At 54.1% G+C, this 115343-nt stretch carries 97 protein-coding genes (2 of these 97 only partly in view); 41 read left to right on the top strand and 56 right to left on the bottom strand.

Annotation, left to right across the window (positions count from 1 at the left end):
• The 3 genes from PAT9B_RS01990 to PAT9B_RS01980 form a co-directional block, all read right to left on the bottom strand.
• Positions 1-784, bottom strand: the 5' portion of a protein-coding gene (locus tag PAT9B_RS01990) for a substrate-binding domain-containing protein (RefSeq protein WP_013507578.1). The gene continues 134 nt to the left of window position 1, outside the view; only the first 784 of its 918 coding nucleotides appear in the window; it begins with the start codon at positions 782-784; the stop codon falls past the left edge of the window.
• 78 nt (positions 785-862) lie between these two features.
• The gene (locus PAT9B_RS01985; protein ID WP_013507577.1) at positions 863-1642 is read right to left on the bottom strand and encodes a TIM barrel protein; all 780 of its coding nucleotides are present in this window, start codon (positions 1640-1642) and stop codon (positions 863-865) included.
• Positions 1642-2661 carry a Gfo/Idh/MocA family oxidoreductase gene (locus PAT9B_RS01980; protein ID WP_013507576.1) on the bottom strand — a complete coding sequence of 340 codons (1020 nt, stop codon included), beginning with the start codon at positions 2659-2661 and terminating at the stop codon, positions 1642-1644. The genes PAT9B_RS01985 and PAT9B_RS01980 overlap by 1 nt, the downstream gene beginning before the upstream one ends.
• A 197-nt stretch (positions 2662-2858) precedes the next feature.
• On the opposite strand from PAT9B_RS01980, the gene PAT9B_RS01975 reads away from it, so the two are divergent.
• Complete coding sequence (locus PAT9B_RS01975; protein ID WP_013507575.1) at positions 2859-4817, top strand: sigma-54-dependent Fis family transcriptional regulator; 1959 nt, start codon at positions 2859-2861, stop codon at positions 4815-4817.
• A gap of 76 nt (positions 4818-4893) precedes the next feature.
• On the opposite strand, the gene PAT9B_RS01970 is transcribed toward PAT9B_RS01975, so the two are convergent.
• Genes PAT9B_RS01970 through PAT9B_RS01960 form a run of 3 tightly spaced genes read right to left on the bottom strand, consistent with a single transcriptional unit; the run spans position 4894 to position 8178 of the window.
• A complete protein-coding gene (locus PAT9B_RS01970; RefSeq protein ID WP_013507574.1) occupies positions 4894-5574 on the bottom strand; it encodes an SDR family NAD(P)-dependent oxidoreductase in 681 nt (226 codons plus the stop codon).
• The gene (locus PAT9B_RS01965; protein ID WP_013507573.1) at positions 5571-6755 is read right to left on the bottom strand and encodes an exo-alpha-sialidase; all 1185 of its coding nucleotides are present in this window, start codon (positions 6753-6755) and stop codon (positions 5571-5573) included. The genes PAT9B_RS01970 and PAT9B_RS01965 overlap by 4 nt, the downstream gene beginning before the upstream one ends.
• Position 6756: 1 nt before the next feature.
• The gene (locus PAT9B_RS01960) at positions 6757-8178 is read right to left on the bottom strand and encodes a sodium:solute symporter family protein (protein ID WP_013507572.1); all 1422 of its coding nucleotides are present in this window, start codon (positions 8176-8178) and stop codon (positions 6757-6759) included.
• A gap of 659 nt (positions 8179-8837) precedes the next feature.
• Here PAT9B_RS01960 and PAT9B_RS01950 point away from each other — a divergent pair.
• Positions 8838-10337, top strand: coding sequence for a sugar porter family MFS transporter (locus PAT9B_RS01950; protein ID WP_013507571.1), 1500 nt, complete (start codon positions 8838-8840; stop codon positions 10335-10337).
• A 9-nt stretch (positions 10338-10346) separates the two neighbouring features.
• On the opposite strand, the gene PAT9B_RS01945 is transcribed toward PAT9B_RS01950, so the two are convergent.
• Positions 10347-11252, bottom strand: a complete 906-nt coding sequence (locus tag PAT9B_RS01945) for a LysR family transcriptional regulator (RefSeq protein ID WP_013507570.1) — start codon at positions 11250-11252, stop codon at positions 10347-10349.
• Positions 11253-11337: 85 nt separating this feature from the next.
• Here PAT9B_RS01945 and PAT9B_RS01940 point away from each other — a divergent pair, with 85 nt between their 5' ends.
• Entirely contained in the window at positions 11338-12408 is a 1071-nt protein-coding gene (locus PAT9B_RS01940) for a tartrate dehydrogenase (protein ID WP_013507569.1), read from the top strand.
• An 83-nt stretch (positions 12409-12491) separates the two neighbouring features.
• On the opposite strand, the gene PAT9B_RS01935 is transcribed toward PAT9B_RS01940, so the two are convergent.
• From PAT9B_RS01935 to PAT9B_RS30860, 5 genes are all read right to left on the bottom strand, one after another.
• Positions 12492-13823 carry a glycoside hydrolase family 28 protein gene (locus tag PAT9B_RS01935; RefSeq protein WP_013507568.1) on the bottom strand — a complete coding sequence of 444 codons (1332 nt, stop codon included), beginning with the start codon at positions 13821-13823 and terminating at the stop codon, positions 12492-12494.
• A gap of 78 nt (positions 13824-13901) precedes the next feature.
• Positions 13902-14717 (bottom strand): carbohydrate ABC transporter permease, encoded by an 816-nt coding sequence (locus PAT9B_RS01930; protein ID WP_013507567.1) that lies wholly within the window; start codon positions 14715-14717, stop codon positions 13902-13904.
• Positions 14717-15589 (bottom strand): carbohydrate ABC transporter permease, encoded by an 873-nt coding sequence (locus PAT9B_RS01925; protein WP_013507566.1) that lies wholly within the window; start codon positions 15587-15589, stop codon positions 14717-14719. Before PAT9B_RS01925 ends, PAT9B_RS01930 begins: the two co-directional genes overlap by 1 nt.
• Before the next feature lie 57 nt (positions 15590-15646).
• A complete protein-coding gene (locus PAT9B_RS01920) occupies positions 15647-16987 on the bottom strand; it encodes an ABC transporter substrate-binding protein (protein WP_013507565.1) in 1341 nt (446 codons plus the stop codon).
• Between the two features lie 102 nt (positions 16988-17089).
• Positions 17090-17245 carry a hypothetical protein gene (locus PAT9B_RS30860; protein WP_190274642.1) on the bottom strand — a complete coding sequence of 52 codons (156 nt, stop codon included), beginning with the start codon at positions 17243-17245 and terminating at the stop codon, positions 17090-17092.
• A 270-nt stretch (positions 17246-17515) separates the two neighbouring features.
• Here PAT9B_RS30860 and PAT9B_RS01915 point away from each other — a divergent pair, with 270 nt between their 5' ends.
• A complete protein-coding gene (locus PAT9B_RS01915; protein WP_013507564.1) occupies positions 17516-18115 on the top strand; it encodes a GNAT family N-acetyltransferase in 600 nt (199 codons plus the stop codon).
• Between the two features lie 12 nt (positions 18116-18127).
• Positions 18128-19219 carry an ABC transporter ATP-binding protein gene (locus PAT9B_RS01910; RefSeq protein ID WP_013507563.1) on the top strand — a complete coding sequence of 364 codons (1092 nt, stop codon included), beginning with the start codon at positions 18128-18130 and terminating at the stop codon, positions 19217-19219.
• Between the two features lie 680 nt (positions 19220-19899).
• Here the strand turns inward: PAT9B_RS01910 and PAT9B_RS01900 are convergent.
• Positions 19900-21021: an ROK family transcriptional regulator gene (locus tag PAT9B_RS01900; RefSeq protein ID WP_013507562.1), complete on the bottom strand. Its 1122-nt coding sequence runs from the start codon at positions 21019-21021 to the stop codon at positions 19900-19902.
• Between the two features lie 28 nt (positions 21022-21049).
• Positions 21050-21928: a BadF/BadG/BcrA/BcrD ATPase family protein gene (locus PAT9B_RS01895; protein WP_013507561.1), complete on the bottom strand. Its 879-nt coding sequence runs from the start codon at positions 21926-21928 to the stop codon at positions 21050-21052.
• Positions 21929-22197: 269 nt separating this feature from the next.
• On the opposite strand from PAT9B_RS01895, the gene PAT9B_RS01890 reads away from it, so the two are divergent.
• Positions 22198-23358, top strand: coding sequence for a Gfo/Idh/MocA family protein (locus PAT9B_RS01890; protein ID WP_013507560.1), 1161 nt, complete (start codon positions 22198-22200; stop codon positions 23356-23358).
• Between the two features lie 69 nt (positions 23359-23427).
• Here PAT9B_RS01890 and PAT9B_RS01885 read toward each other — a convergent pair whose 3' ends face one another.
• A complete protein-coding gene (locus PAT9B_RS01885) occupies positions 23428-24699 on the bottom strand; it encodes an MFS transporter (protein WP_013507559.1) in 1272 nt (423 codons plus the stop codon).
• Between the two features lie 421 nt (positions 24700-25120).
• On the opposite strand from PAT9B_RS01885, the gene PAT9B_RS01880 reads away from it, so the two are divergent.
• Both PAT9B_RS01880 and PAT9B_RS01875 read left to right on the top strand, forming a co-directional pair.
• Positions 25121-25720 (top strand): hypothetical protein, encoded by a 600-nt coding sequence (locus tag PAT9B_RS01880; RefSeq protein WP_013507558.1) that lies wholly within the window; start codon positions 25121-25123, stop codon positions 25718-25720.
• Positions 25721-26003: 283 nt separating this feature from the next.
• On the top strand, positions 26004-28394 hold the full coding sequence (locus PAT9B_RS01875) for a glucose/quinate/shikimate family membrane-bound PQQ-dependent dehydrogenase (protein WP_013507557.1): 2391 nt from the start codon (positions 26004-26006) through the stop codon (positions 28392-28394).
• A 135-nt stretch (positions 28395-28529) separates the two neighbouring features.
• On the opposite strand, the gene PAT9B_RS01870 is transcribed toward PAT9B_RS01875, so the two are convergent.
• From PAT9B_RS01870 to PAT9B_RS01860, 3 genes are all read right to left on the bottom strand, one after another.
• On the bottom strand, positions 28530-29738 hold the full coding sequence (locus tag PAT9B_RS01870; RefSeq protein WP_013507556.1) for an MFS transporter: 1209 nt from the start codon (positions 29736-29738) through the stop codon (positions 28530-28532).
• Between the two features lie 111 nt (positions 29739-29849).
• A complete protein-coding gene (locus PAT9B_RS01865; protein ID WP_013507555.1) occupies positions 29850-30746 on the bottom strand; it encodes a LysR family transcriptional regulator in 897 nt (298 codons plus the stop codon).
• A 106-nt stretch (positions 30747-30852) separates the two neighbouring features.
• Positions 30853-31221 (bottom strand): helix-turn-helix domain-containing protein, encoded by a 369-nt coding sequence (locus PAT9B_RS01860; RefSeq protein ID WP_013507554.1) that lies wholly within the window; start codon positions 31219-31221, stop codon positions 30853-30855.
• A 164-nt stretch (positions 31222-31385) separates the two neighbouring features.
• Here PAT9B_RS01860 and PAT9B_RS01855 point away from each other — a divergent pair, with 164 nt between their 5' ends.
• The 3 genes from PAT9B_RS01855 (at position 31386) to PAT9B_RS01845 (ending at position 34603) form a co-directional block, all read left to right on the top strand.
• Positions 31386-32045, top strand: a complete 660-nt coding sequence (locus PAT9B_RS01855; RefSeq protein WP_013507553.1) for a response regulator — start codon at positions 31386-31388, stop codon at positions 32043-32045.
• Positions 32042-33397 (top strand): HAMP domain-containing sensor histidine kinase, encoded by a 1356-nt coding sequence (locus PAT9B_RS01850; RefSeq protein ID WP_013507552.1) that lies wholly within the window; start codon positions 32042-32044, stop codon positions 33395-33397. The genes PAT9B_RS01855 and PAT9B_RS01850 overlap by 4 nt, the downstream gene beginning before the upstream one ends.
• Before the next feature lie 339 nt (positions 33398-33736).
• Complete coding sequence (locus PAT9B_RS01845; RefSeq protein ID WP_013507551.1) at positions 33737-34603, top strand: nucleoside-specific channel-forming protein Tsx; 867 nt, start codon at positions 33737-33739, stop codon at positions 34601-34603.
• Positions 34604-34908: 305 nt separating this feature from the next.
• Here the strand turns inward: PAT9B_RS01845 and yjdN are convergent, their stop codons facing one another.
• The gene (gene yjdN, locus PAT9B_RS01840; protein ID WP_013507550.1) at positions 34909-35334 is read right to left on the bottom strand and encodes a VOC family metalloprotein YjdN; all 426 of its coding nucleotides are present in this window, start codon (positions 35332-35334) and stop codon (positions 34909-34911) included.
• A 78-nt stretch (positions 35335-35412) separates the two neighbouring features.
• Positions 35413-36315, bottom strand: a complete 903-nt coding sequence (locus tag PAT9B_RS01835) for a LysR family transcriptional regulator (RefSeq protein ID WP_013507549.1) — start codon at positions 36313-36315, stop codon at positions 35413-35415.
• A 116-nt stretch (positions 36316-36431) separates the two neighbouring features.
• Here PAT9B_RS01835 and PAT9B_RS01830 point away from each other — a divergent pair, with 116 nt between their 5' ends.
• From PAT9B_RS01830 to PAT9B_RS01815, 4 genes are all read left to right on the top strand, one after another.
• A complete protein-coding gene (locus tag PAT9B_RS01830; RefSeq protein WP_013507548.1) occupies positions 36432-37745 on the top strand; it encodes an amidohydrolase in 1314 nt (437 codons plus the stop codon).
• Entirely contained in the window at positions 37742-39187 is a 1446-nt protein-coding gene (locus PAT9B_RS01825) for a M20 family metallopeptidase (RefSeq protein WP_013507547.1), read from the top strand. Before PAT9B_RS01830 ends, PAT9B_RS01825 begins: the two co-directional genes overlap by 4 nt.
• Positions 39188-39279: 92 nt before the next feature.
• On the top strand, positions 39280-40800 hold the full coding sequence (gene abgT / locus PAT9B_RS01820) for a p-aminobenzoyl-glutamate transporter (RefSeq protein ID WP_013507546.1): 1521 nt from the start codon (positions 39280-39282) through the stop codon (positions 40798-40800).
• 199 nt (positions 40801-40999) lie between these two features.
• Positions 41000-42409, top strand: coding sequence for an MFS transporter (locus PAT9B_RS01815; RefSeq protein ID WP_013507545.1), 1410 nt, complete (start codon positions 41000-41002; stop codon positions 42407-42409).
• A gap of 478 nt (positions 42410-42887) precedes the next feature.
• Here PAT9B_RS01815 and PAT9B_RS01810 read toward each other — a convergent pair whose 3' ends face one another.
• Genes PAT9B_RS01810 through PAT9B_RS01800 form a run of 3 tightly spaced genes read right to left on the bottom strand, consistent with a single transcriptional unit; the run spans position 42888 to position 46740 of the window.
• On the bottom strand, positions 42888-44207 hold the full coding sequence (locus PAT9B_RS01810) for a cytochrome c (protein ID WP_013507544.1): 1320 nt from the start codon (positions 44205-44207) through the stop codon (positions 42888-42890).
• Positions 44208-44218: 11 nt separating this feature from the next.
• The gene (locus tag PAT9B_RS01805; protein ID WP_013507543.1) at positions 44219-46003 is read right to left on the bottom strand and encodes a GMC family oxidoreductase; all 1785 of its coding nucleotides are present in this window, start codon (positions 46001-46003) and stop codon (positions 44219-44221) included.
• Between the two features lie 2 nt (positions 46004-46005).
• The gene (locus tag PAT9B_RS01800; protein WP_013507542.1) at positions 46006-46740 is read right to left on the bottom strand and encodes a gluconate 2-dehydrogenase subunit 3 family protein; all 735 of its coding nucleotides are present in this window, start codon (positions 46738-46740) and stop codon (positions 46006-46008) included.
• Between the two features lie 296 nt (positions 46741-47036).
• On the opposite strand from PAT9B_RS01800, the gene sbmA reads away from it, so the two are divergent.
• Positions 47037-48278 (top strand): peptide antibiotic transporter SbmA, encoded by a 1242-nt coding sequence (sbmA, locus tag PAT9B_RS01795; protein WP_013507541.1) that lies wholly within the window; start codon positions 47037-47039, stop codon positions 48276-48278.
• Positions 48279-48320: 42 nt separating this feature from the next.
• On the opposite strand, the gene PAT9B_RS01790 is transcribed toward sbmA, so the two are convergent.
• The 3 genes from PAT9B_RS01790 to PAT9B_RS01780 form a co-directional block, all read right to left on the bottom strand.
• Positions 48321-49376: a YncE family protein gene (locus PAT9B_RS01790; RefSeq protein WP_013507540.1), complete on the bottom strand. Its 1056-nt coding sequence runs from the start codon at positions 49374-49376 to the stop codon at positions 48321-48323.
• Between the two features lie 210 nt (positions 49377-49586).
• Positions 49587-49796, bottom strand: coding sequence for a DUF1471 domain-containing protein (locus PAT9B_RS01785; protein WP_013507539.1), 210 nt, complete (start codon positions 49794-49796; stop codon positions 49587-49589).
• Positions 49797-50059: 263 nt separating this feature from the next.
• Positions 50060-51247 (bottom strand): MFS transporter, encoded by a 1188-nt coding sequence (locus PAT9B_RS01780; RefSeq protein WP_013507538.1) that lies wholly within the window; start codon positions 51245-51247, stop codon positions 50060-50062.
• A gap of 103 nt (positions 51248-51350) precedes the next feature.
• On the opposite strand from PAT9B_RS01780, the gene PAT9B_RS01775 reads away from it, so the two are divergent.
• Positions 51351-52310 carry an AraC family transcriptional regulator gene (locus tag PAT9B_RS01775; RefSeq protein ID WP_013507537.1) on the top strand — a complete coding sequence of 320 codons (960 nt, stop codon included), beginning with the start codon at positions 51351-51353 and terminating at the stop codon, positions 52308-52310.
• Here the strand turns inward: PAT9B_RS01775 and PAT9B_RS01770 are convergent.
• Complete coding sequence (locus PAT9B_RS01770; protein WP_013507536.1) at positions 52307-53839, bottom strand: methyl-accepting chemotaxis protein; 1533 nt, start codon at positions 53837-53839, stop codon at positions 52307-52309. The genes PAT9B_RS01775 and PAT9B_RS01770 overlap by 4 nt on opposite strands.
• 1252 nt (positions 53840-55091) lie before the next feature.
• On the opposite strand from PAT9B_RS01770, the gene PAT9B_RS01765 reads away from it, so the two are divergent.
• The 10 genes from PAT9B_RS01765 (at position 55092) to PAT9B_RS01720 (ending at position 68584) form a co-directional block, all read left to right on the top strand.
• The gene (locus tag PAT9B_RS01765) at positions 55092-57278 is read left to right on the top strand and encodes a polysaccharide biosynthesis tyrosine autokinase (protein WP_013507535.1); all 2187 of its coding nucleotides are present in this window, start codon (positions 55092-55094) and stop codon (positions 57276-57278) included.
• Positions 57279-57348: 70 nt separating this feature from the next.
• A complete protein-coding gene (locus tag PAT9B_RS01760) occupies positions 57349-58092 on the top strand; it encodes a hypothetical protein (RefSeq protein ID WP_013507534.1) in 744 nt (247 codons plus the stop codon).
• A gap of 232 nt (positions 58093-58324) precedes the next feature.
• Entirely contained in the window at positions 58325-60475 is a 2151-nt protein-coding gene (locus tag PAT9B_RS01755; RefSeq protein WP_013507533.1) for a polysaccharide biosynthesis tyrosine autokinase, read from the top strand.
• Between the two features lie 95 nt (positions 60476-60570).
• Positions 60571-61431, top strand: a complete 861-nt coding sequence (locus PAT9B_RS01750; protein WP_013507532.1) for a glycosyltransferase — start codon at positions 60571-60573, stop codon at positions 61429-61431.
• Positions 61432-61448: 17 nt separating this feature from the next.
• The gene (locus PAT9B_RS01745) at positions 61449-62702 is read left to right on the top strand and encodes an EpsG family protein (RefSeq protein ID WP_013507531.1); all 1254 of its coding nucleotides are present in this window, start codon (positions 61449-61451) and stop codon (positions 62700-62702) included.
• 30 nt (positions 62703-62732) lie between these two features.
• A complete protein-coding gene (locus PAT9B_RS01740; protein ID WP_013507530.1) occupies positions 62733-63770 on the top strand; it encodes a glycosyltransferase family 4 protein in 1038 nt (345 codons plus the stop codon).
• Between the two features lie 28 nt (positions 63771-63798).
• Positions 63799-64614 carry a glycosyltransferase gene (locus tag PAT9B_RS01735; protein WP_013507529.1) on the top strand — a complete coding sequence of 272 codons (816 nt, stop codon included), beginning with the start codon at positions 63799-63801 and terminating at the stop codon, positions 64612-64614.
• A 106-nt stretch (positions 64615-64720) separates the two neighbouring features.
• Positions 64721-65257: a serine acetyltransferase gene (locus PAT9B_RS01730; protein WP_013507528.1), complete on the top strand. Its 537-nt coding sequence runs from the start codon at positions 64721-64723 to the stop codon at positions 65255-65257.
• 13 nt (positions 65258-65270) lie between these two features.
• A complete protein-coding gene (locus PAT9B_RS01725; RefSeq protein WP_013507527.1) occupies positions 65271-66956 on the top strand; it encodes a hypothetical protein in 1686 nt (561 codons plus the stop codon).
• 23 nt (positions 66957-66979) lie between these two features.
• Complete coding sequence (locus PAT9B_RS01720) at positions 66980-68584, top strand: hypothetical protein (RefSeq protein ID WP_013507526.1); 1605 nt, start codon at positions 66980-66982, stop codon at positions 68582-68584.
• Between the two features lie 37 nt (positions 68585-68621).
• Here PAT9B_RS01720 and murQ read toward each other — a convergent pair whose 3' ends face one another.
• Both murQ and gltP read right to left on the bottom strand, forming a co-directional pair.
• Positions 68622-69533 carry an N-acetylmuramic acid 6-phosphate etherase gene (murQ, locus tag PAT9B_RS01715; RefSeq protein WP_013507525.1) on the bottom strand — a complete coding sequence of 304 codons (912 nt, stop codon included), beginning with the start codon at positions 69531-69533 and terminating at the stop codon, positions 68622-68624.
• 143 nt (positions 69534-69676) lie between these two features.
• On the bottom strand, positions 69677-70978 hold the full coding sequence (gene gltP / locus PAT9B_RS01710) for a glutamate/aspartate:proton symporter GltP (RefSeq protein WP_013507524.1): 1302 nt from the start codon (positions 70976-70978) through the stop codon (positions 69677-69679).
• Between the two features lie 571 nt (positions 70979-71549).
• Here gltP and acs point away from each other — a divergent pair.
• The 3 genes from acs to actP all read left to right on the top strand — a co-directional run bounded on the left by acs (position 71550) and on the right by actP (position 75654).
• Positions 71550-73505, top strand: a complete 1956-nt coding sequence (gene acs / locus PAT9B_RS01705; RefSeq protein WP_013507523.1) for an acetate--CoA ligase — start codon at positions 71550-71552, stop codon at positions 73503-73505.
• Between the two features lie 170 nt (positions 73506-73675).
• Complete coding sequence (locus PAT9B_RS01700) at positions 73676-74005, top strand: DUF485 domain-containing protein (protein WP_013507522.1); 330 nt, start codon at positions 73676-73678, stop codon at positions 74003-74005.
• Positions 74002-75654 carry a cation/acetate symporter ActP gene (gene actP / locus PAT9B_RS01695; RefSeq protein ID WP_013507521.1) on the top strand — a complete coding sequence of 551 codons (1653 nt, stop codon included), beginning with the start codon at positions 74002-74004 and terminating at the stop codon, positions 75652-75654. Before PAT9B_RS01700 ends, actP begins: the two co-directional genes overlap by 4 nt.
• A gap of 120 nt (positions 75655-75774) precedes the next feature.
• Here the strand turns inward: actP and PAT9B_RS01690 are convergent, their stop codons facing one another.
• The 3 genes from PAT9B_RS01690 to PAT9B_RS01680 all read right to left on the bottom strand — a co-directional run bounded on the left by PAT9B_RS01690 (position 75775) and on the right by PAT9B_RS01680 (position 77579).
• Positions 75775-76320, bottom strand: coding sequence for a YfaZ family outer membrane protein (locus PAT9B_RS01690; protein WP_013507520.1), 546 nt, complete (start codon positions 76318-76320; stop codon positions 75775-75777).
• 145 nt (positions 76321-76465) lie between these two features.
• The gene (locus PAT9B_RS01685) at positions 76466-77161 is read right to left on the bottom strand and encodes an LrgB family protein (protein ID WP_013507519.1); all 696 of its coding nucleotides are present in this window, start codon (positions 77159-77161) and stop codon (positions 76466-76468) included.
• Positions 77154-77579 carry a CidA/LrgA family protein gene (locus tag PAT9B_RS01680; protein WP_013507518.1) on the bottom strand — a complete coding sequence of 142 codons (426 nt, stop codon included), beginning with the start codon at positions 77577-77579 and terminating at the stop codon, positions 77154-77156. The genes PAT9B_RS01685 and PAT9B_RS01680 overlap by 8 nt, the downstream gene beginning before the upstream one ends.
• 107 nt (positions 77580-77686) lie before the next feature.
• On the opposite strand from PAT9B_RS01680, the gene PAT9B_RS01675 reads away from it, so the two are divergent.
• On the top strand, positions 77687-78589 hold the full coding sequence (locus PAT9B_RS01675) for a LysR family transcriptional regulator (protein ID WP_013507517.1): 903 nt from the start codon (positions 77687-77689) through the stop codon (positions 78587-78589).
• A gap of 15 nt (positions 78590-78604) precedes the next feature.
• Here the strand turns inward: PAT9B_RS01675 and PAT9B_RS01670 are convergent, their stop codons facing one another.
• From PAT9B_RS01670 to soxR, 4 genes are all read right to left on the bottom strand, one after another.
• A complete protein-coding gene (locus PAT9B_RS01670) occupies positions 78605-80254 on the bottom strand; it encodes a Na+/H+ antiporter (RefSeq protein WP_013507516.1) in 1650 nt (549 codons plus the stop codon).
• A gap of 139 nt (positions 80255-80393) precedes the next feature.
• Positions 80394-81743: an NCS2 family permease gene (locus PAT9B_RS01665; RefSeq protein ID WP_013507515.1), complete on the bottom strand. Its 1350-nt coding sequence runs from the start codon at positions 81741-81743 to the stop codon at positions 80394-80396.
• A 352-nt stretch (positions 81744-82095) separates the two neighbouring features.
• Positions 82096-82761 carry a glutathione S-transferase family protein gene (locus tag PAT9B_RS01660; RefSeq protein ID WP_013507514.1) on the bottom strand — a complete coding sequence of 222 codons (666 nt, stop codon included), beginning with the start codon at positions 82759-82761 and terminating at the stop codon, positions 82096-82098.
• 49 nt (positions 82762-82810) lie between these two features.
• Positions 82811-83287 (bottom strand): redox-sensitive transcriptional activator SoxR, encoded by a 477-nt coding sequence (soxR, locus tag PAT9B_RS01655; RefSeq protein ID WP_013507513.1) that lies wholly within the window; start codon positions 83285-83287, stop codon positions 82811-82813.
• Between the two features lie 83 nt (positions 83288-83370).
• On the opposite strand from soxR, the gene soxS reads away from it, so the two are divergent.
• Positions 83371-83799 (top strand): superoxide response transcriptional regulator SoxS, encoded by a 429-nt coding sequence (gene soxS, locus PAT9B_RS01650; protein WP_013507512.1) that lies wholly within the window; start codon positions 83371-83373, stop codon positions 83797-83799.
• A gap of 306 nt (positions 83800-84105) precedes the next feature.
• Positions 84106-84387, top strand: coding sequence for a YjcB family protein (locus tag PAT9B_RS01645; protein ID WP_013507511.1), 282 nt, complete (start codon positions 84106-84108; stop codon positions 84385-84387).
• 53 nt (positions 84388-84440) lie between these two features.
• Here PAT9B_RS01645 and PAT9B_RS01640 read toward each other — a convergent pair whose 3' ends face one another.
• Positions 84441-85391, bottom strand: a complete 951-nt coding sequence (locus tag PAT9B_RS01640) for an ATP-grasp fold amidoligase family protein (protein ID WP_013507510.1) — start codon at positions 85389-85391, stop codon at positions 84441-84443.
• An 8-nt stretch (positions 85392-85399) separates the two neighbouring features.
• Positions 85400-86656, bottom strand: coding sequence for a polysaccharide biosynthesis C-terminal domain-containing protein (locus PAT9B_RS01635; RefSeq protein WP_013507509.1), 1257 nt, complete (start codon positions 86654-86656; stop codon positions 85400-85402).
• 526 nt (positions 86657-87182) lie between these two features.
• Between PAT9B_RS01635 and PAT9B_RS01630 the strand changes: the two genes are divergently transcribed.
• Entirely contained in the window at positions 87183-87578 is a 396-nt protein-coding gene (locus PAT9B_RS01630) for an IS3 family transposase (protein ID WP_013507508.1), read from the top strand.
• A 908-nt stretch (positions 87579-88486) separates the two neighbouring features.
• Here PAT9B_RS01630 and PAT9B_RS01625 read toward each other — a convergent pair.
• Positions 88487-89446: a DMT family transporter gene (locus PAT9B_RS01625; protein ID WP_013507507.1), complete on the bottom strand. Its 960-nt coding sequence runs from the start codon at positions 89444-89446 to the stop codon at positions 88487-88489.
• Positions 89447-89519: 73 nt separating this feature from the next.
• Positions 89520-90350 (bottom strand): AraC family transcriptional regulator, encoded by an 831-nt coding sequence (locus PAT9B_RS01620; protein WP_013507506.1) that lies wholly within the window; start codon positions 90348-90350, stop codon positions 89520-89522.
• Between the two features lie 129 nt (positions 90351-90479).
• Here PAT9B_RS01620 and PAT9B_RS01615 point away from each other — a divergent pair, with 129 nt between their 5' ends.
• Complete coding sequence (locus tag PAT9B_RS01615; RefSeq protein ID WP_013507505.1) at positions 90480-91019, top strand: isochorismatase family protein; 540 nt, start codon at positions 90480-90482, stop codon at positions 91017-91019.
• Here PAT9B_RS01615 and PAT9B_RS01610 read toward each other — a convergent pair.
• Positions 91009-92139: an SMP-30/gluconolactonase/LRE family protein gene (locus PAT9B_RS01610; protein WP_013507504.1), complete on the bottom strand. Its 1131-nt coding sequence runs from the start codon at positions 92137-92139 to the stop codon at positions 91009-91011. The two genes, PAT9B_RS01615 and PAT9B_RS01610, sit on opposite strands and share 11 nt — an antisense overlap.
• 390 nt (positions 92140-92529) lie before the next feature.
• On the opposite strand from PAT9B_RS01610, the gene PAT9B_RS01605 reads away from it, so the two are divergent.
• Positions 92530-93921, top strand: coding sequence for an amino acid permease (locus tag PAT9B_RS01605; RefSeq protein ID WP_013507503.1), 1392 nt, complete (start codon positions 92530-92532; stop codon positions 93919-93921).
• Between the two features lie 138 nt (positions 93922-94059).
• On the opposite strand, the gene ssb1 is transcribed toward PAT9B_RS01605, so the two are convergent.
• Positions 94060-94608 (bottom strand): single-stranded DNA-binding protein SSB1, encoded by a 549-nt coding sequence (gene ssb1 / locus PAT9B_RS01600; protein ID WP_013507502.1) that lies wholly within the window; start codon positions 94606-94608, stop codon positions 94060-94062.
• 213 nt (positions 94609-94821) lie between these two features.
• Here ssb1 and uvrA point away from each other — a divergent pair, with 213 nt between their 5' ends.
• Positions 94822-97650, top strand: coding sequence for an excinuclease ABC subunit UvrA (uvrA, locus tag PAT9B_RS01595; RefSeq protein WP_013507501.1), 2829 nt, complete (start codon positions 94822-94824; stop codon positions 97648-97650).
• Positions 97651-97873: 223 nt separating this feature from the next.
• Positions 97874-98938: an NAD(P)-dependent alcohol dehydrogenase gene (locus PAT9B_RS01590; protein ID WP_013507500.1), complete on the top strand. Its 1065-nt coding sequence runs from the start codon at positions 97874-97876 to the stop codon at positions 98936-98938.
• Here the strand turns inward: PAT9B_RS01590 and PAT9B_RS01585 are convergent.
• From PAT9B_RS01585 to dnaB, 6 genes are all read right to left on the bottom strand, one after another.
• A complete protein-coding gene (locus PAT9B_RS01585) occupies positions 98935-99285 on the bottom strand; it encodes an MmcQ/YjbR family DNA-binding protein (RefSeq protein WP_013507499.1) in 351 nt (116 codons plus the stop codon). The genes PAT9B_RS01590 and PAT9B_RS01585 overlap by 4 nt on opposite strands.
• 2 nt (positions 99286-99287) lie before the next feature.
• Positions 99288-99704 (bottom strand): secondary thiamine-phosphate synthase enzyme YjbQ, encoded by a 417-nt coding sequence (locus PAT9B_RS01580; RefSeq protein ID WP_013507498.1) that lies wholly within the window; start codon positions 99702-99704, stop codon positions 99288-99290.
• Between the two features lie 123 nt (positions 99705-99827).
• Positions 99828-101021 carry an amino acid aminotransferase gene (locus PAT9B_RS01575; protein WP_013507497.1) on the bottom strand — a complete coding sequence of 398 codons (1194 nt, stop codon included), beginning with the start codon at positions 101019-101021 and terminating at the stop codon, positions 99828-99830.
• A 48-nt stretch (positions 101022-101069) separates the two neighbouring features.
• The gene (locus tag PAT9B_RS01570) at positions 101070-101684 is read right to left on the bottom strand and encodes a YitT family protein (RefSeq protein WP_013507496.1); all 615 of its coding nucleotides are present in this window, start codon (positions 101682-101684) and stop codon (positions 101070-101072) included.
• Between the two features lie 228 nt (positions 101685-101912).
• The gene (locus tag PAT9B_RS01565; RefSeq protein WP_013507495.1) at positions 101913-102404 is read right to left on the bottom strand and encodes an Lrp/AsnC family transcriptional regulator; all 492 of its coding nucleotides are present in this window, start codon (positions 102402-102404) and stop codon (positions 101913-101915) included.
• A 128-nt stretch (positions 102405-102532) separates the two neighbouring features.
• The gene (dnaB, locus tag PAT9B_RS01560; RefSeq protein WP_013507494.1) at positions 102533-103939 is read right to left on the bottom strand and encodes a replicative DNA helicase; all 1407 of its coding nucleotides are present in this window, start codon (positions 103937-103939) and stop codon (positions 102533-102535) included.
• A 74-nt stretch (positions 103940-104013) separates the two neighbouring features.
• Here dnaB and PAT9B_RS01555 point away from each other — a divergent pair, with 74 nt between their 5' ends.
• Positions 104014-104997: a quinone oxidoreductase gene (locus tag PAT9B_RS01555; protein ID WP_013507493.1), complete on the top strand. Its 984-nt coding sequence runs from the start codon at positions 104014-104016 to the stop codon at positions 104995-104997.
• Between the two features lie 190 nt (positions 104998-105187).
• Here the strand turns inward: PAT9B_RS01555 and pspG are convergent, their stop codons facing one another.
• The 3 genes from pspG to PAT9B_RS01540 form a co-directional block, all read right to left on the bottom strand.
• Positions 105188-105454, bottom strand: coding sequence for an envelope stress response protein PspG (pspG, locus tag PAT9B_RS01550; RefSeq protein WP_013507492.1), 267 nt, complete (start codon positions 105452-105454; stop codon positions 105188-105190).
• Between the two features lie 246 nt (positions 105455-105700).
• Positions 105701-106696: a tRNA dihydrouridine(20/20a) synthase DusA gene (gene dusA, locus PAT9B_RS01545; protein WP_013507491.1), complete on the bottom strand. Its 996-nt coding sequence runs from the start codon at positions 106694-106696 to the stop codon at positions 105701-105703.
• Between the two features lie 98 nt (positions 106697-106794).
• Positions 106795-108045 (bottom strand): conjugal transfer protein TraF, encoded by a 1251-nt coding sequence (locus tag PAT9B_RS01540; RefSeq protein WP_013507490.1) that lies wholly within the window; start codon positions 108043-108045, stop codon positions 106795-106797.
• A 449-nt stretch (positions 108046-108494) separates the two neighbouring features.
• On the opposite strand from PAT9B_RS01540, the gene zur reads away from it, so the two are divergent.
• Positions 108495-109016, top strand: coding sequence for a zinc uptake transcriptional repressor Zur (gene zur / locus PAT9B_RS01535; protein ID WP_013507489.1), 522 nt, complete (start codon positions 108495-108497; stop codon positions 109014-109016).
• 69 nt (positions 109017-109085) lie between these two features.
• Here zur and PAT9B_RS01530 read toward each other — a convergent pair whose 3' ends face one another.
• The 4 genes from PAT9B_RS01530 to PAT9B_RS01515 all read right to left on the bottom strand — a co-directional run bounded on the left by PAT9B_RS01530 (position 109086) and on the right by PAT9B_RS01515 (position 111968).
• Positions 109086-109298, bottom strand: a complete 213-nt coding sequence (locus PAT9B_RS01530; protein ID WP_013507488.1) for a CsbD family protein — start codon at positions 109296-109298, stop codon at positions 109086-109088.
• A gap of 164 nt (positions 109299-109462) precedes the next feature.
• On the bottom strand, positions 109463-110788 hold the full coding sequence (gene dinF, locus PAT9B_RS01525) for an MATE family efflux transporter DinF (RefSeq protein ID WP_013507487.1): 1326 nt from the start codon (positions 110786-110788) through the stop codon (positions 109463-109465).
• Positions 110789-110879: 91 nt separating this feature from the next.
• Positions 110880-111494, bottom strand: coding sequence for a transcriptional repressor LexA (lexA, locus tag PAT9B_RS01520; RefSeq protein WP_013507486.1), 615 nt, complete (start codon positions 111492-111494; stop codon positions 110880-110882).
• Between the two features lie 105 nt (positions 111495-111599).
• The gene (locus PAT9B_RS01515) at positions 111600-111968 is read right to left on the bottom strand and encodes a diacylglycerol kinase (protein ID WP_013507485.1); all 369 of its coding nucleotides are present in this window, start codon (positions 111966-111968) and stop codon (positions 111600-111602) included.
• A gap of 126 nt (positions 111969-112094) precedes the next feature.
• Here PAT9B_RS01515 and plsB point away from each other — a divergent pair, with 126 nt between their 5' ends.
• On the top strand, positions 112095-114518 hold the full coding sequence (plsB, locus tag PAT9B_RS01510) for a glycerol-3-phosphate 1-O-acyltransferase PlsB (protein WP_013507484.1): 2424 nt from the start codon (positions 112095-112097) through the stop codon (positions 114516-114518).
• 63 nt (positions 114519-114581) lie between these two features.
• On the opposite strand, the gene ubiA is transcribed toward plsB, so the two are convergent.
• A protein-coding gene (gene ubiA / locus PAT9B_RS01505) for a 4-hydroxybenzoate octaprenyltransferase (RefSeq protein WP_190274650.1) crosses the window boundary here: on the bottom strand, positions 114582-115343 show its 3' portion. The gene runs 105 nt beyond the window's last position; 762 of the gene's 867 nt are visible here — the last part of the coding sequence; its start codon lies beyond the right edge, outside the window; it ends in the stop codon at positions 114582-114584.

Raw genomic sequence — 115343 nt, 5'->3', positions numbered from 1 at the left:
CATCCTGGAAAATCGTCAGCACCATTTTGCCGTTTTTCACGAATTGCTGACCGTCCGGCGTACCATCAATCCCGGCAACAAGGATCTTTTCATTTTTCGCCTGCGTTAACGCCATAATCGCACCAATCGCCATTTCATCGTTGTTGGCGGCGATGGCATCAATCGGACGCTGATTGAGCAACCAGCTCGACACCACATCCACTGCTTCGTTGCGCTGCCACTTCGCGCTCTGCTTCTCAACCACCTTCATATCTTTATATTTGGCGATCACCGCTTCCACCGCCCGGGTACGCTCACGCGCTTCCTCGTTCGACAGCGCGCCCATCAGAATCGCCACGTTGCCTTTGTAATTCATCTTTTTCGCCAGCGCTTCCATCTGCATTTCACCGCCTAACGCGGAATCCGAACCGACATAGGCCATATCCGCCGGTAGCTTCACCTCGGGCTTACGGTTAACAAAGATCAATGGAATACCGGCATTCTTCGCGGCGGTGATCATCGGCAACACCCCCTGGGTATCCACCGGGTTGAGGATGATCGCGTCCACGCCCTGGTTGATAAAATCGTCCACCTGCTGCACCTGGAGCGCCACATCGCCTTTGGCATCCACAAACTGGCCCTTGAGCTGATTGGCCTTCAGTTCGGCTTCCATCTGGGTGCGCAAGATGGACACAAAGTTGAGGTCGAAGTTAGCCAACGCCACCCCGACGGTGAAGGTTTTGGCGCTGACACTCAGGCTGAATAACAACGCACAGAGCAGGAGAAATAAGCTTCTGATTTTCATAACGGTTTCCTGTAGGGTTGAGATGTTATTGTTGTGTTTTAATGCCGGGCAACAGGCAAATACCCGGCGGGATAACGCTTATAAACTGAAGTGTTCGCGGAACTGCGCCAGCGCGGCGCTGCTGTCGCCACTGGCCCATCCCTCCATGGCCACCGTGCCCTGATAGCCAATGTCGTGCAGCGTGCGGGCTATCGCGCGATAGTTGATTTCTCCTGTCCCCGGCTGCTGACGCCCCGGCACATCCGCCACCTGGATCTCACCAATCGCCGGACCGGCCCGGCGGATCAGTTCGATCAGATTGCCTTCGCCGATCTGCGCGTGATACAGGTCGAGATTCATCTTCAGCGCCGGGCTGTTCACCGCCTCCACCAGCGCCAGGGTATCGGCAGCCAGCGCAAACGGCGTGCCGGGATGGTCAACCGGCAGGTTCAGGTTCTCCAGCGTGAACACCCGTCCAGCTCGCTCGCCGAGTTGGGCGACTTGGCGTAGCGTGTCAGCAGCTTTCAGCCACATCGCGCCAGTCACCACCGCGACCGGTTTTACCGGCAGGCCTTTGTCATCCAGCCCGGTGCCGTGCAGATTCAGCCCCGGACAGTTGAGTCGCGCCGCCACCGCCAGAGAGGCTTCGGCACTTTGTAACAACTCGGCGATGGCGTCATCGTCGGTCAGGTTGCCGCTCAAATAGCCGGTCATTGAGGTAAAACGCGCCCCGGTCGCCGCCAGCGCGTCAATATCCTTGTTGGCCCAGCCCCAGATCTCGACGCCAAAACCCAACGCGTGAATACGTTTAACGCGCTCAATAAACGGCAGTTCGAGAAACACCATTTCGGCGCAGACGGAAAGTTGATAGCCAGCCATTAGCGGCCTCCCAGCGTGATCGGTTGGTTTTGTTGCACGGACGCAATGCAGGCCAGCGCAATTGCCAACGCATTGCGCGCATCTTCACCGGTGGCACGCGGGGTTGCGCCAGTGCGAATGCAGCGCGCAAATTCCGTCATCTCAGCCACATAGGCTTCACGCAGCAGGTCGGAGTCCAGCCGTGAGGTTTCAATCGCTATGCCACCCGCGTGATAGCGCACACAGTGGTTGGCATTGATGTGCCCAGCCTGCAACATACCTTTGCTGCCAAAGACTTCACCGCGCACGTCATAGCCGTATACCGCCTGGAAGTTGGCTTCGGCGGTCGCAATCGCGCCATTGTCGAAACGAATCGTCACCACAGAGGTATCCAGTAACCCTTTGTCTTTAAAATCCGGGCGCACCAGGGCATCAGCCAGCGCATAGACCTGTACTGGCTTCGCCTGCGGGTTAAAGTGCAGCAGGGTGTCGAAATCGTGGATCAACGTTTCGAGGAAGATGGTCCACGGCGGAATCGGAGCGGGATCGCGCAACGCCGGATCACGCGTCACCGAACGGCTGAGTTGGGTGACGCCATTCTCTCCGGCTTCCACCGCCGCGATGGCCGCCGCAAACCCTGAGTCAAAACGGCGGTTGAAACCCACCTGCAACACCACCCCGGCACTTTTCGCTGCGGCAATGGCGCGGTCGGCTTCATCCAGGGTCACCGCCATCGGTTTCTCGCAAAACACATGCTTGCCCGCCTGCGCTGCGGCAATCACCCACTCCGCATGGGTCCGCGCTGGCGCGGCAATCGCCACTGCATCAATCTCCGGGTCCTGCAACAACGCATGCAGGTCGCTGTAAGCTTTCGCTACACCCAGTTGCTGCGCCAGCCGTTCAGCAGCACCGGGCTGAGGATCGGCCACGGCGGCCAGTGTCGCCCCCGGCACCCGGTACGCCAGGTTTTCGGCATGGAAGCTGCCCATGCGACCGGCACCAATCAGGCCCACGCGTACAGGTTTGGAATCAAGACTCATTGCTAACTCCTTGTTATTTCGAAAGCATCCCGAGTGGATGCGGCCTATGCGGGAGTCATTGCAAAGCCGATGCCAGGTGGAAATCGGTGAAATGTGTGAGGCGACACACAGATACAGCTCACAAACTGGCAACAAAATTTACATGTCAACTGCACATGTAAATAAAATGGACATTCCATCCATCACCGGAGTGCGTTATGCGATCTCTGAGCGACCGCTTACCGTTTAAAGATGAGAGCGATCCGATCTTCAGTCTGCCAGGCGGCGCGGAAGTCGGTGAGTGGGATAATTTGCTGTGGCAGGGCTGGCACAGCTTTCAGCGCGGTGAACAGCCGGGTTGGATGCGGCGCAGCATTTTGCAGTCGTGGCAGCGATCGCAACAGCGCGGCACCGATCCCGCGGATTTTACCTATATCGCCCCGCCCGCTGAGGAGCTGGCCGCGATTCTCGAACACAACGCCGAGTTGATTCTGGTGGCACGCAGCATTATGGAGAACTTGCTGGCCTACAACCCGGATGGGCATATCAACCTGACCGATGCCCAGGGCGTCACGCTGCATTTCTGTGGCGCGGATATGACGCCTGTCGGCAGCATTCTGCGTGAAGAGGTACTGGGCACTAACTGCACCGCACGCTGCCTGATTGAACAACGGCTGGTGTATGTACTGAGCGGTGAGAACTGGAAATTCGATCTGCGTAAACGCCATCGGCAATGCGCTGCCGCCCCGGTGCGTGATGCCAGCGGTCAGTTGATTGGCGTGCTGACGCTGACCGCCACCCCCGATAACTTCAATGCCCACACGCTGGGCACGGTCCAGGCGGCGGCGGAAGCGGTCGGGCAACAACTGATGCTGCGCCGCCTGCTGGCCGAGCAGCAGTCAATCCTCGAAACCCTGAATGAAGGGGTGATCGTCTGCGATCGCCATGGCCGGATCAAAACCCTGAACCGTTATGCCCGACAGATCTTTAGCGGGCTGGATCCTGATGCCGGGACGATCGATGTGTTGTTGCAGCCGCAGGGGGCATCCCTGCTGACCATGCCATTCTGCAACGACCGCGAGCTGCAATTTATGCCCGATGGCGTGCAGTCGATCCCCTGCCTGATTTCGCTGATGCCCGCGCCGGATGGGGGGCGCGTGCTGTCGCTGCGCGAGAACCAGCGTATCCGGGCCATTACCCGTCGGGTGATGGGGGTCAGCGCCAGTTATACCTTTGACATGATTCGCGGCCATGCGCCGCGTGTACAACAGGCGATTCAGAAAGCACGTGCCAGTAGTCGCACCGACAGCACCGTGCTGTTGACCGGCGAAAGCGGCACCGGCAAGGAGTTGTTTGCGCAGGCGATTCATAATGCCAGTCCACGCCAGCAGGAAGCCTTTATCGCCCTCAACTGCGGTGCACTGCCGCGTGACCTGGTACAAAGCGAGCTGTTTGGTTATGTCGATGGTGCCTTTACCGGTTCACGCCGTGGCGGATCGCCGGGCAAATTCGAGCTGGCCGATGGCGGTACGTTGTTTCTGGATGAAATTGGTGAGATGCCACTGGAGGCGCAGACCAGCCTGCTGCGGGTATTGCAGGAGAGCGAGGTAGTACGTATCGGGGCCGCCAACCCGCTCAAGGTCAATGTGCGTATTATCGCGGCCACCCACTGCAACTTGCTGGATGCAGTGGAAAAAGGCGCGTTTCGGCGCGATCTCTACTACCGGTTGAACGTGGTGTCACTGGCGATCCCGCCGCTGCGCGAGCGTCAGGAGGATATTCCCGGCCTGGTGAATACCTTTATTCTGGCACTGTGCGCCCGCCTGAAACGCATTGCGCCCCAGGTGTCACCGGAAGCGATGCGTTGTTTGCAGGCGTGGCACTGGCCGGGCAACGTGCGCGAACTGGAGAATCTGGTCGAACGTATGGTGAATCTGTGCGAAGGGCTGGAGATTGACAGGCAGGATCTGCCGGATGACATGGTACAACGCCAGCAACCGCCCGTGCAGTTGCCCTCGTTGCAGGAAAATGAACGCCAGCATGTGTTGCAAGTGGTGGCGGAGCAGCACGGCAATCTGCGCCAGTCGGCACAGCTGCTGGGGATTTCTCGCACCGCGTTGTACAACAAGCTGAATCAGTGGCAGGTGGACCTGGCATCCTTGCGTCGGCGATTGTAGCGGCGCGATTTATCGCGCGCCTTTGACTTTGACGCTGCGGTCGAAATGCGCGATAAATCGCGCCGCTACGTTTCGGTTACGTCAGAGACGCCCCGCCACAGATCACCAGCTCCTGCCCGGTGATGGCATCCGCCGCAGGTGACAGCACAAACCCGGCCAGCGCCGCTACCTCCTCAGGTTGGATATAACGCCCAATCGGCGGCAGTTTTGGCGGTGAACTGGCGCGGCCAGGTTGCAGCAGCATTGGCGTTTCGGTGGCCCCCGGCGCAATCACGTTTACCGTAATCCCCTCTGGTGCCAGCTCGGCGGCCCAACTCCGCGCCATGCCGACCATCGCCGCCTTGGTACTGACATATTGGCTGCGCCCGGCCGCACCACGTGAGGTGCGGCTGCCAATCAGCAGGATACGGTCGCCCCGCTGCATCCTCGGCCGCAACGCATTGGCCATGATCTGTGCCGCCTGCACATGCAGATACCACAGCCTGCTGCTTGCCGCCTCATCCAGCTCGCCCAGTGGTGCTGCCGCCATCATCCCTGCGGCATGTACCAGCGCATTGACGGTTGGCAACACTGCCAGCGCCTGCTTCAGTAGCGCAACATCAAACAGATCCACGCTGACCGAGGTAAAACCCGGATGATCTTTTTTCACCTGGGTGCGGCTGAAGCCGGTCACCTGCCAGCCCTGCTGTAACAGATGGTCGGCAATCGCCGCACCTATCCCGGAGCTGACACCGGTCACCAGCGCATGGCGACTCATGAGACCACCCAGGACTCATCCACGCGCACATACTTAATCGCCTGGCGGAAATAGGTGTACGCAATATGCAGCGCACCGTCCTCGCTCTGTTTAATGCTGGGATAGGAGAACTCACGGTTCAGCTTCTGCTGGGAGTTGTTGGTCATACAGTAGCCATCGCCCTCATCGAGGTTGCGTTGCCACGGCCAGCTCTGCCCACCATCTGCCGAGATCGCCAACGTCATCGGTGCACGCGGTGCGCCCCAGAATGCCGTGCGCCCGCTGTGTACTACCGGCTCCGCCGCGACGGCGACGTCGCCCTCCTCCTCATCTTCAATCTCGTCATACAGCGACAGGCGGCGTTCGCTGGCATCTTTAGCGCTCATGGCGTTAAACACCAGCGCCAGATGGCCGTTGTGCAACGTAGTGACCTGAATCGAGGAGTTGTTATTCGGCAGTGCCGTCGCCTGTGGCGCGCTCCAGCTTTCGCCGCCGTCACGGGAACGGCTTTGATAGATGAAATCGGCCCAGCGGCTGCGGTACAACGCCAGCAGGCTGCCATCCTGCAACAGGGTGATATTCATATGCACACACCCGAGGCTGTCCGGCACGGCCACATCGCGCCAGCTTTTGCCCTGATCGCTGGAGATTTTCACCGCGCTGACATCATCGTTGCCAACCCATTTCACCCCCGGCTGGGTGCGACAATAGAATACCGGCAGCAGCCAGTTGCCATTCGGCAGCACGACGATCGGCTGGCGGATAAAGGTGCCGGGTTGATCAAGTAGCGTATCGATGGCGCTCCAGCTGCGGCCAAAATCGCGAGACTGCCGATAACGCACAATCGCGGTGTCCTGATTACCGGACTTCTGCGCGGTCCACAGCAACCACAGCACCTGCTGTGGATCGAGAAACAGCACCGGGTTTTGTTCAGATCGCGTAGGATCGTCCGACAACTTTTCCGCCTCGCTCCATTGATTGCTGCCTTTTGCCAGCCGCGAAGACCAGACCGAGATATCCGCGATCCCTTCCTGCGTGCCGCCAAACCAGACGCACAGCACGTCGCCATTCGGCAGCGGCAGCAGATTGGCAGCATGGTTTTGCGGACAGACCGAAGGCAGCATCGCGGTGAGCTGCTGCGCGTCCTGCGCATGCGGATGAAGGTTACCGTTACGTTCGACGGTAAGTGTTAAATCGGTCATATCAGGCTCCACTGTTTTGCATAGTTCGTTTCGGGGCATTCTTATCCTGTACCTGGCGCGTCGGGATCAGGCGATCAATCACCATCACAATCGCCGGGGTGGCCAGCGCCACATACATGTTGTTGATACCAAAAGGATCACCCAGCAAATACCACACCGATGTCACCACACAGGCGGCGATCAACCCGGCATTCGCACCGCGCGTGCTTTTAAAGAATGGCAGGTAAAAGGCGATGATAGCGACCACCGAAATCGACAGACGGATAGCGCGGGTGAAAAACGACAGTTTCAGCACTTCAGGCACGAACAACACGAAGATCAGCGGCAGGAAACCAATCGCCAGTGACAACCAGCGTGTCATACGGAATTCGCGTTCCGGCGTCGGATTGCGGTACGGGACATAAAAATCTTTCACCACCAGCGAGGCGATAGCCAGTGCCACGGTGCTCACACTGACGAAAATCGACGCCACCAGCGAAGTCGTAACAATCCCCGCCAGCCACGGGCTCATATCCTGTAAAAACACCGGCAGAGCATACAGGCTCTTGATATCGGGATGGAGGAACTTCGCCGCCACACCAATCAGTGCGATGGCAATGGCAATCGGCATACAAAAGAAGAAGGCAACCCAGGTGGCACGTTTCGCCGAGGCAGCGCTTTTGGTGGAGGCAATCGCCTGAATGACAAACTGGGTGCAGAAGATGGAACCAATGGTGCCGATCAGCCAGGCAAAAATGGTACTGCCGCCAATGTTGCCATCCCAGGTCCAGTAGAAGTGCGGCATCTGTTTTATCATCGGGCTGACCCCGCCGGTCATATGCAGCGCAACGCCGAGAATAATCATAATTCCGATGTATTTCAGTCCGCTATGCAACAGCGTCACCCAGGCGATGCCCTTCATGCCGCCAAACATAAAATAGAAGGTACTGACCACCGCCGTGATAAAGGCGGCAGTGGTGAGATCCAGATTCAGCACCGTCGAAATCGCTGCCGCACCGCTAACGTAGTTACCCACGTTCACCAGCAACAACGCATAAATCATGATCAGCGAAATAATGTTTTTGGTCGAATTACCATAGCGCTCGGCAATCGCACCGGAAATGGTGATTTTCCCGGTGTTATAAATCCGTTTGACCAGCAGCATACCAAACAGCGGGAAGCCAATCGCCGCGCCGATCACCGACCAGGAGGCGGCAAAACCATCCTCAAAAGCGGCCTGGGCAGTACCGATGGTGGATTTAGCACCGATATATTCTGACATCAGCATCACCCCGACAATAAACGCCGGCATGGCCCGTGAACCCGCCATAAAATCACCGGTGTTTTTACTGCGCAAACGCCAGGTCAGCCAGGTGGTAAACAGGATATATGCAATCACTATCCCGACAATAATCACCATCCCTTCTGCAGAGAATTGTTTCATTTCAGCCTCATCGATAACGTAGGGTCGTGGCAGGCGCTGGGCTTCACGCCTGCCGTTATAACGGGGTAGCGACGATTATGGTGTCTGGTGTCTGTGCACCGGGCGCTACCGCTAACGATAAAATGATTTATATCGCTCAACCAAGAGCAAGATTACGCACTTACAGGGCTACTTTATAGGCTAAGGTGGGATGAATTTGTTTGATCATGCTCACAAACAGTCAAAGTTGATTGAAAATAATCAAATCGTCATTCAATACGTGACTTGCGCAGCACTGCACAATGCATGCAGATAATATGTTCGCTCGCGCAGTGATATTTTCTGTAGATGCCACGGACTGGGGAATATTATTTTGTCCGAATCAGAATGGTTTTATTTAATTTAATGCAGCATAAACAGAACAGACGATGAAATTCAGAACATAATAAAAATATAAAAAATAAAACAAACAAAAACAATGCATTAAATAAATACCCCTTCACTTTATTTGCTTTAAATTTGTTCTCATCCAGCCATTCACCAGGATAGAAATGTGACATACATCACATTGCATGCTATATCTTTAAATCTTAAAAATAATATCAAGGAGTGAATGCCGATTATTTCGGCCGCACTGTACCCCTGCATAAAAATAACGTCATTCATCTGCAAGGAATACTATGCCTGAATCAGAAAATAATAACTGGCGATATCCGCCGGAATCCACGCCTGCACAGGCTGACAATGAAAAGCTATCCGCCAGCGCCCGTGAAGAGAACAGCCGCTTCCTCAGCGCAGATGCCTTTTTATTGACAGCAACCGCCATCGCCGCCATTGCCGGATTTCTTTATGGCTACGACACCGGCATTATTTCCGGCGCGCTGTTGCAGATTACCCATGATTTCCAGCTCTCGTCCCATGCGCAGGAGTTAGTGACCAGTGCGATTCTGGTCGGCGCGGTGATGGGTGCGCTGAGCTGTGGACGCCTCTCCAGCCAGTTGGGCCGCCGTTATACGGTGATGATTGTTGCGGCGATTTTTGCCGTCGGCGTCATTGGCTCCGGCCTGTCCCCCAACGCGGTCTGGCTGGGCGTGGCGCGTCTGGTGCTCGGCTTCGCGGTCGGGGGCGCGTCGCAGATTGTCCCGGTGTATATCGCCGAGCTGGCCCCCCCGGATCGTCGTGGCCGTCTGGTGACCTTCTTCAATATCTCGATTGGTGTCGGCATTGTCACTGCGGCGTTAGTGGGCACCTTTATGCAGGATATCTGGAGCTGGCGCACCATGTTTGCCGTGGCCGCGATCCCGGCGGTGATGCTGCTGCTGGGGATGCTGCCACTACCGGAAAGTCCGCGTTGGCTGGTGAGCCAGAAACGGCTACGCGAGGCGCATCTGGCGCTGGATTCGGTACGTGACAGCGAAAAACAGGTGCGTCAGGAGATTCGTGCCATCCAGCGCGTGCATGACAAGGTGGAACGCAGAACCACCGCCATCTGGCGCGACCTGAAGCAACCCTGGCTGCGTCCGGCGCTACTGGTCGGGCTGGGCATTGCCGCATTTACGCAGCTTTCCGGCATTGAAATGATGATTTACTACACCCCGACCTTCCTTACCAATGCCGGTTTCAGCCGGGATGCGGCCTTGTATTCCGCGCTGGGCGTGGCGGTGATTTACCTGACGCTGACGGTGATCGGCAAGCTGGTCGTCGACCACGTCGGTCGCCGCGCCCTCACCCTGTGGATGATGCCGGGAGCGATCCTGAGCCTGGTCCTGCTGGGCGCGGTGTTTCGTCTTGATGCGCACGGTGGCGGCCATAGCTGGCTGATCGTCATCTGCCTGTTTGGTTTTATGGTGTTTAACTCTGGCGGTATTCAGGTCATTGGCTGGCTGATGGGATCGGAACTCTATCCGCTGGGCATTCGTGAAAAAGCCACCAGCCTGCACGCCGGGATGCTGTGGGGGTCTAACCTGTTGCTGACAGCGACGGCGCTATCGATGGTCAACTGGCTGGGCATTGGCGGGGCGATGTGGTTCTACGCGCTGCTCAACCTGCTGGGTTTTGTCTTTGTTTACTTCCTGATGCCCGAAACCAAAGGCCGTTCGCTGGAAGAGATTGAAACCTCGCTGAAAGAGGGAGACTTTTACCCGATGCAACAACGCCAGCGTCAGACCGTCGATTCGTAGCGACGCGCTTTATAATGTCTGCTGCAAAAACTCCACAAAAGCGCTGATGCGCGCAGGCAGTTGGCGCTGCGGCTGCCAGACGGCAAAGATATCGCCGTCTGGCGCACTCCACGCGGGCAACACATGCAGCAACTCACCGCTGTGGATGCTGTGCTGCGCATCCCACCACGAACGCAGCAAAATGCCATGCCCGTCCTGCGCCAGCTGCATCGCCACTTCACCATCATTGGTGACCAGGGTGCCGCGCACCTTTTGCGTCAGTTGCTGACTGCCATCCGTCAGCCGCCACAGGGCAAAATCGCTTTCGTACTGACGCAGCAGAATGCAGTTATGCTGTGCCAGCGCTGTCACGCTGTCGGGCAGGCCACAACGCGCCGCATAAGCAGGGGCGCAGCACAGCACACGCGGATTGGTCCGTAGCTTGCGTGCCATCAAGCGGGCATCCGGCGGCTCACCGACCCGGATATCGATATCGATGTGCGCATCAAGGAAACTTAACGGCTGACTGCTGAGTTGCAGGCTGAGCGACAATGCCGGATGCAACGCCGCAAAGCGCGACACCAGTGGCGCAACATGGCGGCGACCAAAGCCGAAGGACGCATTGATATTCAGCGAACCACGTAATAGCGCCGTCTGGCTGCTGACCGACTCCTCAAGCTCCGCCAGTTGATCCAGCAGTGGACGCGCGCCCTCCAGATAGCGCTTCCCTTCCGGCGTCAGCTCCAGTCGCCGTGTGGTACGACGTAGCAATTGCACCCCCAGCCGCAGCTCCAGCTGGCTCAGGCGTTTGCTCACCGCCGGTAGTGATAGCCCCAGCTCGCGCGCCGCAGCCGTCAGGCTACCGAGGGTGGCGATACGCACGAAAAACGCCAGGTCATCGGTGGAAGTCCGCGATTCTCTACTTTTATTCAACATTGGCTTGCTGCTCAGGCTAATTATTTCCCCATGATGCAAAGTTATACTGCGGGCAGAACATCAACAGCAACCTGCGAGAGACCCTATGAACGGCAAAACATTTAAAATCGCCGTCATCCCTGGCGATGGCATTGGTAAGGAAGTGATGCCGGAAGGCATCCGCGTGATGGATGCGGCAGCAAAAAAATTCAATATCCCGCTGGAGTGGCAATGGTTTGATTTCGCCAGCGCCGAGTACTGGCAGCAGCATGGCAAGATGTTGCCAGACGACTGGTTCGCCACGCTGCAAACCTTTGATGCGATCTACTTCGGGGCCGTCGGCTGGCCGGATGTGGTGCCGGATCATGTCTCACTGTGGGGGTCGTTGTTGCAGTTCCGCCGCGAGTTCGATCAATACGTCAACCTGCGTCCGGTCCGTCTGATGCCGGGCGTCAAAGCGCCGCTGGCGAATCGCCAACCGGGCGATATCGATTTCTACGTGGTGCGCGAAAACACCGAGGGCGAGTACTCCAGCGTCGGCGGCACCATGTTCCCCGGCACTGAGCGTGAAGTGGTCATTCAGGAGACGGTGATGACCCGTACCGGCGTCGATCGCATCCTGAAATTTGCCTACGAACTGGCGCAGAAACGACCGAAAAAGCACCTGACTTCGGCCACCAAATCCAACGGTATCGCCATCACCATGCCGTACTGGGACAGCCGCGTGGAAGCGATGTCGGTCAACTATCCAGAAATTAAAGTCGATAAATATCATATCGATATCCTGACCGCTAACTTTGTGCTGCATCCGGATTGGTTCGATGTGGTGGTCGCCAGCAACCTGTTTGGCGATATCCTGTCGGATCTTGGCCCGGCCTGTACCGGTACTATCGGCATTGCGCCCTCAGCCAATATCAACCCGGAAGGCAAATTCCCCAGCCTGTTCGAACCGGTGCACGGCTCTGCGCCAGATATCGCGGGCAAAGGCGTTGCCAACCCGATCGGACAGATTTGGTGTGGCGCAATGATGCTGGAACATTTGGGCTATGCCGAAGCCGGTGCAGCAGTGCTGGATGCCATCGAACGCACGCTGGCGGCAGGTAATAGCCTGACACGCGACCTGGGCGGCAAGGCGTCAACCGAGGAGCTGGGTGCAGCGATTGCCGCCGCGCTGTAATCACGCGTTGCCAGAAAAAACCACGCGATAAATCGCGCCGCTACCACCGGGCGCGATATTATCGCGCAAAGTGTCCGTCACCGTTACGGCAGAATCTGCACCGTCTCATGATGCCAGCCTGCTGGCAAAGGCTGCGGACGCACAATGACCACATTGTGTAATTGCAGGTTCTCCACCCCGCGCGCAAACAGACCAGGCAGACCGTGCGGATAAGTCATCACCCCATACGCCTGCCCGGTCTGGCTATCCAGCTTATAGGCATTATCCAGTCCCATCCCGGTTAGTGATGCGGGATTGCATGGCGGGCGGACATCGTAATATCCCTGTTCGTCGGACTGCGCGACGACCTGACGTAGCTGCACGTTGCTCAACATCACCTCGCGGATCTGCCCTGCAACCTCACTATGCAGGTTAATTGCCCCTTCCATCACGCCGCTGACGTTGCTGAATTGCAGCTGTTCAATGCTACCCGGTACGATCGCCGGATCGCGGGCGCGCACCGAGACAAACAGCGCATCGGCTTTACCCCAATGGCAGGGTGGCGCAAGGTGGCAGGCCAGCGTCAGATTGCTGAATAACAGACGGCGGAAACTGCCGCCATCACGTGACAGCAGGCCAATCGCCCGATTGGAGTCGAAAATGGTACAGCCGCTGACCGTGACATCTTCCACATCATCAAAGGTTTCCGTGCCAATCTTGAACGCACAACTCCAGGAGCGCAGTTGGCAATTGCTGATCATAATCTGGCGCGCCGCACGCCGCAGATGAGTCGGTTTTTGCGTGGTTTTGATGCAAATGGCGTCATCCGCCGCACTCAGGTAGCTGTTGCTGACAAACACCGCTTCGCAACTGTCGATATCCAGCGCGTCGGTGTTGGGCATGGTCATCGCGTTATCGATGGTCAGGTGTTCAACATGCACATGGCGGCAGCTCACCAGATGCACCGTCCACATCGGTGCCTGCACGATAGTGAACTCCTGGAGCGTCACCTGCTCACAATCTTCAAACACGATAATACGCGGACGCTGTGGGCGCGGCAGGCGATAACCCTGTGCATCTTTTTCGGCAGCAAACCAGGCTTCACCGTCGCCATCAATCACCCCTTTGCCGCTGATGCTGATATTGCGCTGGCCGACCGCATACAGCAGCACATGCTGCGACAGCTCAGCCTGGCTCTGTGCCAGGCAGTGTTGATAATCCTCAACACGCTGGCTGGCGAGCAAGGTGGCCCCCGCCGCCAGATGCAGCTTGAGATGGGAACCCAGCGTGAGGGTGCCAAGGCGATAGCGGCCCGGCGGCACCGTCAGCGTACCGCCGCCCCGCTGCGTCAGGTGATCCAGCGCGCGCTGAAAACAGGCGGTATCGAGGGTCTCGCCGTCGGCGACGGGGTGAAAATCAGCCAGTGAAAGGTGCATGCGGTTCTCCTGAGTTGCAGCGTAAGGCCATTGCAGCATGCACACGGCGCGAAAACCTTTCGCTGATGGACAAGGCGCTTATTTCACTGCGCCTTCAGTCACGCCACTGATAAATTTGCGCTGGAACACCAGGAACACCGCCACCAGCGGCAGGATCACGATCATCGCGCCAGCCATCAGTACCGGGATATCAATGGTGTTTTTATTCTGGAAAAACATCATGCCAATCGGCAGGGTACGCAGCTCGTCTTTGTTAACCAGAATCAGTGGGATCAGGAACTCGTTCCACGTCCAGATAAACAGCAGCAGCGCCAGCGTTGACAGTGTTGGCCAGATGGCGGGCACCAGAATGCCCCACAGAATTTTGCGTCGTGATGCACCATCCATCACCGACGCCTCCACCAGCTCACGCGGCACCTGTTGCAGCGCCGTGGCGATCATCAGGGTGGTAAAGGGTAACGACAGCGCAATCTGCGGCAGGATCAGTGCCAGATAAGTATTGGTCAGCCCCATCCAGCGCAGCTCGTGGTACAGCGGGATGATAAAGGCTTCACTTGGCAATACCATGCCCAGACCCAGCATCGCCGCCACCACTTTTTTGCCGGGGATCTTCAGCCAGGCAAAGCCAAACCCGGCGAGGATGCCGAGCAGGATGCTGCAAATCACCACCGGGATCACCACCAGCACCGAGTTCATAAAGTAAACGTTGAAATGGCCCTGCTGCCAGGCGGTGACGTAGTTTTTAAAGTTGAGCGAAGATGGCAGGGTAAACCCCCCCTGGAACAACTCCATCTGGGTTTTGAATGAGGTCATCAGCGCCATCAAAAATGGCAGGATGGTCATCAGCGCGACGATCCAGATAAGCGCACGAGAAACAACTGGCGTGCCACGCATCAGTGACGCTCCCGAATAACAAAGTGAATTAACGCGTTGATCAACAACACAATCATCATACTGAACACCGCGACTGCCGAGGCGTAACCGAAGTAGTGCAGGTCAAAGCCCTGCTTATACATAAAGATGTTGGTCACCATCGTCGCGGTACCTGGTCCGCCCTGGGTCATCACATAGACCAGGTCAAAGGCTTTCAGACTGGCAATCACCGTCAGCAATAAGGCAATGCGCAGTTCCGGGCGCAGCGAGGGCAGCGTGATACGCATAAATTTCTGCCGCCGTGAGGAGCCATCCAGATCGGCAGCTTCCAGTAGCGACGGGTCCATGCGCTGTAATCCAGCCATAAACAGCACCAGGCAAAAACCAAAGAAGTACCAGGTAGCCACAAAGCCCACCGCAGGAAGCGCCCAAGTGAAGTCGCCCAGCCAGGAGATCGCCAGCTGCGGCAGACCGATGGCGCGCAGAAACTGGTCAATCGGGCCAAAGGCCGGGTTATACAGCCAGCGCCATACCACGCCGAGTACTGCCATCGGCATGATATAAGGCAGAAAGAAGAAGATACGCAGCAGGCTGCGCTCCTTGTTGCTGCGCGTTTCATACAGGAAGCTGCACAGCAGCAGCCCGACGCCAATCGGCAAAAGGGTGTAGAACAACATCAACAGCGCATTATTGCCCAGCGCCACCCAGAACACCGGGTCGCTGAACATGCGCATATAGTTGCTGATACCGGTAAAGATCGGCATCGAGGTGCCGTCCCACTCGGTGAAACTGATCCCCAGCGACGCCAGCAGCGGCAGCAACAGAAAGACCGCGTACACCAGCACCGCGGGCAGAAGATAGAGCGCATTGCGCCAGGCAGATTTGTTCAGCATAACCGTACTCGCTTGCGGGCCTGTCTGCGGTCCGGCATCGCTGCCGGACCGGATTTATCAGTGCTTAAGGGTTTTCAGGTAACGTTGATAGTTGTTGTCAAAGTTGGTGACCATCTGGTCAGCGGTTTGACGTCCCGCCAGCAGCAACTGCACATTCTGGTTCAGCTCGGCATTCATGGTCGGTGTCGCCCAGTCAACGTAGTGACCAAGGCCATCGTGTTCATTGAGTGTCACCCACACCTGATAGGTTTCCGCCAGCAGCGGGTTATCCGCGGGGATCTGCGCGTTTTTGCTGGCGCTGGCTGGCAGGAAGCCCACTTTCAGCCAGCGGTTCGCCATCTCATCTGACACGATGTAATCGATAAACTTCGCGGCGGCGTCCTGCTGTTCTTTGCTTTTCGCCGTGCTGGTGATGGAGAACGCCAGGTCAGTACCCCCGACCATCAACGCATGCTGCACGCCCTCACCCATCGGCATTGCCGCAAAGTGAATATCTTTATTGTCTTTGAACTGACCGAGATACCAGGTGCCGCTCACCAGGAAGGCGGCCTGGCCGTTCTGGAACAGCGTCGCGGCATCGTCATGACCAATCCCCTGGAAACCGGGGAAGAAGTAACCTTTGTCATTCCAGCTTTTCATCATGTTCGCGGCTTTGACTAACTTGTCATCTTTAAAGGTGCCGCCGACATCGTAAATCAGGTCATCCAGTTTTTTGCGGTCGCTGCTTTCAATCTGCGCTTCCCAAATGGTACTCAGCAGTTGCTGCCCCATATTGCCGTCCAGCAGACCCAGCATCATGGGCGCAGTGCCCTGCGCTTTCAGTTTCGCCATTGCCTGCTCCAGCTCCGGCAGGGTTTTCGGCACTGCAATTCCGGCTTTATCCAGCAGCGCTTTGTTGTAGTACAGGCCAACCATTTCGCCGAGGCTGGCGACGCCATACAGCTTGCCGCTACCAAAATCCTGCGTATCAGACCAACGGTTGCGTTTCAGAATCGAATCCGGGAAACGGGTGGTCCAGCCATAGCTTTTGGCGTAATCATCCAGTGGCCACAGTAATTTGTCTTTCACCAGCGATCCCATATCGCCACCGCCCTGGTTGACCTGAGCGATCTGTGGGCCATCACCAGCGGTCAGCGCCAGCTTGAGCGGGATGCGGGTATCTTCAAAGGAGTGCACGGAACGCTGGATAACGATTCCGGGATTCTTCTGTTGGAACACTTTAATCGCCTGATCCACCGCTTCGGTCTGCTGCGGATAGTTATAGATGTCCCATTCGTTTAGGGTCACGCTGGCGGCCTGCGCCATCGATGCGCCGAGCAGTATCCCAGCGGAAACCAGACAAGACAGGGTGCGCAGAGAGCGATGGAAGTACTGCGAACGTAAGGTTGACTCACACATAATGCTCGGTTTCTCCAACAGATGACTGGCATCCCTTCATCTCGACACCCGCAGATCCCGCAGGTTGATTCAGCAGAAATAACGCGCTTATCCATACTTACTTTATGAACAAAAGAAAGTCAAACCTACGCAGCGTGGAATTTTTGCTCTGTGATGCAGTGCAAAAAGTGAGAAGAAAAGCCCGCTGATCAGCAGGGAATGCTGCTTAATCCAGCAAAAATCGGCGGTAATCCATCTGGCTGTGATGATGGCCAGCATAAACCACTCGTGATTTTGTCCGCCATTAAGCTACTGATAGAGCATATGAAAATCGTATAGTTATGATGAAGAAATGGAGAAAAACAGGCGCAAGGCCCGTGCAGCAAGGGCCAGCCAGCACCGTCTGACCTTGTAACCATCGCGCCCGTCATGCGCTGCGGTTATGTTTCTCTCTGGCTTTGCGGCATGACGCAATTATTACACCTTGAAAACTAAGTCAGCTTTCATTACCGTAAAAACTGTTCATCTCCTGACCACAGAGGCTCCACCATGACGGCTGAAGGTGTTATTCGCCACGCCACCGCAGCGGATTTTCCCGCGCTCTCGCGTATTTGCTTAGAAACCGCCAACGCGGGTAAAGATGCCACAGCGCTCTATTCCGATCCCGCCCTGCCGGGCCTGCGCTTTGTAATCCCCTACGCGCGCTTCGTCCCTGAGTTTGCCCTGGTGCTGGAGCAGCAGGGTGAGGTCGTTGGTTACGCGGTGGCGGTACCGGACACGCGGGCATTTGAGGCGATCCTCAATCAACAATGGTGGCCAATCTTGCAGGCGCAATATCGCGCGACGCGCGCCAGTGCCCCCCTCGACAGCAAAGTGCTGGATGCCATTCACCAACCGGATGCCGCTGCCGAGCAGTTGGTGAGTCAGTGGCCAGCGCATCTGCATATCAATCTGCTGCCTGCGGCACAGCAAGGCGGTTGGGGTCGCAAGCTGATTGAGCAATTGCTGACGCTGCTGCGTCAGGCCGGTGTTACCGGCGTACATCTTGGCGTCAGCCTGCAAAACGAGCAGGTGTGCGGGTTCTATCAGCGCCTCGGCTTCACACCGATCGTGCGCAGCAACGCTATCTATATGGGCCAGTTACTTTAAGCGAGACACAGCATGACCAGCCTGCATCTACAAAGCGTTAAGAAATCCTATGAGAACGTGAACGTGATTCACGGTATCGATCTCACCATCAACAGCGGTGAGTTTGTGGTGTTTGTTGGCCCTTCCGGCTGCGGTAAATCGACGCTGTTACGCATGATTGCCGGGCTGGAGGAGATCAGCGACGGTAAGCTGCTGATTGAAGGGGCAGATATGACGCACCAGCCCGCCACTGAGCGTGGCATCGCGATGGTGTTTCAGTCCTATGCGCTCTACCCGAATATGACGGTACGCGGCAATCTCGCCTATCCGCTGGAGGTGATGAAGCGCCCGAAAGCGGAGATTGAGCAGGCAATACGCCAGACTGCCGAGCGTTTGCACTTAACTGAATTACTCGATCGCCTGCCGCGAGCCTTATCCGGCGGGCAGCGGCAACGCGTAGCGATAGGCCGCGCCATTATTCGTCATCCGCGCATTTTTCTGTTTGATGAACCGCTGTCGAACCTTGATGCCGAATTGCGTTTGCAGATGCGTATTGAGATCGCCCGCCTGCACGCCTCACTCGGTAATACCATGATTTACGTCACCCACGATCAGCTGGAAGCGATGACGCTGGCTGACCGTATCGTGGTGCTGCGCAAGGGGCAGATTGAGCAAGTTGGCGCGCCGCTGGAGTTGTATCGCGACCCGGATAATCTGTTTGTCGCCGGGTTTATTGGCTCGCCGAAGATGAATTTCTTACCGGCTGAAGTGGCGGCGTTAGCGCCCGGCCAGGTGCAGTTGCGCGTACCATCGCTGGGGATTCATTCATTAACCCTGAAGCTGGCGGCGACCTGCCGCGAGGGGCAGAAAGTGACGCTGGGGGTGCGGCCTGAGCATTTTCAGCTCGCCACGGCTGCTGATGCGCCATTGAGTTTTAGTGCGCCGCTGTCGTTCAGTGAGATGCTGGGGCATACCAATTATCTTTATCTGGATGTCGGGCAGGAGCGTCTGCTGGTGATTGAGGAGCGTCACGCGACTCATCATGAGATCGGTGAACCGATGCATTACCAGTTGGATGCGGGGAGTTGTTTGTTGTTTGATGAGCAGGGGATGCGGTTGCGGTAAAGGTAGGGCCGCCCGCCAGCAGCAGCGGGCTGACACCGAGAAGGTTCCGCCCGCCAGGCATTAGGGAGTTTCAGCACCGCCGTGCAGGCGGACGGGCAAAGGTCCGAGGGCGCGGACCTTTGCAATCCGCGCCCTGCGGCGTCCTCGCGCAGCGCATAGCGCTGTCCCCTCGCTTATCACTCAGGCCATACGGACCGCGCGGATTCGCCATCCATGGCTCATTCCGCTCTCTCGCCGCATCCATGCGGCTCGTCCTGGCCTTCCCTCTGCGCTCGGCGCTGCGGATGCCGCCCACCCCACCGCCTGAAAGACCGCAGAAAACACAAAAAATAAAAAACGGAAAGCAAAAAGAAAGAGACGGAAAAACACAGATCGTGCAGCGAGGGGGTGGGGCGCCATCCGGACTCGCTGAGCGAGTGAATGCTGCCAGGATGAGCCGCATGGATGCGGCGAAAGGCGGCGTTGAGCAGGAGCGAATCGACGCCGGTCCGTCGGCAGCGTGAAGGAGCGAAGGTACCGCGCAGCGGCGAGGGAGGCTGGCGCGAGGCCCGGGATTGCAAAGGGTGCGGCCAGGCACCCTTTGCTCGGTCGCCGCACCGGTGAGCTGAAACTGCCACTGCCCGTGGCGAACGAAACCCGCTCAGAGCGAACGGAACCCATTCAGTGCTAACGCCCCCACCCTAAGACGCGATCTCTTCATCCGCCTGGGCGGCCAACAAATCCAGCAACTTATTCACCGCAAAACCCGCCGCGCCCTGCGCCCACATCCGATTAGATTCCGTCAGGAACTGCAACGGCGTCATATGCGGCGTCAATTTCAAACGGTAGTTCTGGAAACTCTGGGTAATATGATCCAGCAGGATACGCGATGCCATCTGCGGCTCCATCGCCAGATAGACGACATCCGGATCGTAGGCAATCGACAGGTTCGCCAGCGACATGCCCAACTGATGCCCGGCTTCCGCCAGCACACTTAACACCTCCGGCGTCGGGCGCATATCCAGGTCACGCAGCGCCTGTGGTACCTCATCTTGCAACGAGGCTGCTACCCGTTGCAGAATCGCCTGCGATGAGGCGACATCCTCCAGCAGACGTTCGGAACCATCGCCCAGCAGGGCATTACCAATCTCCCCCGCTTTGCCATGACGGCCACGATACAGCTGACGATCGAGCAAAATCCCTGCGCCAATCCCTTTACCAAAGGTGGCGATAATCGCCGATTGCGCATGGCCGAGCTGACCAAATACCAACGCCGCCATGGCTAATGCGTTGGCGTCGTTTTCAATAAATACCGGCAGCGAGAAACGTTCCTCCAGCAGCCGGGCAATCGGCACGTTGTCCCAGTCCAGCACGCGGGAACGCACACAGTAACCGTTACTGGCGTCCACCAGGCCAGAGAGCGCGAGGCCAATCGCGCCCACTTTTTTGCCCTCAACACCGCGCAGAAATTTCGCCAGCGCATCACCCAACTGCTTGGGCGTCATCGCGCCGGAAGGCATCTGCTGCTCGCCAATAATATTACCGCCCAGATCCGTCAGCACGATCAGATTGCGTTCAGCATTGAGCTGGATACCCACCACGCTGGCGTGATCCGGGTTAAGGCCGAGCAGGGTTTTCGGACGTCCCATCGAGACACGACGCAGCCCCAGCTCCTGCACAATGCCGCCCGTCAACAGGCGATTGGTCGCCTGCGAGACCGTTGACATGCTCAGGCCACTGCGCACTTTGAGATCGGACTGGCTGATCGGCGCATTTTCGACAATCAGCCGCAGAATACGGGCGGTTACGTTCGGAGCGATCATGGTTCTCTTTATCAGCAGAATGAATAGGTTACGCGGGTTGGCTCAGGCTGAACTGGCTGGCGAGCCGGATCGCGCCACTTAGCGCGTCGCCGTGCGGCGGCACCAGCAATGCGGCGATTTCCGTCGGGAGCCAGGGCTGAATCGGTGTGGCTAAACCGCCCATAAGCGCCAGATTCCCGTGGCTACGCGCCAGCAGCGGCTGCACCATCTGCGCAATATCCGCTGCGGTTTGCTGAATCAGCGCCATGCCGTGCACATCACCCGCCTGCGCGGCAGCGAAAACGTCTGGTACCACCCGGCCCCAATTGGCAGGTGTCGCCTGACGTGACCAGATTAACATCTGTTCGGGGCTATCATGGTAATGCGCCATGATACGTTGTGTCAGCGCTGAAGTCGGTACAATACCCTCGTGCGCCAGCAACGCCAGCCGCAGCGCGCGCTGACCCAACACCGCACCCGATCCGGCATCCGACAGCGCAAAACCCCAACCGCCGAGCAGCGTAAACTGCGTACCGTCCCATGCCGCACCCTGACTGCCGGTGCCGGTAATGAATACCGCACCTGGCGCGCCATTATGCGCACCGGCACACGCGATTTCGACATCAGTGAAAACATAACGTGCCTGACAAACCGGTTGCCAGCTCTCAAGCCTCGTCTTCACGGAAGCCACGTTCGCCCCGGCCAGCCCCGCCACCAGCACCGTATGCGCCCGCGCCGTCGCCGGTAAACCAGCCTGAGTGAAGAGATCGTCAATCACCTGATCGATAGCGTCAATCGCCGCTTCAAACTGTGACCAGACATTGGCGGGTCCACCGCGCGCTTCCGCCAGCAACTGCCCCTGAGCGTCGGTGAGACGTCCACGACAGTGCGTACCACCACCATCAATACCCAGCATCAGTGACTGCACGCGCTTCCTCCTGCCCTGCCCCGCACGGAATGACTCTTTATAGATGTGCGAAAGATAGGGTAAAAAAACTTAAATCGCAATAACAAATAAATATGGAAGCTACAACATCAAATAAAAATGATTAAAATCATACAATTAATAAAATTTCACATTTCTTTCCCCAGGATATCCATTGACATTAGTTTTTCTGCCGTAATAAGTTAGCGGTCAGATTATCAGCAGCCTGATGGGTCGGGCGGCTAACAGGCAACGGGCTTCAGGGGTACAACATGAAAGTGGGCATTATTGGTCTTGGCTTTCGTCTTTCCCATGTGGTGAAAGAGTTCAGCAAAGCCGATACAGAGTTCTCCGTCGTGGGTTATGTCGATCCGGCTCCGGCGGGTTTACCTAATCTTCACACCTTCGGCATCGATCCCGGCAAGGCATTCGACAGCATCGACGCACTGCTGAATCATGGCGGCTTTGATCTGTTATTGGTGGGTTCGCCGAACTTTATGCACCTTGAGCATATTCGCCAGGGGTTGGCTGCGGGTTATACCGTCTTCACCGAAAAGCCGGTGGTGATTAACGAAGAGCAGACCATGGCGATGGCACAGCTGGTGCAGCAGTACGGTCACGAGCGCATTCTGGTCGGTCTGGTGCTGCGCTACTCGCCGTTATACCACGACCTGCTGGCAGCGCGTGATGACAACCGCCTTGGTGAAATCACCTCCATCGAAGCGACCGAACATATCAAGCCGTACCACGGTGCCTTCTTCCAGCGCGACTGGCGTCGCCTGGAGAAATACGCCGGTCCCTACATTCTGGAAAAATGCTGCCACGATATCGATCTGTACCAGGGATTGATGGGAGAGCGTCCGGTGCGCGTCGCCAGCTTTGGCGGTCGTAAATCCTTTACCCCGCAACATGCCCCGCAGGGTGCGGTTACCGCAGATGCCGAACTGTATCACGTCAAGCCGAGTGGCTGGTCAAGCACCGACGCGGTGTTCGATAGCGACGCCGATATCGTTGACTACCAGACAGCGCTAATTGAATACGCGGGTGGTGCCACCCTCGCTTTTCACGCCAACCTTAACGTGCCGGATGAGTTCCGTCGTTTCTGCGTCATGGGCACCGACGGCATGGCGGAAGGCGACTTTGTACGTAACTACTTCCGCGTGCACAACGCCCGTACCGGCGAGCGTGAAGTCGACACTGTGTACAGCGGCAACGCTTACGATGGTCACTACGGCGCGGATGCGCTGATGGCCGAAGAAATTGTGAAGCACATTAAACAAGGAACGCCGCTGAAGGTCACGGTGGTGGACGCGCTGGAAGCGGGACTCACCGCGATCAAAATCGACGAAGCGCGAAAATCGAAAACCGTGGTGGATATGACAGAAAGCTGGAAACAATTTGACGCCAGCCTGGGGAAAACAGCGGCCGTCTGACGGCCACTGCTCGCGATCGCAGCCCCCTGATCGCGAGCTTTGTCATGGCAGTTCGGACTGGCACTACCCTTAACCGGCCTGTTGGCCGGTTTTTGTTGCCTGTGGCACCACCGCTTCGTTCTCCAACCGCTGACGTTTGCGCAGATGTGGGAAAATAGTCATCCAGATAGCCACCACCACCAACGTACCAATACCGCCCAACGCCGCCGCAGGCACCGCACCGAGCCAGGCCGCCAGCATGCCGGATTCAAACTCGCCCAGTTGGTTGGAGGTATTAATAAAGATGGCGTTCACCGCGTTGACGCGACCACGCATATCATCCGGGGTATCCAGCTGCACCAGCGCACCGCGAATCACCATGCTGACCATATCAAATGCCCCCAGCGCCGCCAGCGCCAGCAGCGACAGCCACAGTTGGCTGGAGAGTGCGAAGATCAGCGTCGCCACGCCAAAACCGGCCACGGCACCAAACATAATCATCCCGACGTGTTTTTCCAGCTTGTGGCGACTCAGCCATATGCCAACCACCAGCGCCCCGACTGACGGCGCACCACGTAACATCCCCAGTCCCCAGGGACCGGTGTGCAGAATATCTTTGGCGAAGATCGGCAACAATGCCGTTGCGCCACCCAGCAACACCGCAAACAGATCGAGTGAAATCACCCCCAACACATCCTTGCGCTCACGGATGAAATGCACACCGGCAAACAGGTTGGTGAGGTTCATCGGCAGGCGCGTCTGCGGCGGACGTTCATAGCGGATACGGCTTACCAGCAGCAGCGAGAACAGATAGAACAATGCGGAGACGCCGTACACCACATCCGGTCCGGCCACATACAGCAAGCCACCGAGTGTAGGCCCGATGATCACCGCCGCCTGGCCGCCGACCGCGTTAGCCGCTGTGGCGCGTGCCAAAATCTGTGGCGGCACCAGCGCAGGGAGCATTGAGGATAAAGCTGGCCACTCCAACGCCTTCGCGACGGCAATCAGAAATACCAGGCTCCAGATCGCGGTTTTATCTGCCCAGTTGAATAACGTCAGCGCCACTAATGCCAACAGCGATCCCCACTCGACCAGCTGCCCCAGCAGCACGATACGCCGCCGATCAAACTGATCTGCCAGATGCCCGGCAGGTAACGCCAGCAATACCGATGGCAGAAACTGCATCAGGCCGATCATCCCCAACGCCATCGCGCTGTTGGTCAGCGAGTAGATCTGCCAGCTGACAGCAACGGAAAACATCTGGAAACCAAAAGATGAACAGGTACGTGCCAGCCAGAAGGCGACAAACGACCTGTGTTGCAGCAGCGAACCATCCGCTGCCGGTGTCAGTGAAGCCATATATATCCCATCCTGAATTGTGGTTCCGGTCGGCGTCGTGGCACCAACCCTTATGAAAAACCCCGGTCAGGTTTTCCTTATCTTTTTTTTCAGGCGACAGAGTGCGGGATTTTGTCGGAACAGGCAACGGCAAGGCGTGCTCTTTAAAAACAGTTGGTTATATAGAAAAAATCTAAGCATTGGGGCCTGAATATTAGCAGGCTTATTTTTTGTTGAGGAAATAGAACAAATTTCCAAAAAGCGACAATAAAGGCATGAATTAATGCATTATTAATACCTAATATCGGTTTATCAGAGACAGATAAAAAAGATGATTTTCCCGAAGGAAACGTTTTATATTAGAAAACGGATGACAGCAGCAGTCGCACCATTTTTATTATAAATAAACCCTTCCAGTTAATTAATATATTTATAGAGATAAATGGAAAACAGTTCATATAACCCTTATGTTACCGAGCGCATCCGTCGCTTCGATGGCCGGATAACGGGCGTTTGCTATTCATCACCCTTTATAAATTGCGGGCGGAATGGCCATACCTTACTTAACGATCGCAACATAGTTTCCTTGCATAACCAGTTTTTTGATGAAACAGCGTTAATAATTACCCCTTTACAGGGAAATAGGCTTACGGACTTTTTACAGGCACCGGATAATTATTCCTGTCTGCGATCTGACAATGTCCGTCTGGCAATCAACTATGCTGCATTACATCAGGCTGGTCCGGCATTAACCTCACTGGCTGCGGATTTTCACTTCTGGTTGTATGACCTGGCCCCACCAGGCACACAGTGGCGAAATATTGAGACATTCCCGCTCAGTGGCATTGTTCTCACCAATGATTTTTTTAATGAAAATTATCTCAAGTTCAGCTTTCCATTCCTGCTCTCTACCTTCCGTGAAAGAGAAGTGGAGGTGATATTACGCACCCCGGCTTTAACACTGACAGATGAGTGCTATGCTCGATTACATATCAGTGGCTGGCAGGAACAACGTACCAGCAGCGATTTACTTGAAGTGTAAACGGTTACACAAAATAGCGCACTCGACCAAAACAGCCCGATTAATTCGGGCATGTTACCGGTAATGTACTTATAAAATGTTGTGTCATTCCCCCTTCTGAAGTCCAAAGCGCTAAAAAGATCAAACCTGTTAACGTTTTTAAGATAAAATTTAACGCAAAGGGATCACCAGGCGTCACGGAAGCGTTTCGGAGAGAACATTTACATCACCTCGTACCTTATATCGGGATACGGCGCAACGCGTTGTTTCCTTTAGTCTTATGGCGAAAAAAGAGGTCAACATTATGGGGAAAAATTCCTCATCTTTTGGCGTAATTCGTTTCCTGACAGTGCTGTTCGCACTGCTGACAGGGGCGTTTATGCTGATTGGCGGCGCGTGGTTAGCCGCCATTGGAGGTTCCTGGTACTACGTAATTGGCGGTGTGGTTATGTTAATCACCGCTATTCTGCTGTGGCGTCGTAGCGGTTCAGCATTGGTATTGTATGCCCTGCTGCTGCTGGCTACGTTGGTGTGGGGCGTATGGGAAGTCGGTTTCGACTTCTGGGCGCTGGCACCGCGTACCGACGTACTGGTGATTTTTGGCATCTGGCTGGTGTTGCCGTTTGTGTATCGCAAACTCAACCACGCCGGAAAAGGTGCACTGGGCATCATGGGCATCGCCCTGGTAGCCAGTGCGCTGGTGCTGGCGTGGGCAGTTTTCCATGATCCGCAGGAGCTGAATGGCACCCTGCCGGCGACGGAAGCAAATGCACCGCAGGCACAACCACTGAGCAACATCGCCGATGGCGACTGGCCTGCTTATGCGCGTGACCAGCAAGGCACCCGCTTCTCACCGCTGAAGCAGATCAATGCAGATAACGTGAAAAATCTGCAAGTTGCCTGGCAGTTCCAGACGGGTGACCTGAAGACGCCAAACGATCCGGGTGAAATCACTGATGAAGTGACCCCGATTAAAATCCGCGACACCCTGTATCTGTGCTCACCGCACCAGATCCTGTTCGCACTGGATGCAAAAACCGGTAAGCAGAAGTGGAAATTTGATCCAGGTCTGAAGCCGAACCCGACCTTCCAGCACGTAACCTGCCGTGGCGTTTCTTACCACGAGGTGCCGGCCGCAGCGGATGCGTCAAATACCCAGCCTGCGCTGTGCTCACGCCGTATTTACCTGCCGGTAAACGACGGTCGTCTGTTCGCGCTGGATGCGGAAACCGGTGAGCGTTGTGCCTCTTTCGGCAACAACGGCGAGCTGGATCTGCAACACAAACAGCCGGTGCTGACCCCGGGCCAGTATGAGCCGACCTCACCGCCAATCATCACCGATACCACCATTATCATTGCCGGTGCGGTGACTGATAACTACTCCACCCGTGAGCCGTCTGGTGCCATCCGTGGCTTTGACGTTAACACCGGTAAACTGCTGTGGGTCTTCGATCCGGGCGCGAAAGATCCGAACGCGATTCCTGATGATGAACACACCTTCACCATGAACTCGCCGAACTCCTGGGCACCGGCGGTATACGATCCGAAACTGGATATCGTTTACCTGCCAATGGGCGTGTCTACCCCGGATATCTGGGGCGGTAACCGCACACCAGAACAGGAGCGCTATGCGAGCAGCGTACTGGCGCTGAACGCCACCACCGGTAAGCTGGTGTGGTCGTATCAGACCGTGCATCACGATCTGTGGGATATGGACCTGCCGTCGCAGCCGACGCTGGCCGATATCACCGATAAAGATGGCAACACCGTACCGGTGATTTATGCTCCGGCGAAAACCGGTAACATCTTTGTGCTGGATCGTCGCACCGGTAAGCCAGTGGTGCCGGCACCGGAAACCCCGGTTCCGCAGGGCGCGGCTAAAGGTGACCACGTCTCCCCGACACAGCCTTATTCAGAACTGACCTTCCGTCCGAAGCAGAATCTGACAGATAAGGATATGTGGGGCGCAACCATGTACGACCAGCTGGTGTGCCGCGTGATCTTCAAGCGTCTGCGCTATGACGGTCCGTTCACCCCGCCGTCAGAGCAAGGTACGCTGGTCTTCCCTGGCAACCTTGGTATGTTCGAATGGGGTGGCATTGCGGTCGATCCGCATCGTCAGATCGCGATCGCTAACCCGATGGCGCTGCCGTTCGTCTCCAAACTGATTCCGCGCGGTCCGGGCAACCCGATCGAGCCGCCGAAAGGTGCGGAAGGCGGTTCTGGTACCGAAACCGGTATCCAGCCGCAATACGGTGTGCCGTATGGCGTGGAGCTGAACGCGTTCCTGTCACCGTTTGGTCTGCCGTGTAAACAACCGGCGTGGGGCTATGTCTCTGCCGTTGACCTGAAAACCAACGAAACCGTGTGGAAAAAACGCATTGGTACGGTTCGCGATAGCGCACCGGTTCCGCTGCCGTTCAAGATGGGTATGCCGATGCTCGGCGGTCCGATCACCACTGCCGGTAACGTGTTCTTCATCGGTGCGACCGCAGATAACTACCTGCGTGCCTTCAGCACCAACACCGGTGAAATGCTGTGGCAGGCACGTCTGCCAGCAGGCGGCCAGGCAACGCCGATGACCTACGAAATGGATGGCAAGCAGTACGTTGTCATCGCTGCCGGTGGTCACGGTTCGTTTGGCACCAAGCTGGGCGATTATGTCATTGCCTACGCACTGCCGGATGAGAAGTAATCATCCATAAATCAGGCGGACTTCGGTCCGCCTTTTTTATATCTGCAATTTGGCTAAAACCGCGCGATAAATCGCGCCGTTACAGGCCAGTGCATGAATTGTAGCGGCGCGATTTATCGCGCATGTTTTATCGAATTACGATTTCCGCAACACCCGCGCATTCAGCAGCGCACACAGCATCATAATCACGCAGGTTGCCAGAAACACCGGACGCATACCGAACGCCCCGCCAACAAAACCACCGAACAACGGACCGCTGACCTGACCGACATACTGCGCCGATGTCGAGTATCCCAGCATTTTCCCCACCTGCGTTTGCGGCACATTGTGGCGAATCAACGCCGTGACACACGGCATCAATCCACCCAATGCCATTCCCATCAGGAAACGCAGCACCACCAGTTGCCAGGCTGCGGTAATGAACGCCTGAGGGATCAGCAGCAGTGCGCAAGCGATCAAACCATAAATCAGTACCCGGCCATGACCGATACGGTCCGCCAGCCGCCCGAGACGCGGGGCCGAAAGAATACTACCCAGCGCAGCAGCCGACATCACCAGACCGGCGGTGGCGGTAATCGCGTGATCGCCACTGACAAACTGCCCGACATACAGCGTGATAATCGGTTCAATCGACATATTGGCAAAAATCAGCAACATGCCGGATAACCACATCAAACGCACCACCGGTAAGTTCGCCGCTTTCTCTTCGACGCTGCTGTTCTGCACCGCTTTTTTTGCCTGACGCGGCGTTTCTTTCAGCAAGAACGTGGTGGCGAGGAAAGCGAGAAAAATCACCGCACCGGTCAGCCAGAAAGTATGACGAATGCCAATCAACGGCGGCAGCACCCCACCCAGCAATGGCCCCACCACGTTACCCGCCATAATACCGGACGACAGCATACCCAGCGCCCAGCCGGTCTGCTCTTTCGGTGTTTGTGCCGCCACCAGGATGGTGGAGCCAGAGGCATATCCCCCCAGCAAACCCGTCAGCAGGCGCAATGCAACCAGTTGCCACGGCGCAGTCGCCATACCAATCAGCGACATGGCAACCGCCATGCCCAAACTGGCACGGATCAGCATCAGCTTGCGGCCATAACGATCTGCCAGTTTGCCCCACAGCGGCGCGGTGATCGCAGCGCTGAGGAAGGCTGCGCCATACGCCGCCCCCGACCAGCGAGCAATCGCTGCCGGTTCCTGCACGCCGAGCTGCTGCACATACAGCGGTAAAAACGGCAGCAGCAGCGTCATCGCCGCAATGGTGCTGAAAGAACCGAGTACGCAGACGAATAAATTGCGTTTCCAGTGTTGCTGTTCGGGCGCTAACGCCGTTGGAGGTTGCTGCATGATCATATCCCTGTTTTAAGCTGATATTCAGGCTAACAGCGGTATCCGGTGGAAAACAGAGCGCCCGGAATATTTGCCATGCAGCACGCTATTGTTGCCAAAATGCAACAATCAGTTCTCACCCAAGGCAGTGATCAGCGCATCGCACAACAGCGTCACCGGCGAGGAAGGTTCTGGTTGCGTTTTCAGTAACAAATAGCTGTGCAGACGGTCCATTTGCCACTCCGGCAGCACCTGCACAATCTCCTCACGAACCAACGCCTCACGGGTCATATACGCAGGCAGATAGGCAATCCCGGTCCCTGCCAGCGCGGCATTCAGCAGTGCCATGCTGTTATTGGCACGGAAGCGGCTGCGAACATCCAACGCCAGCCGCTGCTTATCACGGCGAAACGGCAGCGCAGCAGTATGCGCCGGGCCGTGAAACAGCAGCAGATCGTGGCGGGTGAGTTTTTCCGGATGATCGATAGGCGGATGGGCGGCCAGATAATCCGGGGCGGCGTATAAGCCCCAGTCGATGGTGCTCAATTCGCGATAATCAGGGGTTTCCGGCGCTCGCGCACGAATGACAATCGCCACATCCGCGTGACATGCAGGGTCTTCACTGACGCGATCGGTCAATTCAAGATCGACATTGATATGGATATGGCGGCGAATAAACCGGTTTAACGTCGGCACCACACACTGACAACCAAAGGTAACCGGTGCCTGCAAACGCACATTGCCGGTCGGCAACTGATGCACCTGCTGTACAAACGCATCGGCACGATGCATTTCATCCAGCAGACGGGTGCAAAAGGGATAATAGGCCTGACCCAGTTCCGTCAGCGCCACTTTGCGCGTGGTGCGCTGCAATAACTTGATGCCGAGACGGACTTCGAGCCGGGCGATTTCACGGCTGACATAGGATTTGGATACACCCAAGGTGCGGGCCGCTTCACTGAAACTTTGCCGTTCCACCACGCGCGCAAACAGCATCATGGCGGTGAGATTGTCGCTGTTGTCCATTGTCCATAACCGGCAGAGTAAGGGAGAACAGCAGCTTAAAAGGATTAGTGCGGAATAGCACCTGATTTCCCGCGACGACAGGACGACGGGAAATCAGGTAAGCGACTCAACTGGCCACCGCCAGCGGAAACAGCAGACGATCCGGTTCAACGCGGCGCTGACGACGCAACTGACCCGGGGTGACACGAAAATAGTTTTTAAAGGTGCGGGTATAAGCCTGCTGCGTGTCGAAGCCGTAGCTCATCGCCACCTGCAGGATCGCCTCATCACTGTTCAGTAGCGTCAACGCCGATTCCGTCAACCGGCGCTGGCGAATGTATTCGGCCAGTGAAAATCCGGTGTGCTGTCGAAACAGACGTTGCAGATGCCAGCGGGAATACCCGGAACGGCGTGCTACCTCATCCAGATGCAAATCGTGTCCTAAGTTGTCTTCTATCCAGTCCAGCAAACTACGGATAAATTGACTCTGATTCATGGCTCCTCCTGATACGACGTGATGTCCAGTGAAGCCACTTTAGCGCGTTAAATTTATCCCTTAATTAGCGGAAAATTAGCGCAGAATTAGCAAAGGGGAAAACGGGTGTAATTCTGCGCTAATTTTCCAGCGCTACACTTTGTTCATACATTGGGGAGGACATCATGCGTGTGCTGCTGGTTGAAGATGATGAAATGATTGGCGCTAACTTGCAGCAGGCGCTGGAGGCCGCAGGCTGGTCGGTGGACTGGGTACGCGATGGGGTGTTTGCCACCAATGCCTGGACCGAAGGCGGCTACAGCTGCGTGTTGCTCGACCTCGGTTTACCGCGTGAAGATGGCATCCATGTATTGCGTCGCGCCCGCAACCGTGGCGATATGACGCCGGTGCTGGTGCTCACCGCACGGGATACCGTTGCCCAACGCGTCCAGGGTCTCGACAGTGGTGCCGATGATTACCTGCTCAAACCCTTTGATCTGCAAGAGGTGCTGGCGCGAATGCGAGCGATTACCCGACGTCGTCACGGTGCGGCGGATTCCCTGTTAGGCAGCGGCGACGTGCAGCTCGATATGATGACGCGTGAAGTGCTGTACAAAGGGCAGCGCGAGCAACTTACCGCACGTGAATACGCCCTACTTTATGCGCTGCTGGAGCGTCCGGGTGCCATTCTGTCGCGCGAACAACTGGAAAACCGCATCTACGGCTGGGGCGAAGAAGTGACCAGCAATGCGGTTGATGTCTTAATTCACGGCATGCGCCGCAAGCTGGATAACGAAGTGATTCGCAACGTGCGCGGCCTGGGGTGGCGAGTCCCTGCAATATGAAACCCTTCACCTTTATGCGTTCCTTACGTAACAAACTGCTGACTACCCTGCTGGTTATGCATCTGGCGATGATCGGCGGTGTCACCTCCTATTTTTACAGCTGCTACGGCGACATGATCGGCAATATGAAAGACGATCAGCTGGCGAAGATCGCCGATGCCTGGGCCAGCAGCAAACGCATCCCCGCGCTGATGCCGTTGATGCTCAACGCCGACAAGCTCAAAAGCGCCTATGTGGTGCAGCTGTGGGATGACAATGACCAGCTACGCGCCAGTTCCTGGCCGGAGTTAAATGCGCCGCTGCAAACGAAAAAGGGCTGGAGTGACGTCAAAATCGGGGACTGTGAAGATTGCGACTGGCGCGTCTTCAATCGCCCCGGTGAACCCGGCAGTGAAATCGCTTCCATTCAGGTGCTCTACAACATCGGCTATATGAAGAGCGTGATGGTAAAACGCGCGCTATCCGCCATTATTCCGTTGATTTTAATGATGCCGCTCTCCCTGCTGGTGATCTGGCTGGTGGTACGTGCCATTACGCGCGATTTACGCGTGGCATCGCGCCAGATTGCCGCCCAGGAGACGCTGCATCCCGACAGCGTACCGCCGGATGGCCTGCCTGACGAAATCCTGCCGTTGGTCGCGGCCTATAACTCCCTGCTTGATAAACTGCGCGCCGCCTGGTCATCACAGCGACAGTTCCTCGAAGATGCCGCACATGAGTTGCGGACACCGGTCACGGCGGTGACGTTGCAACTGGAAAACCTGCGGCAGCATATTCAGCCGGGTGAGGCCAGTCGCCAGTTTGATCAGCTGGAAGCGGGTGTCACGCGTACTCGCCATCTGGTGACGCAATTGCTGAACATCTCGCGCCAGGAAGATCAGTCGGTGGTCGCCACGGTAGAAAATATTGAGCTGGAAGACCTGCTGAAGGAGAGCATTGAACAGCTGATGGTGGTGGCCGATAAGCGTGGCATCGATATCGGTTTTAACGGCACCACCCATTACCGTATCCAGGCCAGCCGCTCTGATTTACGCAGTCTGTTTGACAACCTGATCGGCAATGCCATGCTGCATACCCCTGAAGGGAGTCTGGTGGATGTGCTACTGCATCGCGTCGGCAACCACACCGTGGTGGATATTGTTGATAACGGGCCGGGTATGCCGGAAGGCTTTATTGAACGCGCGTTTGACCGCTTTACCCGTTCGCCCGATGTACAGGCGCAGGGCAGTGGACTCGGATTGTCCATTGTCCGTAGCGTGGCGCAAAAAAACCGTATCCAGGTTGCGCTGTCAAACTGCCTGAATCCGCAGGGTAAAATTTGCGGTTTGCAGGTACGTGTCACCCTCCCTTAATGCCTGATCCTCATCCATAACGGCGCGCTGCCTCGCGCCGTTATGCTATTTGCCCATTCTGAACGTTCTGCGACAAACGCGACAACGTAAACGGTTGCGGGGTTCCGTTCGATTCATGACATTTATGTGACATAACTCACATTTTTGGTGAATGGAATTGCAACACTTTTTGACAAACGTGATCAAAATCTATTTTCTATCGGACTGTTACAGGCACCCTACGCGAGCTTTAAAAACCGGCGGCTCAGACCGGCTTAAAACAATTCACCGCCCACCCCTGGGATCGACTGACACCGATCGCGCATTTTTGCGGCGATCACGAGCATGTGGTTAACGATAATGAAATATAAAGCATTGATAGCAGGGGCCTTACTGGCCAGCAGCTGGACCGGCGCAACGCAAGCAGCAGACAGCAACCCGCAATACCTCTCCGACTGGTGGCACCAGAGCGTCAACGTCGTCGGCAGCTACCACACCCGTTTCGGACCACAGTTTAATAACGATGTGTATCTGGAATACGAAGCCTTTGCCAAAAAGGACTGGTTTGATTTCTACGGCTACGCCGATCTGACCAACTTCTTCGGTTTGGGCAACAGCAACGCTAACGGCATTTTCGACCACGGTTCGCCGCTGTTCATGGAAATTGAGCCGCGTTTCTCCATCGATAAGCTGACCGGCACCAGCCTGGCATTCGGTCCGTTTAAAGAGTGGTATTTTGCCAACAACTACATCTACGACATGGGTCGCAACGCGTCGCAGCGCCAGAACACCTGGTACATGGGTCTGGGCACCGATATCGACACCCATTCTGATGTTGGCCTGTCACTGAACGTGTACGCCAAATACCAGTGGCAGAACTACGGTGCGGCGAACGAAAACAGCTGGGATGGTTATCGCTTCAAAGTGAAATACTTTGTGCCAATTACCGAACTGTGGGGCGGTAAGCTGAGCTATATCGGCTTCACCAACTTTGACTGGGGTTCCGATCTGCGTGACGAAACCGGTCCGTCCCGTACCAGCAACTCGATCGCGTCCAGCCACATTCTGTCGCTGAACTACGACCACTGGCACGTTTCTACCGTGGCGCGTTATTTCCACAACGGTGGACAATGGGCGGATGGCCAGGAGCTGAACTTTGGCAACGGTCCGTTTGAAGTGAAATCAACCGGCTGGGGTTACTACCTGGTTGTGGGTTACAACTTCTGACCTAACCCTCACCCCGGCCCTCTCCCGCAAGCGGGAGAGGGAGGTAGTGCAACATGCTCGATCTGCTCTCTCTCCCGCTTGCGGGAGAGAGATAGCACACCATACTCGATCTGTTCCCTCTCCCGCTTGCGGGAGAGAGATAGCACACCATACTCGGTCTGTTCCCTCTCCCGCTTGCGGGAGAGAGATAGCACACCATGCTCGATCTGTTCCCTCTCCCGCTTGCGGGAGAGAGATAGCACACCATGCTCGATCTGTTCCCTCTCCCGCTTGCGGGAGAGGGTTAGGGTGAGGGTAAATTGCAGTCATATCCGTGGCTTATACGCATTCACCATCCACGGCACACCGAATTTATCGGTGAACATACCAAAACCATTTGCCCAGAACGTCGGCTCCCAGCTTTTCGTCACCTGACCACCGGCAGATAACGCCTCAAACCAACGTTTACCCTGTGCTTCATCCGGCGTGGAGAGACTCACCGCGAAGCCGCTGTAATGCGCCTCACGATTACCGTCACTCAACATAATTTCGCCCTGCCCGATGCGCAGATGTGCGTGCATGATATGTTCCGGCGGAAAGGTCATTCCAGACGGGCAACCGTCGGTAGATTCCATTTCCGGCATATCGCCAAAGGTCATTTTAAACAGCAACTCGCCGTCAGCCGCCTCAAGGTAGAATGCAATAGCCTCTTCGCAGCGCCCGTCATAAAACAAATAAGGTGTAATTTGCATGGTCTGTTCTCCACAGTGAACGCCCGATGCCAAGTGTAGTGGCTACCTGCAAAACAGGACGCGAGCCAGGCCGCACTCTTACCTTTGTTGACAATAGCGGCGAAACAGCTGCGCCATATAGGCACTCATCGGCGTCAGCGCCGTGTCTTTACGCTGAATCAGGTAAAAATTCGCCTTGGGCAACGGATCATCCAGCTCCAGCGCCACCAACTGGCCGCCATGAGTCGGGTCTTCAATCACATCACGCGAGATAATGCTGACGAAATCGGTCTTTGCCACCAGGCTGGTGCAGGCCATAAAGGTTTCGCAGGTGACGACGATTTTGGGTGCCATCCCGCGCTCACCGAACATATCGTGCAGCAGCCGATAATAGCTGCCCTGTGGCGTTGGCATGGTCCAGTCGCAGTGCTGCAACTCCGCCAGCGAGCGCGCATGGGCCATCGGATGCCCCTTGCGCACCACCACCTGATAATCACGCTCCATCAGTCGTTCGTAGGTCAGTTCCTGATCGAGATGGCTTTGGTCGTAAGTATTAATGGTGAAATCCAGCTCTCCCTGACGTAACTCGTGCACCATCGCCACCAGCTGACCTTCAACAATACGGACTTTCACCAGCGGATATTCGCGGTGAAAATGATTGATCACCTGCGGCATCACGGTACGCGCGATGCTGCCACCCACGCCAATATTCACCCTGCCACCCGCCAGTCCCAGCCGTTGCTGGATATCCTCCTGCGCCACGCGCAGTTCTTCCAGCACCAGACTGGCATGGCGAAAAAAGTTATCACCGATATCGGTCAGGGTAACGCCCTGATGGCGGCGTTCAAATAAACGCGCCCCCAGTACCAATTCCAGTTCCTGAATCGATTTAGTCAGCGCAGGCTGTGATACGCCTGACAGACGGCTGGCCGCGCGGATACTGCCCTGACGAGCTACGTCCACAAAGGCGCGGAGCTGATGCAATTTTAAGTTAGCAGGCATAGTAACTCAGTGATAACCGTTGTTTATCAGGCACAAGATATTCGCATCTTATGCGCGCCAATACCATTGTGTAGATTCGGGATAATGCATAAAAAACCAACATGAAGGATATGCCGATGAAAACCCTTTCCGACCGCGTCAGTGCGCTGGTGCCGCAAATGCAAAGCTGGCGACGCGACCTGCATCAGTTTGCCGAGTCGGGCTGGCTGGAATTTCGCACCGCCACCCTGGTTGCCGAGGAGTTGCACCGTCTGGGTTATCAGTTGCAGCTGGGCCGTGACGTGGTGGATGCCGATGCACGCATGGGGCTACCGGCACCCGCGGTACTGGCGGCACAGGAAGCCCGCGCGCTGGAGCAAGGGGCGTTGCCACAGTGGCTCAGCCACTTCTCGGGCGGCTTCTGTGGCATTGTTGCCACCCTGGCAACCGGTCGTCCAGGTCCGGTGATGGGCTTTCGTGTCGATATGGATGCGCTCGACCTCAATGAAAGCACCGCCGCCGATCACCTGCCGCAACGTGAAGGCTTTGCCTCCTGTAATGCAGGCATGATGCATGCCTGCGGTCATGACGGCCACACCACTATCGGTCTCGGCCTCGCGCATGTGCTGATGGCGATGAAAGACCAGTTAAGCGGCACCATCAAACTGATTTTCCAGCCCGCTGAAGAAGGGGTGCGCGGTGCAAAAGCCATGGTTGCTGCGGGCGTGGTGGATGATGTGGATCTGTTTACCGCCATCCATCTCGGCACCGGTGTGCCTGCTGGCGAAATCGTTTGCGGCAGTGACAGCTTCCTCGCCACCACCAAACTCGACGTGCAATTCACCGGGGTCGGTGCCCATGCCGGTGGCCGCCCGGAAGAGGGACGCAACGCCTTGCTGGCTGCGGCTCAGGCCACGCTGGCGCTGCATAATCTGCCGCAACATAGCGGCGGCGTGGCACGCGTTAACGTCGGCGTGTTGCAGGCCGGGACTGGCCGCAACGTGGTGGCAGATACTGCACTGATGAAGGTGGAGACACGCGGCGTCAGCAACCAGGTGAACGACGATATCTATCAGCAGGCGCTGCGCGTGATTGCCGGTGCGGCCGCGATGTACGGTGTTGAATCCGAGGTCAAACTGATGGGTGGCGCACGTAGCTGCACGCCAAGTCAGCCGTGGGTGGCATTTATCCACCAGCAGGCGGAAGCGCTGGGGCTGTTCAACTCAGTGATCGACACCAAAAAACAGGCGGCCGGTTCCGAAGATGCCACTTATATGCTGGAGCGCGTACAGCAGCGCGGCGGTCAGGCATCCTACGTGATTTTCGGTTGCGAGCTGGCAGCAGGCCACCACAACGCGAAGTTCGATTTCGATGAAGGCATCATGGCGGTGGCGGTGCAAACCCTCGCCACCCTGGCGCTGCATCAGGCGCAATTCGGAGTCCAGTCATGAGCCACCACGACTTTATCGACCACTACATTAACCAGCATCAGGCACGTTTCAGTGCCATCAGCGACGCTATCTGGGATGTGCCAGAAACCCGCTTCGAAGAGACGCAATCCTCAGCGTTACTGGCCGATGCGCTGGAACAGGAAGGCTTCAGCGTAGCGCGCGGCGTAGGCGGCATCGAAACGGCCTTTATCGCCAACATCGGCAGCGGTAAGCCGGTGATCGCCATTCTGGGCGAGTTCGATGCGCTGGCAGGGCTGAGCCAGAAAGCGGCCTGCCCTGAGCCGCAGCCGTTGGTGGAAAACGGTAACGGCCACGGTTGCGGTCACAACCTGCTGGGTACGGCGGGGATGGCTGCCGCCTTCGCCATCAAAGCCTTTTGGGCCGAACACGGCCTGCGTGGCACGCTGCGTTTTTACGGTTGTCCCGGTGAAGAAGGCGGTTCCGGCAAAACCTATATGGTTCGCGAAGGGTTGTTTGACGATGTTGATGCCGCGGTGACCTGGCACCCGGAAGGTTTCAGCGGCATGTTTAACCTCAGCACCCTTGCCAATATTCAGGCCGCATTTCACTTCAAAGGGGTGGCGGCACACGCGGCCAACTCGCCGCATCTGGGACGCAGCGCCCTCGACGCGGTGACGCTGATGAACACCGGTGCGAACTTTCTGCGTGAACATATCGTGCAGGAAGCGCGCGTGCATTATGCCGTCACCAACACCGGCGGTGTATCACCCAACGTGGTGCAAGCCGACGCCGAAGTGTTGTACCTGATTCGCGCGCCACAGCTCGACCAGGCGCAGGATATTTATCAGCGGGTGATCAATATCGCCAAAGGCGCTGCGCTGATGACCGACACACAAATGACGGTGCGCTTCGATAAAGCCTGCTCCAACTACGTCCCCAACCGCGCGCTGGAAGCGGTGATGGAGGGCTACCTGCATCAGTTTGGCCTGCCGGATTACAACGACGAAGAGCGCGCTTTTGCTGCGCAAATTCGTGCCACCTTAACCAAAGACGATCTGCGCAATGCGCGGCTCAACGCGGCACGCACCGGCGGTGAAGCCGGGATTGCCTGGAGCGAGGCGCTGGGTGACAAAGTGCTGATGGATGAGGTCGCACCCTATGCGGTAACACGCGAGCTGCTGTATGGCTCCACCGACGTCGGTGATGTGAGTTGGGTCACGCCCACCGCGCAGTGCTTCACCCCCTGCTTTGCCTTCGGTACACCGCTGCATACCTGGCAACTGGTAGCGCAGGGCCGCACCGCGATCGCTCATAAAGGCATGTGCCTGGCGGCAAAAGTACTGGCCGCTACGGCACTGACTTTACTGAGCGATGATGCCGCTCTGGCACGCTGCCGTGACGAGTTTATCCGCGTGCGCAGTGAACAGCCCTATCAATGCCCGATTCCGCCCGGTGTAACACCGTCGAAGCTGGCATCCTGATAATAAACCCGCGCCCATGCAGGCGCGGGACGCAGTACCTAAAAAAATAATAGTTTGACGCAAATACAACATAACGAGACGAGGAAATGCCGATGGAAGCCACCACGGAGAATCGCAGCCCAGGGAAGCTGTTTAGCTGGATTGAGCGGGTCGGTAACAAAGTACCGAACCCCTTTTTACTTTTTGTCTATTTGATTGTGGTGCTGATGGTGGCGACCGCCATCATCAGTGGTTTCGATCTGGCGGTGAAAAATCCGACCAACGGTGAGTTGGTGCGGGTTAACAACTTGCTGAGCGTGGCCGGATTGCAGTGGATTCTGCCCAATATCATCAAGAACTTCAGTAGCTTTACCCCGCTGGGATCAATTCTGGCGCTGGTGATTGGTGCCGGTCTGGCGGAAAAGGTCGGCCTGCTGCAATCGCTGATGGTGAAGATGGCGTCACGCGTCAGCCGTCGCTATGCCAGCTATATGGTGTTGTTTATCGCCTTCTTCAGCCATATCTCTTCCGATGCTGCGCTGGTGGTGATGCCGCCGCTCGGGGCGCTGATCTTCCTCGCCGTGGGTCGTCATCCGGTAGCGGGCCTGCTGGCGGCGATTGCCGGTGTGGCGTCCGGCTTTACCGCAAACCTGCTGATTGTCACCACTGATGTGCTGCTCTCAGGTATCAGCACCGAGGCAGCCAAAGCGGTGAGCGATACGGTGCATGTTAGCGTGATCGATAACTGGTTCTTTATGGCCTCATCGGTGGTGGTGCTGACCATTGCCGGGGCAGTGCTGACCGACAAGTTTATCGAACCGCGCCTGCCCGCATGGAATGGCGGCCATCAGGACCGTCTGCCGCCACTGACCGCGCTGGAAAATCGTGGCCTGAGAGCCGCAGGCATCGCCGCGCTGGTGTTTATCGCCCTGATGGCGCTACTGGTGGTGCCGGAACACGCGCCGCTGCGTAACCCGAAAACGGGCGGCATTATCCCGTCGCCGTTTATTCAGGGCATTGTGCCGATCATCATCCTGTTCTTCTTCGTGGTGGCGATTGCCTATGGTGCGGTGACCAAACAGATCCGCCGCCCGGATGATATTCCGCAGCTGCTGGTTGATCCGATGAAGAGTATGGCGGGCTTTATTGTGATGGTGTTCCCGCTGTCGCAGTTCGTCGCCTTCTTCAACTGGAGCAACATGGGCAAGTTTATGGCGATTGGCCTGACGGATATGCTGGAGAGCGCGGGCATCAGCGGCGCACCGGCCTTTCTCGGCCTGATGTTCCTGTCGGCGTTTCTGTGTATGTTTATCGCCAGCGGTTCCGCCATCTGGTCGATTCTCGCCCCGGTGTTTGTGCCGATGTTTATGCTACTCGGCTTCCACCCGGCTTTTGCCCAGATGATTTTCCGTATTGCTGACTCGGCGGTGCTGCCGCTGGCCCCGATGTCACCGTTCCTGCCCCTGTTCCTCGGTTTCCTCCAGCGCTATCAGAAAGATGCACAACTTGGCACCTATTATGTGCTGATCTTCCCCTATCCGTTGGTGTTCTTCGCCACCTGGATTGTGTTACTGGTGGTCTGGTACGCACTCGGTTTACCGATCGGTCCGGGAGTCTATCCCAGCCTGCATTAAGCGCATCGCCAGGGACGGCGATCACACTTACGCGAATTGCAACGTGCGTTGCTAAAATCTCACCGCCTCACCTCTCGGCAACCTGTGCGTAATTGATTATTCTGCTATTCCTTCGCTTGCTAACGGTTAATTATTTTTAAAACCAATCTCCGCCGTTCGCGAGTTTTGTCAACACCGTCATACCGAGGTTCACACAAAAATGACAACAGCCTGCACGACAGGGATGGCTGGCGATTTAATCGCTGCGGATCGCCGCACCTTAGCCGGACGCATTGATGCGCTCCCCTCTTCCGCTGGCCTGTGGCGCTTTATTACGCTGCTGGCGCTCGGGGGGTTCTTTGAACTCTACGATCTGTTTGAAACCGGCTACATCAGCTCCGGACTACTGGCGGCGGGCGTGTTCCACACCGGCAGTGCTGGCGTATTCGGTATTGCCGATCAGGCCGCCTTTGCCTCGGCCACCTTCCTTGGCCTGTTTGTCGGTGCCAGCCTGCTCGCGCCCTACGCTGACCGCTTTGGCCGCCGCCTGACCTTTATGTGTGCATTGGCGTGGTACGGCGCGTTTTCGCTGCTGATGGCATTCCAGCAGAGCGCCGAGATGATTATTCTGTGCCGCTTTCTGGTGGGGATTGGCCTCGGCATTGAACTGGTGACTATTGATACCTACCTCTCCGAATGGGTGCCCAGCCATCTGCGAAGCCGCGCCTTTGCCTTTTCGTTTTTTATCCAGTTTCTTTCGGTTCCAGCCGTGGCGTTGATGTCGTGGTGGCTGGTGCCGCAAACCATTCTCGGCCTGGAAGGCTGGCGCTGGGTGGTGATTGCTGGCGCGCTCTGCTCGCTGGTGATCTGGTTTATTCGTAAAAACTTGCCGGAATCGGCGCGCTGGCTGGCGCAGCAGGGACGGCATCAGGAAGCGCATCGCGTGCTGAGCGCGATGGAACAACGCTGCGGCATTGCGCCGGGCGAAGATTTTTCCGCCAGCGATGCCGCAGCACAGCTGCCGAAGAAAGGTCGTTTCAGTGAGATTTGGGCACCGGCATATCGCCAGCGTACCCTGATGCTGGTGGTGATGAATTTCTTCCAGGCGATTGGTTTCTTTGGTTTTGGCAACTGGCTGCCAGCGCTGCTGTCTGGTAAAGGGGCCACGGTGACGCACAGCCTGCTGTATGCGTTTTTCATCACCCTGGCTTATCCGCTCGGGTCGCTGATTTGCAGCCGCTACGCCGATAAGATCGAGAACAAGTGGCAAATCGTTCTGTCGTCGCTGATGACGGTGGTGTTCGGCACGCTGTTTGCCTTTATGACCAACCCGGTGCTGATGATTATTTGTGGCTTTCTGATCACTTACAGCAACGCCTGGTTGACCTTCAGCTACCACGCCTATCAGACCGAGATTTTCCCGACGCACATTCGTGCGCGTGCGGTGGGTTTTTGCTACTCCTTCAGCCGTCTGTCAACGGCGTTCAGTAGCATTCTGATTGGCCTGATTTTGCAATACGCCGGTAGCGAAGGGGTGATTGCCTTTATCGTGCTGAGTATGTTGATGGTGATGCTGTCGGTGGGGATTTACGGTCCGAAGACGCGTGGGATTGATTTGGAGAATATTTAATCGCTGGCAGCGGTTTAGCTCTGAGAAAGTTCCGCCCGCTGGCTATGAGAAGGTTCCGCCCGCCAGGCATTAGGGAGTTTCAGCACCGCCGTGCAGGCGGACGGGCAAAGGTCCGAGGGCGCGGACCTTTGCAATCCGCGCCTTGCGGCGTCCTCGCGCAGCGCATAGCGCTGTCCCCTCGCTTATCACTCAGGCCATACGGACCGCGCGGATTCGCCATCCATGGCTCATTCCGCTCTCTCGCCGCATGGATGCGGCGAAAGGCGGCGTTGAGCAGGAGCGAATCGCCGCCGGTCCGTCGGCAGTTGTAGCGGCGCGATTTATCGCGCAAAAAACACCGCGTAGCGGCGAGGGAGGCTGGCGCGAGGCCCGGGATTGCAAAGGGTGCGGCCAGGCACCCTTTGCTCGGTCGCCGCACCGGCGAGCTGAAACTGCCACTGCTCGTGGCGAACGAAACCCGCTCAGTGCGAACGAAATGCTACTGCTGCTCCAGCACCTTAATATCCGCATTACCCTGATGGGCCTGCACAGCCTCATCCTTACGTAATGACGCCACATCCTTCGCCGTCACCGTGGCTTTGGCACCATTCCCCCAGCTACCGCGAATAAAGTTCACCACATCCGCCACCTGCTGGTCGTTGAGACGCCAGCCAAACGCCGGCATGGTGATCGCCGTTGGTGCACCCTGCACGCCAGGCAGCGTACCGCCGGTCAGCACGATATGGATCAACGAAGTCGGATCGTCCGCCAGCACCACCGGGTTGCCACGCAGCGCCGGGAAGAAGCGTTGATAACCGCTACCGTCGGTTTTATGGCAGGCCGCACAACTGTCGACGTACACCGACGCGCCCGGCTGGCTGTCATCTCCTTTCCACAACGCCTGTGCAACGTTGTCATCCTGCTTAAACACCGTCTGGTTGGCATCTTTCGCCCCCAGCGACTTCAGGTAACGGGCAATCGCTGCAATATCCTCATCGCTCAGGTATTGCAGGCTGTGCTCCACCACATCGGTCATGCCACCAAAAGCGGCGGTATGATCGTTGCGGCCATAGCGCAGGAACTGACGCAGATCATCCTCGCTCCAGCGGCCTAAACCATCACGGTTATCGCCACGCAGGTTGCTGGCCGTCCAGCCATCAATCGGGGCACTGCTGCCAGACAGATAATCATGCGCCTCATCGTTACTCAGCGCCTTCTCCTGCATGGTGATACTACGCGGCGTATGGCAGGCACCACAGTGGCCCAGCCCTTCCACCAGATAGCGACCACGCGCCAGCTGCGGATCTTCCTGCGCAGCAGGCTGGAACGCCTTCACATCCGGCGCAAACATGCCACGCCAGATGGCCAGCGGCCAACGCATCGACAGCGGCCACGGAATGTCGCTGTCTTTATTGGCCTGCGCCACCGGCGCAACGCCGTGCATAAAGTACGCGTACAGCGCCTGCATATCCTCATCGCTCACCACCGCGTAAGAGGGATACGGCATCGCCGGATACAGCGTGTCACCGTTTTTCGCGACACCATGACGTACCGCCTTCTGGAAATCGTCGTAGCTGTAGTCGCCAATCCCGGTAGTTTTATCCGGGGTGATATTGGTGGAATAAATGGTGCCAATCGGGGTTGCCATCGGCAGGCCACCGGCAAAAGGCTGACCGCCTTTCACGCTGTGGCAGGCCACGCAGTCCCCGGCGCGCGCCAGATATTCACCCCGTTTTACCAGGGCATCATTTGCCTGATCGTCCGCCAGCGCGGCGAACGACAGCGTGCCCAGCACCAGGGCAAAAATGTTTTTGAACATCAATGAATTCCTTATGCCTGCACCAGTGGACCGGGGTTTTTCAGATACTGTTCACGGATGGCTTTGGCTGACCAATAGGTCAATGCCGCCACCATGCCGGTTGGGTTGTAGCCCAGTCCCTGCGGGAACGCAGACGCGCCCGGTACAAAGACGTTCGGCACATCCCAGCTCTGCAAATAACGGTTCACTGCGCTGGTTTTCGGATCTTCACCCATGATCGCGCCGCCGCTCATATGCGTGGTCTGATACACGGTGGTATCAAAGTGGCTACCTGGCCCTTTCGCGCCGCCGATGATCATCTTCGGATTCATCGCTTCGGTGATTTTGCGCATCTTGCCGATCATAAACTGCGCCATCTTGATGTCGTTGTCCTGCCAGTCAAAGGTCATACGCAGCAGCGGCTGGCCGTAAGCATCTTTGTAGTTAGGATCGAGATCGAGATAGTTGGCGCGATACGACTGGTGCGCCCCGTGGGCATCCATCGAGATGTGATGGTTGTAGGTATCTGCCACCGCCGCTTTCCATTTGCTGCCCCAGTTGGGCGTGCCTTGTGGCGTCGGCAGGCCGGAAATCGGTTTGGTGCCCGCCTGGTTAACCCAGAACGGCGAACCGCCAACGAAACCATACGGACCGTGGTCGAAGTTGTCGGCGTTGAAATCATCCACCGCCACCCCAGCGCCACCGGCACCGATAAACGGGTTGGTGGTGGTGTTTTTATCGAACAGCGCTTTCAGGGTCGAGATGTTCTGATAGGCAAAGTTACGCCCTACCGTGCCTTCGTTGGTGATCGGGTTGTACGGCTGGCCGATCCCGGACAGCAGCATCAGATGCACGTTGTGGAACTGGAACGCCGACAGGATCACCAAATCCGCTGGCTGCACCACTTCACGTCCCTGACCATCAAGGTAGGTCACGCCGGTGGCGCGCTTTTTGTCATCGGTCAGATTGACGCGCAGCACGTATGAATTGTTGCGCAGTTCAAACTTCGGCTCCTGACGCAGCGCAGGCAGAATGTTCACATTCGGCGAAGCTTTGGAATACATGTAACAAGCATAGCCACTGCAATAACCGCAGAAGTTACACGGCCCCATCTGCGCACCGTAGGTGTTGGTATACGGACCAGAGGTGTTGGCCGACGGCATATCATAAGGGTGATAGCCTACCGCTTCAGCCGCCTGAGCAAACAGCTGCGCGGAGTAAGTGCGCTTCTGGGCCGGTAACGGGAAATCACTGGAACGATCGGGCGCGTAAGGGTTGCCGCCCTTCTCTTTGCCCACCAGCTTGCCTTTGATGGTCCAGGCGCTGCCAGAGGTGCCAAACACTTTCTCGGCCTGATCGAAGAACGGTTCCAGCTCGTTATAGCTGACACCGAAGTCCTGAATCGTCATACCTTCCGGGATAAATTTTTTGCCGTAACGCGCTTCGTAATGGCTACGCAGGTTCAGCTCGACCGGGTCGACACGGAAATGCACGCCGGACCAGTGCAGACCCGCGCCGCCGGTGCCAGTGCCCGGCAGGAACGCCGCCAGCTGGCGATACGGCACCGCCGTTTGCGAGGCATCGTGACGGATGGTAACGGTGCTTTTCGACAGATCCTGGAACAGCTTTTTACGGATGTTATACGTCAGTTCATCAATGGATTGCGGATACGCACCATCCGGGTAGGTATCGCGATGTGGACCACGCTCCAGCGCTACCACGTTCAGCCCGGCTTCGGTCAGCTCTTTCGCCATGATCGCCCCGGCCCAGCCGAAACCAACCACCACCGCATCCACTTTCTTCAGTTCATTTGCCACGGTTACGCCCTCTCCCCGCGAATATCTACCGACGGGAACGGATAGCGTTCACCGCGCTCCACCCAATCCATATAGTCAGCACGTGCACCGGGGAAGCCGATCAGCTTCCAGCCCACCATGCCCTGATTACCACCGTGGATCGGATCGCTGAAGTAACCCTCACGGGTGTTCTGCAACAGGAAGGAGAAGAAGGTTTTAGCCGGCAGCTGCGTAAACGCCGCTTTACCGCTTTCGAAATCGCCCAGCAGCGCATCCTGCTGCTCGCCACTCAGCTCAGCAAACACCTTGCCGTGCTGCTGTTTGCTCCAGTTATCCGCTTCCGCCAGACCGAGACGGTAGATCTGCTGCGGCACCAAAGATAGCTGATAGCCCAGCTCTTTCGGCAGATCGGGATTGAACGGTCCCTGCATGTACCAGTTGCTGCCGGTGGCATACGGGGTGTTCATCTGACGATCGATAAACTCCGGTACCCCCGCTTCCAGGGCACCAGGACCACGTTCATCGTTGGGGATCAGCCGCGCCACTGCGGCGGTAATCAACGCAAACTCTTCTGCGGTGAACCAGGTGGGCTGATAATCGCGCGCTTTTTGCGGCGCACCAGGTTGCTCTGCTGCACCGGCAGCCATCGGCGCAACCAATGCGCCCATCGCTGTCGAGCCGACTGCCATTGCTGGCGCCAGGGTGATGGTTCTCAGCAGAAAATCCCTGCGCGTGTGACCATTTTTGTGTTCTGACATGACATTGCCTCAGTGCCGCATATAATGTGGCATGAAAGGTTAACTAATTGCGTTGTAATGATTTTTATGTGCGGGCTTAAGGATACAGCGCCACCGTTACCGGTAACATTGCAGCGCAGTGTAACACCGATGCTGACAAAGATTTAGCGGAAGGAAACAAATTCGCACAAATTAATTAACATTTTGCGCAGCTGCTTTACACCGCCAGCGCGACATTGTCATTGTCTGATACAACAGCCTACAGACAGTTAAGTCCCCAAAACGGTATAAAGGGATCTGATCACAGCGGAGTGTCTATGTTTAAGTCCTATTTTCCCCGGCCAGCGCTGTTTTTCAGCTCGGCTGCCATCTGGAGTTTACTGGCGATTTTTGCCTGGTTTGGCTTTGCCAGCGATTTACCCTCAATGTGGCCTGGTATCGCCGCAGCCATGAGTAAACCGTTGCCCGATAACGCGCTGCGCTTTATCGCTGCCAGCCAACTGTGGTTTTATGCCTGGTACTGGCTGGCGGCGGGGCTGTTTGCCCTTGCCTGGCGCATTATCGATAACCATCCGTGGCAGCGCTGGTCAGTGCTGGGTTCGGCGCTGATTATCTTTGTCACCTGGTTTGGTGTGCAGGTCGGCGTAGCGGTGAATGCCTGGTACGGCCCGTTCTACGATCTGATACAGAAAGCGTTAACCAAAGCAGGATCGGTGCAGATCGGTGAATTTTACCAGCAAGTTATCGCCTTTTTGGGCATTGCGCTGATCGCCGTGGTGATTGGCGTGATGAATTCATTCTTTATCAGCCACTGGGTGTTCCGCTGGCGTACCGCGATGAACAACTACTACATGCACAACTGGCAGCGTTTGCGTCATGTAGAAGGTGCCGCACAGCGTGTGCAGGAAGATACCATGCGCTTCGCCAGTACGCTGGAAGATTGGGGGGTGAGTTTTATTCAGGCGATCATGACGCTGATTGCCTTCCTGCCGGTGCTGATCACCCTGTCACATCATGTGAAAGATATTCCGCTGCTGGGCAATATTCCGTATGCGTTGGTGATCGCCGCCGTGTTGTGGTCGGTTTTCGGCACGGGTCTGCTGGCGCTGGTAGGGATTAAGCTGCCGGGGCTGGAGTTCCGTAATCAGCGGGTAGAAGCCGCCTATCGTAAAGAGCTGGTTTACGGTGAAGATGACGGCACACGTGCCTCACCACCTACCGTGACCGAGCTGTTTGGCCGCGTGCGCTTTAACTATTTCCGCCTCTACTTCCACTACCTGTACTTCAACATCACCCGCATTCTCTACTTACAGGTAGATAATGTGTTCGGGCTGTTTTTGCTGTTTCCGTCGATCGTCGCAGGCACCATCACGCTTGGCCTGCTCAACCAGATCACTAACGTGTTTGACCAGGTACGCTCGTCTTTCCAGTATCTGATCACCTCGTGGTCAACGCTGGTGGAGCTGATGTCGATCTACAAACGTCTGCGCAGTTTTGAGCAGATTTTGCAGGATATCCCGCACGAAGAGATGATGCGCGAAGCGGCGGAGTCTGAATAACATCCGTAGCGGCGCGATAAATCGCGCCGCTACGGGTTCTGATTACAATGCGATACGCAGCACGCTATCCGGATTTTTCGGTGGCTCTTTACGGGAACCCGGCTGCTTGATGCTGACAAACAGCGTTTTGCCATCCGCAGAGAGCGCCAGGCTGTTCGGCAGGCCTGGTGCTTTCACGGTGCGTTTCACTTTGTAGTTGCTGGCGTCGATGATGCTGATTTCGCCAGCTTTACGATGCGTCACATACAGTTCGTTACGGTCGGCGTTAAACAGCACCGCCAGCGATTCCGGTACATCGATCTTGTGGATGACCTGCTGAGTGCGGGTATCCAGCACCAGCACCTGCGGCTGTTTGGCGTCGCTGAGGAAGGCGCGATGGCCTTTGGTATCCAGCGCGATATTCAGGAAGAAGTGATCCTTCTCTGCATCAACTTTCTGGCGTTTTTCAATCGCATTCAGACGAGTATTGATGGTGACCAGTTCACCGTCACCGTTGGTGACATAGAGTTTTTGCGCCGCGGAATCCAGGGCCAGACCGGTACCCATTTTACCGGTGTTCGGCACCGTGCTGATCAGCTGCAAGGTTTTGCCATCCACCACCCACACCACGCTTTGCGGACCCAGCCCGGTGATATACACGCGGTCGGTTGCGGCATCGGCCACCAACTCACGCGGTTGCAGCGGGCGTACATCTTCACTGCGTTTACGCGCGTCCAGCACCAGCGTATTCAGCACCTTGCCATTGCTGGCATCAATCGCTGTCACCGCCGCATTCACGGTGTTACCGATATACAGGGTATTGGTTTTGGTATTGATGGTGGCACCGAAGGCTTTCAGATCGGTATCGATGGTCTGCTTCACCGCCAGATTCTGCGGGTCGAGACGATAGACAGTGCCGCCTTTTTCATTGGTGGCATTTTGTGACGTGGCGAGGAACAGCGCGTTATCGCTGTTGCTGAACGCCAGTTCATAGGCACCTTTAGAAATCGGCTGATTCAGCTCCTGAGCATCAGCTGCCAGAGCAGCAGAGCCAGAGAACAGAGCCGTTGCCAGAAACAGTGGACGCAGCACCCACTGCACAGTTTTATTCGCTTTCATGACTTCTCCATAGCAAAACCACCGCCTCACGGCAGTGAATGAAAGCCCGACATTGCAACCAGATAGTTAAAAGCAGCCCGAGGCAGGCCGACGAAGGATATTAGTTTTTGCGAATAGTAATCATTTGCGAAGAAAAGTGACAGGACTTTATCTGCTTAAACGCGGACAGGGCGCCCGGAGGCGCCCTGTCAGCACAGATTGTTAACCGACTTATTTGGTCAGTTCAGCGGTCATGTGCACGCCGTTGTTGAAGTTAGCTTCAGTCACTTTATATGAAGCACCAGCTTCATGCGCCTGAGCAGCGATTTTCGCTTCAGCACCGTCCAGCGTAGAAGCGGTCGCTGTCACGCTCTGAGCAAAGCTGGCAAACGGCAGAACTGAAAGGGCAACAACAGCAGCAAAAGTTTTGATAGATTTCATGGTCAATTCCTCGGTCAATGTTTGATTTGGTAAGGCGTCATCGCCTTGTTGAGATACATAGTAGGCCGAAAATTGATCAACAAACAGCGGAGAGATTTGCAGGTATCATTCAAATAAATTGAATGTAAAAGGCACAATATGGTTAGCTTTCACGCAGAGTGTTAATAATCTGCTTTTTAGTTAAAAGGCAGGATTTATCGCTGTGATAGTTATCCTGCGTTAAAGGGTCGGCATGGATGCCGACCCTGTTACTCACCGCGACATCAGCCGTGATGGCGCACGCGGGTAAAAATGGTAATCGCCGCCAGCAGCATCAACACCCCGCTGGAGAGGAACACGCCACCCGCGCCCTGCAAATCAAACATCCAGCCACCGGCAGCGGCACCGACGGTAATCGCCAGTTGGATGGTAGCGACCAGCAGACCACCACCTGACTCCGCATCATCCGGTACGGCACGCGAAATCCAGGTGGACCAGCCGGTCGGCATCGAACCGAACGCCAGCCCCCACAGCGCCACACCTGCCCCCACCAGCCAGGAGACGCCACCAAAGCTCACCAGCATCAGCGCGGTGACACTCATCACCAGCGCCATACCACTCAGCGTCAAGGATACGCTGCGCGTCACCAGATAACCCGCCAGCGAGGTGCCAAAAAAGTTCGCCACGCCAAACGCCAGCAGCACCAGCGACAGTTGGTTAACGTTAAGCTGCGCTGCGCTTTCGAGAAACGGACGCAGATAGGTAAAGAAGGCGAAGTGGCCGGTAAACATCATGATCACCGCCAGCATGCCCCAACGCATCACACTACGCCGCAACAGATCGAGTACACCACCGTTGCGCGCTTTGTTCTCCGGCGGCATGGCTGGCAGGGTAAAGAACTGCCAGAACAACGCCAGCACCCCTAACGCCCCGGTCAGCAGGAAGATATTGCGCCAGCCAATCAACCCACCCAGATAGCTGCCCAACGGGGCCGCAATAATGGTTGCCAGCGAAATCCCACTAAATACAATCGACAACGCGCGCGGCACCTGTTCGCTCGGTACCAGTCGCATGGTGATAGCAGTCGATAACGTCCAGAAGCCACCGATGGCCATCCCCAGCAGCACACGCGCCAGCAGGATCATGGTCAGGTCCTCGGCAAATGCCACCAGCAACGCTGAAGCAATCAGCAGCAAGGTAAACGCCAGCATCACCATCCGACGATCGAGGCGACGGGTAATATTGCCAATCACCAGGCTGGTCAGTAACGCCACCAGTGCAGTGACCGTCACCGTTTGTCCGGCCTGCCCTTCACTGACCTGCAATGAATCGGCAATTGGCGTCAGCAGGCTTACCGGCAAGAACTCAGCGGTAATCAGGCCGAATACGCCGAAAGCCATGGCAAACACCGCACCCCATGCGGGTTTCTCCACGGGCAAACTCTGTTCGACGACATCACTATTCAGGCTCATCTGCGATCCCCATCACAAAAAATTAAAGTGTGAGCATAGTGAGCAACAGCAAGACGATCTATGATACAAAAACTTTGTTTTTTGATAATTCGTCTGGAATCGTATGAGCCGCTATGAAGATCTGACCAGCGAACTGCTGATGGGCATGCGCCTGTATGGCGTCAAATACCAGCGTATCGCCCTGAATGCCCCGTTTGGCCTGCGTTATGACGACGCGCCGGGTCGGGCGCAGCTGCATTTTGTCGGGCGCGGATCGCTGTTGATCCGTTCCGCCTCCGGGACGATCTATCCCCTCCAGGCGGGTGATGCATTGTTGATCCCCCATGGCCGAGCGCATGCGTTGATCTCCAGCGAAGAGGTGCATTGCGAACCCATCAGCACGTTTAATAGCAAACCGATCTGCGCCAGCGTGTGCGCCATCGACGGCACTGAAGGCGACTGCGTCGATAACACTGATGTGGTGCTGTTTAGCGCCTGCATGGCGTTTGAGTTGGGCGGTATGCAGCCGCTGGTCCACACCATGCCCGACGTGATGCTGGTCAGCACACTGCTGGCGCAATACCCGGAAATCCAGCCCATTCTTGATGCCATGGAACGGGAAACGCGCCAGCGCCAGGCGGGCTTTGCCGGGATTCTGTCACGGCTGGCGGATGTGGTGGCGGCACAAATTGTCCGTGGCTGGGTCGAGAATGGCTGTGGCAAAGGCAGTGGCTTGGTGCAGGCGCTGCGCGATCCGCGTCTCAGCCTGGCGATGGCCGCGATGCATCGTGCGCCGGGGGAAAACTGGACTGTCGAACGGCTGGCGCGTGAATCCGGTAGTTCGCGATCGGTGTTTGCCGCGCGCTTTCAGTCGGCCACCGGCATGACGCCGCTGCGTTACCTCACCGAACTGCGCATGCGGCTGGCGGTGCAGCGCATCGTCAACGAGGGCGAGGCGATGGAGAGCGTCGCTTTTCATCTCGGTTACGGCTCGCTGGCAGCCTTCAGTCGGGCGTTTAAACGTATTGTCGGGCAACCGCCAGGCGCATTGCGCGCCCGACGGGAAATGCTGTCCGATGTCTAACGAAATACGCTGATCGCTTCCACCAGACGGTTGGCCTGACGCGCCATGCGTCCCGAGGCTTCCGCCCCCTCCTGCACCCGCGCCGCATTCTGATGGGTAATATCGTCAAGATCTTCTACCGCCCCGCTCACTTCACTCAGCGCAGTGGATTGCTCAGCGGTGGCGGCACTGATTTGCGCGATAAGCGTGGTGACATTCTGCACTTGTTCGACTATTTCCTGCATAGTGCGACCGGCAGCATCAGCGTGCTCGCTACCCGACTGCACCCGGCTGGCACTGGTTTCCACCAGGTTTTTAATTTCGCTGGCGGCGGTGGCGCTACGCTGCGCCAGGTTACGTACCTCACCAGCGACCACGGCAAATCCTTTCCCCTGCTCACCCGCGCGTGCTGCTTCAACGGCGGCATTCAGCGCGAGAATATTGGTCTGGAAGGCAATGCTATCAATCACACTGGTGATATTGGCGATACGCTTCGAGCTGTCGGCGATTTCAGCCATCATCCCCACCATCTCCTGCACCACCTGGCCGCCTTTCACCGCCGACTGGCTGGTGTTGACGGAAAGGTGATTCACTTCGCTGGCCGTCTCGGTGTTACTTTTTACCGTCGCGGTCATTTCGTTCATGGTCGCCGCAGTTTGCTGCACGTTAGCCGCAGCCTGTTCAGTACGGCGGCTCAGTTCATCATTGCTGCGGGCAATGGCGTCGCTGGCGCTCAGCACGTTAATCGCCTGGCCGCTGACATCATCAACCAGCCAGCGAAACATCAACCCAAGCTGGCCGATGGCGCGTAGCGTGACACCGATCTCATCCACCCGGTCCATCTGTTCAACTTTATGACTGGCCCCGGTTGCCACACTTAATGCCTGACGGCACATGCGTTCAATCGGGCGTGAAATCTGCTGTTCCAGCCATAAACTGGTCAGCAGCAGCAACACCGCCATACCCGCACTGAAGCAGCCGATGCCCAGCGGTGCCATCCCCAGCAGCCAGACGCTCAGTATCGACAATGGCAGCAGCGCCGCCAGCGTGGAACGAATACGCCAGCGCAGCGGCAGCGTTTTTCGCACCGCACTGAGACGGCTAACAATCAAACCTTTGTGGAAGCGCCGCCCCTTGGCTCGTCCTTCGCGAAATTCGCGATACAGTGCTTCGGTCTGACGGATCTCCTCGGGTGTCGGTTTGGTGCGTACCGACATATAACCCTGCACCTGCCCCTCACGTACCACCGGAATGGCATTGGCACGCACCCAGTAATGATCGCCATTTTTGCGGCGGTTTTTCACCAGCGCCGTCCAGGGTTCCCCCTGTTTTAAGGTTGCCCACATATCCGCAAAAGCTTCCTGCGGCATATCCGGGTGGCGCACCATATTATGTGGCTGCCCATTGACCTCTTCCGGGCTGAATCCGCTGACTTCAATGAAAGCGTCATTCGCGTAGGTGATATAGCTGTTGAGGTCGGTGGTGGACATCAATGTGGCATGATCGTCAAAGACGTATTCGCGCTGTGTGATGGGCTGGTTATTACGCATGAGTCAGTCCTTGCAAGGCCCGCAGAGGGAGAAAAATTGATAACGCTTTTTTATCTTTTCGGCAGGCAAAGGACCTGACTTTAGCGCGCCTTTATAATTTTGAGATCCGACACGATAAGGTATGGGCGGGGTTGGCGGCTTTATTGATCGTGAGATATCGATAAAAATTTATTTAGAGTAAACAAAATCAATGTTTTACCCGTGCAATTCGCCTGGCCTGGCAGGTAACACGAGAGTATCGGCCGCGGCGCAAACAAGAAAGATGCGCAAAAAATCACGCTGCGACAGCGCCGTTCCTCTTTAATGTGTTGCCATTTACGCTGAAGGGCACGATTTTTTCGGTCCATTCTGGTCTGGCCGATGGCCATCAGGCAAATGAACACAATCAGTCACCCGGTTAATCATTCAGGTTAAATCCGCAGATGCTCCCTGATTATGGATGGTAAGGTTAACGGCGCTTTGTCCTCCAGGGTTTAAGTCCCTGTTTAATCATGGCCTAACACCTCTGCATCACAATTTCTATCAGATAATTACTGAACTCCCCCCACCAGAAACCAGCGCCTGCTGTGAAATAGTAGAAGGGAAATATGCCTTTATTATCTCGCGAGCAAATGGCTAAAATCCGAATCCCGTTACCCCGAAAAAAAATTCACTTCAATAAAAACGCCAACTTATTAATTTAACTATCTCACCCGGTAATATTTTTATTCTTTAGCAGAAATAATATGCCAATCGTAAATGAATAGCCAAATTCTTAGAGGCCCCTGCCATCCACTCTTACTCGTCAGAATTTTAGGAAATTAGCTATATTCCTTTGCGCCCAATAGGAAGATATTACTAAGCATGACAAAGATGTTTTCTTGTAAGAAAATTTCCCTTAATACCCGGTTTGGGTTTGCATTTATCAAAAAACAATAAAGACATGTGACATTTTACGTTAAGTTGTCGATTGGTGATTACACACGCTCTCCAGCCGCGACTGCTGATTATTTTAGTCAATCAGGACCAATAATAAGTAGAGAACAAACAATAGAACGAACAAAATATTTTATTTAACCATGGCAGAAACGGCATGGTTTTCCAGCAGGGATGACCTACTGGCAGACAAGACGAAATTGAAAATACCAATACCTAACTGGCAGTAATGATGCGCTGCTCTGGCGAAGCCTTTTGCGCTGTCTATCAATTTATTGATCAGGCCGGTAAATGTTGGGCCGTAAGGCTCACTGGTAGATTTCACAGGAACCATGGCATGACAACTACGATTAAACATAAAATTGTCACCGCGAAATCAGAAGAAATCGATTTGGGGCGCATTTACGGTGGATTACTCGATCATCGTAAATTAATTATTGGGGTGACCAGCGTCGTCACTCTGCTTGCTATTATTTATGCGTTGTTCATCACGCCGGTTTATCAGGCGAATGCGATGATTCAGATTGAGCAGAAACAAGGGAATGCACTGCTTAATGACATCAGCCAAATACTGCCAGATACGCAGCCGGTTGCCGCACCTGAGATCGCTTTGCTGCAATCGCGCATGATCCTCGGCAAGACCGTGAGTGATTTAAACTTACAGGCCGTTATCAGTCAGAAATATTTTCCGCTGTTCGGCCAGGGTTGGGCAAGGTTGACGGGAGAAGTGCCGGGGAAACTCAGCATTAATCAATTGTATCTGCCCCGCACAGATGATAAATCCCCGCGCATTACGTTGACGGTTGTGGATCAGGATCGCTTTCTCGTCGATCACGATAATGTTCAGTTCTATGGCAAAGTGGGTAGCCCCATCACCCGTGATGGCATGTTATTGAATGTCGACAGCATGCATGCCCAACCGGGTACGCAATTTATCGTGAAATATATCTCGCGTCAGGCGGCCATTGCCAGTCTGCTGGATAGCTTCGATGTCGAGGATCAGGGCAAGAAAACCGGGCTGCTGTTGCTGACGTTGAGCAATGAAGACAAGGCCAGTGCCGCAACGATTCTGAATGTTATCAGCGAGAACTATTTAGAGCAGAACGTTGCCCGGCAAAGGGCTGAAGATACCAATAGCCTTGATTTTCTGCATCAGCAACTGCCGCAGGTACGCCGCGACCTTGATGCCGCAGAAGATAAAATGAATCTGTATCGTCGTCAGAAAGACTCGGTGGATTTGTCACTGGAAACCAAGGCGGTACTTGATCAGGTGGTGAATATTGATACGCAGCTGAATGAATTGACTTTCCGTGAAGCTGAAATTGCGCAGTTATATACCCAAGATCACCCGACTTATAAAACCTTGCTGGAAAAGCGTCAGACCTTATTACAGGCGCGCGATAACCTGAATAAGCGTATTGCCGCGCTGCCTGCAACGCAACAGGAAGTGGAACGCCTGAGCCTTGATGTCGACGCCGGGCGTGCGATCTATATGCAGCTGCTTAACCGTCAGCAAGAGCTGGGCATAGCCAAATCAAGCATCATCGGCAATGTGCACATTATTGATACGGCGGTGACACAACCGTCGCCTATTCTGCCGAACAGACCACAGATGGTGGCAACAGGTCTGGTGGCGGGGCTTATGTTATCGCTCATCCTGGTTGCCGGAAAAATGCTATTGCGCAGGACAATAGAATCGGCTGAGCAACTGGAAAACATGGGTGTGAGTGTTTATGCCAGCGTACCGGTGTCCGAATGGCTAAATAAACAAAATGTCAGCACGAACACCAAACGCTTCGGTGGCAAAAAATCGGTTGCAGAAAGCAAGTTCCTTGCACTCGAAAACCCGGCTGATTTAGCCATTGAAGCCATACGCAGTCTGCGCACCAGCCTTTACTTTGCCATGCTGCAAGCCAGAAACAACGTGTTAATGATCTCCAGCGCAACGCCAAATGCAGGTAAGACCTTTATTGCCAGCAACTTAGCCGCAGTCGTCGCACAGTCCGGCATGCGGGTATTATTTATTGATGCCGATATGCGCAAAGGTTATGCCCATAAGCTGTTTAATTATCGCGGGGATAAAGGACTATCCGACATTATCTCTGGTCAGGTGAGCGCGGCCGACGTAGACAAGAAAATTGCGGGTGCAGGCTTCGACTTTATTTCTCGCGGCAGTGTTCCGCCGAATCCAGCAGAATTACTCTCACATAAGAGACTTGAGACATTACTGACCTGGGCATCGAATAATTATGATCTGGTCGTGGTAGATACCGCACCCATTCTGGCAGTGACTGATGCCGCAATCATTGGACGTTATGCCGGTACATCCATGTTAGTGGCGCGATTTGAAGTCAACACGATTAAAGAAATGCAAGTCAGTATCAAACGTTTCGAACACGTAGGCGTAGAAATCAAAGGATGCATTTTTAATAGCGTGCTCAACAAGGCAAGTAATTATTATGTCTATGGATACAGCCAATATAATTATGTCTATGCAGATGAAAAAAATGGATGGCAGAAATGAGTCAATGAAAACAGCCTCTGAATAACAGAGGTGTTTTTAAACGCTAAACTCAATGGTTAAAGGTTTTCCTATGCGTAAAACAATCTTTGTTGTGATTTTAAGCGGTAAAAATTATAAAGACTCACGCGTTCTCAATGGCATGATGAATAAATCGTATGCGGACACTGACCTCCTGATCATCAACCGTGGGCCTAATCCGTTGCAATTTGATAAAGACTTCATTCACAGCCTGGGTTTTTGTGTCAATAATATTGATATTAAAGAGTCGATTGGTGATCGACCACTGGGCGAGGTCTGTAACAATGTCATCAGCAACAACGCGCGATATGACCGCTTTATCTTTTGCGATGACGACAGCATTTTGAATAAAGAATATATAAAGCGTCTGGATCGCTACCATCAGCACGGTGTGGATTTACAAATACCCAGCATTCGAGGACGACTCGATGGTCGGGTTTATTACCCAATCATTAATGAATCAGTGTGTAAAGCTGCCGATGGCTTCAACATTAATACGGAGAGCAGCGTTAAGTCACTGGGGTTGGGGCTGGTAATCTATCGCTCATTAATTGAGAAATTTTCTGCTCGCAACATGGGGGTATTTGACAACCAATTTACCATAAACGGTTGTGATACCGGATTCTTTAGTCGGCTCGACATGTTGAAAACGGAAAAAATCAATGTCGCGATACAGGTGGTTAATTCACTGAATTATGCCCTTGTGCAGTCACAAGGACTGGCCAGTAAATGGCGCACATTGGATAAACTCCGTGAAAGCTTTTTATCGGTCAAGATGAGTCGTTTTCGCTATTGAAACGCGTAGAAAACAATAATGACGTTTGCGACAGAAAATTTTCCGGGAAAATTTTAGCACCATTGTATTAATAACCAATACCCATAGCTCATTATTTTATTTTTTGGATTTATTTTATATGACTATTTTACAGCAGCGCATACACATTCAATCTGAGTGTCGTCTCTCTCCGCCAATCATTTGGCGCGGGCTATGCCTGTAACTTCTGAATCAAGATAACAGGATAAACATCATGGCCGCCAAACCCGTTGTAACCATGCTGATGGATGAAGATGAAGGTGTCGAGGCAAGTCGACTCTTCGCGGAACTTCTCGATTCGCGCTTTCTGATATTGGTTATTACCGTCAGCTTTATGCTGCTGGCGTGGGGCTATACATTATTTACGCCCGTCATTTACCAGGCCAATACACTCATTCAGGTGGAACCACAGCACGCCAACGCCATTCTGGCTAACCAGAACGCCAAGCTCCCTGAGGGTAAACCGATCTCGGCTATCGATGTGAAGTTGCTGCAATCGAGAAATATCCTCGGTGCAACGGTTGACGACCTGAATTTGCAGGTCGTCGTGGAGCCGAAAGAAATGCCGATGATTGGCGCGGCTCTGGCAAAGTTGACAGGAAAAACCCCAGGGAATATTGAGGTCAAGCAGCTGTATCTGCCCGGCACCACTGACGACACTGCCGAACAGATTACGTTAACCGTCATCGATAACCGCCATTATCAGATTAGCTGGAACAATGCTTCTTTTGTGGCGGAAAGCGGCAAGGTTTTTGAATACGCAGGGATGAAGATTTTAGTTGGCAATATAAACGCCCTGCCCGGTGCGCAATTCACCGCCACCTTTCTCTCCAGACTGAATGCTATCGACAGACTTCAGTCGCAGCTGACAGCGCAGGATGCTGATATCAATAGCAACATGATCAGGCTGACGCTGACCGGAAAGAATCAACACCAAATCATGCGGGTGCTGGATAATATCGCCACCCATTATCTGAACCAGAATATTAGTGAACAGGTAGCGCAGGACCGTCGCAGCCTGGAGTATTTGAACCACCAACTGCCAGAAGTGCGCAGCACGTTAGATCGCAATGAAGATAAACTCAATGCTGCCAGGGAGAAAAATGGCACCGTTGATCTGCCACTGGAAGCGCAATCGGTACTTGAACAGTCGGTAAATATTGATAATCAGCTTAATGAACTAACCATCAGCGAAGCTGACATCTCTCAGCTCTATACCAAAGACCATCCGGTTTACAAAACATTGCTGGATAAACGCAATACGCTGCTGGAGGCCAGAGATGGGCTGAAAGAGAAAATATCGACAATGCCTGCCGTCCAGCAGGAAATATTGCGCCTGACCCGTGACGTTGATTCCGGACAAGTCCTTTATATGCACTTGTTGAGCAGGCAGCAGGAGCTGAGAATCTCGGTATCCAGTGCGGTTGGTAATGTACGTATCCTGGATAATGCCCTTGATGATCCTGAGCCGGTTTCACCGAATAAATACTTCATCATTTTTCAGGGCTTGTTGCTCGGCCTTTTCGTTTCCGCGAACGTCATTTTTATCCGATTCGCATTAGATAAAACCGTGGAATCATCAGAGGAATTAGAAGAACGGGGAATAACGGTCTACTCCAGCATTCCGTTCTCATCCTGGCTGGAAAAAAGTAACAGGAAGAGCACCTACAAAATTGCCAAAGCCTTCCTTGTACGGGAAAACCCTGGCGACCTGGCCATCGAAGCGTTGCGTAGTTTGAGAACCAATATCCATTTCGCCATGCTGGAAGCACGTAACAATATTTTGATGATCTCCGGTGCCAGCGCCAGTGTAGGAAAAACCTTTATCAGCACCAATTTCAGCGCAGTGATGGCGCAAACAGGGAAAAAAGTGCTGCTGATTGATGCCGATTTAAGAAGAGGCACCGCGCATCATATTTTTAATGTGGTGGAAAAATTCGGACTGTCCAACATCCTCGCAGCGAATAAACCCATCGAATACACACTGCCGCGAGTCATCAGTGACAATCTGCACTTTATTGGCCGTGGCACCCTCAATGAGGGCTTTACCGAACTGCTGATGAGTAGAAGATTTGGCGAACTGATGCGCTGGGCGGAGAGAAATTATGATTTAGTGGTAGTGGACACGCCTCCGGTATTGGCGGTTACTGACGCGGAAATTATCGGTGCCTATGCCGGAACGGCGATGTTGGTGGTGCGCTGCGACACCAATACCCTGAAGGAAATTGAAATAAGTCAACGTCGTTTTGAACGCAACGGCATAAAGATTAATGGATGTATTCTGAATGGGACAAAGCTCCGGTCGTATGGATACTACCGTTACAGTGATATCCAATATACTTATGAGTCCGCCAGACAAGGATAAAAAAGGATTATTCACGCGTATTGATGTAGCCAATTAAATTTTAACATTTTATCCGAACCAGGATGCCCATTATATTTGCCCAGGAGATAGACAAAATGAGTGCTAAGCACGCCGCACAACCTTTAGTGACGGTTTATATTCCAACGCACAATCGTTCGTCACTGGTTAAACGCGCCATAGCATCTGTTCAAAACCAGACCTATAGGAATCTGGAAATTATTATCTGTGATGATGGTTCATCAGATGACACCGAAGTGGTAATTGCAAAAATGAAAGAACAGGATAGCCGTATCATTTATCTTAAAAATGATAGGCCGATGGGTGCTTGTCATGCCCGTAATCGCTGTATTGCGATCGCCAAAGGTGAATTTATTACTGGCCTTGATGATGATGACTATTTTCTTAATACGAGGATAGCCAACTTCGTCACTGCCAGCCAAAAACTGAATAAGCCTTTTCTTTGTGCCAACATGATCTTCAAGAATCGCAATATCGAAAAAAAATGGAAGAGTTATGTCGGTGATATCACGCTAAACATGATGGGGTTTAAAAATTGGGTGGGTAACCAGGTATTTATCCGCACCAGCATGATGAAGAACATTGGTGGCTTTGATATCAATTTTCCAGCCTGGCAAGATTATGATCTCTGGTATCGGATGATTATGCAGTATGGCTCATGCTACAGAATTGATGATGCCAGCTATGTCGTCAATATTGATGATGATCGGCCTCGTATTACGACCGGCAGTAAAGCATGGCAGGGTTATCAGAAATTCATTACGACACATAAGCCTTCTTTGAGTCGTCAACACCTGAAATCGCTCTATTTTCAGGACAAGCTGAATAGAAAGGATGAAATCAATTTTAAAGAATTCTTCCACTATCCCAGCATTGATAACCTGCTGATCCTTACCAAACATAAAGTCAGAAAACTCATCAGCAATCAGCAACAATAATCAAGGGTCGTATTATTATGATGAGAATGAATAAGCTAATGCCCCTAAGCTTGGCGATGAGCATGACCATTCCATTAGGTGGATTGGTTCTGTCCTTTTTGTCACTGGATAAAAAAGGCATGAACCGGCTACCCTTTTTTGTCATGTCGATGTTCTATTTCTTTCTGTTGATCAAGATTCCGCCATTAGGCGATCTCTACAGGCGTTACCTGGAGATCCATGCTTATGGTCCGGGCACACATTTTTCTGATATTGCCAGTACCCATACGGATATCCTGCTGTATGTTAATGGCTGGATTTTTCAGCTACTGAACATTCCATTCTTTTTTATTCCTGCATTTTACGGTGGCTTGATGTGTTATTTACTTCTCGCATCGTTCCGTAATGTGACCCTGATAGAAAACGCGGGAAAAGAAAACAGAGACATTTCCTCGACCAGATTAGCCCTCACTTATTTTACCGTTTTTTCGGCGTTGAACATTTTAAACCTTGTACTGGGCATTCGCTATGGTACCGCACTGGTATTTATGATTTATGCCGTCACCTGCTACTTCAGCAGAAGTAAATTGCGCTGCGGTGTATTTGTGCTGCTTGCGCTACTGATGCATTTCTCTATGTCATTTGTGTTCCTGGTATTTGTGGCCAGTCTATTTTTCAAAGTTGATAAGAAATTTGTTTTACCGTTGAGCATTTTCTTCTGGGTGTTGAGTTCTGTGGCCTTACGCTCAATTCTGCCCAACTTATCTTTTATGGGCATTGGCGATTATGCCATGGATGGTTATGTTGACGGTACTTTTAGCGCAACGCCGAATGATAGCAACACCATTTTCGTCGCCCTTATTACCCGCACACTCGGATTGGCTTCTTTCTTTTTCTATCTGATGAGCCGGGGAGAGGTGAAAGGTTTTGATAGATTTTTGAATATCTACATTCCTTGTTGCTTCATCATGTCGATCTCTTATACCGCCATGGGGCGTTATCTCAACATTGCTCAGTATTTATTAGCAATCCGTATTTGCTATACCTATTTATTTTCAACCGGGCTTGATTCGCAAAAATTCCGCCTTCTTCTGAGAAATTACCTTGTGGTCTTCGCACTGCTCAGCCTGTTGATCATTAATATTTATACGCAACGCAGGACGTTATCAATGGGCGGGCTATGGTCTTACGCCTGGACAAGCCCGGTTTTCCTGATGAATTACACCCAACAGGACTTTGAGAATTATCTCAATGATATTGATTATGACGGCTACTGGATAAAACACAGATAACTTCGTTACTCATTTAAAAGACACAGCAAAATGAAAAATAAAATTCTTTTTATTGTTCCGAGTCTAAAGAACGCGGGGCCGGTCAACGTCTGTCTTAATATTATAAAAAACCTGCCGGATTTTTATGATATTGAAGTTCTGGCGCTTAATGACGGTGAAAGAAAAGAGGAATTCGCGGCACGGGCGAAAATTACCCTATTCAAACGGAGCGCGGTAATACAAATATTACGATTTATCCGCAGCGGTGGATTTTCGGTGATCCACAGCCACTGTACCGTTTCGGACATATTTAATTATTTATCGTTCGCTTCTGTGCCCCAGGTCACCACGATACATAATTATTTTGAAGTGGATTTCGTGCAAACCAAAGGATTCGTGAAAGGCATGCTCGAAGGTCTGGTTGGTCGTTATATGATTCGCCATTTCCATAAAGTAGCCTGTTCTCATGCAGTGATGAAACATTGCGTGAATTATCATGCGATGCATAACGTCACCGCGATTCCCAATGGCGTGGAGTCGCCGCATCTGGTGAAAAACCAGCATCATGATAATGAGGTTCATTATTTTTATTTAGGCGTACTTAACAAAAGAAAGAATGTTCAGCAAATTCTTGAGGCTTTTAGCGGTTGGTGTCAGGGGAAAAAAGCCAGACTGCATATTATCGGCGCAGGCACCGACGAAGCGTTTTTACGTCAAAAATTCAATAATGAAAAAATCATTTTTCATGGCAGCACCGATCAACCCCACGCGGTTTATCAGGATTTTGATTGCTTTATTTCGGCATCCCATGCCGAGGGACTGCCATTAGCACTGATTGAGTCGATGGCTTCTGGTAAGACATTCATCTGTTCAGATATTGAACCCCATCAGGAGGTACATAACGCATTTGAACAAAAAAGTGGTTTTTTATTTAACAAAACAACACATGGACTGATCTGCTGCCTCAACGAGTACTACTTGTCTGATGAGAAGGCCAGTCTGGCGAACAACGCTAAAAATAATTACCTGAAAAATTATTCAGCGAAAAAAATGGCCCTTAGCTATAGCGAGCTTTATCAAAAAATATAAATTTTTCACACACAGTAAAAGGTGACTTATGTTACAGCAACATTTTTCCGTCTTAATGTCCTTGTACTATAAAGAAAGTGCCGAAAATCTGGATAGCTGCTTCCGTAGTCTGGAGCAGCAAACACTTCAGCCTACTGAAATTGTTCTGGTGATGGATGGCCCGGTGGGTTCATCACTGGAATCCGTGGTTGCACGCTGGGAAAACAAACTTCCTGTTCGTCGGGTGCAACTGGAAAAAAATATCGGATTGGGGTTGGCGCTGGCTGAAGGTATGAAACATTGCTCCTGTGAATATATTGCCCGAATGGATACCGATGACATATGCCTGCCGCATCGTTTCCAGCGACAAATGGCATTTATGGCAGAAAATAGCCATGTCGCCCTGTTGGGAGCCGCAGTGATTGAGTTTGATGAGGAAGGTCAGCACCGGCTTAAACGTTTACCGGAACTGCATGCCGACATTAAACATTTCTCACGTTTTAAAAATCCGTTTAATCACATGAGCGTGCTGTTTAAAAAATCTGTAGTAGAACAAGTTGGAGGCTATCAACATCATTTATTTATGGAAGATTACAACTTGTGGTTAAGAATAATCGCAGAGAATTTTACCACACACAATTTAACAGATATTTTGTTGAATGTGCGGGCAGGCTCTGGCATGTTGAAGAAACGCAGGGGTTTTAACTACATTAAGAGTGAAGTCTCTCTCTTTAATTTAAAACGCAAATTGAAGACCGCTTCAATAGCGAATAACCTTGCCGCTTTTCTTGTTCGGGTCTCCACCCGCGTTGCGCCAGAGAAATTTCTTGAGCTGCTGTATCGTGTAGACAGAGCAAAAGTTTAAGTTTTCACTTTCCATCCCGCCATACTTATTTTTGAAATAATAAAATTATGTTCTTGCAGTAGATGACTGTGAACCGCTTTAGTTATCATCCGGCGTAAGGTGAACCATGATCAACATCATTCGTAGCATCAAACTCACATTGTCAGAAATCAGAATGAACCCAGGTATCAAATCGAAGCTGGTTGTGCTGCTGTATCGCCTGGCTTCTTTACATGCTAAACGGGTGCGCGTGTTTTATCCTGTCACACTCGCTTTTGTTATTCTGCATAAATTCTTCAATGAATTTATGTTTGGCATTGAGATTTCCTATCGGACCAAAATTGGTCACGGCTTTGTTATCTGGCATGCCTATTCTGTCATTATCAATAGTGGTTGCGTGATTGGTAAAAACTTTAACATCCGACAATGCTGCACCGTTGGCGGCAACAAACTGCCTTATCCTAAACATTTTATCATCGGTGATAATGTCTCAATGGGTGTTAACTCCTGCATCCTCGGTGATGATATTGAGATTGGGCATAATGTCATTATTGGTGCTGGCGCGATCGCAATGACCAATGTTGCCGATGACCATTACGTGGTCGCCCAAAAACCCTTTATCAAAACCCGTAAGTTTCCGGCTGAAGCTATTCGCGTAGCCTGACAGGTATCTGACAATGAAATTTATCTATGTAGATCCTTCAGCGACCGTTCAGGGGAACGGCAGCCGGGAAAAACCCTGGCGTTCGATGGATGACGTCATCGCTTCGGGTGTAATCCATCCGGTTACCGTTTCCATCAAACGCGGCACGCATTTCAACTGGTCCTATATCAGCGAGAACCCACTCGCTTTTTTCTTCAATCGTTCCGGCACCCAGAGCGTGCTGACGTCTTATGGCGAAGGTGCCTGGCCCATCTGGTATCCTAAAGACGCCGCTACGCGACATACCGACACGATTTTCCAAAACTTTAATATCAACTCCCTCCAGCTTTCCTCTCCTCCTGGTGAACAACATACTGGCGGTTATTTGTATGGTTCAATCCGAGGAGATGCCAATGGCATTTGCAATCTGGAAATTCACCATGTTGATTTTATTGGCGATCCGGCCGCGATTGCCGGTTCTGCCCCCGCCAAAGAAGTCGCCTGTATCCACTTGATGGTAAAAGAGCGGACCAATATCGCCCACAAAATTTTTATTCATGATATTTATGGCGATAATATTAATTGCGGCATATTCATACGTGGCAATCTCAATCTTTCCGATCCTGACACTTATTATGGCGATCAACGGAAGAGCTATGGGGTGCGTATCCTTGATGTTTCATTCACCAACATTGTTAACTACGGTGTCTTATTGTCTGGTACAGCCAGTAAAAATAAAAACCGTGATATTCGCGGTGATGAATGGGAATCGGGCTGGGATAATATTTATTACTCGTCCTACCGCACCAATGTTTATAACCCGATAAAAGATCCGTATGCCTGGACTACCCCTCGTGCTGATGTCCCTTTGTGGATGTCGGCGTGCGCTTACGCCACCGGGCAGAATTTTGAAGTGCACGGTTCCGGCCCTGCTGCCCCCGATCGCTATGCTTTAGATTTGGATTTTCACTGCAATAATTGCCTGTTACGTTGGGGTTACCTGACCAACAATGCGAAATCGTTTATGTTCGTGCAGGGCCCCTTCTCTTACACTTGGTATCATGCCAACGGCTATAAACCACTCAGTGATGATATCTATACGCTTTACCACACCCGTGGTCTGGGTTGTGTGGATAATGTCATTGAATACATTGTTTCCTATAACGATGGCGTCGCCCGAACACAACGCAGCGAAGATATTTACTGGAAAAAAGCCTGTTGTTTCATGTATTGCTACAACAACGTGGTGCGCAATTGCATGTTCATTGACACCATTTCGCAAGCTAATGACCATGTTCTTTATTGCAACCCACGCAAAGAGGACAATCCAGCAGTCCTGTCGATGACGCTGGAGAATTGTATTTTTTACTGGAAACACCGGGACAATTCCGATCTGATAAGCCCTGCCGAGGTGTCTGAATTTGGCACATTGCTGACCAAATATGCCTTTAAAAACTGCATCTTCTTCTCGGAAGCCTGGCCATCTGCCGCACCTGCGGCCTTGCCGGGTGTGACCACCCTCGATTTGCGTTATGTCGACCCTAAATTCCGCTATACCGTCCCTCTGGTCCCCCCTGCGGGTATGAAAGAAGCCAAAAATATCCTGCAACTGGCCAGCGATTCACCGGCACTACAAGCCGGGACCACCAATACCAGCCCGGATATCTGGGGCAAAGCTGGCAATAATATTGGCTGGCAACAGCAATCGACAGCGCTGTAGCCATCAACAGGCGGTGAGACATCATGACCCTATCAAGAAGACGTCTTTTGCACTGGATTCTGCCTTCGACAGTTCTGGCTCTGTTCTCCGGTCGAAGTTCGGCGTCCAACTCCGCTGATGCCCGAATCAGTCCCCACCCCTTACCCGGCGTTCCTCAACCCGACACGTTAGGCGCTGAAATAGGTAAAGATACCGGGTTCAAACTGATTGGCGGGTTCTTTGCCGGTGAAGGTAAGCCCGTCGTGGGTAGCGGAGCAGCATCCGTATTTGACCGGGTAAAACAGCGCGGGCAGTTTGATATCGTGCAGGGCGTGTCAGACCCGAAAGGGATAGCGGGATTGACGTTTGGCGGGTCCGATAACCGGGGGGCTTTAATTATTGATGAACGCGGACGCCTACAGACTTATGCCGCTAAAGAGGGAAAACCCACGGCGGCCAGAGTGGCGATTCCGTTCAGCGAACCCTATGGGCAAGGTGTTGCTGGCTGGAACGGCAGCATATTGCGCTTACCTTTCGCCGGTGCTGAAGATGATACGCTGCATTCTTCGTTGATCTTCCTGCCCAAAGCAGACGGTTCTGCAGATATGTATATTGCCGGGCCGGGCCAATTTACCGACTATGGCACACCCTATGCGGATTCGGCTGTCGTTGCCGCACGCGCCTTAACGAATAAAGATTTAATCGCGCCGCTGAGGCAGGGAAATGTGCAACCCACCACCTGGGTAAGCCAACCCAGTTGGGTAACATTATTCACCCTGAAAACCGGTGTAAGAAATTCTGGCCCGAACTTCACCGGACTGTTTATCTCCGGGGGAACCCTGGCAGAGTCAATCTATACCTATCTTATTCAATGCAATGATATTTTTGTCTCATCGCTCAATAGCGCGACGGCAAAGCATGTCTTACGTATCACGAACCTGCGTGATCCCTCGGACTATCGACATGACAGCGCAAGCCTGACGCAATTTGGCTACGTCTACAGCGCTGCGGACCATACGCTGACTGTCTATGCCAAAATTGCCGCTCGTAGTGAAGGCGCAACCTTCATTCCACTACGCTATGCCGAGGCAGGCAGTTCGGGTGAGGAGAAAGTCGTCATTGACCGTTCGCGCGATAAGCAGCTGACCAGCGAGCCTGAAGGTATTGTGTATGTTGAGACGGAAAACTCATTAACCTCCAATACTTACGTTCCTCTCAATGATGGCCGTGTGGTGAAGACCTCCGGGGCGGTGATCCGCATCTCTGATGCCATCGCCAACGCCAGCCGTTCACCGGTGCAGGATGCGTTTAAACAGAACGATAACCTTAGCGCGGTTAACCGCGGTTACGCGCAGACCGGTCAATTCACCGCGACTAAAGAAGCAACCGGGAAATATAAGATCACTGGCGCATCACTTGTCACGAAGAAGTCTCTATGGAAAATCAGCAATCCGCTGATCGCGGGCGGAGCAGGCATCCAGAATCTGGCGGCCACGATTGAATCAGAGGCATCCGATACGATTGTCATTGGTATCAGGACGCTGAAGTACAGCCTGAACGCTTCAGAAGGCAGCATAACCGCCTCTCTGGGCGACTATACCGATATTCCGGCTGACAGTTGGGTGGATATCCACACGACGCTGCAATAAATGAAAGGTGCCAGCGTCATCGCGCTGGCATTTTTCACTAACGCAATGGCGCTTCGCGTAACGCCTGGCGGATAAAACCGTTGTTATGGCGCAGCAGCGCCTGCGCCTCTTCTGCCTGTAACCCCGCCAGCACCATCACAATTGCGGTTTTACAGTGCCCCTGACAGGCGGCCAGCGCCTGCTGAGCCGTAGCATCATCGCATTCGGTCGCCTGTTTAACGATGTTAATCTGCCGCTGTACTAACTTCTGGTTGGTGGCTTCCACATCCACCATCAGGTTGCCATAGACCTTGCCGCTGCGGATCATCGCACCGGTTGTCAGCATATTCAGCACCAGCTTCTGCGCCGTACCTGCTTTCATGCGCGAGGAACCGGTCACCACTTCCGGCCCCACAACCGGCGTCAGCGCCACATCTGCCACCAGAGCCATCGCGCTGTTCGGGTTGCAGGTTAATGCGGCGCTAAAAGCCCCCTGCTGTTTTGCATACTCGAGCGCACCCAGCACATAGGGCGTGCGACCGCTGGCAGCGATGCCGACCAACACATCGTGGCTGCTGAACTGGATATCTCGCAAATCCTGCGCACCTTGCTCATGATTATCCTCGGCATTTTCCACCGCCTGCAAAATCGCCGTGTGTCCGCCGGCAATCAGACCGACCACCTGGCTGCGCGGTGTGCCAAAGGTAGGCGGGCATTCACTGGCGTCAAGAATGCCGAGTCGACCGGAGGTTCCGGCTCCACAATAGATCAGACGACCTCCCCGGCTAAAGGCGGCGGTGATGGCATCCACCACTTGCGCAATCTGCGGCACAATCGCCTCCACTGCCAGCGCAACTTTCTTATCTTCGTCATTGATAACACGCAGCATCGCTTCCGTCGGCAGCTCATCAATGTGCTGGCTGGCCGGGTTACGCCCCTCAGTGATCATCTGGCTGAGATCGATTTTCATACAGGCTCCCGAAAGAATAATTTATTCGTAAAACTATATATCAAACTGAATTGTTAATTCACCCACTGCGAGGGGAAATTTTTGCGTTTTGCGCCGAGCAGACATAAAAAAACCCGCCGGATGGCGGGTTTGTCGTCGAATCGTTATGCCGCGTTTTGCATACGCAGCTGTCGCTCGTAAGCGGCGGCCTGTTCAGTATCGAACTGGTCTTCCCAGCGGGCGATCACTAATACCGCCAGCGCATTGCCGATCACGTTCAGCGCGGTACGCGCCATGTCCATGATGCGGTCAACACCGGCAATAAACGCCAGACCTTCCAGTGGAATACCGACACTTCCCAGCGTCGCCAGCAACACCACGAAAGAGACTCCCGGCACGCCTGCAATCCCTTTCGAGGTCACCATCAGCGTCAGCACCAGGATGATTTCATCGGTCAGCGACAGGTCAATGCCATACAGCTGAGCAATAAAGATCGCGGCAATGCTCTGGTACAAGGTCGAACCGTCGAGGTTAAACGAATAGCCGGTCGGCACCACAAAGCTGGTAATGGCCTTGGGTGCGCCGTAGGCTTCCATCTTCTGCATAATGCGCGGCAACACGGTTTCCGAGCTGGAAGTGGAGTAAGCCAGAATCAACTCATCCTTCAGAATGCGCATCAGGGTGGTGATACGCAGTTTGCAGAAACGCGCCACCGCACCCAACACCACAAAGGCGAAGAACAGAATCGCCACATACACCAGCAACACCAGTTTGGCGAGTGGCCACAGCGAAGCAAAGCCGAAGTTGGCAATGGTGACGGCAATCAGCGCAAACACACCGACCGGCGCGTAACGCATGATCATATGCGTCACTTTAAACATGGTTTCAGAAACCGAACGGAACAGCCCCACCAGCGGATCGCGATGTTCCGCAGGCAGTGACGACAGTCCCAGACCAAACAGCACCGAGAAGAAGATAATCGGCAGCATGTCACCTTTCACCAGCGAGGCAAAAATGTTCTGTGGGATCAGTGACAGAATGGTGGTCACCAGGCTGTGCGGTGCGCCCTGTACCGCCTGGGTAGTGGCTTCGTATTTAGAGATGTCCACCGTTGCCAGCGTTGACATATCAATGCCGCTGCCGGGTTGGAATACGTTGGCCAGCGTGATGCCGACCACAATGGCAATGGTGGTGATCACTTCAAAATAGACAATGGTTTTGACGCCAATACGTCCGAGTTTTTTCGCATCACCGACGCCAGCAATGCCGACAATCAATGAGGAAACCACAATCGGCACCACAATCATCTTAATCAGATGAATGAAGATATCGCCCGCCGGGCTGAGAATATTGGTGATTAACCATTCACGATCGTCCGGCTGATTATGCAGCACCGTACCGACCACCACGCCCAGAATCAGCGCAATCAATATCTGCCAGGCGAGGCTGAGTTTAAAACCTTTCATAACGCGTTATTTCCTCAGTTAAAACCCCTTTGCTCTGCTGCGAAGGTGCAGAAAACAATACACACAGGGAAGTGAGCAAAAGCCCGATAAAATAGAGGGTTATTATCGACTGCATCCGGTACTACCTTGCGCGCATTTTGCACGCGTCCTGTGATGCAGCCTGAGTGGATACTGGCTTGCCAGGGGCGAGATAAGTACCATTTTCACTACGGTAAATGCAACCCCTGGCGGGTTCGCTTAAATCTTATCCGTCGCTGTAGCATAAAATGCTGATTCAGTAAGAAAACCATAACTCGCTGTTATGAAAAGTTTTAATTCGATAATTTTCCGCATAGCTATGCATAATCGCGCAAAAAGCCAGCGGGCGCGTTTGCTGCTATTTTGTTCAGAAATTTCTCAGCATTGGCTCACAGCACGCCGCCACAGCGCCTGAGGATTCTGTGATATTTGCCGGATGAATACCCACAGGCTTAGGCCGTGATCCAGTCTGCAAAACCGAAACAAAGCCGCAGGGCCAGGCTTCAATTAACTATTGATTGACATATGATTAACATCTTCAAGGAGGTCAGCCATGAGCCAAATTCACAAGCACCCCGTTCCTGCTGCAATTGCCGAAAACGCCCTGATTAATGCAGAGCAATATGCAGCGATGTATCAACAGTCGGTTGACGATCCCGAAACCTTTTGGGGCGAGCAAGGCAAAATTCTCGACTGGATTACCCCTTATAGCAAAGTGAAGAACACTTCCTTTGCCCCGGGGAATGTCGCCATTCGTTGGTATGAAGATGGCACGCTCAATCTCGCGGCCAACTGCCTTGATCGCCATCTGGCAAGCCGTGGCGACCATCCTGCCATCATCTGGGAGGGCGATGACGCCAACGAGAGCAAAACCCTGACGTTCCGTCAGTTGCATGCTGACGTGTGTCGCTTCGCCAATGTACTCGGCAGCCTCGGCGTGAAGAAAGGCGATGTGGTCGCCATTTATATGCCGATGGTGCCGGAAGCAGCGATAGCCATGCTGGCCTGTGCGCGCATTGGTGCGGTGCATTCCGTGATTTTTGGCGGTTTCTCACCCGAAGCCGTCGCTGGACGCATCATCGACTCGAACGCCAAACTGGTGATTACCGCAGATGAAGGCATCCGCGCCGGACGCGGCATCCCGCTGAAGAAAAACGTCGATGACGCGCTGAACAACCCGAATGTCACCAGTGTGAAAAACGTGGTGGTATTTAAACGCACCGGTAAAGATACCGGCTGGCGTGAAGGACGCGACCTGTGGTGGCATGATTTGATGGCTGATGCCGCCGATCAACATCAACCGGTGGCGATGAATGCGGAAGACCCGCTGTTTATTCTGTACACCTCCGGCTCCACCGGCAAGCCGAAAGGCGTGCTGCATACCACCGGCGGTTATCTGGTGTATGCCGCGACCACCTTTAAGTATGTATTTGATTATCATCCTGAAGATGTTTACTGGTGTACCGCCGATGTCGGCTGGGTTACCGGACACAGCTACCTGATTTATGGCCCACTGGCCTGCGGTGCCACCACGCTGATGTTCGAAGGCGTGCCGAACTGGCCGAAACCGAGCCGCATGGCAGAAGTGGTCGATAAACATAAAGTGACTCTGCTCTACACCGCTCCGACCGCGATTCGCGCCCTGATGGCCGAGGGCGATAAAGCCATCGAAGGCACCGACCGCAGCAGCCTGCGCATTATGGGATCGGTGGGTGAACCAATTAACCCGGAAGCCTGGGAGTGGTACTACAACAAGATTGGTGATGGCCGTTGCCCGATCGTCGATACCTGGTGGCAGACCGAAACCGGTGGTTTCATGATCACCCCATTGCCGGGTGCCATTGAGCTGAAAGCTGGCTCCGCGACCAAACCGTTCTTCGGTGTACAACCGGCGCTGGTCGATAACGAAGGCAATACGCTGGAAGGTGCAACGGAAGGCAATCTGGTGATTGTTGATTCGTGGCCTGGCCAGGCGCGAACCCTGTTTGGCGATCATGATCGTTTTGAGCAGACTTACTTCTCCACCTTCAAGAACCGTTACTTCAGCGGTGACGGCGCGCGTCGTGATGAAGATGGTTACTACTGGATCACCGGGCGTGTTGATGACGTACTGAACGTCTCCGGCCACCGTCTCGGCACCGCTGAGATTGAGTCAGCGTTGGTGTCGCATCCGAAGATTGCTGAAGCGGCGGTAGTCGGCATTCCGCACAGCATCAAGGGCCAGGCGATCTATGCTTATATTACGCTGAACCACGGTGAGGAGCCGTCGCCAGAACTTTACACCGAGGTGCGTAATTGGGTGCGTAAAGAGATTGGCCCGATTGCCACCCCTGACGTGCTGCACTGGACCGATTCGCTGCCGAAAACCCGCTCCGGCAAAATCATGCGCCGTATTCTGCGCAAGATCGCCACGGGCGACACCAGCAATCTGGGCGATACCTCGACACTGGCCGATCCTGGCGTCGTGGAAAAATTACTGGAAGAAAAACAGTCTATCAAAATGCCGTAACCGACATACTCCGGTGGCGAGATTCGGCCAGTCTCCTCTGGCTGCTCGCCACCAGTCCTGCCCTCCGTCGTACTCGTCAACATCGCACTTACTAAATAATTAGAACATTCAGTCAGTTAACATCACTTTCCGGTGAGGTTACTGCCTGCCTTGCCTCTGGAGAAACTGTGATGAACGAAGCCGTAAACCAACAGGAAGCTGTGTGGCAACAAATCGAGAGCAATCCACGTTTTCAGGAACTGGTGCATAAACGCCAGTCCTTTGCGTTGGTGCTTAGCCTGATCATGCTGGTGTTATACGTCGGTTTTATCCTGCTGATCGCCTTCGCCCCCGCCTGGCTTGGTACGCCGCTCCATCCCGGCACTAACGTTACGCGAGGCATCCCCATCGGCGTCGGTCTGATTGTGATCTCCTTTGTGCTGACGGGGATCTATGTCTGGCGTGCCAACGGCGAGTTTGATCGCCTGACCAAACAGATTCTGCGCGAGGTGAAATCATGAAGCGTCTGCTCCCGCTGTTCCTCGCTACCGCACCGCTCAGCGCCGTCGCGGCGGATGCCATTACCGGTGCGGTGCAAAAGCAACCGACCAACTACGAAGCCATTATTATGTTTGTGGTGTTCGTTGCCGCAACCCTGGGGATTACCTGGTGGGCGTCCAAACGTACCCGTTCGCGCAGCGATTATTACACCGCCGGTGGCAATATCACTGGCTTTCAAAACGGGCTGGCGATGGCGGGCGATTATATGTCGGCGGCCTCGTTTCTCGGGATCTCCGCCCTGGTCTACACCTCGGGTTATGACGGACTGATCTATTCGCTCGGCTTTCTGGTGGGCTGGCCGATGATCCTGTTTCTGATTGCCGAGCGTTTACGCAACCTTGGTCGCTATACCTTTGCCGACGTGGCCTCCTATCGTCTGGAACAAAAACCGATTCGCACCCTCTCCGCCTGTGGTTCGTTGGTGGTGGTGGCGCTGTATCTGATTGCGCAGATGGTGGGTGCCGGTAAGCTGATTCAGTTGCTATTCGGCCTCAATTACCACATCGCAGTGGTGCTGGTAGGCATCCTGATGGTGATGTATGTCTTGTTCGGCGGCATGCTGGCCACTACCTGGGTGCAAATCATCAAAGCGGTGTTGCTGCTGTTTGGTGCGACCTTTATGGCCATCATGGTGATGAAAGCGGCGGGCTTTAGTTTCAATACCTTGTTTACCGAAGCGATGGCGGTACACCCGAAAGGCGCGGCAATTATGCAGCCGGGCGGGCTGGTGAAAGACCCGATCTCCGCCCTGTCGCTCGGACTCGCCCTGATGTTCGGTACGGCCGGGTTACCGCATATCCTGATGCGCTTCTTCACGGTAGCCGATGCCCGTGAGGCGCGTAAAAGCGTGTTCTGGGCCACTGGCTTTATGGGCTATTTCTACTTCCTCACCTTTATTATCGGCTTCGGGGCAATTCTGCTGGTGGGGGCCAACCCGGCGTTTAAAGATGCCAGCGGCGCGTTGATCGGCGGCACCAATATGGCGGCGGTGCATCTGGCAGACGCGGTAGGTGGCAGCCTGTTCCTCGGCTTCATCTCTGCTGTGGCGTTCGCCACCATTTTGGCGGTGGTCGCCGGGTTAACGCTGGCAGGCGCATCCGCGGTTTCCCATGACCTGTATGCCAGCGTGATCCGCAAAGGCCATGCCACTGAGCGCGAGGAGTTGCGCGTCTCCAAAATTACCGTGCTGGTGCTGGGGGTGGTCGCCATTGCGCTGGGGATTTTGTTCGAGAAGCAAAACATCGCCTTTATGGTTGGCCTCGCGTTCTCCATCGCTGCCAGCTGTAACTTCCCGATTATTTTGCTGTCGATGTATTGGTCAAAACTGACCACGCGCGGGGCGATGATTGGCGGCTGGCTGGGCTTGCTGACGGCAGTGGTGTTGATGATCCTTGGGCCGACCATTTGGGTGCAGGTGCTGGGACATGCTGCACCAATCTATCCGTATGAGTATCCGGCGCTATTCTCCATGTTAGCGGCGTTTATCGGCACCTGGCTGTTTTCCATTACCGATCAGTCGGAACAGGGGGCTATTGAGCGTCGGCGCTTCCGTGGGCAGTTTATTCGCTCGCAAACGGGCGTGGGGATTGAGCAGGGGAAAGCGCACTGACGCCCTCACCCTAACCCTCTCCCACAAGTGGGAGAGGGAATATATAGTCCCCTCCCTCTCCCTTATGGGAGAGGGCCGGGGTGAGGGTCACAGCACGCAGAGGACTCTAACCGCAGAGGATTAAAAACGCAGTGACGCACCCACATACGGGCCATCGGCCAGCACGTTATCTTTGCGGCTGCCTTTGTTGTTCAGTTCGATGTACTGATAGCCCACGCGCACATTCAGCAGCGAGATCGGGGTAAAGCTCAGGCCGCCTGACACTTCCTGGTAGCTGTCGAGGTGATCAGAGAAGGATTCTGGCGCGTAGTAGTAACCGCCATACAGGCCCAACATGCTGTTGAAGTTGTACTGTGCACCGGCACCCACAGCCACGGCAAAACCGTCTTTACCATCTTCCGGGTGCGTAAACAGCGCTTTCGCCGTCGGTGCCAGACGCAGGTTACCAAAATCAACGTTGTAACCCAGGCCGAGGCCGTAAGTGCTGCCGTCGTGATCGCTGCGCAGCCAGTTGCCGTTGAGGAACAGACCCGGTGAGGTGGTACCGAGACCAAGGTTGAGGTTGGTGGTGTGTTCACCCACGTCAACACTGCCCTCAATCGCCTGCGCGCCGCTGCTCAGCAGAGCCAGACCCAGTACGCTTCCTGTAACAAGTTGCTTTAACATGTAATTCCACTCCATGAAGGACAATCAATTCGGCGGAAAGGGTAAACAGCCAGACGGCAGGAAACAACTTTATTTGGCAAGCTTTACGTAAACAGGAATGACAGGGGCACGCAAAACGGCCCTTGCGGGCCGTTAATCAGGCAACTCACACCTGCCACATCAGATGCCCCAGTAAGGGGGCAAGGATCACCGTCACCACACCAGAAAGCATCATCACCAGGCTGGAGACTACCCCTTCCTGCTGACCGATCTGGTAAGCGCGCGCCGTACCGGCACCGTGCGAGGCCGCGCCAAATCCTGCGCCCTTCGCCACACCTTGTTTGATTGCGATGCGCAGAAACAGAAAGTCCCCCACCGCCATACCAAACACCCCGGTGATCACCACAAACAACGCCACCAGATCCGGCTGACCGCCAATCGGCTTCGCCGCCGCCAGCGCAAACGGCGTGGTGATGGAGCGCACCGCCAGACTGCGCTGGATAGATTCCGGCAGCGTGAGCAATCGCGCCAGCCACACCGAGCTGCATACCGAAACCAGCGTTGCCGTCGCAACGCCCAAGCTGAGTGATAACCAGTGACGTTTGATAATCTCCTGGTTTTCATACACCGGCACCGCAAAGGCCAGCGTTGCCGGACCAAGCAACCACAGCAGCCAGTGGCTTTCTGCGATGTAATCTTTCCAGCTCACGTGGGTGATCAGGAGCAGCACCACCAATACCAGCGGCGTCATCACCAGCGGCATCAGCAGCAAAGTGCGCCAGCGCTGATACAAACGTTTGTTGAGGTAATAAACCAGCAACGTCAGCACCAGACAAATCAGGCTGATAATCAGGTCATTCATGATGTGCCTGCTTACGCGCCGCCCGCGCCAGTTCAAAACGGTACACGCGATCCACCACCAGTGAGGTGGCTGCCAGCACCAACAAGGTACTGATGCCAATCACCAGACAGATGCGCCAGCCCTCGCTGCGCAACAAATCGCTGTAGTTCACCACCGCCACCACCGCCGGGACAAAGAACAGCAACATCTCAGCCAGCAGCCAGTTGGCTCCCGCCTTCACCCAACGCAGCGGTATCACACGCGTCATAATTAACAGCAACAACAGCAACATGCCGACGACATTGGCAGGCAGCGGCAAATGCAGCCAGCCCACCAGTTTATCGCTGGCGATAAACAATCCCACGTACAGCAGTAGCTGTAGCGGGACGAAAACACGTTGCAGGATGTCCGTTCTGCGCGGACTCAATGCGAACGCCATTTTCCTCACCCCCCCGTAAATAAATCAGGTGTTCAGTATAAAACGCAGGCAGAGTGTGAAAAAAATGAATTAATATTATTCAAACTATGCCAATCAGGAATACTTCAATGGACGTCCGCGCCCTGCGTTACTTTACCGAAGTGGTACGCCAGCAAAGCTTCACTCGCGCCGCGCAGAAGCTCTACGTCACTCAGCCCACCATCAGCAAAATGCTGCGTCAGCTGGAAGAGGAGCTGGGCTGCACGCTGCTGCTGCGCGATGGCCGTAAGCTGCACCTTACCGATAGCGGCCAGGCGGTTTATCAACGTGGGCTGGCGATTTTGCAGGAGTTTCACCAGTTGGAAGCCGAGATCGGCGACATCAACCAGCTGAAGACCGGCGAGCTGCGGCTGGGTATTCCGCCGATGGTAGGGATGCAGATTGCCGGTTCCATCTCCGCCTTTCGCCGCCGCTATCCAGGCGTTGAGCTTAAAATTGCCGAGTTCGGCGGCCTGACGGTGCAGCAGGCGGTGCTGGATGGTAGCCTCGATATTGCGTTAACAGCACTGCCGGTGGACGCGGATTTGCCGCTGAATACGCTGGAATTGATGCACCATCCGTTGTGCGTCCTGTTGCCACGTACCGCCCCGTGGCTTAATCGTACCCATCTGGGCCTCGGTGAACTGGCGGAACATCCGTTACTGATTTTCAACGAAGAATTCTCCCTCAATCGCCAGCTCATGAAGGCCTTTCAACGTCTCGGGCTAACGGCGAATATTGCTGTCCGCAGTGGTCAGTGGGACTTTCTGGCGGCGATGGTACAGGCGGAAATGGGGCTGGCTATCCTGCCAGAGCCGATTTGCCAGCGCCTGGATAAGCAATCGCTACTGTGGTTGCCGCTGGAGTCGGAACTGAAGTGGAGTCTGGGATTGATCTGGCGGGAAGGCAGCTATTTGTCGCGTAGCGCTCAGGCCTGGATCGCCTGCTGTCGTGAGCACTGGCCGGATAATGCGCCGCGCATCTCGGTCTGATGCGCGGCGCAGTGGTTACTCTTCTTTCTCGATCAGCAACGCTTCCAGCAGGTCGAGATCGCGCAGCAATTTCTGCATGGTTTCGTTGGAGATTTGCTGGGTGGCGCGCAAATGATACACCTCAGCACGTTCCGCCCTGATCGCCGTCAGGCGGAAGCGGCGTTCAAGGTTTTCCGCAAACAGCGCCTGCTCCAGCTCCTCTTTACCCACCACGCGACGACGCAGATTACCAATCACCCGCAGGCTCACCTCTTTTAGCAGCTCAGGATCAATGTTCTCTTCGGTGTCTTTTTCCAGCCGCTCTTCCATCTTGTGCAGGCTGTCAATCGCCACGCTGGCCATCGCGGCACGCGCGCTTTGAACTTCACGGCGATGGCCCGCTTTGTCGGTGCTCTCCATGCCACGCAGCAGGATGGGCAGCAACACCACGCCAACCAGCAGCGAAAACAGGATCACGCCGGTTGAGATAAACACCAGTTCATAACGCGCCGGGAAAGGGTCACCGTTACTGAGGAACAGCGGAATCGACAGCACACCGGCGAGGGTAATCGCCCCACGTACCCCGGCGAACGAGGCAATCAGCAGTTCACGCAGCGAGTAACTGGCAAACTCCAGCGGCTTTTTCTTGAGGAAACGCAGGCTGGCACGTTTCATCATCCACAGCCAGCCAAAACGCACCACCATCAGCGCGGCATAGACCAGCACGATGTCAGTGAACAGCATCCACAGTTCAACATTAGGATCGGCATTCGCCTGTGCCACCGAGGCTTCAATGATGTCAGGCAGTTGCAGGCCGAGCATCAGGAACACCATGCCGTTGAAGACAAACTCCAGCATCTGCCAAACGCTGTTAGCACGCAGGCGCATCGCCAAGGGTGCCTGACGGATAATGCCGGAACGGGTGATGGTCATCCCGGCCGCCACCGCCGCGAGGATGCCGGAAACACCGAGATGTTCCGCAATCAGGTACGAGGCAAACGGCAGCAGCAGCAGTAATACGGTCTGGGTGGCCGGGTCATCACCGCTCCAGCGGCTCAGCAGACGCAGAGAACGGCCATACAGCCAGCAGACCGCGACACCGGCCACCAGGCCACCGACCGCGACTTTGAGGAATTCGACGCTGGCACCGCCCCAGGTGAAGACCATGGTGCCCATCGCCACGGCGACTGCAAATTTGAGTGACACCAGGCCAGATGCGTCGTTCATCAGGGCTTCGCCCTGCACAATCGACATGATTTTTTTCGGAATGCGCCCTTCCCCGACGATCCCGGACAGCGCCACTGCATCGGTCGGTGACAGCACCGCCGCCAGCGCAAAAGCCGGAATCAGCGGGATACCCGGCACCAGCCAGTAAATCAGATAACCGATACCCACCACGGTGATCAGCACCAGCACCAACGCCAGCCCGATGATCTCGCGTCCGTGATGCAAAAATTCGTTAATCGGTGTTTTCCAGCCGTCAGCGAACAGTAACGGCGGAATGAACAGCACCAGAAACAGTTCAGGATCAAAATCGACATGCAGACCAAAGGTCGGCCAGGCGAGCATTGCACCGGCAGCGATCTGCACCAACGGCAGCGGGATTTGAAACGGCAAGATGCGTGCCGCAACGCCAGACAGCGACACAACCAGTGTCATGATGAGAATGGTGAAGAAGATTTCCATGCTTTCCTTAGGCGAATCATTTTCGTTAATGCGATGTTGGAGCAACGGAAAGTGTAAAACAAAATGCCGCACGACTGGGAAACCGGTCGTGCGGCAAGGCAAGGAAAGCGAATAATTCGGATTTCAGGAAAATTTCAGGTCAGATGGCCCAGCCACCGGCGTAAAAAGCCACCAGTGCCACAGCAATCACCACCGTACCGATATTCAGCTTGCGCCATTCACCGGCAAACAGGCGGCCAATCACCAACGCGGCGAAACCGAGCATAATGCCGGTCACGATGTTGCAGGTCAGCACGATAAATACCGCCGTCAGCAGGCCAGACATGGCATCGACGAAGTCCTTGAAATCGATTTTCGCCACGTTGCTCAGCATCAGCAGACCGACATACATCAGCGCCGGTGCGGTGGCATACGCCGGCACCAGATACGCCAGCGGCGACATAAACAGAATTACCAGGAACAGCAGACCCACTACCACCGCCGTCAGGCCGGTTTTACCGCCCGCCGCCGTACCCGCCGCCGATTCGATATACACCGCTGCCGGGGAAGCCCCCACCAGACCGGCAAACAGACTGCTGATGGAGTCGGTGGTCAGGGCGCGGCCACCATTAATGATCTGGCCCTCTTTATCCAGCAGATTGGCCTGACCGGCCACCGCACGGATGGTGCCGGTAGCATCAAACACCGCCGTCATCACCAGCGCCAGCACCGTTGGCAATACCGCCGGTTTGAGCGCACCCATGATATCGAGGCTGAACACCAGCGACTGGCCGCTGGCATCTTTCAGGCTCGGCATGGCAAACAGCCCCTGGTATTTCACCGCCGGGTCAAAAATCAGCCCAACGATCGAGATCGCCACAATGGTCAGCAAAATGCCGCCGGGAACACGACGTTTTTCCAGCCCGAAGATCGCCGCCAACCCCACCAGCGCCATAATGACCGGGAACGAGGCAAAGTGGCCCAGCTCAACCGGCAGACCCGCCGCCGGATTTTTTACCACCAGGCCGACGCTATCCGCAGCGATCAGCAGCAGAAACAGGCCGATACCGATACCGGTACCATGTGCAATACCCATCGGCAGGTTACGCAGAATCCACGCACGGATGCCGGTAACCGAAATCAGGGTGAACAGCAGGCCCATCAGGAACACCGCGCCGAGCGCCACCGGTACGCTAATGTGCTGGCCGAGTACCAGACTAAACGCGGTAAATGCCGTCAGTGAGATCGCACAGCCAATTGCCATCGGCAGGTTGGCCCACAGCCCCATGATGATCGAACCGAAACTGGCGACCAGGCAGGTGGCGACAAACACCGCCGTCGGCGAGAAGCCCGCTTTGCCGAGCATCCCCGGTACCACGATAACGGAGTAGACCATCGCCAGGAAGGTGGTTAACCCCGCCAGCACTTCCTGACGCACGCTACTGCCGCGTGCTGAAATATTGAACCAGCCGTCCAGTTTTCCACCGGCCGGGCGAGATTCGCCAGACATAATTAATCCTCTGAATTTTTTGTGTTGTGAGTGGCCGCGCGACTGACGTTTGCCTGCCATCCTGGTGCACGTTTCTCCACTGAGAAACAACGCAAACGTTTACGTAGTCGCGTATTTCTGGTCGTAAAAAGGGGAACACAGAAAAAAGGCAAACGATTATCCGGTGATTGGCCTGAGATTTTCAACTGCTAATCTACATAGATACAGGATAATCCTCATTGCATAACAGAAATGCAACGTAGTTCCGCTGCCTCACCGTTTGCCAGATGCAACGGAAAGGACTGGAAAATCTAGGGATTTCCCCAGTGACTTTCGTTGCGCAACCAAGTGATAGCCGGGTTGCGCAACATGATTATTGGCTGAAATTGATCGGGCCACCCTGCTCAATCGCCCGCTGCCAGGCGGCACGCTGTTCCAGTCCCTCCAGCCAGAGCTGGCTGGCGGGCATATCACGCAGGCCAGAGCGGGCACGCATCGCCAGCAGCGGAAAACTCATCTGAATATCAGCGATGCTAAAACGATTGCCCGCAAAATATGGATGCTGACTCAGGTGATGTTCAATCACATCACCATGTAAGGTCAGTTGCTTATTGAGCCAGGCTTTCTGGATACCGGCACTGAAAGCCTTACCCGCCGGACGTAACAGCCAGGGCACCGGTTTTTTACCCAACTGTCCAAACACCAGCTTCATCACCAACAACGGCATCAGCGACCCCTCGGCATAGTGCAGCCAGTAACCTGCTGCAATCTGCGCATCCTCATCAGACAGCTTCAACCGATATTCGACGTCATATTTGTCGGCCAGATATTCGAGGATCGCGCCAGATTCCGCCAGCACGCGATTGCCATCGGTGATCACCGGAGATTTGCCCAGTGGATGGACTTTCTTCAACGAGTCCGGTGCCAGCAATGTGCCTTCACGTTGGTAACGTTTGATCTGATAAGGCACCGATAGCTCTTCCAGCAGCCACAGCACCCGATGTGAGCGCGAATTTTCAAGATGGTGAACGGTGATCATCATGGCTTCCTGACCAATGGTTTGACCAGTAAGTATAGATGATGTCACCTCAGCGTTTCTGCTCGTCCTGTTGCGGATCGAGTAAAACCGCCCCTGAACCTTGCTCGCCTAAACGGTCGCCCGGGTTGCGGAGTGGGCAGTCACGCATCGACAAACAACCACAGCCGATACAACCATCGAGATCATTGCGCAGTCGCGTCAGGGTTTCGATACGTTTATCCAACTCTTCACGCCAGTGCTGTGTCAGCGCATCCCATTCCTGGGTCGACATGCGTTTATTGGCGGGCACATGCATCAAACTGTCGCTCACCGTCGCGAGAGGAATCCCTATGCGTTGCGCGATTTTAATGATGGCCACCCGGCGCAGCACATCACGGCTATACCGCCGCTGATTACCGTTATTACGCGTACTGGAGATCAATCCTTTGGTTTCGTAAAAGTGCAAAGCCGATACCGCCACGCCGCTGCGCTTCGCCACTTCACCCGGTGTCAGCACCGGTTTCGGGTAGTTGCGTTCTTTTTTCATTTGGCTCTTTACCTCAAGTTAACTTGAGGAATTATACTCGCTCCCCATTGAAACTTCGAATCTCTACTCAGAAGGATGTGGTTATGATGCAAGAGGAAATCATTCATTCACTGACTCACTGGATCGATCAGAATCTGGATAAAACCCTGTCGATTGATGAAGTAGCGGCTAAATCAGGTTATTCCAAATGGCACCTGCAACGTATGTTCCGTACCGTGACGAAACAAACGTTGGGGGGTTATATCCGCGAACGTCGCTTAACGCTGGCCGCTGAGGCTCTGCGCCAGACGCAACGTCCGGTATTTGATATCGCTATGCAGTACGGTTACGACTCACAACAAACCTTTTCCCGCGTTTTTCGCCGTCAGTTTTCGCAAACGCCGACCGCGTATCGCCACACCATGCGCCGTCAGGCGATGATCCAGCGTCCACGCCTGGTGAGCTTTGATTGCAGCGAGAATATGGCCAGCTTTACCCAGCGTACCACCGGCGAGTGCTGCCCGGTGCGCTAACCCTGCCTGCGCGCCCCGAGCGGGCGCTCCCTGCCTTGCTTAAAATCGCGCGATAAATCGCGCCGCTACCTCTCTATGCGTCATGCCTGATTCGCGCGGTGTTTCTGCCGATATCGATAAAATTTTTTCTACCATACCAGGTATAAATTTTGTTCAAAGTTTCAAATCGGGTGATATAATGTGACCCAAGTCACAGTTTAATGCGTAGTTCGACGGCCTGAAGGGCCTCCCTGACCTTCCTTCTCTGCCGCCAGTGATGTCCGTCGAATGTCAGGGATGTTACTGATTCATAGAGGTTCGTTGCAGATGGCTACTTTAACCACCAGTCTTATCGTTATGCGCTGGGAATTGCTGAGCGCAGTAATGATGTTTTTCGCCAGCACCCTGAAAATTCGTTTTCGTCAGAACAGCCACCATGTGATGGCACTGATGTGCGGTGGAATCGGTCTGGGTATGTCCTGCTGGTTTGTTACCGGCCTGATGGGGATCACCCTCAGCATGGAAAATCTGCATAACTTCATGGAAATTTCCAAGAATGCCTTTGTCGAAGTGATGAGCCAAACGCCAGCCGACTGGCCGATGCCTTAATCGCTGCCAATAAAAAACCCCGCATCGCGGGGTTTTTTATTTGCTGTGTGATTTCAAACTTTCTTCAATACGGCCGGGATGTTGACATCCGCTACCGTTCCATCCGGTGTCTGCGCACCAAGACGGTCCTGAATCCACATATCACCCATCATCTGATTAAGTCCACGATCCAGCCCGGTGACCATCCCGGCTCCCGGCGTAAAGGTCAGTTCACCAAAATAAACCTGCTGTTCGTGGATATACCAGTCAACGCGCACATAATCGAAATCACTTGCCAGCTTCTTACTCAGCACTAACGCGTGTTGTAACGCGGCCATTTGCGGCGAAATATCCAATCCGGTATCACGAATCTTATGGTAGGCATCGTTTAAGTTGTTCACATAAAAATTCATAGAAAGCAATGGATTACATCGATTATAAATCACCTGAAGCACATACTCGAAATTGCCATCACGTTTATTGAACATGTGGAACTTGTAATCAACCGGCACGTTTTTCCCGTCACCAATGTACTTTTCCACCAGAATGCGTGGCTTGATGTAACGGTAATGAATCTCACGCGCCTCATCCGCATAGTCTTTTTTCAACCAGGTCTGGCATTTGCTGATGATCTGCTGCTTCTTCAACGCATCCGGCTCGTCTAACAGGATCTCGACCATATTCGAACCGTGATTCGGCTTGATCACCGTATTCTTCCAGCTTGCCATCGTATGCAGCGTATGGGGATCACTGGTTTCATACACCAACGGAATCAGATACTCACTCCCTACCTTCTCAGCAATGTAATCGCGCACCGAGTATTTATCCGACAGGCGACCATAGTTCAAATAATCGCCATAGACAAACTTGCGATACAGCACCTTCTCATTAAACACCTTGGGCTGACGCAAATTCGGTAACCGACGAAATCTACGAAAGTAGTACAGACGGTCCTGGTAAGCCCAGGGCATTTTTTTGATGAAATACCGCACACTTCGTCTGAGTTCATCTTTCAACTTGAGCATATCTAACCTCATTTGTAGGTTTTGTAGTTGAGCGAGGAAACTTGAATCTTAAAAATGGCGCCATTTCTGAAGAAGTAATTCATTACCGTCAGGGACAGAAGTTCGGTAATGAAAACGCTCCAGGCGGCCCCCATGATGCCGTAGCCCTGGATCAGCCACCACGAAAGCGGCAGACTGATGGCCATCAAGCAGATAATTTTTCTAAGCAGATAATTAAATCCTCCTTCCTTGACCATGTAGCGATACGCCACCGTTCCCATCGCCGAAAAACTGGATGCTATCGACAACACCGTAATAAGACTTCCCGACTGCGTGTATTCGTGACCGTACAAAGCAATGATGATTTTTTCGCCACATAAGGCGATGACGAAAAGCAAAAGCAATGAAACACCCAAAACATAACCATTCAGGCGCGCCGTCAACTTGTTGGCAACCTCACCGCGCTCCCGGAAGATTTCTGAAAAGCTGGACGTGATAATGGCTAACGGGATGAAGGTCCACGATGCCGAAATGGTGTTGGCGGCCGCGAACAAGCCCAGCTCACGCGCCGAAGCGATCCCCACCAGAAACATCTGCGCGGTTTTCACCTGTACCGAAATAAAAATACTGGAGATCGCCAGCGGCAGACCGGCATAGAGCAGATAACGCAGGTAAGGACCGCGTTTACTCCGTGCGGGTGCCTGTTCCTGATTTTCGCGGTAAAAGTTGTAGCGTTTGATGGCATAGGGAACCAGCGTAACCACCACGATCGACAACGTCAGCCAAATCGGGTTAAGTCGAAACCAGGCAATGGCAAAGCTGATGGAGAAACCGAGCAACAGGCCGATTGAATTCGCAATGGTATTGAGCCGGGAAGCCAGACGTGCGTTGTTATACACACTGAACGTGTCCTGCGTAACAAACACCGAGGCGATAAACGAGGCCAGGGCAAACGCAAGGAAGTTTTCCTGCATGTTGTACCAGACCCAAATCAACACCGGCACCGAGGTCAACACCAATAACGCGAATCGCAGCGTGCGCGCTACGTTCATCAGGCGCACACCTTTCGGCTCACTCTTGCTGATGGTCTTGAACAGTATCGTTTCGGTGCCAAACATCGCTACGGTCTGCACCATAGAGAACAGTGAGGTGGAAAACGCCATTTGACCAAACACCGTTGGGCCAAAGGATTTTGCCACATAGGAAGTCACAAATATGACGCCGAAAACCGAGACGATCTTCTCAGACATCATCCAGGCGGCATTTGACATTACGCTTAATTTCATCAACTCGTCCTTAGTATTACTTACTACAACTGCTTTCGGTACAACGTCCTTGAAAGAATTAAACAAGCGCTAATTGGGCCTGACTTAAATTAATAACTTCAAACCATGCTGGTCCGAAAAAGGGGACTCGCATCAGGATTCTGACAATGAATTCAGGATAATTCTGATTAAATCCGGCGCGAAACCCAGTGGATGTAACCGATTCCAGTCAAAATAATGACCAAAAAGTCACTGGCATATCCTGTCTTTTTTGCAAGCAGGTTATGCCGTTTTTTCAATGAATGTATAATTTTTCCGCATTTGGGATGAAATGAATCTATATCAAAAACCCAACACCAGGAAGGCGTTCAATGGCAATCAGAATAAAATAAGACTTATCCCATGATGATATTTATTCTAAATATCTTAATTTAACCCTCGCAATTCTAATCGCGCACTTTAATACTGCATTAATAGTGTTCTTGCAGTACCAGATATTAATACAGTAATTCTCATCCACTAATTGATAAGAAAGGTAATAGCATTTATGAGAAAGTCACGATATAGCGAAGAGCAAATCACAAATGCCATTAAAGCTTCTGAAACAGGAGTGAAAGTCAGGGAGATTTGTGAGGAGCTTGGCATTTCCGAAGCCACTTTCTATAGCTGGAAGAAAAAGTTCTCTGGCCTCTCTTCTGAGGAGGGAAGAAGAATCAAAGAGTTAGAAGACAAGCTCCAAACACTCACCCGCGAGTTGCAGGCGCTTAGCTCTGATAAGGAGATGCTGCAAAGCGTACTGAAAAACTTCTTTACCACCAATGAAAAACGCCAGGCTGTTAACTTCCTGCAAACCACCTTCGACATAGGCACACGTCGCAGTTGCCGCTTGCTGGATATTAGCCGCAGCGTTTATCACTATCCCTCAGGTACGGATAATCGCTAACCATGGTAAGACCGTTGTTATTTGACTTAATGCTGAGATTTGTTCTTACCAGAAGAGATGAAGATCAATTAATTCGGCGTTCCAAACATAACAATACGCACCATTTTTTCCTGATAAATTACATCGCGGAATTGCTTCTTTTTTTGCGGTAAAATTGATTCACATCAGCAAAAGTCTCGTATTTCAAGCTATTTACGTCCCTCCCAATCTCATTCAGGTGAGATTGGGGCTTTCATAATTACTTTATCAACATTAATATACTTGGCTAAATAACTGTAATTTTGTTTAGCATGCATGAACAACAGAATAGAATCGCCCTCTCATCCACTCTTCTTTTAAGTGGACCTACAGTAACCTGACGTGATCATATTATCCATTGCCATAGATGTGGTTAGCGTTTTAAGCACCAGGAATACTCCCGAAGAGAAACGTTATCAATGCTAAACAATAAAGCGATTGTCCATACCGGATAAGTTAATATCCGCTCACTATCCATCGTTATGCTTAAACATTCCCCGGCATGAAGATGACGGAAGATTCTCAACCAGGCGGCCGCACCTTGAAGAAATGATGGTTCCGGGGCAGGTTTTTCAGTGCCAGAGAGCAATCAAATGACGACCGTATGGGGTGTTTTCCCCCTCATCAGCTCCCCTTCAGCCACGATTTCAGCCGCTTTTGCCTGTTAATCCATATCTTTTGCGCGCGAATGTTGCCCGTCTCGCCCGGATAACCCGTCAACTGATATAACATTTCATGATAAAAAACTGCCAGTGGTCATGATAAAGAGTTATAACCTGGCGTGATTGGGGTGCAGATGAGGAAAAACAGGCAGGTTTTTGGTCTGGTCATAATCTTAAAAGTGGACGCAAATCAGGATGCCAGCACCACGTACTGGCATCGTTTCACGCTTAAATTTCCAGTGAGGTCACCACCGGTTGCGGCTTGATACGCATAGCTGAGATGACGCCAATAATCAGACAGCCAATACCGATGGCAGTCAGCAGGGGCGGCCAGCTTTGCCGCCATAAGAAGGTCCAGAACAAGCCAGATAGCGTTTCAAACACGATCAACGGCCCCATGATCACGGTGGGCAGGCGTTGGCTGGCCGCATTCCAGCACAAGGTTCCGAGCCAAGAGCATAACAGCCCTATCGCCAGCATCAGCCACAGGAAAACCATCGGCTGCGGGCCAAAAGGTAAGGCGAAATCGGGCTGCTGCCAGTGGATCTGCCCGCACACCAGCAGATAAAACACTAACGCCAGCGGTAATGTTACCAGGCCTTGCGCGGTCGCCCAACTGCCGGGTTTGTGCTGCGGATGGTTACGTAGCCAACGCGCATTACGTAACGGATACCAGGTCCAGCAGCCCACCGCCATCACCGCCAGCAGCAGCCCGGAGAGATAGCGCGGCCAGTCAAGCGCTGCCCCCTGCGCCTGCAACTCAGCACCGTTCACGCACACTAATCCCAGTGCGATGATCAGCAATGCGGGTGTCAGTCGCCGCCACGGCAAGCGCCCTTCAAGATGCCCGTAACACAGATTCGCCGTGACCGACATCACCACCGGTAAGGTGCCAATAATCATGGTGGATACCGGTGCTCCGGTACGCTGAATGGCGGTGGCGAGAAAGGCGTAATACATCAGATTCCCCACCAGCGACAGTTTCAACGCCTCAATCCAATCCTGGCGCACCAGTTGGCGCAGACGACGACGATCCAGCCAGGCAAGCGGCAACGCAATCAAACCAAAAGCGACATAGCGCCCGGCGGATTGCAATGTCCCGGGATAATCCGGTACCAGCAGCGGCCCGACAAAGATCAGCCCCCACATCAACCCCGCCGCCAGCGCGAACAGAACTCCAGCCAACATAATCTTTTCCTGATTGAGATATTCCGCCGCAGTGTGGCGGAACCCAGCCGCAAAAGCTTGTAGCAGATTGCGGTTAGCGTGCGGGCCAGACCTGTTTTTGATAGCGGCCAGGGGTGATGCCATAGCGATGGGCAAAGGCACGCGTCAAATGTGCCTGGTCGGTTAAGCCAACCGCAGCCGCAACCGAGGCCGCACTTTCCCCCTGCGCCAGCCGTGACTTGGCGTCATACAGACGGAATGCCATCAACATTTGATGGGGGGTGACGTGAAACTGCTGACGGAAACTGCGCAGAAAATGCCAGGGGGAGAGGCCTGCCAGTGCGGCCAGCTCATCCAGCCGGACCGGCTCAGCGAGGTTTTCACGCAGATACGCCTTCACCTGATCAAATCGGTGCCTCGCCTCAATGGGTCGGGATTGCCCACGCTGCGCCAATGGGCGCATCAACTCCAGCAACTCCACCAACAACCCTTCCCGTTCCAGCGCCGACTCGGCCTGCCACAAGGCCGCCAGCCGCAGCGAAAAGGGGTGCGCCAGACGGACATCGGTGCGCAGTGCCTCACTGAACCACCAGTTACGATCGCCAGTCAGCCTGTCCATTTCATCCGGCTGAATGTAGATCATGCGGTAACGCCAGCCCTCTTCACAGGCGGATTCGCCGGTATGCAGCTCGTCAGGGTTCATCATCACCAGTGAATGCATTGGGGCGGTGTAATGCGTACCCCGATAGCGAAAACGCTGCGCGCCGGACTCAATCGTGCCGATGCCAAACGCTTCGTGCGTATGCGGCTCAAAGGCATAGCGGGAGATATGCGCCTGGTACAGCTCAATGCCCGGCAGCTCAGCAAATTGCTGAAACTGCGCGCGGTCACGCTCGCACGGGAAGATTGCAGGAACCACTGACACGACACACCTCCATCGTTAACAAGGTAACCAGCATGCCCCGTAAGACGGGCAAAATGCAAAACAGATTTGTTTTGCCTGGGCGTGGCTTCAGCGCGACACTGACATACAGGCATATAAAAGGAGGCGATAATGGGAAGCAATGTAGTGATGGTGGTGGACATGCAGAACGGCGTGCTGGCAACGCCGCGTTTTGACCGAGCCGGGCGTTGCGCGCGCATCAATCAACTGATGGCCGCTGCTGACCAGGTGATTTTTATCCAGCACGTCGGCCCGTGCCTGGAGCTGCATAGCGAAGCCTGGCAGATAGTGCCTGAGCTACAACAACCGGCCAACGCCCTGTACGTCAATAAAACCGCCTGTGACGGCTTCTGGCAGACCGATCTGGCCGCACAGCTTGAGCAACACAACATTAGCGCTTTCGTGATGTGTGGCTGCGCGACCGATTATTGTGTCGATACCACCCTCAAGGTGGGGGCCAGCCTCGGCTATCGCATCACAGTCGCCGCCGATGCGCATACCACGGCCGATCGCACCTGGGCATCCGCGCAGCAGTTGATCAACCAACATAACGAAGTCTGGGCCGATCTGATCCTGCCGGGCAATCCGGTGCAGGTGCGACCGACCGCAGAGCTGCTGGCCGCCTGGCAGCCAGAGGCGGTTATCCCGTAACCGCTCCACCCAGGCTGAGGCCCTGAAACTCATCGGGCAACGCCAGCTTATAAATAGCAAAGTGCGCAACCGCACCAGGTTGCGCAGGCAGCGGCTGTTTTACCGGAATGTAGAGCTGACGATCGGCGCTGATAAAGGTGCCATCCGGCCTTAACAGCCGCGCATCGCTGGCAATGACGCGAGTTTCACCTGACGGTGCCAACACCCGAATGTTGTGGGTGACGGTTTCCGAGAAATAGACATTGCCCGCCGCATCCATACAGCAGCCTCCCGAAAAGTTGTTGTCGTACACCTGCTCCACATGGGGGAGGATGTCTTCATCACTCAGATCACTTTGCAGCCAACGGGTTTCCACGCGATAAAGCGGCCCGGTCGGTGCAGCCCAGTAAAGCCACTTACCGTCAGCGGTGATTTCAATCATGTCGCTATTGGGCGGATGGAACGTTTTGCTGCCTTTGATGCCCGACAGCATCGCGGGTGGCGCTTTATCTGACGCTTTCACCACCGTATTACCCGACAATCGGCGTTGGGTCTTGCCGCTGGCCATATCGTGCACAATGATGCCACCCAGGCCAGAGTCGGTGATATACAGTGCAGTGCCGTGAAAACGCAGGTCGTTCATCTGCGCGCCTGGCGGCAGAATATGCTCATCAAAACGCAGGATTTGCAGTATGTCACCACTGTGTGCATCCAGCTGGACCAGCTTTTGCGCGCCGGGTTGCGGCACCGCGTCCTGTGGCGAAAAAATGCCGGCACTGAGCGAACCCTGATCGACACACCACACCGTATCATCAGCAAAGATATGCACTGAGTTGAGGTAGACAAACGCATTGCGTCCATCCTCACCCGGCTGCCATTCATTCCAGCTATTACCGGGGAACGCCCGCAGACGCCCATCCGCTTCGCGCCGCGCCAGCGAAGGTGTGGGTTTATCTTTGGCATAACGCGGCAAGCCCAGAAACAGCACATTCTCGCGGGTTAACGCCACCTGATTCGCCATCCACGGCGAAACCAGGACCAGCTCCAGCGGTAACGGGTCCTCAGCGGTAAAGGCCTGTGCGTTGCGCGCTATGCCCAGCGCACCAAGAGCCAGCAGAAAGGTACGGCGGTTGAGGTTCACTCACACTCCTTTTAAGCCGTTATGTTAGGCCTGACAGGATGGCGAAGCCGCTGTGGGGATGAACGGCTTTTTGTGCCACGACGCGAGGAATGTGGCAAAAGGTTAAAGCCAGCGGGCAACTGGCGAGCGAACCCGCACCTCGTCATGCACCTTTTTGGTTCAAGTTCATCACCAAACAGACATTTATCGCTTATATCGTGTGCAAATAAACAAAATAAAGCACGATAAATCCACAAAAAGCGCAATTAATGCACGAAACGTGAATAAGCCAATAAAATAATTACTCTTTATTATCATTATGTTAGCCATCATCCTCTCAACAGAATCTCTTGCTGGCCCAGGAATTGCTAATCCCATGTAGATAAATATTGATACCTGCGGGGAGTAGGCATGGGCAACCATCAGTCAGAAAGTCAGCTGCACAGAGGCTTGAAGAATCGCCATATTCAGTTGATTGCGCTGGGAGGCGCAATCGGCACCGGGCTGTTTCTTGGCATTGCACAAACCATAAAAATGGCAGGCCCCTCGGTCCTGCTGGGCTATGCCATTGCCGGAGCGATCGCCTTCTTTATTATGCGCCAGCTCGGCGAGATGGTGGTTCACGAACCGGTTGCTGGCTCATTTAGCCATTTCGCCAACCAATACTGGGGGCGTTTTGCTGGCTTCGTATCAGGCTGGAATTACTGGGTGCTTTACGTGCTGGTCAGCATGGCAGAGCTGACCGCAGTCGGTATTTACGTCCAATACTGGTGGCCGGAAATCCCGACCTGGGTTTCTGCCGCGGTATTCTTTGTCGCGATCAATGCCATCAATATGACCAACGTGAAGATTTATGGTGAGGTCGAATTCTGGTTTTCAATCATCAAAGTCGCGGCGATTGTCGGTATGATCGGTTTCGGTGCCTGGCTGCTCGCCAGCGGACACGGCGGTCCCGAGGCCAGTGTGGCAAACCTGTGGCAGCATGGCGGTTTTTTCCCTAATGGAATCAAGGGACTGGTAATGGCCATGGCCGTGATCATGTTCTCATTTGGTGGTCTGGAGCTGATCGGCATTACCGCCGCCGAGGCCGATAATCCGCAAAAAAGCATTCCGAAAGCCACCAACCAAGTTATCTATCGCATCCTGCTGTTCTATGTTGGCGCGCTGGCTGTGCTGCTGTCGCTTTATCCGTGGCAGAAAGTGGTCGAAGGGGGCAGCCCGTTCGTCCTGATTTTCCATGCACTTGACAGTAATCTGGTCGCGACCTTGCTTAACGCCGTGGTGTTGTCTGCTGCGCTTTCCGTTTATAACAGCTGCGTGTTCAGCAACAGCCGCATGTTGTTTGGTCTGGCGAAACAAGGGAATGCACCGGCCGCATTGTTAAAAATTAACCGGCGCGGAATTCCTTTCAACGCGCTCAGCGTCTCGGCACTGGTAACCGCGCTGTGTGTGCTGCTGAACTACCTTATGCCGGGCAAAGCTTTCGAACTGCTGATGTCGCTGGTCGTTTCTGCACTGGTCATTAACTGGGCGATGATCAGTATCACCCACCTGAAATTCCGCCGTGCCATGCGCTCCGCTAAACAGAAAACCCGTTTCCCCAGCCTGGGCTACCCGGTGACCAATATCCTGTGCCTGCTGTTCCTGGCCGGTATCCTGGTGATTATGTCTATCACGCCGGGCATTGCGATTTCAGTTTGGCTCATCCCCGTCTGGCTGGTGGTGCTGGCCGTAAGTTATCACTTAAGAAAGAAGAAAAACCCCGCGCCCATCGGCACGATGGTAGACACCAAACCGCTCTGAGACCGTAACGGCATCTGGCCCGCGCAACGGGCCAATATCAGCAGATCAGGGTCAACTGGATGTCATCGGCGAGAAAAAGAGCATAAAAAAAGAGGCCATCTGGCCTCTTTCAAAATCCATCTGCAACGCGTTCTGATCTTAGAACGGGATGTCGTCATCAAAATCCATCGGCGGTTCGTTGTTCGCCGGTGCACTCTGCTGCTGCGGACGCTGCTGTGCGCCACCGCTGAACTGGTTGCCGCCCTGCGGCTGCTGTGGCTGCTGTGGCTGACCCCAGCCATTGTTGTTGCCGCCGCCCTGGCCGCCCATCGGCGCACCACCGGTGCTCGCGCCCTGCTGACGGCCACCCAGCATCTGCATGGTGCCGCCCACGTTCACCACGATTTCCGTCGTGTAACGTTCCTGGCCGCCCTGGTCCTGCCATTTACGGGTACGCAGCTGGCCTTCGATATAGACCTGTGAACCTTTACGCAGGTATTCACCGGCAACTTCCGCCAGTTTGCCAAACAGCACAACACGGTGCCATTCGGTGATCTCTTTGTTTTCACCGGTTTGTTTATCACGCCAACTTTCTGACGTAGCCAGCGTAATGTTGGCAACTGCGCCACCATTTGGCATATAACGTACTTCCGGATCCTGACCCAGATTCCCGACAAGAATCACTTTGTTAACGCCACGACTGGCCATGTTGCTGTCTCCCGATGAGTTAATGCGTCAATACTAAACGATCAATTCTAGCACGTCTGGATCGCGGTTCCCACTTTCGAGCTGGCTTCCAGAATACACAAAAAAACACAAAATACTGGATATTTATTCAGTCTATTTTTTGTGCCATAATACGCGTTTCTTCTGGCCGCCGTCGGCAAGGCGCGGCGAGTGCTGCTAATCCGGGAAAGGTGAATGGATAAGATCGAAGTTCGTGGTGCCCGCACCCATAATTTGAAAAACATCAACCTGATCATCCCTCGCGACAAACTCATTGTGGTCACCGGTCTGTCAGGCTCCGGTAAATCCTCTCTGGCGTTTGATACGCTGTACGCGGAAGGTCAGCGTCGCTATGTGGAGTCGCTCTCTGCCTATGCGCGCCAGTTTCTTTCTTTAATGGAGAAGCCGGACGTTGACCATATTGAAGGTCTCTCGCCCGCCATCTCAATTGAGCAAAAATCCACATCCCATAACCCGCGCTCGACCGTCGGCACCATTACGGAAATCCACGACTATCTGCGTCTGTTGTTCGCCCGCGTAGGCGAACCGCGCTGTCCGGATCATGACGTCACCCTGGCGGCGCAAACCGTCAGTCAGATGGTGGATCAGGTGCTGGCCCAGGAAGAAGGTCGTCGCCTGATGCTGCTGGCTCCGGTGGTGAAGGATCGCAAAGGCGAACACACCAAAACGCTGGAGAACCTTGCTTCGCAGGGCTATATCCGCGCCCGTATCGACGGCGAAGTCTGCGATCTTTCCGATCCGCCGAAGCTGGAGCTGCAGAAGAAGCATACTATCGAAGTGGTGATTGACCGCTTCCGCGTGCGTGATGATCTCGCGACACGTTTAGCCGAATCGTTCGAAACCGCCCTGGAACTGAGCGGCGGCACAGCGATTGTTGCCGATATGGATGACAGCAGCGCCGAAGAGATGCTGTTCTCCGCCAACTTTGCTTGCCCGGTGTGCGGTTACAGCATGCGTGAACTGGAACCGCGTCTGTTCTCGTTCAACAACCCGGCAGGTGCCTGTCCAACCTGTGACGGCCTCGGTGTGCAGCAATATTTCGATCCCGATCGCGTGGTGCAAAACCCGGAGCTGTCGCTGGCGGGCGGTGCGATTCGCGGCTGGGATCGCCGCAATTTCTACTATTTCCAGATGCTGCGTTCACTGTCTGAACATCTGGATTTCGATGTCGAAGCACCGTTTAACAGCCTGAGCGACAAAGCGCAGCAGGTTATTTTGTACGGCTCCGGCAAAGAAAATATTGAATTCAAATATATCAACGACCGTGGCGACACCTCGGTGCGCCGCCATCCGTTTGAAGGCGTGCTGCACAATATGGAGCGCCGCTACAAAGAGACGGAATCGAACGCGGTACGTGAGGAGCTGGCGAAATTTATCAGCAACCGCGCCTGCGCCAGCTGTGAAGGCACCCGTCTGCGCCGTGAAGCACGCCACGTATTTGTGGAAAACACCAACCTGCCGACCATCTCTGACATGAGCATCGGCCATGCGATGGATTTCTTCCGCGATCTCAAACTGAGCGGTCAGCGTGCCAAAATTGCTGAGAAAGTGTTGAAAGAGATTGGCGATCGCCTGAGCTTCCTCGTCAACGTCGGGTTAAATTACCTTTCCATGTCACGCTCCGCAGAAACGCTGTCCGGCGGTGAAGCCCAGCGTATCCGTCTGGCCAGCCAGATTGGTGCCGGTCTGGTGGGTGTGATGTACGTGCTGGATGAACCGTCAATTGGCCTGCATCAACGCGACAACGAACGCCTGCTGAGTACGCTGATCCATCTGCGCGACCTCGGCAATACGGTGATTGTGGTCGAACATGATGAAGATGCGATCCGTGCCGCCGACCATATTATTGATATCGGCCCTGGCGCAGGTGTGCACGGCGGCCAGGTGGTCGCAGAAGGTGATGTGAACGCCATTATGGCGCATGAAGATTCCCTCACCGGTCAGTACCTGAGCGGCAAACGGGAAATTGCCGTGCCAAAAGAGCGCATCAAAGGAGATCCGGCCAAGGTGCTGAAGTTGACAGGCGCGCGCGGCAATAACCTGAAAGACGTGACGCTGACGGTGCCAGTTGGCTTGTTTACCTGTATCACCGGTGTCTCCGGTTCCGGTAAATCGACGTTGATTAACGATACGTTGTTCCCGATTGCCCAACGTCAGTTAAACGGTGCCACCAGTGGCGAACCCGCGCCATATCGTGAGATCGCTGGTCTGGAGCATTTCGACAAAGTGATCGATATCGATCAAAGCCCGATCGGCCGTACACCGCGTTCCAACCCGGCGACCTATACCGGTATCTTCACCCCGGTGCGCGAATTGTTTGCCGGTGTGCCAGAGTCGCGTTCGCGTGGTTATAACCCTGGACGCTTCAGCTTTAACGTGCGCGGTGGACGTTGTGAAGCCTGCCAGGGCGATGGCGTGATTAAAGTCGAAATGCACTTCCTGCCCGACATTTACGTCCCCTGCGATCAGTGCAAAGGCAAACGCTATAACCGTGAAACGCTGGAGATTAAATACAAAGGCAAAAGCATTCATGAAGTGCTGGAGATGACCATCGAAGAAGCGCGTGACTTCTTTGATGCCGTCCCTGCGCTGGCGCGCAAGCTACAAACGCTGATGGATGTGGGCCTGTCGTATATCCGTCTTGGACAGTCTGCTACCACGCTGTCCGGCGGTGAAGCGCAGCGCGTTAAATTGGCGCGTGAGCTGTCGAAACGTGGCACCGGCCAGACGCTGTACATTCTCGACGAACCGACCACCGGTCTGCACTTTGCCGATATCCAACAGCTGTTGGAAGTACTGCATCAGCTACGCGATCAGGGCAATACCATCGTGGTGATTGAGCACAATCTTGATGTGATCAAAACGGCGGACTGGATCGTCGATCTCGGTCCGGAAGGCGGCAGCGGCGGCGGTGAAATCCTGGTGGCAGGTACACCGGAAACCGTCGCGGAATGTGAGAAATCACATACGGCACGCTTCCTTAAGCCAATGTTAAAAAAGTAATTTCCCTCCCAGGCCCGCGATTGCGGGCCTGATTGTTTCTGCCAGATCCCCCAGAGAAATGCAGAAACAGGCAAGAATCAGACATCTTCAGGCATATACGCTTTCCCACCGGGTGACTATCCTTACACAGTTCCTTTTTGGCGCACTCAACGCGCCTTTGTCCCTCCCGCTACGCGGAGGGGACCCCGCAAAAAACTCACGACACATCGTAACTGGAGACACCATGAATATTACGCATGCCTATGCCGCACAGGACGCGAAATCCAAACTCGCCCCGTTCGACTATAAGCCGCGCGAGTTGCGCGCTCATGATGTGCAGATTGAAGTGTTGTACTGCGGCGTCTGCCACTCTGACCTGCATACCGCGCGTAACGAATGGAAAAACACCCTTTTCCCGGTCGTGCCGGGTCATGAAATCGTTGGCCGCGTCACTGCGGTTGGCGCACACACCCACAAATATAAAGTGGGCGATCTGGTGGGCGTTGGCTGTATGGTTGATTCCTGCCGTAGCTGTCCGAGCTGCCAGGAAGGTCTGGAGCAGTACTGTGAAAACGGTTTTGTTGGCACCTACAACGGTGAAGATCGCGAAACCAAAGCCATCACCTATGGCGGCTACTCCACCAGCATGGTAGTCGATGAGAGCTTTGTACTGCGCGTGCCGGAAAACCTCGATCTGGCAGGCGTGGCCCCACTGCTGTGTGCCGGTATTACCACATATTCCCCGCTGCGCCACTGGAATGTCGGCCCGGGCAAGAAAGTGGGCATCGTTGGTCTCGGTGGTCTGGGTCATATGGGGGTGAAGCTGGCGCACGCCATGGGCGCACATGTGGTGCTGTTCACCACCTCGCCGTCAAAAATTGAAGACGGTAAACGCCTTGGCGCTGACGAAGTGGTGATCTCGAAGGATGCGGATCAGATGGCTCAGCACCTCAACAGCTTTGACTTCATCCTCAACACCGTGGCGGCGCAGCACGATCTCAACCCGTTTATTGCCCTGCTGAAACGCGATGGCAACATGACGTTAGTTGGCGCACCCGAGCACGATCACCCGGCACCGCAGGTGTTTAACCTGATCTTCAAACGCCGCAGCATTGCTGGCTCGCTGATTGGCGGTATCGCAGAAACCCAGGAAATGCTGGACTTCTGTGGTAAGCACGGTATCACTTCAGATATCGAACTGATCGCCATGAACCAAATCAACGAAGCCTATGAGCGTATGCTGAAAAGCGACGTGAAATACCGTTTTGTAATTGATATCAACACCCTGCGTGAGGAAGCTGCGGCTTAATCCTCTTCATGGCTGACGCCCGCCGCGCGCGTGGCGTCAGCCCGTTGCCAGGAAGCATCCACCAGATAGTAAATCTGTGAATCTTTCAGGGAGCCGTCTAACCACAGCGTGCTCCAGTGGGATTTGTTCAGATGCTCGCTGGGAAACACATCGTTATGTTCTTCACGCAATAACTCGGCCAGCGCCGGGGTGGCTTTCAGCGAAACCGCCGGACGCCCTTTCACCTCATGCACCATCGCAAACAAAATCCCATCGCTTTTAATCTGCGTGGCTTTCCAGTCACTGTGCACGCTTTGTTCCGCGCCCGGCTTGCTCATGCAATATGTCAGTAGATCCGAAGTGTTCATGTTTACTCCCCTTGTAAGGTGGCGACAATGCGCCGCGCGCCGCCGTGAACCCGATGCTCACCGAGCCAGATCCCCTGCCACGTTCCCAGCATTAGCCGCCCACGGCTAATCGGTAGCAACAAGGATACGCCGAGCAGCGACGACTTAATGTGCGCGGGCATATCATCTGCACCTTCATAATCGTGCTGATAGGGGGCATTTTCCGGCACATGACGCAGAAAATGTTGCTCCATGTCGCTGCGTACCGTGGGATCACAATTTTCATTCAGAGTCAGTGAGGCAGAAGTGTGCTGTAGCAACAAATGCAACTGACCGATACGCACATCCGACAGGGCGCGTAACTGCCCGACGATTTCGTCGGTGACCAGATGAAAACCACGAGGTTTGGCGCTAAGCGTTAAGGTTTGTTGGTGCCACATGCCCTGAATCCTGAATTAAACACACGGTTTAAGTGTGCAGCATGACGGCGAAAGGTAAAGGAAAAAACGGTCTGAAAAGACGTGAAAAAAACGCCAGCCCGAAGGCTGGCGATTTATCGCGGGTTACATCACCGCGGCAAAGGCTTCTGCTACCTGATGTACGTTGCGGCTGTTCAATCCCGCCACGCACATACGGCCACTGGCAATCAGATAAACGCCGAACTCATCACGCAGGCGATCGACCTGCTGAGCACTCAGACCGGTGTAGCTGAACATACCGCGCTGTTTCAGCAGGTAATCGAAGTTCTGGCCCGGCAGCTTCTCACGCAGCACCGCAACCAGCGCCTGACGCATTTCGATGATACGCAGGCGCATCGCTTCCACTTCCGCCAGCCAGTTGTTCAGCAGCGCTTCATCATTCAACACGCAGGAAACCACCTGCGCACCGAAGTTCGGCGGGCTGGAGTAGTTACGACGCACGGTGGCTTTCAACTGACCCAACACGCGACCGGCTTCTTCTGCGCTATCGCACACGATGGAAAGTCCACCGACGCGCTCGCCATACAGAGAGAAGATTTTTGAGAACGAGTTGCTGACCAGCGCAGGCAGGCCCGCGGCTGCAACAGCACGAATCGCATACGCATCTTCGTTCATGCCCGCGCCAAAGCCCTGATACGCGATGTCGAGGAACGGAATCAGTTCCTGTGCTTTCAGCACTTCAACTGTCTGATCCCACTGTGCATTGGTCAGATCAGCACCGGTCGGGTTATGGCAGCACGGATGCAGCAGCACGATGCTTTGCTTCGGCAGGGTTTTCAGCGCAGCGATAAAGGCATCGAATTTCACGCCGTTGGTGTCAGCGTCATACCACGGGTAAGTGCTGACCTCAAAACCTGCGCCGTTGAAAATCGCAATGTGGTTTTCCCACGTTGGATCGCTGACCCATACGTTGGAGTTCGGGAAGTAACGTTTCAGGAAATCCGCACCCACTTTCAGCGCACCGGAGCCACCCAGCGTCTGAATGGAGGCAATACGGCCCGCTTTCAGCATCGGGTGCTCGCTGCCAAACAGCAGCGGTGCAATGGCGTTACGGTAGGGACCAAAACCTTCCATCGGCAGATACAGCGAAGCCTGATGCGGGGCCGCTTGCAGGCGTTCTTCCGCTGCGGCTACGGCCTGCAGCTGAGGAATGATGCCCTGCTCGTTATAATAGAGGCCGATGCTCAGATTCACTTTATTTGCGCGCTGGTCCTGCTTGAAGGTTTCCATCAGCGACAGAATCGGATCGCCGGCATAGGCATCAACGTTTTGAAACACGGTGCAGATCTCCATGATTGGTCAAAAAAGTCAGGTAATGATGCATCGTCAGACCCTGTAGCGGCCGGGGCGGTGATTCATGGCGATGATCAGATTCAGGATCACCGCACCCGCTATCGAGGCCAGCAGCATAGGGACGGAGACGACAAACAGCGAAGCCAGCACCACGCAGGTATCCACCGCCATTTGCAGTTTCCCGGCGCGCAGACCGATACGGTCCTGCAACCAGAGCGCCAAAATATTGACGCCGCCGAGGCTGGCCTTGTGACGAAACAACACTATAAACCCAATCCCCATTACCACGTTACCGAACAATGTCGCATAAAACGGATTTAGTGAGGAAAAATGGATGAACAGTGGGTGTAGATGGGTAAACAGCGACACCAGCCCCACTGCGCAGAACGTTTTCAGGGTAAATTCCCAGCCCATGCGCCGCACGGCCAGCCAGTAAAACGGCAGGTTAATCAGAAAAAAGGCGCTGCCAAACGAAAGCGGCGTCAGGTAGCTAATTAAGAAAGCAATCCCGGCAGAGCTGCCGGTCAGTGCGCCAGCCTGCTTCAGCATAATTACGCCAAAGGAGACCATCAAAGTGCCAAGCACTATCGCCAGAGCATCTTCGATGCGGGAATGGGGAATTTTGGTGGGTTCGACAACGTTATCCATGGATTTTTCTCATTGCAATTGATGCGCTTCAAATGCAAAAAACGCACCACATCGGCGACGTCGTGTCGTCGCCGATGGGTGCCAGTGATTATCCAATTGATAACTAAGGCGCTTTATTGCAGGTTTTTGTGCACGGCCTGGAGGTTAAATCAGTAATCCATGCACAAATCTGTTATCTGGTGCGCGTTTTTTGCATTTGATTGGCAATAATTGCACCAGACTAGCACATCACGCACTTTTTTGGCGCGTTTTGTGCTCGGGAATTATCATCAAACCGTTCTCTTTTAAACGGCTCAACACGACCGAGGTTTTCACATGGGCCACGCTTTGATGGCCCGACACCAATTGGCTGATTAACGCACTGAGTGAAGCCAGATCGGCCACCGCAACTTTCAGCAGGTAATCCGCATCACCGGTGGTTTTGAACGCATCGACGATGGCCGTTTCCTGCTCCACCATGCGGTGAAAACTCTCTTCGTAATCGGGGGTGTGGTTAATCAGTCGCACTTCAATCAATCCCACCATGCCGAGGCCAATAGCATCGGGTGATAAGCGGGCGTGATAGCCAAGAATCAAGTTTGCCTGCTCAAGATTGATGCGGCGGCGTGAACATTGGGACGCCGAAAGGCCAACTAAATCACTGAGTTCCTGGTTGGTGAGGCGGCCGTTAGATTGTAATAATGTCAGTATCTTAAGGTCGTAATCGTCTACCTGAGTCATTCTGCTTCCAGAGCGTAAAGGGGTGCGCTTTGCTACAGATAACCTGATTAAAGGCGGGGTTGTCCAACACTATTTTCTGATGACGTGAAATGCATGCACAGATCGTGCATGCAGAGGGGAAAAGAGGATTATTCGTCGTCGTATTGCGGGCCTGCGTAGTTATCAAAACGCGACCAATGACCATTGAAGGTCAAACGTACTGTGCCAATCGGTCCGTTACGCTGTTTACCAATGATGATCTCGGCGATCCCTTTCAGATCGCTATTTTCGTGATACACCTCATCACGGTAAATAAACATGATCAGGTCAGCATCCTGTTCGATCGAGCCAGATTCACGCAGATCCGAGTTCACCGGGCGTTTGTCGGCACGCTGTTCCAGCGAGCGGTTAAGCTGCGACAGCGCCACCACCGGCACGTTCAACTCTTTCGCCAACGCTTTCAGCGAGCGCGAGATCTCCGCAATTTCCAGCGTGCGGTTGTCGGATAACGAAGGCACGCGCATCAATTGCAGGTAGTCGATCATGATCATGCTCAACCCCCCGTTTTCACGATAGATACGGCGTGCACGCGAACGCACTTCTGTCGGCGTCAGGCCGGAAGAATCATCAATAAACATGTTCTTCTTTTCCAACAGGATGCCCATAGAAGCAGAAATACGCGCCCAATCCTCATCTTCGAGCTGACCGGTACGGATACGCGTCTGATCAACACGTGATAATGAAGCCAGCATACGCATCATGATCTGTTCGCTGGGCATTTCCAGACTGAAAATCAGCACCGGCTTTTCGTGCAGCATGGCGGCGTTTTCGCACAGGTTCATGGCGAAGGTGGTTTTACCCATCGACGGACGCGCCGCCACGATAATCAGATCTGACCCCTGCAAACCGGCGGTTTTTTTGTTCAGATCCTGATAACCGGTATCCACCCCGGTCACACCATCGTGTGGCGTGGAAACCAGCGATTCAATACGCGATACCGTGGCTTCCAGAATTTGCTCGATGTTCTTCGGGCCATCATCTTTGTTGGCACGCTGTTCGGCGATCTTGAAGACGTTGGATTCCGCAAAATCGAGCAGGTCTTCGCTGCTGCGCCCCTGCGGATCGTAACCGGCATCGGCAATCTGATTGGCGACCGAGATCATTTCGCGCACCACGGCGCGTTCACGGACGATGTCAGCATAGGCGCCAATGTTGGCGGCGCTTGGGGTGTTTTTCGCCAGTTCGGCAAGATAGGCAAAGCCCCCCGCCATCTCCAGCTCACCGCGCGTTTCGAGCGATTCAGACAGCGTAATCAGGTCGATAGGCTGCCCGGCCTCCAGCAGGTTCTGCATTTCGGAGAAGATCAGCCGGTGCGAGCGGTTGAAGAAATCTTCCGCCACGACACGCTCGGAGACGTTGTCCCAGCGCTCATTATCCAGCATCAACCCACCGAGTACCGACTGCTCCGCTTCAATGGAATGCGGCGGCATTTTCACGCCCTCCAGCTGGCGGTCGCGGGTTTCGTTCGATTTGTTGGTGGGTTTATTTCCTGCCATAGTGAATGCATTACCGATCTTTTGGAGTGACGGGCAAGTATAACGTCACAGGATGAACAATCACAGGAGTCAGAATGGCAAAGCGTATTCAGTTCAACGAACACGGCGGCCCTGAAGTACTACAATGGGTGGATTTTGATCTTGCCGACCCCGCTGAGCATGAAGTGCAGGTGGAAAATCGGGCGATTGGTATTAACTATATCGATACCTATGTGCGTAGCGGATTGTATCCGGTAGCGGCGAAACCGTCTGGTCTGGGTACCGAAGCGGCGGGCGTGGTAAAAAAAGTCGGCTCTGCCGTAACGCGCTTCAAAGCAGGCGATCGCGTGGTGTATTGCCAGTCAGCACTGGGGGCTTATAGCGAGGTGCACAATGTGCATGAGGACCGCCTGGTGATTTTGCCGGAACGCATCAGCTTTGAACAGGGCGCGGCCTCGTTCCTGAAAGGACTGACCGTGCAATATCTGTTGCGCCAGACCTATAAAGTCAAAGCGGATGAGACATTCCTGTTCCATGCTGCGGCAGGCGGCGTCGGCCTGATTGCCTGCCAGTGGGCAAAAGCCCTGGGCGCACACCTGATTGGCACCGTCGGTTCCGCTGAAAAAGCGCAGATTGCCAAAGAAGCAGGTGCCTGGGCCACCATTAACTATCGCGATGAAAATATTGCCCAGCGAGTGAGTGAACTGACCGACGGCAAAAAAGTGGCGGTGGTTTATGACTCGGTCGGTAAAGATACCTGGGAAGCATCACTGGACAGCCTGCGTCGTCACGGCCTGATGGTGAGTTTTGGCAATGCTTCCGGTCCGGTCACCGGGGTGGATTTGGGGATTCTGAACAAGAAGGGTTCACTGTTTGTCACCCGACCTTCGCTGTTTGGCTACATCACCAACCGCCAGGAACTCGACAGCGCCAGTGCTGAGCTGTTTTCACTGATTGCCAGCCATGCGATTAAAATCAATGTGCCAGAACAGCAGAAATTTGCTTTGAGCGATGCGGCTCAGGCTCACAAGGTGCTGGAAAGCCGTGCGACCCTGGGGTCAAGCCTGCTGATTCCCTGACGCCAGAAAGCAAACGGGGCTTCCCGTAGGAAGCCCCTTTTTCTTTTTTATAGTTCGCGCTGGTGTAGGGACAGCGGCGATGAATTTGTTTCGACTCAACGGCAAACATCCTGACAGAAAACATAAGTAAAAAATATGTTTAATTGCAGATTTCAGCTAAGCATTGCCAACTCTGTGATCGCTCCCGCATTTAGCGCCAACTGTCCCTCTCTAACCTACTGATTTTTCTTTTCAGTCGGTTCAGCTTCGCATCACCCTCTGGCGTGGTAAAGGCACGATACAGCCACACGGCCACCACCGCCAACACCAGCCATGGCAACAATTTAATAACAAGTGCAAACAACCCGCCGAGGAACATCAGCACCGTTGCAACAATCAGCGCGGCAATCACCCCCAACAGCGACACACCGGTCAACAACAGCATGAGAAAGAAGCCGATAACAAATAATATTTCCACGAAGGTTCTCCTGTGTAGGTTACAGGGAGTGCATTACAAGATGCGTGCCAACACCGACTTATTGCTAAGACATTGAAATTATTAGATGTGCTTGATGAAATGTAGCGTGGGAGTGGTGAAATTCACCAAATTTTGGTGTGAATAAAACCGTTGAACCATCCCCGTAGCGGCGCGATTAATCGCGCAATTTCGTGCGCGTTGCAGGAAAAATCCGCGCGATAAATCGCGCCGCTACGGTGGGAAAAATCAGGCTTCCTGAGGAATTTTATCCGCGACCAGTGCCAGTGCCGCTTCCAGCACACGAACATCTGCGCCTGGCTTATGCGCGTTCTCGCTGAGATAACGACGCCACTGGCGCGCACCGGGAATCCCCTGGAACAGGCCCAGCATATGACGCGTGACATGGCCAAGGTAAGTTCCTTTCGCCAGCTCTGCCTCAATATACGGATACATGCTGCGCACGACCGCTACAGGGTCGACCGCTGGGGTATCACGGCCAAACAACTCACGATCAACCTGCGCCAAAATGCCAGGGTTTTGATAGGCTTCACGCCCCATCATCACACCATCCATATGTTGCAGGTGGACTTTCGCTTCTGCCAACGACTTGATACCGCCATTGATGGCCATGGTCAGCTGCGGGAAATCACGTTTCAATTGATAGACACGCGGATAATCGAGCGGTGGAATCTCGCGGTTCTCTTTTGGACTAAGACCCGACAGCCAGGCTTTACGTGCGTGGATAATAAAGGTGTCGCAACCACCCTGCTGCGCCACGGTGCCGACGAAATCGCACAGGAAGGCGTAGCTATCCTGATCATCAATACCGATACGGGTTTTTACCGTGACCGGAATGCTCACCACATCCCGCATCGCTTTAATACAATCCGCCACCAACGCCGCTTCGCCCATCAGGCAGGCACCAAATCGGCCATTCTGCACGCGATCGGACGGGCAACCGACATTGAGGTTGATCTCGTCATAACCCCGCGCTTCCGCGAGCTGCGCGCACTGCGCCAGCGCCGCCGGATCGCTCCCCCCCAGTTGCAGCGCAACCGGATGTTCATCTTCACTAAAGGCCAGATAATCACCCTTGCCATGAATAATCGCACCGGTGGTGACCATTTCGGTGTAAAGCAGCGTGTCACCGCTTAGTTGACGGTGAAAATAGCGACAGTGACGATCGGTCCAGTCGAGCATCGGGGCAATGGAAAAACGTTGCGAAGAGAAGGTATCGGTCATGAAACGCAGTAAATCCGGGGTTAAGTGATGAGATTCTGCGCAATGATAACACAGGATTGACGGGCGACACAGCCGCCCGTCGGGATGAAGAGGATTGATCAGAAGTTAAAGCCGAGCTGCAACATCGCACCCCAGGTATTGTCGTCGCCAACCGAACCGGCCAGATCAAGGTGAACGGTATTGTTAAACGGTGACAAACCAAAACCAGCGGTGAACACATTGGCGTCATTTGACTTCATATCTGCACGATAACCGGCACGTAATTGCAGCCAGTCCAGCACCCGATATTCACCACCAACCCCAACGTATTGACTGCTGTCTTCCGATTTAAAGCGCTTCGTTTGCGTCAAATCGACATCACCTGTCAGCGTGAAGGCACCATAGTTCCAGGCCAGACCGGTGGTAACCAGTGGGCGGATTTGGTACGTATCACGGTAGCCATTCACTTCTTTGGTCTCAATATCACGTGAAATCAGGTTTTGCCCGGTCAGGCCGAACGTCCAGTTATCGGCGAAGTCCGTGGCGATACCGGCATCGACGTTAAAACCGGTATCTGAGCTGCGATAGCGGCTGTTGTTGATATCGCTTTTGTCGTAGTTATACACACTGGCGGTGTAGTTATATAGCCAGGTTTTTTGCAGTTTCGGCGTAATACCTACAGAGACCGGATGTCCGGCAATACTGAACTGGTGTGCCATGGCGATACCGTAATCGGTCACTAACGCCGCCAGACCGTTGGCACTGGACGTCAGTTTATCCTCATCACCCGGCACCGGAATAACCGTGCCATCGGCAACGCCTTGCAGATAATCGATATCGCTTTGTGACACGTTAGCGCGGATATGTGCCGTGCCATAAGCTTTGGTGACAAAAGCGAAGGGCAGCGTTTCATTGGGCACCGTAACAGCCAGCGCAACACCTGCCGAACCGTCCGCTTTGTTGCCACGCAGATCGCGAAGCTGACTCGCCATATCACCCGCAGCGGCTTTCAGTTGTGGATAGCCGTTGAGGTAATCCTGGAAGGTTAAGTTATCGATTACGTTCTGATAACGGTCAACCGTGTCGGTAATATCATCAACACGATTAATCAATTTATCTTTATCTGTTACCTGAATCCCGGCTGAGGGGAAAATGATACTCACGTCATCATCAGGTTTTGCTTTGGTCATTAAGGCCGGGTTTGCCAGTACCGCAGAACTCCAGGTGGAAGAAGCGACCCCCGTTCCCCCCATTGCATCATTACGAGCGTCGTACCATGTGCCTGCTGCCAGGGCCGAAGAGGAAAGAAATACGGCATTCAAAACAACAATATAAGCAATTTTTTTGCGTCTGAATAATGTCTTCACCATGTGCCTGCCATCACCTTTAAATGTCGTGACCACGTCAGCGACGTAACAATTTACCAGCCCCTTATTGTGAACCTGGGCTAACGATTTATTGCTGTGAAATGAAAGGAAATAGCACTGCTATTCGCAGAATTGACTACTGATGCAGCAATCTGTCGTGTATTTATGCAAAAAAATAAACGGTACTTAAATTAAGGCCAGATATTACTTAAGCCCTTTTGAACCTTAGACGCTAAGTCGGTGAGTTGCAAAGCAAAAACCGATTAGCCAATTTAATGATGCCGTAGCAACAAGAAACGACGATGACAGGCGAAGAAAAGAAGGAGACTTATGACGCGGCTAACCTGATGAAAAAAGGTAATTTTACTGATCATGTTAAGAAGAAAAAGCAATCACAGCAGCGTAAAAATTTGTGTGATAAAATAACATCACTCGCCACCTGGAGAACGCTTATGTCAAATCTGTCGCCCGACCAACTGCTCACCCAGGCAGAAACGTTATGCCTGCAACGCGGCGTGCGTCTGACCTCACAACGCGCCGAAGTACTGCGCCTGATGGCCGAACAGAATGGATCGATCAGCGCCTATGATTTGCTGGATCAGTTGCGTGTCAGTGAACCCCAGGCAAAGCCGCCGACAATTTATCGTGCCCTGGATTTCCTGCTGGAGCAGGGATTTATCCACCGTGTGGAATCCAATAATAGCTACGTGGTTTGCCATCATTTCGACGAACCGGCACATACTTCAGTGATGCTGGTGTGTGATCGTTGTGCGGCGGTCAGTGAAAAGCATGCGCATGGCGTGGAAAAGATCATTGCGGGCCTCGCCGAGCAGGCTGGTTTTGCCTTGCGTCACAGCGTGATTGAAGCACATGGGTTGTGTGAGAATTGTGTTGAAGTGGAAGCCTGTACGCATCACGAAAGCTGCGATCACGATCATCAGGTAGAAAGTAAGAAGCGCGGTAAAAAAGGATAGATGGCACATCCTTGTGCCAGCCCGATCATCACGATCGGAGGGCAGGAGCATCGTCCTTAAACGGGTCCGTTACCAGCGATAATCCTTGTTGTGACTTTCCCAGTCTTTAACTTCTCGCTCGGCCTGATCTTTTGCGTAGCCGTAGCGTTCCTGAATTTTACCCACAAGCTGATCGCGTTTACCTTCAATGACCGTCATATCGTCATCCGTCAGCTTGCCCCATTTTTCTTTCATTTTCCCTTTGAATTGTTTCCAGTTTCCGCTCACTTCGTCTTTGTTCATAACCTTTCTCCATGTCATGCAGAGTGGTGGTAGTGGAATACCCAATATCCAGCGGGTAAAACCAACATAACGCGCTACTTATTTGCGATGATAAGGATAATTATAGTAGACAATGCAGAAGGGTTAGCACACTTACGGATTATTCTGTATCCAAAGGGTTATCGTTAATGTGCCGCAAACCAGCTATCAGCACGCCAATGGCGATGCCAAATCCACCACAGCGTCAGCCCGCGCATGGCCAGAAACACCGTCACCGCCAGCCATAAGCCATGATTACCTAACCAGGGGAGCGTCAGTAACGACAGGCCATAACCCAGTGCCGCCAGTGCCATACTGTTACGCATTTCCCGACCGCGCGTCGCACCGATAAACATGCCATCCAACAGATAGCACCACACGCCCACTAACGGCATCACTACCTGCCACATCAGGTAGCGATCGGCCACTTGCCGTAGTTCTTCCAGTGAAGTCAGCAGCGCCACGATATGTACGCCAAATAACGCATAAATCGCCGCAAATACCAGTGCCACCAACCCCGCCTGACGGCAGGCGGCATGCCAGATCAGCAATAATCGGCTGCGATCTTTCGCGCCGACCGCCTCGCCAGAACAGGCTTCTACGGCATACGCAAAACCATCCAGTGCGTAAGCGGTAAAGGTCAGGAACATCAACAGCACGGCATTGACCGCCACCACATCCGGGCCGATGCGCGCCCCAAGTATCGTCAGTGATGCAAAGCAGATTTGGAGCAGAAAAGAACGCAACATAATGTCGCGGTTGAGGCGAAACAAGCGAGCAGCATCACCGCGCCAGCTCTGCTTCAGCGTAGAGAAATCAATACCGCGCAGCTTCAATACCCGGGCCACCATCCATAATCCGACGGCCAGGGTGGCGTATTCTGCCAGTGCCGTCGCCGCTGCCGCGCCCGCCACTCCCCAGTGCAGGCCCAGCACAAAGAGCAGATCCAACAGAATATTGACCAGATTCCCTACCACCAGCAGCAGCACAGGCGCACGCGCATACTGCACGCCCAGCAACCAACCGAGAATCACCAGATTTGCCAGCGTGGCGGGGGCGCTGAGCCAGCGAATCTGGATAAAAAGTTGCGCCTGCTGCTGAATCGCGAGGCTGCCCCCCATCAGCGCAGCGGCCAGATTGCTGACTGGTGTGCGCAGCAAAATAAACAGCACCCCGGCCACCAAGGCGATTAATAGCGGTTGGGTGAGCGCCCGTGCCAGGGCCGTTTTATCGCCCGCGCCAAAAGCCTGGGCGGTCAACCCGGTCGTGCTCATGCGCAGAAACAGCAGCAACATAAAGATGAAGCTGGTCGCAGTCGTCCCCACCGCCACCCCACCGAGATAAATGGGGCTATCAAGATGACCAATAACGGCGGTATCAACCACGCCGAGCAGCGGAACGGTGATATTGGAAAGAATCATCGGCAGCGCAAGCCGCCAGAGTGCTTTATCAGAGGAGGAAAACAGCTGCATCAGCCCATCCCGGTTTGCTGCACAACAGTCTTGTCAGAAAATTAAACCACGGCAGCGCAGAAAGGCTGCCGTAGCGGGGGGAATCAAGGTATCAGAGCCACTCGCCGTTGCGCACAATGCCGACCGCCAGCCCTTCTACTGTCAGGGACTGCTCGCGGGTATCGACAACAATCGGCTGGAAGTCACTGTTTTCCGGCAGCAGTTGCACAATCGCGCCCTGCTTTTTCCAACGCTTCACCGTCACTTCATCATCAATACGTGCCACCACCACCTGGCCGTTACGCACTTCCTGCGTTTTATGTACGGCCAGCAGGTCGCCATCCATAATACCGATATCTTTCATCGACATGCCGCTAACACGCAGCAGGAAATCAGCGGTAGGTTTGAACAGATTGGCATCGACCTGGTAGTGCGCTTCAATGTGTTCCTGCGCCAGTAAAGGTTCGCCCGCCGCGACACGGCCAATCAACGGCAGCCCTTCGCTGGCTTCTTCTTCCATCAATAAGCGAATGCCACGTGAAGCACCGGAGACGATTTCAATCACCCCTTTACGTGCCAGCGCCTTCAGGTGTTCTTCTGCCGCATTCGGTGAGCGGAAGCCCAGCTGCGCAGCAATTTCCGCACGCGTTGGCGGCATGCCCGTCTGGTTAATATGGTCGCGAATCAGATCATAGACCTGTTGCTGCCTGCTGGTTAATGCTTTCATCCCGCCCCCTGGTTGTTTATACAGTCGCTGTGAGTATATACAGGTATTGGCGAAATGAAAACCAAAACTGAGGGAAAAATCAGCGAGTTGATGAATCCGGAATCCTTATCGCAAATGTGACCAAATCAGCGCGATCCAGACAAACAGCGCCAGTAAGATAGCCAGCAATACGGCAGCGGAACCCATATCTTTCGCCCGGCCCGCCAGAGGATGACGTTCCTGGCCGATGCGGTCGACCACCGCTTCGATGGCGCTGTTCAGGATTTCCACAATGACAACCAGCACTACGGAACCAATCATCAGTACGCGGGAAATGGCATCAACATCCAGCCAGCACGCCACTATAATTGCCACTAACGCGGCAACGGCCTCCTGGCGAAACGCTGCCTCATGCGTCCAGGCGGCGCGCAATCCCTGCCAGGAATAACCGGCGGCTTTTATTATCCTGAGAATACCGGTGACGTTATTTGCCATGTCGTTGAACCCTTTACTCGTTTTGACGTCAATGTCTGGGCAGCCGGAGATAGTGCAGCCACAGATCTTCGCGGCACTTTCTGGTATGCTTGCCGCGCTTTGCTAACAAGAGGCTTGAAGTTGTCTATGTCAGGTTGGCGTAAACTTTATTATAAATTATTGAATTTACCACTCTCCATTTTGGTAAAGAGTAAGGCCATTCCCGCCGATCCCGTCTCCGAACATGGGCTGGATCCGACGCGGCCGATCCTGTATGTGCTGCCTTATGATTCCAAGGCCGATCTCCTCACGCTGCGTTCGCAGTGTCTGAAACACGATCTGCCCGATCCACTCGCACCGCTGGAAATTGACGGCACTTTACTGCCGCGTCACGTGTTTATCCATGATGGACCGCGCGTGTTCCCGTATTTCGTGCCGAGTCTGGAATCCGTGAAGTTATTTCACGACTACCTTGATCTGCATCGCAGCAATCCAGAACTGGATGTACAAATGCTGCCGGTGTCAGTGATGTTCGGCCGTGCGCCGGGTCGTGAAGTGCAGGGGGAATCCACCCCTCACCTGCGCATTCTCAACGGCGTACAGAAATTCTTCGCTATTCTCTGGCATGGTCGCGACAGCTTTGTGCGCTTCTCGCCGACGGTTTCACTGCGTCAGATGGCGACCGAACATGGCACAGATAAGTCGATAGCTCAGAAACTGGCACGCGTGGCACGCATTCACTTTGCCCGCCAGCGTCTGGCGGCAATCGGCCCGCGCTTGCCAGCCCGCCAGGATCTGTTCAATAAGCTGTTGCAATCCAAAGCGATTGAAAAAGCTGTCGAAGATGAGGCGCGCAGCAAAAAGATCTCGCACGAGAAGGCCCAGCAGAACGCCGTCGAATTGATGGAAGAGATTGCTGCTGATTTCTCCTATGAAGCGATTCGCGTCACCGACCGTGTAATGGGTTGGATGTGGAGTCGCCTCTATCAAGGGATCAACGTGAATGGCGGCGAGCGTGTGCGCCAGCTGGCGCAGGATGGGCATGAGATTGTTTATGTCCCCTGCCATCGCAGCCACATGGATTACCTGCTGCTCTCTTATGTGCTCTACCACCAGGGGCTGGTGCCGCCGCATATCGCTGCGGGTATCAACCTGAACTTCTGGCCAGCCGGGCCGATTTTCCGTCGCCTTGGGGCGTTCTTTATTCGCCGCACGTTTAAGGGCAACAAGCTCTACTCCACCGTTTTCCGCGAATATCTGGGCGAGTTGTTTAATCGCGGCTATTCGGTTGAATACTTTGTAGAAGGTGGCCGCTCACGTACCGGTCGTTTGCTGGACCCGAAAACCGGCACACTGTCGATGACGTTACAGGCACTGCTGCGAGGTAGCAGCCGTCCAATCACCTTCGTGCCGATTTATATTGGCTATGAACATGTGATGGAAGTCGGCACCTACGCCAAAGAACTGCGCGGCGCGGCGAAAGAGAAAGAAGGCTTCATGCAGATGGTGCGCGGCCTGCGTAAGCTGCGCAATCTTGGTCAGGGTTATGTGAACTTCGGTGAACCCCTGCCGCTGGTGAACTACCTGAACAAACACGTGCCAGAATGGCGTGAAGCGATCGATCCAATCGAACCCCAGCGCCAGGCATGGATGACACCTGCCGTGAATGACATCGCTAACCGCCTGATGGTGCGAATTAACGATGCAGGGGCCGCCAACGCCATGAACCTGTGCGTCACTGCACTGCTGGCTTCTCGTCAACGTTCACTGACGCGCGAGCAGCTTATTGAGCAACTGGAGTGCTACACCCAACTGTTGCGCAATGTGCCCTATTCACCGGAAGCCACGGTGCCGGATCTCAGCGCAGAAGCCCTGCTGGATCACGCAATGGGCATGAATAAGTTTGAGACCGAGCAGGACAATATCGGTGACATCATCATTCTGCCACGTGAGCAGGCAGTGTTGATGACCTACTATCGCAACAACATTCAACATATGTTGGTGATGCCGTCATTGATTGCCGCGATCGTGCAGCAACACCGTGAAATCAGTGAAGCGGAATTGTTGCGCCAGGTCGCCCTGGTCTATCCGATGCTGAAAAGTGAACTGTTCCTGCGCTGGAGCAGTAACGAGTTGCCTGAGTTGATTCAATCGCTGTGCAACGAAATGGCACGCCAGGGTCTGATCACGCAACAGGATGGTCAGGTGCAAATGACCACCGCACGCTATCGCACACTACAGTTACTGGCAGCGGGTATCCGCGAAACGTTGCAGCGTTTTGCGATCACCTTCTCGATTCTCAGTGCCAAGCCCACCATCAACCGTGGCACGCTGGAAAAAGAGAGCCGCACGCTGGCACAGCGTCTGTCGGTGTTGCACGGTATCAACGCCCCTGAGTTCTTTGATAAAGCCGTGTTCTCCGCGCTGGTGCTGACATTGCGTGATGAAGGCTATATCAGCGACGGCGGAGATGCCGAAGTGGAGCGCACGCAGGCCATGTGGCAGATGCTGGCCGAGCTGGTCACCAGTGACGTGCGTCTGACCATTGAGAGCGCCGTCGCCCACGATTAAGCGGCTAAATAAAAAGCCGTCATCCCCAGGGGTGACGGCTTTTTTGATGCAAAAATCGCGTGGTTACAACAAATCAATAAACGGCTGGGTATTCAACAAAATACCGATAAACAGCACCAGACCGACATAGTTATTGTTGAGGAATGCCTGGAAACAGGGTTCACGCTCGCGCTGAGCAATCAGCTTTTGCTGATGTACAAACAAGCCTGCCGCTAACAGTAACGACCAGTAAAACGCCCCATTCAGATGCAACAACAATCCTACCAGCACCATCAGGCCCAACGTTGCCAGCTGCAACAATCCAATGATGAGTTTGTCATAACGACCAAACAGAATCGCTGTCGACTTCACGCCAATTTTTAAATCGTCGTCACGATCCACCATGGCGTATTGCGTATCATATGCGACCGTCCAACACAGATTAGCAATAAACACCAGCCAGCAGACTAAAGGTAAGGACTCACTAACCGCTGCCCAGCCCATAGGAATGGCCCAGCCAAAAGCCGCGCCCAGTACCACCTGCGGCAGGTGGGTATAACGCTTCATAAAGGGATATACCCAGGCCAGCGCCAGCCCCACCACAGACAGCATGATCGTCATGCGGTTCATGGTCAGCACCAGCACAAACGCCAGCAAGGCTAAGCCCACAAACAGTAACTTCGCCTCTTTTTCCGTCACCAGACCACTCGCCAGCGGGCGTGATGCGGTACGTTTCACATGCCCATCCACTTTACGGTCGGCATAGTCATTGATGACGCAGCCTGCGGCACGCATCACGATCACCCCCAGCACAAATACCAGCAGCACCGAGAGTGGCGGGATCGC

Source organism: Pantoea sp. At-9b (assembly GCF_000175935.2).
Taxonomy (GTDB): domain Bacteria; phylum Pseudomonadota; class Gammaproteobacteria; order Enterobacterales; family Enterobacteriaceae; genus Pantoea.
Note: the sequence above shows the minus strand (reverse complement) of the source record. Positions and strands in the feature narration are given on the sequence as shown.

Excerpts from the sequence above, each read along its gene's own strand:
- PAT9B_RS01985 (WP_013507577.1), bottom strand. The coding sequence starts at position 1,642 with ATGGCTGGCTATCAACTTTCCGTCTGCGCCGAAATGGTGTTTCTCGAA.
- PAT9B_RS01980 (WP_013507576.1), bottom strand. The coding sequence starts at position 2,661 with ATGAGTCTTGATTCCAAACCTGTACGCGTGGGCCTGATTGGTGCCGGT.
- PAT9B_RS01975 (WP_013507575.1), top strand. The coding sequence starts at position 2,859 with ATGCGATCTCTGAGCGACCGCTTACCGTTTAAAGATGAGAGCGATCCG.
- PAT9B_RS01970 (WP_013507574.1), bottom strand. The coding sequence starts at position 5,574 with ATGAGTCGCCATGCGCTGGTGACCGGTGTCAGCTCCGGGATAGGTGCG.
- PAT9B_RS01965 (WP_013507573.1), bottom strand. The coding sequence starts at position 6,755 with ATGACCGATTTAACACTTACCGTCGAACGTAACGGTAACCTTCATCCG.
- PAT9B_RS01960 (WP_013507572.1), bottom strand. The coding sequence starts at position 8,178 with ATGAAACAATTCTCTGCAGAAGGGATGGTGATTATTGTCGGGATAGTG.
- PAT9B_RS01950 (WP_013507571.1), top strand. The coding sequence starts at position 8,838 with ATGCCTGAATCAGAAAATAATAACTGGCGATATCCGCCGGAATCCACG.
- PAT9B_RS01945 (WP_013507570.1), bottom strand. The coding sequence starts at position 11,252 with ATGTTGAATAAAAGTAGAGAATCGCGGACTTCCACCGATGACCTGGCG.
- PAT9B_RS01940 (WP_013507569.1), top strand. The coding sequence starts at position 11,338 with ATGAACGGCAAAACATTTAAAATCGCCGTCATCCCTGGCGATGGCATT.
- PAT9B_RS01935 (WP_013507568.1), bottom strand. The coding sequence starts at position 13,823 with ATGCACCTTTCACTGGCTGATTTTCACCCCGTCGCCGACGGCGAGACC.
- PAT9B_RS01930 (WP_013507567.1), bottom strand. The coding sequence starts at position 14,717 with ATGCGTGGCACGCCAGTTGTTTCTCGTGCGCTTATCTGGATCGTCGCG.
- PAT9B_RS01925 (WP_013507566.1), bottom strand. The coding sequence starts at position 15,589 with ATGCTGAACAAATCTGCCTGGCGCAATGCGCTCTATCTTCTGCCCGCG.
- PAT9B_RS01920 (WP_013507565.1), bottom strand. The coding sequence starts at position 16,987 with ATGTGTGAGTCAACCTTACGTTCGCAGTACTTCCATCGCTCTCTGCGC.
- PAT9B_RS30860 (WP_190274642.1), bottom strand. The coding sequence starts at position 17,245 with ATGCTGGCCATCATCACAGCCAGATGGATTACCGCCGATTTTTGCTGG.
- PAT9B_RS01915 (WP_013507564.1), top strand. The coding sequence starts at position 17,516 with ATGACGGCTGAAGGTGTTATTCGCCACGCCACCGCAGCGGATTTTCCC.
- PAT9B_RS01910 (WP_013507563.1), top strand. The coding sequence starts at position 18,128 with ATGACCAGCCTGCATCTACAAAGCGTTAAGAAATCCTATGAGAACGTG.
- PAT9B_RS01900 (WP_013507562.1), bottom strand. The coding sequence starts at position 21,021 with ATGATCGCTCCGAACGTAACCGCCCGTATTCTGCGGCTGATTGTCGAA.
- PAT9B_RS01890 (WP_013507560.1), top strand. The coding sequence starts at position 22,198 with ATGAAAGTGGGCATTATTGGTCTTGGCTTTCGTCTTTCCCATGTGGTG.
- PAT9B_RS01885 (WP_013507559.1), bottom strand. The coding sequence starts at position 24,699 with ATGGCTTCACTGACACCGGCAGCGGATGGTTCGCTGCTGCAACACAGG.
- PAT9B_RS01880 (WP_013507558.1), top strand. The coding sequence starts at position 25,121 with ATGGAAAACAGTTCATATAACCCTTATGTTACCGAGCGCATCCGTCGC.
- PAT9B_RS01875 (WP_013507557.1), top strand. The coding sequence starts at position 26,004 with ATGGGGAAAAATTCCTCATCTTTTGGCGTAATTCGTTTCCTGACAGTG.
- PAT9B_RS01870 (WP_013507556.1), bottom strand. The coding sequence starts at position 29,738 with ATGCAGCAACCTCCAACGGCGTTAGCGCCCGAACAGCAACACTGGAAA.
- PAT9B_RS01865 (WP_013507555.1), bottom strand. The coding sequence starts at position 30,746 with ATGGACAACAGCGACAATCTCACCGCCATGATGCTGTTTGCGCGCGTG.
- PAT9B_RS01860 (WP_013507554.1), bottom strand. The coding sequence starts at position 31,221 with ATGAATCAGAGTCAATTTATCCGTAGTTTGCTGGACTGGATAGAAGAC.
- PAT9B_RS01855 (WP_013507553.1), top strand. The coding sequence starts at position 31,386 with ATGCGTGTGCTGCTGGTTGAAGATGATGAAATGATTGGCGCTAACTTG.
- PAT9B_RS01850 (WP_013507552.1), top strand. The coding sequence starts at position 32,042 with ATGAAACCCTTCACCTTTATGCGTTCCTTACGTAACAAACTGCTGACT.
- PAT9B_RS01845 (WP_013507551.1), top strand. The coding sequence starts at position 33,737 with ATGAAATATAAAGCATTGATAGCAGGGGCCTTACTGGCCAGCAGCTGG.
- yjdN (WP_013507550.1), bottom strand. The coding sequence starts at position 35,334 with ATGCAAATTACACCTTATTTGTTTTATGACGGGCGCTGCGAAGAGGCT.
- PAT9B_RS01835 (WP_013507549.1), bottom strand. The coding sequence starts at position 36,315 with ATGCCTGCTAACTTAAAATTGCATCAGCTCCGCGCCTTTGTGGACGTA.
- PAT9B_RS01830 (WP_013507548.1), top strand. The coding sequence starts at position 36,432 with ATGAAAACCCTTTCCGACCGCGTCAGTGCGCTGGTGCCGCAAATGCAA.
- PAT9B_RS01825 (WP_013507547.1), top strand. The coding sequence starts at position 37,742 with ATGAGCCACCACGACTTTATCGACCACTACATTAACCAGCATCAGGCA.
- abgT (WP_013507546.1), top strand. The coding sequence starts at position 39,280 with ATGGAAGCCACCACGGAGAATCGCAGCCCAGGGAAGCTGTTTAGCTGG.
- PAT9B_RS01815 (WP_013507545.1), top strand. The coding sequence starts at position 41,000 with ATGACAACAGCCTGCACGACAGGGATGGCTGGCGATTTAATCGCTGCG.
- PAT9B_RS01810 (WP_013507544.1), bottom strand. The coding sequence starts at position 44,207 with ATGTTCAAAAACATTTTTGCCCTGGTGCTGGGCACGCTGTCGTTCGCC.
- PAT9B_RS01800 (WP_013507542.1), bottom strand. The coding sequence starts at position 46,740 with ATGTCAGAACACAAAAATGGTCACACGCGCAGGGATTTTCTGCTGAGA.
- sbmA (WP_013507541.1), top strand. The coding sequence starts at position 47,037 with ATGTTTAAGTCCTATTTTCCCCGGCCAGCGCTGTTTTTCAGCTCGGCT.
- PAT9B_RS01790 (WP_013507540.1), bottom strand. The coding sequence starts at position 49,376 with ATGAAAGCGAATAAAACTGTGCAGTGGGTGCTGCGTCCACTGTTTCTG.
- PAT9B_RS01785 (WP_013507539.1), bottom strand. The coding sequence starts at position 49,796 with ATGAAATCTATCAAAACTTTTGCTGCTGTTGTTGCCCTTTCAGTTCTG.
- PAT9B_RS01780 (WP_013507538.1), bottom strand. The coding sequence starts at position 51,247 with ATGAGCCTGAATAGTGATGTCGTCGAACAGAGTTTGCCCGTGGAGAAA.
- PAT9B_RS01775 (WP_013507537.1), top strand. The coding sequence starts at position 51,351 with ATGAGCCGCTATGAAGATCTGACCAGCGAACTGCTGATGGGCATGCGC.
- PAT9B_RS01770 (WP_013507536.1), bottom strand. The coding sequence starts at position 53,839 with ATGCGTAATAACCAGCCCATCACACAGCGCGAATACGTCTTTGACGAT.
- PAT9B_RS01765 (WP_013507535.1), top strand. The coding sequence starts at position 55,092 with ATGACAACTACGATTAAACATAAAATTGTCACCGCGAAATCAGAAGAA.
- PAT9B_RS01760 (WP_013507534.1), top strand. The coding sequence starts at position 57,349 with ATGCGTAAAACAATCTTTGTTGTGATTTTAAGCGGTAAAAATTATAAA.
- PAT9B_RS01755 (WP_013507533.1), top strand. The coding sequence starts at position 58,325 with ATGGCCGCCAAACCCGTTGTAACCATGCTGATGGATGAAGATGAAGGT.
- PAT9B_RS01750 (WP_013507532.1), top strand. The coding sequence starts at position 60,571 with ATGAGTGCTAAGCACGCCGCACAACCTTTAGTGACGGTTTATATTCCA.
- PAT9B_RS01745 (WP_013507531.1), top strand. The coding sequence starts at position 61,449 with ATGATGAGAATGAATAAGCTAATGCCCCTAAGCTTGGCGATGAGCATG.
- PAT9B_RS01740 (WP_013507530.1), top strand. The coding sequence starts at position 62,733 with ATGAAAAATAAAATTCTTTTTATTGTTCCGAGTCTAAAGAACGCGGGG.
- PAT9B_RS01735 (WP_013507529.1), top strand. The coding sequence starts at position 63,799 with ATGTTACAGCAACATTTTTCCGTCTTAATGTCCTTGTACTATAAAGAA.
- PAT9B_RS01730 (WP_013507528.1), top strand. The coding sequence starts at position 64,721 with ATGATCAACATCATTCGTAGCATCAAACTCACATTGTCAGAAATCAGA.
- PAT9B_RS01725 (WP_013507527.1), top strand. The coding sequence starts at position 65,271 with ATGAAATTTATCTATGTAGATCCTTCAGCGACCGTTCAGGGGAACGGC.
- PAT9B_RS01720 (WP_013507526.1), top strand. The coding sequence starts at position 66,980 with ATGACCCTATCAAGAAGACGTCTTTTGCACTGGATTCTGCCTTCGACA.
- murQ (WP_013507525.1), bottom strand. The coding sequence starts at position 69,533 with ATGAAAATCGATCTCAGCCAGATGATCACTGAGGGGCGTAACCCGGCC.
- gltP (WP_013507524.1), bottom strand. The coding sequence starts at position 70,978 with ATGAAAGGTTTTAAACTCAGCCTCGCCTGGCAGATATTGATTGCGCTG.
- acs (WP_013507523.1), top strand. The coding sequence starts at position 71,550 with ATGAGCCAAATTCACAAGCACCCCGTTCCTGCTGCAATTGCCGAAAAC.
- PAT9B_RS01700 (WP_013507522.1), top strand. The coding sequence starts at position 73,676 with ATGAACGAAGCCGTAAACCAACAGGAAGCTGTGTGGCAACAAATCGAG.
- actP (WP_013507521.1), top strand. The coding sequence starts at position 74,002 with ATGAAGCGTCTGCTCCCGCTGTTCCTCGCTACCGCACCGCTCAGCGCC.
- PAT9B_RS01690 (WP_013507520.1), bottom strand. The coding sequence starts at position 76,320 with ATGTTAAAGCAACTTGTTACAGGAAGCGTACTGGGTCTGGCTCTGCTG.
- PAT9B_RS01685 (WP_013507519.1), bottom strand. The coding sequence starts at position 77,161 with ATGAATGACCTGATTATCAGCCTGATTTGTCTGGTGCTGACGTTGCTG.
- PAT9B_RS01680 (WP_013507518.1), bottom strand. The coding sequence starts at position 77,579 with ATGGCGTTCGCATTGAGTCCGCGCAGAACGGACATCCTGCAACGTGTT.
- PAT9B_RS01675 (WP_013507517.1), top strand. The coding sequence starts at position 77,687 with ATGGACGTCCGCGCCCTGCGTTACTTTACCGAAGTGGTACGCCAGCAA.
- PAT9B_RS01670 (WP_013507516.1), bottom strand. The coding sequence starts at position 80,254 with ATGGAAATCTTCTTCACCATTCTCATCATGACACTGGTTGTGTCGCTG.
- PAT9B_RS01665 (WP_013507515.1), bottom strand. The coding sequence starts at position 81,743 with ATGTCTGGCGAATCTCGCCCGGCCGGTGGAAAACTGGACGGCTGGTTC.
- PAT9B_RS01660 (WP_013507514.1), bottom strand. The coding sequence starts at position 82,761 with ATGATCACCGTTCACCATCTTGAAAATTCGCGCTCACATCGGGTGCTG.
- soxR (WP_013507513.1), bottom strand. The coding sequence starts at position 83,287 with ATGAAAAAAGAACGCAACTACCCGAAACCGGTGCTGACACCGGGTGAA.
- soxS (WP_013507512.1), top strand. The coding sequence starts at position 83,371 with ATGATGCAAGAGGAAATCATTCATTCACTGACTCACTGGATCGATCAG.
- PAT9B_RS01645 (WP_013507511.1), top strand. The coding sequence starts at position 84,106 with ATGGCTACTTTAACCACCAGTCTTATCGTTATGCGCTGGGAATTGCTG.
- PAT9B_RS01640 (WP_013507510.1), bottom strand. The coding sequence starts at position 85,391 with ATGCTCAAGTTGAAAGATGAACTCAGACGAAGTGTGCGGTATTTCATC.
- PAT9B_RS01635 (WP_013507509.1), bottom strand. The coding sequence starts at position 86,656 with ATGAAATTAAGCGTAATGTCAAATGCCGCCTGGATGATGTCTGAGAAG.
- PAT9B_RS01630 (WP_013507508.1), top strand. The coding sequence starts at position 87,183 with ATGAGAAAGTCACGATATAGCGAAGAGCAAATCACAAATGCCATTAAA.
- PAT9B_RS01625 (WP_013507507.1), bottom strand. The coding sequence starts at position 89,446 with ATGTTGGCTGGAGTTCTGTTCGCGCTGGCGGCGGGGTTGATGTGGGGG.
- PAT9B_RS01615 (WP_013507505.1), top strand. The coding sequence starts at position 90,480 with ATGGGAAGCAATGTAGTGATGGTGGTGGACATGCAGAACGGCGTGCTG.
- PAT9B_RS01605 (WP_013507503.1), top strand. The coding sequence starts at position 92,530 with ATGGGCAACCATCAGTCAGAAAGTCAGCTGCACAGAGGCTTGAAGAAT.
- ssb1 (WP_013507502.1), bottom strand. The coding sequence starts at position 94,608 with ATGGCCAGTCGTGGCGTTAACAAAGTGATTCTTGTCGGGAATCTGGGT.
- uvrA (WP_013507501.1), top strand. The coding sequence starts at position 94,822 with ATGGATAAGATCGAAGTTCGTGGTGCCCGCACCCATAATTTGAAAAAC.
- PAT9B_RS01590 (WP_013507500.1), top strand. The coding sequence starts at position 97,874 with ATGAATATTACGCATGCCTATGCCGCACAGGACGCGAAATCCAAACTC.
- PAT9B_RS01585 (WP_013507499.1), bottom strand. The coding sequence starts at position 99,285 with ATGAACACTTCGGATCTACTGACATATTGCATGAGCAAGCCGGGCGCG.
- PAT9B_RS01580 (WP_013507498.1), bottom strand. The coding sequence starts at position 99,704 with ATGTGGCACCAACAAACCTTAACGCTTAGCGCCAAACCTCGTGGTTTT.
- PAT9B_RS01570 (WP_013507496.1), bottom strand. The coding sequence starts at position 101,684 with ATGGATAACGTTGTCGAACCCACCAAAATTCCCCATTCCCGCATCGAA.
- PAT9B_RS01565 (WP_013507495.1), bottom strand. The coding sequence starts at position 102,404 with ATGACTCAGGTAGACGATTACGACCTTAAGATACTGACATTATTACAA.
- dnaB (WP_013507494.1), bottom strand. The coding sequence starts at position 103,939 with ATGGCAGGAAATAAACCCACCAACAAATCGAACGAAACCCGCGACCGC.
- PAT9B_RS01555 (WP_013507493.1), top strand. The coding sequence starts at position 104,014 with ATGGCAAAGCGTATTCAGTTCAACGAACACGGCGGCCCTGAAGTACTA.
- dusA (WP_013507491.1), bottom strand. The coding sequence starts at position 106,696 with ATGACCGATACCTTCTCTTCGCAACGTTTTTCCATTGCCCCGATGCTC.
- PAT9B_RS01540 (WP_013507490.1), bottom strand. The coding sequence starts at position 108,045 with ATGGTGAAGACATTATTCAGACGCAAAAAAATTGCTTATATTGTTGTT.
- zur (WP_013507489.1), top strand. The coding sequence starts at position 108,495 with ATGTCAAATCTGTCGCCCGACCAACTGCTCACCCAGGCAGAAACGTTA.
- PAT9B_RS01530 (WP_013507488.1), bottom strand. The coding sequence starts at position 109,298 with ATGAACAAAGACGAAGTGAGCGGAAACTGGAAACAATTCAAAGGGAAA.
- dinF (WP_013507487.1), bottom strand. The coding sequence starts at position 110,788 with ATGCAGCTGTTTTCCTCCTCTGATAAAGCACTCTGGCGGCTTGCGCTG.
- lexA (WP_013507486.1), bottom strand. The coding sequence starts at position 111,494 with ATGAAAGCATTAACCAGCAGGCAGCAACAGGTCTATGATCTGATTCGC.
- PAT9B_RS01515 (WP_013507485.1), bottom strand. The coding sequence starts at position 111,968 with ATGGCAAATAACGTCACCGGTATTCTCAGGATAATAAAAGCCGCCGGT.
- plsB (WP_013507484.1), top strand. The coding sequence starts at position 112,095 with ATGTCAGGTTGGCGTAAACTTTATTATAAATTATTGAATTTACCACTC.